The organism is Mesorhizobium sp. M8A.F.Ca.ET.208.01.1.1 (genome assembly GCF_004791315.1).
Lineage (GTDB): Bacteria > Pseudomonadota > Alphaproteobacteria > Rhizobiales > Rhizobiaceae > Mesorhizobium.
In genome coordinates this window covers 1-115,343 of sequence record NZ_SRUT01000007.1, presented here as the reverse complement: position 1 = coordinate 115,343, position 115,343 = coordinate 1, and the positions used below count along the sequence as shown (strand labels likewise).

Annotated in this window: 103 protein-coding genes, 1 tRNA gene and 1 other RNA gene; 62 read left to right on the top strand and 43 right to left on the bottom strand. The window is 63.9% G+C overall.

Annotation, left to right across the window (positions count from 1 at the left end):
• Positions 1–55 precede the first annotated feature (55 nt).
• Complete coding sequence (locus EN851_RS26345; protein WP_135882886.1) at positions 56–1,345, bottom strand: imelysin family protein; 1,290 nt, start codon at positions 1,343–1,345, stop codon at positions 56–58.
• Positions 1,346–1,775: 430 nt separating this feature from the next.
• Between EN851_RS26345 and EN851_RS26340 the strand changes: the two genes are divergently transcribed.
• Positions 1,776–3,038 (top strand): FAD-dependent oxidoreductase, encoded by a 1,263-nt coding sequence (locus EN851_RS26340; RefSeq protein WP_135882887.1) that lies wholly within the window; start codon positions 1,776–1,778, stop codon positions 3,036–3,038.
• A 255-nt stretch (positions 3,039–3,293) separates the two neighbouring features.
• On the opposite strand, the gene EN851_RS26330 is transcribed toward EN851_RS26340, so the two are convergent.
• The gene (locus EN851_RS26330; RefSeq protein ID WP_127870729.1) at positions 3,294–4,571 is read right to left on the bottom strand and encodes a 4-aminobutyrate--2-oxoglutarate transaminase; all 1,278 of its coding nucleotides are present in this window, start codon (positions 4,569–4,571) and stop codon (positions 3,294–3,296) included.
• Here EN851_RS26330 and EN851_RS26325 point away from each other — a divergent pair.
• From EN851_RS26325 to EN851_RS26310, 4 genes are read left to right on the top strand one after another with little or no spacing between them, the layout of a single operon-like run.
• Positions 4,570–4,857: a hypothetical protein gene (locus EN851_RS26325; protein ID WP_135930308.1), complete on the top strand. Its 288-nt coding sequence runs from the start codon at positions 4,570–4,572 to the stop codon at positions 4,855–4,857. The two genes, EN851_RS26330 and EN851_RS26325, sit on opposite strands and share 2 nt — an antisense overlap.
• The gene (locus tag EN851_RS26320; RefSeq protein WP_135882889.1) at positions 4,814–5,950 is read left to right on the top strand and encodes an efflux RND transporter periplasmic adaptor subunit; all 1,137 of its coding nucleotides are present in this window, start codon (positions 4,814–4,816) and stop codon (positions 5,948–5,950) included. The genes EN851_RS26325 and EN851_RS26320 overlap by 44 nt, the downstream gene beginning before the upstream one ends.
• Positions 5,947–7,017 carry an efflux RND transporter periplasmic adaptor subunit gene (locus EN851_RS26315; protein ID WP_135882890.1) on the top strand — a complete coding sequence of 357 codons (1,071 nt, stop codon included), beginning with the start codon at positions 5,947–5,949 and terminating at the stop codon, positions 7,015–7,017. Before EN851_RS26320 ends, EN851_RS26315 begins: the two co-directional genes overlap by 4 nt.
• On the top strand, positions 7,014–10,112 hold the full coding sequence (locus EN851_RS26310) for an efflux RND transporter permease subunit (protein WP_135882891.1): 3,099 nt from the start codon (positions 7,014–7,016) through the stop codon (positions 10,110–10,112). The genes EN851_RS26315 and EN851_RS26310 overlap by 4 nt, the downstream gene beginning before the upstream one ends.
• Positions 10,113–10,124: 12 nt before the next feature.
• On the opposite strand, the gene EN851_RS26305 is transcribed toward EN851_RS26310, so the two are convergent.
• From EN851_RS26305 to ffs, 13 genes are all read right to left on the bottom strand, one after another.
• The gene (locus tag EN851_RS26305; RefSeq protein ID WP_135882892.1) at positions 10,125–10,463 is read right to left on the bottom strand and encodes a hypothetical protein; all 339 of its coding nucleotides are present in this window, start codon (positions 10,461–10,463) and stop codon (positions 10,125–10,127) included.
• A gap of 38 nt (positions 10,464–10,501) precedes the next feature.
• Positions 10,502–11,251: an ABC transporter ATP-binding protein gene (locus tag EN851_RS26300; RefSeq protein ID WP_127870724.1), complete on the bottom strand. Its 750-nt coding sequence runs from the start codon at positions 11,249–11,251 to the stop codon at positions 10,502–10,504.
• Entirely contained in the window at positions 11,248–12,093 is an 846-nt protein-coding gene (locus EN851_RS26295; RefSeq protein ID WP_135882893.1) for an ABC transporter ATP-binding protein, read from the bottom strand. Before EN851_RS26295 ends, EN851_RS26300 begins: the two co-directional genes overlap by 4 nt.
• A complete protein-coding gene (gene nikC, locus EN851_RS26290) occupies positions 12,090–13,016 on the bottom strand; it encodes a nickel transporter permease (RefSeq protein WP_127870723.1) in 927 nt (308 codons plus the stop codon). The genes EN851_RS26295 and nikC overlap by 4 nt, the downstream gene beginning before the upstream one ends.
• A 196-nt stretch (positions 13,017–13,212) precedes the next feature.
• Positions 13,213–14,274 carry an ABC transporter permease gene (locus tag EN851_RS26285; protein ID WP_127278745.1) on the bottom strand — a complete coding sequence of 354 codons (1,062 nt, stop codon included), beginning with the start codon at positions 14,272–14,274 and terminating at the stop codon, positions 13,213–13,215.
• An 18-nt stretch (positions 14,275–14,292) separates the two neighbouring features.
• Positions 14,293–15,936 carry an ABC transporter substrate-binding protein gene (locus tag EN851_RS26280; RefSeq protein WP_135882896.1) on the bottom strand — a complete coding sequence of 548 codons (1,644 nt, stop codon included), beginning with the start codon at positions 15,934–15,936 and terminating at the stop codon, positions 14,293–14,295.
• Between the two features lie 262 nt (positions 15,937–16,198).
• Positions 16,199–17,485 carry a lytic murein transglycosylase gene (locus tag EN851_RS26275; RefSeq protein ID WP_135930307.1) on the bottom strand — a complete coding sequence of 429 codons (1,287 nt, stop codon included), beginning with the start codon at positions 17,483–17,485 and terminating at the stop codon, positions 16,199–16,201.
• Positions 17,486–17,510: 25 nt separating this feature from the next.
• Complete coding sequence (gene recR / locus EN851_RS26270) at positions 17,511–18,116, bottom strand: recombination mediator RecR (RefSeq protein ID WP_127280959.1); 606 nt, start codon at positions 18,114–18,116, stop codon at positions 17,511–17,513.
• Between the two features lie 90 nt (positions 18,117–18,206).
• Positions 18,207–19,226 carry a cell wall hydrolase gene (locus tag EN851_RS26265; RefSeq protein WP_135930306.1) on the bottom strand — a complete coding sequence of 340 codons (1,020 nt, stop codon included), beginning with the start codon at positions 19,224–19,226 and terminating at the stop codon, positions 18,207–18,209.
• 227 nt (positions 19,227–19,453) lie between these two features.
• Positions 19,454–19,861 carry a hypothetical protein gene (locus tag EN851_RS26260; RefSeq protein WP_135930305.1) on the bottom strand — a complete coding sequence of 136 codons (408 nt, stop codon included), beginning with the start codon at positions 19,859–19,861 and terminating at the stop codon, positions 19,454–19,456.
• 13 nt (positions 19,862–19,874) lie between these two features.
• The gene (locus EN851_RS26255) at positions 19,875–20,198 is read right to left on the bottom strand and encodes a YbaB/EbfC family nucleoid-associated protein (protein WP_127280300.1); all 324 of its coding nucleotides are present in this window, start codon (positions 20,196–20,198) and stop codon (positions 19,875–19,877) included.
• A 31-nt stretch (positions 20,199–20,229) separates the two neighbouring features.
• The gene (locus EN851_RS26250) at positions 20,230–22,059 is read right to left on the bottom strand and encodes a DNA polymerase III subunit gamma/tau (RefSeq protein ID WP_135930304.1); all 1,830 of its coding nucleotides are present in this window, start codon (positions 22,057–22,059) and stop codon (positions 20,230–20,232) included.
• 102 nt (positions 22,060–22,161) lie between these two features.
• Positions 22,162–22,258: signal recognition particle sRNA small type (gene ffs, locus EN851_RS26245), an RNA gene on the bottom strand.
• A 144-nt stretch (positions 22,259–22,402) separates the two neighbouring features.
• Between ffs and EN851_RS26240 the strand changes: the two genes are divergently transcribed.
• Genes EN851_RS26240 through EN851_RS26230 form a run of 3 tightly spaced genes read left to right on the top strand, consistent with a single transcriptional unit; the run spans position 22,403 to position 24,142 of the window.
• Positions 22,403–22,822: an HIT family protein gene (locus EN851_RS26240; protein WP_135921085.1), complete on the top strand. Its 420-nt coding sequence runs from the start codon at positions 22,403–22,405 to the stop codon at positions 22,820–22,822.
• 51 nt (positions 22,823–22,873) lie between these two features.
• Positions 22,874–23,815 (top strand): NAD(+) diphosphatase, encoded by a 942-nt coding sequence (gene nudC / locus EN851_RS26235; RefSeq protein WP_127870717.1) that lies wholly within the window; start codon positions 22,874–22,876, stop codon positions 23,813–23,815.
• A 27-nt stretch (positions 23,816–23,842) separates the two neighbouring features.
• Positions 23,843–24,142 carry a Dabb family protein gene (locus tag EN851_RS26230; RefSeq protein WP_135916849.1) on the top strand — a complete coding sequence of 100 codons (300 nt, stop codon included), beginning with the start codon at positions 23,843–23,845 and terminating at the stop codon, positions 24,140–24,142.
• A gap of 1 nt (position 24,143) precedes the next feature.
• Here the strand turns inward: EN851_RS26230 and EN851_RS26225 are convergent, their stop codons facing one another.
• Both EN851_RS26225 and EN851_RS26220 read right to left on the bottom strand, forming a co-directional pair.
• A complete protein-coding gene (locus EN851_RS26225) occupies positions 24,144–25,007 on the bottom strand; it encodes a prephenate dehydratase (protein WP_135921087.1) in 864 nt (287 codons plus the stop codon).
• A 9-nt stretch (positions 25,008–25,016) separates the two neighbouring features.
• Complete coding sequence (locus EN851_RS26220; protein WP_135921089.1) at positions 25,017–25,745, bottom strand: 3-deoxy-manno-octulosonate cytidylyltransferase; 729 nt, start codon at positions 25,743–25,745, stop codon at positions 25,017–25,019.
• Positions 25,746–25,939: 194 nt separating this feature from the next.
• On the opposite strand from EN851_RS26220, the gene EN851_RS26215 reads away from it, so the two are divergent.
• The 7 genes from EN851_RS26215 (at position 25,940) to EN851_RS26180 (ending at position 35,636) form a co-directional block, all read left to right on the top strand.
• Entirely contained in the window at positions 25,940–26,587 is a 648-nt protein-coding gene (locus tag EN851_RS26215) for a cytochrome c family protein (protein WP_127870715.1), read from the top strand.
• Positions 26,588–26,756: 169 nt separating this feature from the next.
• On the top strand, positions 26,757–28,634 hold the full coding sequence (locus EN851_RS26210) for an extracellular solute-binding protein (protein WP_135930303.1): 1,878 nt from the start codon (positions 26,757–26,759) through the stop codon (positions 28,632–28,634).
• 14 nt (positions 28,635–28,648) lie between these two features.
• A complete protein-coding gene (locus EN851_RS26205; RefSeq protein ID WP_135930302.1) occupies positions 28,649–30,517 on the top strand; it encodes an extracellular solute-binding protein in 1,869 nt (622 codons plus the stop codon).
• A 279-nt stretch (positions 30,518–30,796) separates the two neighbouring features.
• The gene (locus EN851_RS26195) at positions 30,797–31,891 is read left to right on the top strand and encodes a microcin C ABC transporter permease YejB (RefSeq protein WP_135862143.1); all 1,095 of its coding nucleotides are present in this window, start codon (positions 30,797–30,799) and stop codon (positions 31,889–31,891) included.
• Positions 31,891–33,036: an ABC transporter permease gene (locus EN851_RS26190; protein ID WP_135930301.1), complete on the top strand. Its 1,146-nt coding sequence runs from the start codon at positions 31,891–31,893 to the stop codon at positions 33,034–33,036. The genes EN851_RS26195 and EN851_RS26190 overlap by 1 nt, the downstream gene beginning before the upstream one ends.
• Positions 33,033–34,664 (top strand): ABC transporter ATP-binding protein, encoded by a 1,632-nt coding sequence (locus tag EN851_RS26185; protein ID WP_135930300.1) that lies wholly within the window; start codon positions 33,033–33,035, stop codon positions 34,662–34,664. The genes EN851_RS26190 and EN851_RS26185 overlap by 4 nt, the downstream gene beginning before the upstream one ends.
• A 30-nt stretch (positions 34,665–34,694) precedes the next feature.
• Complete coding sequence (locus tag EN851_RS26180) at positions 34,695–35,636, top strand: glyoxylate/hydroxypyruvate reductase A (protein WP_127278434.1); 942 nt, start codon at positions 34,695–34,697, stop codon at positions 35,634–35,636.
• 13 nt (positions 35,637–35,649) lie between these two features.
• Here the strand turns inward: EN851_RS26180 and EN851_RS26175 are convergent, their stop codons facing one another.
• The 3 genes from EN851_RS26175 to EN851_RS26165 all read right to left on the bottom strand — a co-directional run bounded on the left by EN851_RS26175 (position 35,650) and on the right by EN851_RS26165 (position 37,588).
• Complete coding sequence (locus EN851_RS26175) at positions 35,650–36,177, bottom strand: AAA family ATPase (RefSeq protein ID WP_135916841.1); 528 nt, start codon at positions 36,175–36,177, stop codon at positions 35,650–35,652.
• 33 nt (positions 36,178–36,210) lie between these two features.
• On the bottom strand, positions 36,211–36,570 hold the full coding sequence (locus EN851_RS26170) for a hypothetical protein (protein WP_127278432.1): 360 nt from the start codon (positions 36,568–36,570) through the stop codon (positions 36,211–36,213).
• Positions 36,571–36,670: 100 nt separating this feature from the next.
• The gene (locus EN851_RS26165) at positions 36,671–37,588 is read right to left on the bottom strand and encodes a methyltransferase domain-containing protein (RefSeq protein WP_127870711.1); all 918 of its coding nucleotides are present in this window, start codon (positions 37,586–37,588) and stop codon (positions 36,671–36,673) included.
• Between the two features lie 152 nt (positions 37,589–37,740).
• Here EN851_RS26165 and EN851_RS26160 point away from each other — a divergent pair, with 152 nt between their 5' ends.
• Both EN851_RS26160 and EN851_RS26150 read left to right on the top strand, forming a co-directional pair.
• Entirely contained in the window at positions 37,741–38,751 is a 1,011-nt protein-coding gene (locus EN851_RS26160; RefSeq protein ID WP_135930355.1) for a ligase-associated DNA damage response exonuclease, read from the top strand.
• Between the two features lie 241 nt (positions 38,752–38,992).
• A complete protein-coding gene (locus EN851_RS26150; protein ID WP_135930299.1) occupies positions 38,993–40,594 on the top strand; it encodes a cisplatin damage response ATP-dependent DNA ligase in 1,602 nt (533 codons plus the stop codon).
• Between the two features lie 118 nt (positions 40,595–40,712).
• Here EN851_RS26150 and EN851_RS26145 read toward each other — a convergent pair whose 3' ends face one another.
• Positions 40,713–41,867 (bottom strand): hypothetical protein, encoded by a 1,155-nt coding sequence (locus EN851_RS26145; RefSeq protein ID WP_135930298.1) that lies wholly within the window; start codon positions 41,865–41,867, stop codon positions 40,713–40,715.
• Positions 41,868–42,155: 288 nt separating this feature from the next.
• On the opposite strand from EN851_RS26145, the gene EN851_RS26140 reads away from it, so the two are divergent.
• From EN851_RS26140 to EN851_RS26105, 8 genes are all read left to right on the top strand, one after another.
• Positions 42,156–42,231 (top strand) — tRNA-Thr (locus tag EN851_RS26140).
• Positions 42,232–42,939: 708 nt separating this feature from the next.
• Complete coding sequence (locus tag EN851_RS26135; RefSeq protein WP_127275158.1) at positions 42,940–43,149, top strand: hypothetical protein; 210 nt, start codon at positions 42,940–42,942, stop codon at positions 43,147–43,149.
• Positions 43,150–43,297: 148 nt separating this feature from the next.
• Positions 43,298–43,486 carry a DUF2158 domain-containing protein gene (locus EN851_RS26130; protein WP_127275157.1) on the top strand — a complete coding sequence of 63 codons (189 nt, stop codon included), beginning with the start codon at positions 43,298–43,300 and terminating at the stop codon, positions 43,484–43,486.
• A 176-nt stretch (positions 43,487–43,662) separates the two neighbouring features.
• Positions 43,663–44,115: an acid-shock protein gene (locus tag EN851_RS26125; protein ID WP_135930297.1), complete on the top strand. Its 453-nt coding sequence runs from the start codon at positions 43,663–43,665 to the stop codon at positions 44,113–44,115.
• 45 nt (positions 44,116–44,160) lie between these two features.
• Entirely contained in the window at positions 44,161–44,697 is a 537-nt protein-coding gene (locus EN851_RS26120; protein WP_135930296.1) for an RNA polymerase sigma factor, read from the top strand.
• A gap of 113 nt (positions 44,698–44,810) precedes the next feature.
• Positions 44,811–45,263, top strand: coding sequence for a hypothetical protein (locus tag EN851_RS26115; RefSeq protein ID WP_127275154.1), 453 nt, complete (start codon positions 44,811–44,813; stop codon positions 45,261–45,263).
• A complete protein-coding gene (locus tag EN851_RS26110; protein WP_127275153.1) occupies positions 45,260–45,715 on the top strand; it encodes a periplasmic heavy metal sensor in 456 nt (151 codons plus the stop codon). Before EN851_RS26115 ends, EN851_RS26110 begins: the two co-directional genes overlap by 4 nt.
• Before the next feature lie 109 nt (positions 45,716–45,824).
• Positions 45,825–46,106 carry a hypothetical protein gene (locus EN851_RS26105; RefSeq protein WP_135930295.1) on the top strand — a complete coding sequence of 94 codons (282 nt, stop codon included), beginning with the start codon at positions 45,825–45,827 and terminating at the stop codon, positions 46,104–46,106.
• A 252-nt stretch (positions 46,107–46,358) separates the two neighbouring features.
• Here the strand turns inward: EN851_RS26105 and EN851_RS26100 are convergent, their stop codons facing one another.
• From EN851_RS26100 to EN851_RS26070, 6 genes are all read right to left on the bottom strand, one after another.
• Positions 46,359–49,769, bottom strand: a complete 3,411-nt coding sequence (locus EN851_RS26100; RefSeq protein ID WP_135930294.1) for an acyl-[ACP]--phospholipid O-acyltransferase — start codon at positions 49,767–49,769, stop codon at positions 46,359–46,361.
• 386 nt (positions 49,770–50,155) lie between these two features.
• Positions 50,156–51,736, bottom strand: coding sequence for an indolepyruvate oxidoreductase subunit beta family protein (locus EN851_RS26095; RefSeq protein WP_135930293.1), 1,581 nt, complete (start codon positions 51,734–51,736; stop codon positions 50,156–50,158).
• Positions 51,729–53,882 carry an indolepyruvate ferredoxin oxidoreductase subunit alpha gene (locus EN851_RS26090; protein WP_135930292.1) on the bottom strand — a complete coding sequence of 718 codons (2,154 nt, stop codon included), beginning with the start codon at positions 53,880–53,882 and terminating at the stop codon, positions 51,729–51,731. Before EN851_RS26090 ends, EN851_RS26095 begins: the two co-directional genes overlap by 8 nt.
• Before the next feature lie 44 nt (positions 53,883–53,926).
• On the bottom strand, positions 53,927–54,409 hold the full coding sequence (locus EN851_RS26085) for a MarR family transcriptional regulator (protein ID WP_127275953.1): 483 nt from the start codon (positions 54,407–54,409) through the stop codon (positions 53,927–53,929).
• Positions 54,409–55,980 (bottom strand): NAD(P)/FAD-dependent oxidoreductase, encoded by a 1,572-nt coding sequence (locus EN851_RS26080; RefSeq protein WP_135930291.1) that lies wholly within the window; start codon positions 55,978–55,980, stop codon positions 54,409–54,411. The genes EN851_RS26085 and EN851_RS26080 overlap by 1 nt, the downstream gene beginning before the upstream one ends.
• 290 nt (positions 55,981–56,270) lie before the next feature.
• Complete coding sequence (locus EN851_RS26070) at positions 56,271–57,062, bottom strand: cyclase family protein (protein WP_127275955.1); 792 nt, start codon at positions 57,060–57,062, stop codon at positions 56,271–56,273.
• A 118-nt stretch (positions 57,063–57,180) separates the two neighbouring features.
• Here EN851_RS26070 and EN851_RS26065 point away from each other — a divergent pair, with 118 nt between their 5' ends.
• The 13 genes from EN851_RS26065 to EN851_RS26000 all read left to right on the top strand — a co-directional run bounded on the left by EN851_RS26065 (position 57,181) and on the right by EN851_RS26000 (position 71,046).
• Entirely contained in the window at positions 57,181–58,755 is a 1,575-nt protein-coding gene (locus EN851_RS26065; RefSeq protein WP_135930290.1) for an NAD(P)/FAD-dependent oxidoreductase, read from the top strand.
• A gap of 112 nt (positions 58,756–58,867) precedes the next feature.
• Positions 58,868–60,394: an ABC transporter substrate-binding protein gene (locus tag EN851_RS26060; protein WP_135882916.1), complete on the top strand. Its 1,527-nt coding sequence runs from the start codon at positions 58,868–58,870 to the stop codon at positions 60,392–60,394.
• Positions 60,395–60,484: 90 nt separating this feature from the next.
• Complete coding sequence (locus EN851_RS26055) at positions 60,485–61,492, top strand: ABC transporter permease (RefSeq protein ID WP_135882917.1); 1,008 nt, start codon at positions 60,485–60,487, stop codon at positions 61,490–61,492.
• Positions 61,485–62,333 (top strand): ABC transporter permease, encoded by an 849-nt coding sequence (locus tag EN851_RS26050; RefSeq protein ID WP_135882918.1) that lies wholly within the window; start codon positions 61,485–61,487, stop codon positions 62,331–62,333. The genes EN851_RS26055 and EN851_RS26050 overlap by 8 nt, the downstream gene beginning before the upstream one ends.
• Positions 62,330–63,208 (top strand): ABC transporter ATP-binding protein, encoded by an 879-nt coding sequence (locus EN851_RS26045; protein ID WP_135930289.1) that lies wholly within the window; start codon positions 62,330–62,332, stop codon positions 63,206–63,208. Before EN851_RS26050 ends, EN851_RS26045 begins: the two co-directional genes overlap by 4 nt.
• Entirely contained in the window at positions 63,201–64,031 is an 831-nt protein-coding gene (locus tag EN851_RS26040; RefSeq protein ID WP_135882920.1) for an ATP-binding cassette domain-containing protein, read from the top strand. The genes EN851_RS26045 and EN851_RS26040 overlap by 8 nt, the downstream gene beginning before the upstream one ends.
• Positions 64,032–64,108: 77 nt before the next feature.
• The gene (locus EN851_RS26035; RefSeq protein WP_135882921.1) at positions 64,109–64,708 is read left to right on the top strand and encodes a VOC family protein; all 600 of its coding nucleotides are present in this window, start codon (positions 64,109–64,111) and stop codon (positions 64,706–64,708) included.
• Between the two features lie 143 nt (positions 64,709–64,851).
• Positions 64,852–67,146: a bifunctional salicylyl-CoA 5-hydroxylase/oxidoreductase gene (locus EN851_RS26030; RefSeq protein ID WP_135930288.1), complete on the top strand. Its 2,295-nt coding sequence runs from the start codon at positions 64,852–64,854 to the stop codon at positions 67,144–67,146.
• Positions 67,143–67,916 (top strand): SDR family NAD(P)-dependent oxidoreductase, encoded by a 774-nt coding sequence (locus EN851_RS26025; RefSeq protein ID WP_127275963.1) that lies wholly within the window; start codon positions 67,143–67,145, stop codon positions 67,914–67,916. Before EN851_RS26030 ends, EN851_RS26025 begins: the two co-directional genes overlap by 4 nt.
• A complete protein-coding gene (locus tag EN851_RS26020; RefSeq protein WP_127275964.1) occupies positions 67,910–68,380 on the top strand; it encodes a MarR family transcriptional regulator in 471 nt (156 codons plus the stop codon). Before EN851_RS26025 ends, EN851_RS26020 begins: the two co-directional genes overlap by 7 nt.
• Positions 68,377–69,189, top strand: a complete 813-nt coding sequence (locus EN851_RS26015; protein ID WP_135930287.1) for an enoyl-CoA hydratase family protein — start codon at positions 68,377–68,379, stop codon at positions 69,187–69,189. Before EN851_RS26020 ends, EN851_RS26015 begins: the two co-directional genes overlap by 4 nt.
• Positions 69,190–69,426: 237 nt before the next feature.
• Entirely contained in the window at positions 69,427–70,575 is a 1,149-nt protein-coding gene (locus tag EN851_RS26005) for an acyl-CoA dehydrogenase family protein (RefSeq protein ID WP_135930353.1), read from the top strand.
• Between the two features lie 75 nt (positions 70,576–70,650).
• Positions 70,651–71,046, top strand: coding sequence for a RidA family protein (locus EN851_RS26000; protein ID WP_127275967.1), 396 nt, complete (start codon positions 70,651–70,653; stop codon positions 71,044–71,046).
• A 23-nt stretch (positions 71,047–71,069) separates the two neighbouring features.
• On the opposite strand, the gene EN851_RS25995 is transcribed toward EN851_RS26000, so the two are convergent.
• Positions 71,070–72,161, bottom strand: a complete 1,092-nt coding sequence (locus EN851_RS25995) for an LLM class flavin-dependent oxidoreductase (RefSeq protein ID WP_135930286.1) — start codon at positions 72,159–72,161, stop codon at positions 71,070–71,072.
• A gap of 123 nt (positions 72,162–72,284) precedes the next feature.
• On the opposite strand from EN851_RS25995, the gene EN851_RS25990 reads away from it, so the two are divergent.
• The 5 genes from EN851_RS25990 to EN851_RS25975 all read left to right on the top strand — a co-directional run bounded on the left by EN851_RS25990 (position 72,285) and on the right by EN851_RS25975 (position 76,421).
• Complete coding sequence (locus tag EN851_RS25990; protein WP_135930285.1) at positions 72,285–73,061, top strand: HpcH/HpaI aldolase/citrate lyase family protein; 777 nt, start codon at positions 72,285–72,287, stop codon at positions 73,059–73,061.
• A 163-nt stretch (positions 73,062–73,224) separates the two neighbouring features.
• A complete protein-coding gene (locus EN851_RS36485; protein ID WP_189521943.1) occupies positions 73,225–73,389 on the top strand; it encodes a hypothetical protein in 165 nt (54 codons plus the stop codon).
• Between the two features lie 93 nt (positions 73,390–73,482).
• A complete protein-coding gene (locus EN851_RS25985; RefSeq protein ID WP_135921134.1) occupies positions 73,483–74,280 on the top strand; it encodes an ABC transporter substrate-binding protein in 798 nt (265 codons plus the stop codon).
• Between the two features lie 165 nt (positions 74,281–74,445).
• Entirely contained in the window at positions 74,446–75,120 is a 675-nt protein-coding gene (locus EN851_RS25980) for an amino acid ABC transporter permease (RefSeq protein ID WP_127870695.1), read from the top strand.
• Between the two features lie 38 nt (positions 75,121–75,158).
• On the top strand, positions 75,159–76,421 hold the full coding sequence (locus EN851_RS25975; protein WP_189521942.1) for a cysteine desulfurase-like protein: 1,263 nt from the start codon (positions 75,159–75,161) through the stop codon (positions 76,419–76,421).
• Positions 76,422–76,447: 26 nt separating this feature from the next.
• Here EN851_RS25975 and EN851_RS25970 read toward each other — a convergent pair whose 3' ends face one another.
• The 5 genes from EN851_RS25970 to EN851_RS25950 form a co-directional block, all read right to left on the bottom strand.
• Positions 76,448–77,278 (bottom strand): dipeptide ABC transporter ATP-binding protein, encoded by an 831-nt coding sequence (locus EN851_RS25970; RefSeq protein WP_127278113.1) that lies wholly within the window; start codon positions 77,276–77,278, stop codon positions 76,448–76,450.
• Positions 77,275–78,132: an ABC transporter ATP-binding protein gene (locus EN851_RS25965; RefSeq protein ID WP_127278114.1), complete on the bottom strand. Its 858-nt coding sequence runs from the start codon at positions 78,130–78,132 to the stop codon at positions 77,275–77,277. The genes EN851_RS25970 and EN851_RS25965 overlap by 4 nt, the downstream gene beginning before the upstream one ends.
• A gap of 2 nt (positions 78,133–78,134) precedes the next feature.
• Positions 78,135–78,989 carry an ABC transporter permease subunit gene (locus EN851_RS25960; RefSeq protein WP_174361976.1) on the bottom strand — a complete coding sequence of 285 codons (855 nt, stop codon included), beginning with the start codon at positions 78,987–78,989 and terminating at the stop codon, positions 78,135–78,137.
• A gap of 70 nt (positions 78,990–79,059) precedes the next feature.
• Complete coding sequence (locus EN851_RS25955) at positions 79,060–80,067, bottom strand: ABC transporter permease subunit (RefSeq protein ID WP_127278115.1); 1,008 nt, start codon at positions 80,065–80,067, stop codon at positions 79,060–79,062.
• Positions 80,068–80,117: 50 nt separating this feature from the next.
• A complete protein-coding gene (locus EN851_RS25950) occupies positions 80,118–81,710 on the bottom strand; it encodes an ABC transporter substrate-binding protein (RefSeq protein ID WP_127870692.1) in 1,593 nt (530 codons plus the stop codon).
• A 468-nt stretch (positions 81,711–82,178) separates the two neighbouring features.
• On the opposite strand from EN851_RS25950, the gene EN851_RS25945 reads away from it, so the two are divergent.
• Positions 82,179–84,209: a long-chain fatty acid--CoA ligase gene (locus EN851_RS25945; protein ID WP_135882929.1), complete on the top strand. Its 2,031-nt coding sequence runs from the start codon at positions 82,179–82,181 to the stop codon at positions 84,207–84,209.
• Positions 84,206–84,910: a 50S ribosomal protein L11 methyltransferase gene (locus EN851_RS25940; protein WP_135882930.1), complete on the top strand. Its 705-nt coding sequence runs from the start codon at positions 84,206–84,208 to the stop codon at positions 84,908–84,910. The genes EN851_RS25945 and EN851_RS25940 overlap by 4 nt, the downstream gene beginning before the upstream one ends.
• A gap of 222 nt (positions 84,911–85,132) precedes the next feature.
• Here the strand turns inward: EN851_RS25940 and EN851_RS25935 are convergent, their stop codons facing one another.
• Complete coding sequence (locus EN851_RS25935) at positions 85,133–86,098, bottom strand: LysR family transcriptional regulator (protein WP_135930284.1); 966 nt, start codon at positions 86,096–86,098, stop codon at positions 85,133–85,135.
• Between the two features lie 628 nt (positions 86,099–86,726).
• Between EN851_RS25935 and EN851_RS25930 the strand changes: the two genes are divergently transcribed.
• From EN851_RS25930 to EN851_RS25920, 3 genes are all read left to right on the top strand, one after another.
• Complete coding sequence (locus tag EN851_RS25930) at positions 86,727–87,515, top strand: NAD(P)H-dependent oxidoreductase (protein WP_127278328.1); 789 nt, start codon at positions 86,727–86,729, stop codon at positions 87,513–87,515.
• Positions 87,516–87,527: 12 nt separating this feature from the next.
• Positions 87,528–88,565 carry an MFS transporter gene (locus EN851_RS25925; protein WP_135930283.1) on the top strand — a complete coding sequence of 346 codons (1,038 nt, stop codon included), beginning with the start codon at positions 87,528–87,530 and terminating at the stop codon, positions 88,563–88,565.
• A gap of 127 nt (positions 88,566–88,692) precedes the next feature.
• Positions 88,693–89,862, top strand: a complete 1,170-nt coding sequence (locus tag EN851_RS25920; RefSeq protein WP_135930282.1) for an epoxide hydrolase family protein — start codon at positions 88,693–88,695, stop codon at positions 89,860–89,862.
• A gap of 146 nt (positions 89,863–90,008) precedes the next feature.
• Here EN851_RS25920 and EN851_RS25915 read toward each other — a convergent pair whose 3' ends face one another.
• Together EN851_RS25915 and pgi are read right to left on the bottom strand one after the other, a co-directional pair.
• Entirely contained in the window at positions 90,009–90,731 is a 723-nt protein-coding gene (locus EN851_RS25915; RefSeq protein WP_127870688.1) for an HAD family hydrolase, read from the bottom strand.
• Positions 90,732–90,736: 5 nt separating this feature from the next.
• Positions 90,737–92,413, bottom strand: coding sequence for a glucose-6-phosphate isomerase (gene pgi, locus EN851_RS25910; protein WP_189521941.1), 1,677 nt, complete (start codon positions 92,411–92,413; stop codon positions 90,737–90,739).
• A gap of 269 nt (positions 92,414–92,682) precedes the next feature.
• On the opposite strand from pgi, the gene EN851_RS25905 reads away from it, so the two are divergent.
• Together EN851_RS25905 and EN851_RS25900 are read left to right on the top strand one after the other, a co-directional pair.
• The gene (locus EN851_RS25905) at positions 92,683–94,176 is read left to right on the top strand and encodes a PLP-dependent aminotransferase family protein (protein WP_135930280.1); all 1,494 of its coding nucleotides are present in this window, start codon (positions 92,683–92,685) and stop codon (positions 94,174–94,176) included.
• A 192-nt stretch (positions 94,177–94,368) separates the two neighbouring features.
• Complete coding sequence (locus EN851_RS25900) at positions 94,369–95,955, top strand: trimethylamine methyltransferase family protein (protein WP_135930279.1); 1,587 nt, start codon at positions 94,369–94,371, stop codon at positions 95,953–95,955.
• 6 nt (positions 95,956–95,961) lie between these two features.
• Here EN851_RS25900 and EN851_RS25895 read toward each other — a convergent pair whose 3' ends face one another.
• The 4 genes from EN851_RS25895 to EN851_RS25880 form a co-directional block, all read right to left on the bottom strand.
• The gene (locus EN851_RS25895) at positions 95,962–96,360 is read right to left on the bottom strand and encodes a hypothetical protein (RefSeq protein ID WP_127870684.1); all 399 of its coding nucleotides are present in this window, start codon (positions 96,358–96,360) and stop codon (positions 95,962–95,964) included.
• A 68-nt stretch (positions 96,361–96,428) separates the two neighbouring features.
• Positions 96,429–97,820, bottom strand: coding sequence for a chromate efflux transporter (gene chrA / locus EN851_RS25890; protein ID WP_135930278.1), 1,392 nt, complete (start codon positions 97,818–97,820; stop codon positions 96,429–96,431).
• Positions 97,817–98,635 (bottom strand): sulfurtransferase/chromate resistance protein, encoded by an 819-nt coding sequence (locus EN851_RS25885; RefSeq protein WP_127276407.1) that lies wholly within the window; start codon positions 98,633–98,635, stop codon positions 97,817–97,819. Before EN851_RS25885 ends, chrA begins: the two co-directional genes overlap by 4 nt.
• 234 nt (positions 98,636–98,869) lie before the next feature.
• Entirely contained in the window at positions 98,870–100,675 is a 1,806-nt protein-coding gene (locus tag EN851_RS25880; protein ID WP_127276409.1) for an IlvD/Edd family dehydratase, read from the bottom strand.
• A 151-nt stretch (positions 100,676–100,826) separates the two neighbouring features.
• Between EN851_RS25880 and EN851_RS25875 the strand changes: the two genes are divergently transcribed.
• Entirely contained in the window at positions 100,827–101,276 is a 450-nt protein-coding gene (locus EN851_RS25875) for a carbon monoxide dehydrogenase subunit G (protein ID WP_127276411.1), read from the top strand.
• A 16-nt stretch (positions 101,277–101,292) separates the two neighbouring features.
• Here EN851_RS25875 and EN851_RS25870 read toward each other — a convergent pair whose 3' ends face one another.
• The 3 genes from EN851_RS25870 to EN851_RS25860 all read right to left on the bottom strand — a co-directional run bounded on the left by EN851_RS25870 (position 101,293) and on the right by EN851_RS25860 (position 104,187).
• Entirely contained in the window at positions 101,293–102,462 is a 1,170-nt protein-coding gene (locus EN851_RS25870) for an Mrp/NBP35 family ATP-binding protein (protein WP_127276413.1), read from the bottom strand.
• 76 nt (positions 102,463–102,538) lie between these two features.
• Positions 102,539–103,543: an inorganic phosphate transporter gene (locus EN851_RS25865; RefSeq protein ID WP_127276415.1), complete on the bottom strand. Its 1,005-nt coding sequence runs from the start codon at positions 103,541–103,543 to the stop codon at positions 102,539–102,541.
• Positions 103,544–103,545: 2 nt separating this feature from the next.
• Positions 103,546–104,187, bottom strand: a complete 642-nt coding sequence (locus tag EN851_RS25860; protein ID WP_127870680.1) for a DUF47 domain-containing protein — start codon at positions 104,185–104,187, stop codon at positions 103,546–103,548.
• Positions 104,188–104,409: 222 nt separating this feature from the next.
• On the opposite strand from EN851_RS25860, the gene EN851_RS25855 reads away from it, so the two are divergent.
• The 11 genes from EN851_RS25855 (at position 104,410) to EN851_RS25805 (ending at position 115,108) form a co-directional block, all read left to right on the top strand.
• Positions 104,410–104,787, top strand: coding sequence for a VOC family protein (locus EN851_RS25855; RefSeq protein WP_127276419.1), 378 nt, complete (start codon positions 104,410–104,412; stop codon positions 104,785–104,787).
• A gap of 143 nt (positions 104,788–104,930) precedes the next feature.
• On the top strand, positions 104,931–105,830 hold the full coding sequence (locus EN851_RS25850; protein WP_127276421.1) for a LysR family transcriptional regulator: 900 nt from the start codon (positions 104,931–104,933) through the stop codon (positions 105,828–105,830).
• 134 nt (positions 105,831–105,964) lie between these two features.
• Complete coding sequence (locus EN851_RS25845) at positions 105,965–106,444, top strand: formate dehydrogenase subunit gamma (protein ID WP_127276423.1); 480 nt, start codon at positions 105,965–105,967, stop codon at positions 106,442–106,444.
• Positions 106,441–107,997 carry an NADH-quinone oxidoreductase subunit NuoF gene (locus tag EN851_RS25840; RefSeq protein WP_135930277.1) on the top strand — a complete coding sequence of 519 codons (1,557 nt, stop codon included), beginning with the start codon at positions 106,441–106,443 and terminating at the stop codon, positions 107,995–107,997. The genes EN851_RS25845 and EN851_RS25840 overlap by 4 nt, the downstream gene beginning before the upstream one ends.
• Positions 107,998–108,007: 10 nt before the next feature.
• Positions 108,008–110,920, top strand: coding sequence for a formate dehydrogenase subunit alpha (gene fdhF, locus EN851_RS25835; RefSeq protein ID WP_127276427.1), 2,913 nt, complete (start codon positions 108,008–108,010; stop codon positions 110,918–110,920).
• Positions 110,921–110,922: 2 nt separating this feature from the next.
• Positions 110,923–111,753, top strand: a complete 831-nt coding sequence (gene fdhD, locus EN851_RS25830; protein ID WP_127276428.1) for a formate dehydrogenase accessory sulfurtransferase FdhD — start codon at positions 110,923–110,925, stop codon at positions 111,751–111,753.
• Entirely contained in the window at positions 111,743–112,054 is a 312-nt protein-coding gene (locus EN851_RS25825; RefSeq protein WP_127276430.1) for a formate dehydrogenase subunit delta, read from the top strand. The genes fdhD and EN851_RS25825 overlap by 11 nt, the downstream gene beginning before the upstream one ends.
• Before the next feature lie 111 nt (positions 112,055–112,165).
• Positions 112,166–113,719: an alpha/beta fold hydrolase gene (locus EN851_RS25820; protein WP_135930276.1), complete on the top strand. Its 1,554-nt coding sequence runs from the start codon at positions 112,166–112,168 to the stop codon at positions 113,717–113,719.
• 108 nt (positions 113,720–113,827) lie between these two features.
• The gene (locus EN851_RS25815) at positions 113,828–114,307 is read left to right on the top strand and encodes a carboxymuconolactone decarboxylase family protein (RefSeq protein WP_127281017.1); all 480 of its coding nucleotides are present in this window, start codon (positions 113,828–113,830) and stop codon (positions 114,305–114,307) included.
• Positions 114,308–114,389: 82 nt separating this feature from the next.
• On the top strand, positions 114,390–114,752 hold the full coding sequence (locus EN851_RS25810) for a nuclear transport factor 2 family protein (RefSeq protein WP_135862229.1): 363 nt from the start codon (positions 114,390–114,392) through the stop codon (positions 114,750–114,752).
• A gap of 41 nt (positions 114,753–114,793) precedes the next feature.
• Positions 114,794–115,108: a hypothetical protein gene (locus tag EN851_RS25805; protein WP_127281015.1), complete on the top strand. Its 315-nt coding sequence runs from the start codon at positions 114,794–114,796 to the stop codon at positions 115,106–115,108.
• Positions 115,109–115,343 lie beyond the last annotated feature (235 nt).

Sequence of the window (115,343 nt, the reverse complement as noted above, 5' to 3'; positions counted from 1 at the left end):
TCGTCGCTCTGGCTGACGGCGCCCGTGCGGCGCCGTTTGGCTGGGGGTGGCAGGCTTACTTGAACACCTTGTCGGGTGCGTCGAGGCTGTCGGAGCCTTCGAAGGCGATGGCATTGAGCTTCAGCACGCCAACGGCGCGTTCGATCGACTTGGTCTGGTCGATCAATGTGTCGATTGCCGCCTGAACGGTGGCATTGCCCGCGGTATTGCCCTCGGCGATCTGCTGGTCGTAGGCCTCGCCGGCCTCGGCTCGCGCCTTGATCGCTTCCATCTTGGCGACGGTGACATCGAGCTTGTCGGACAGCTCCTTGTCGATTGCCGGATCGGCCGCTTTCACCATGTCGTGCACCGACGGACCCGAAACGAAGGTGCCGTCCAGGCGCGTGTAGCTGGCGAGATAGGCGGCGCGGATGCCGACGGCATCATAGAGATGAGAGTTGTAGGTGTTGTCGGAGAAGCAGTCATGCTCCTCTTCCGGATCGTGCAGCAGCAGGCCGAGCTTCATGCGCTCGCCGGCCAGTTCGCCGTAGGAGAGCGAACCCATGCCGGTGAAGATCACCGAGATGGCGGTGTTCGGCTCGCCATCGACCAGGTTCTTGCGCGCCGCACCGTCTTCCTTCCAGTCGTTGACCATCTTCTGGAGGTCCGAGACCAGAAGGCCGGTCGCCGACTTCAGGTACTCTGCGCGACGGTCGCAATTGCCTCCGGTGCAGTTCTTCAGGTCGTAATCCGTATAGGGACGCTCGCCGGCGCCCGGACCGGTGCCGTGCAGGTCCTGGCCCCAGAGCAGGAATTCGATGGCGTGATAGCCAGTGGCGACGTTGGCCTCGACGCCGCCGGCCTGCTGCAGCGTGCCGGAGAGGAATTCCGGCGAAAGCTTCGAGGCATCGACCTGCTTGCCGTTGATCTCGATCTCCTTGTTGGCGATCACATTGGCCGTATAGAGCGAATTCGCGTCCGACTCGGTGCCGTAGCTCTTGGCGACATAGTCGATCAGGCCTTCGTCCAGCGGCCAGGAATTCACCTCACCTTCCCAGTCATCGACGATCTTGTTGCCGAAGCGGTAGACCTCGGTCTGCTGGTAGGGCACGCGCGATGCCTTCCAGGCGTCGCGGGCGGCATTGAGCGTTTCCGCCGACGGGTTGGCAAGCAGCGCGTCGACCGCCTTGTCGAGCGCCTGCGCCGTGGTCAGCGAATCCTCATATTTGGCAAGCCCGATGTCGGCATAGGTCTTGATGACCGCCTTGGCATCGGTTTCCGCCTTGGCAGGCAGCACGAACACCGCTGCCGTCAGCAGCGCCGTGGCGCCGATCGCCGCCAGCCTGCCGCCATATCGTGCTGTCATTATCGCTCTCCAGTTCCTCGGAAATTTTCTAAGCGGCGCACGCGCCAACCCGCGCCAGGCCACATTCATGCCGTTGGGCGCAAGACATGCCGCGCGATCGCGCGGCTCAGGGAAAAAAGACACCAAAATGCCTCCAATCGAACGGGTTCAAGGCCCAGACATCAAAGGGATGCGCCAATGCGCGGCTTCCTTAAAGCTTCGAGTGCGATGGAAGTCAATGAAAATTACTGGAAAAGCCAATTGAAACAATAGTTTAGAATTATTCTAAACTACGATGGTCAACTTTACGCGCCCGCTGCATCGGCTTTGCGGCCGAACTGTACGATTGACAGTCGCCGTCCCGGGTGCGACCCGCAAACCCTCTCTTGCGGCGGCGTCAGACAATTGCCCCTTGGCGAGACGTCCTAGGATCGATCGGGATCGGAATGCGATGAAGAACGGCGTGGTAATTGTCGGTGCGGGTCATGCGGGCGTGCAGGCGGCCGCCAGTCTGCGCGAGGATGGCTATGATGGCCCGGTGATCCTGGTCGGCGACGAGAACGAACTGCCCTACCACAAGCCGCCGCTCTCGAAGACCTTCATCAAGGATGCCGAAGCCAAGCCTCAACCGCTTCGGGGCGAGGCCTTCTACACCGGCAGCGCCATCGACTACCGGCCTGGGATCCGGATCGAGCGCATCGATGCCGGCCGCCACGGTCTCGACATTGCCGGCGGCGGCGCACTTGCCTTCGACAATCTGATCCTGGCGACCGGATCGCGCCCGCGCGCCCTGCCGCTGCCAGGCTCCGATCTATCGGGCGTGGTGTCGCTACGCTCGCTGGCCGACGCGCGGCTGATCCGGGAGCTGAGCGCTGAGAGCGAAGATATCGTCATCCTCGGCGGCGGCTTTATCGGGCTGGAAATCGCCGCGACGCTGCGGGCGGCCGGTCGCACCGTGACGGTTGTTGAAGCAGTCGACCGGCTGCTCGGCCGCGCCGTGGCGCCGGTGGTGGCGAGCCATGTCCGGCAAAGGCTGGAAGCGACCGGCGTGCGCATCCTGACCGGAACCTCGATCTCAAGGCTCGAAGGCGAAGACGGCAAGGTCACGGCCGCGATCACCTCGTCTGGCGAAAGGCTGCCGGCGCGCATGGTCGTGGTCGGCATCGGCGCCGTGCCGAATGTCGAACTGGCGCAAGCCGCGGGCCTTGCTGTCGCCAACGGCATCCGCGTCGATCATCAGATGCGCAGTTCGGTGCCGGAGATTCTGGCCATCGGCGACGCCGCCTCGTATCGGCACTGGTTCACCGGCGGCGATGTCAGGCTGGAATCGGTGCAGAACGCCACCGACCAGGCGCGGCTCGCCGCCCGGACAATTACCGGTCACACCGACGCCTATTCAGCGGTGCCATGGTTCTGGTCCGACATTGGCGACATGAAGCTGCAAATGGTAGGCCTGACCGCCGGCGGCGACAGCCATGTCGTGCTCGGCGACCTGCGCGACAACAAATTCTCGATCTACCACTATGCCGGTGACCGGCTGCTCGGCATCGAATCCGTCAACCGCCCCGGCGACCACATGCTTGGCCGCAAGATGCTCAGTGCCGGTTTTTCGCCAACGCCGCAGATGGTGGCCGCAGGCCCGGACGGGCTGAAGGCGGCACTGGCGACATTCCAGAACATGGAGCCAGCCCGTGACGAGCGAATATTTCGGTGAGTTGATCCGCCGCGATCAAGACCGTCAACGGCTTCTGCATCTGCTCCTTGAGGGCGCGTCATCCGAACCGGGTCCCTCGGTTGATGATGGCGATTTCGAAGCACTGCGAAAACGAGCGCAGGTCAAATAGGCACAATCTGCTGGCCGAGACGAGGCGGTATTGGCGACAGGAGTCAATTCAGACGTCCGCGCCGCCCCTCATCCGCCTGCCGGCACCTTCTCCCCGTGTAGTGACAGGGAGAAGGTAAGCGCCGTTCAGGCGGCGCAGACCTCGCGGATCGAGCTTTCCAGAATGTCGAGCGCTTCGTTCATGACCTCGTCCTGGATGGTGATCGGCGCCAGGAAGCGGATGACGTTGCCGTAGACGCCGCAGGTCAGCAGGATCAGGCCCTTGTCGAGCGCTTTCAGGCGGATCGCGTTGGCGATCTCGGCCGACGGCAGGCCCTTCTTGACGTCGTTGAACTCCACCGCGTTCATGAAGCCCAAACCCCTGATGTCGACAATCTCGGGCACGTCGTCACGGATCGACTGCAGACGCTGCTTCAACCGCGCACCCAGCGTGTTGGCGCGATCGCAGAGCTTTTCGTCCTCGATCACATCGAGCACGGCGTGCGCGGCGGCGACGCCGATCGGGCTGCCGCCATAGGTGCCGCCCAGTCCACCGGGGCTGGGCGCGTCCATGATCTCGGCGCGGCCGGTGACGGCCGACAGCGGGAAGCCGCCAGCCAGGCTCTTGGCCATGGTGGTGATGTCGGCGGCCACCTCGTGATGGTCCATGGCGAACATCTTGCCGGTGCGGGCAAAGCCGGTCTGCACTTCGTCGGCGATCAACAGCATGCCGTGCTGGTCGCAGAGCTTGCGCAGCGCCGTCAGCAGTTCACGCGGCGCGTCGTAGAAGCCGCCCTCGCCCTGAACCGGCTCGATGATGATCGCGGCGACGCGGGCCGGATCGACATCCGCCTTGAACAGCTTGTCGAGCGCGGCAAGCGAATCGGCGACCGAGACACCATGCAGTTGCACGGGGAACGGCACGTGGTAGACGTCGCCCGGCATGGCTCCGAAGCCAACCTTGTAGGGCACGACCTTGCCGGTCAGCGCCATGCCCATGAAGGTGCGGCCATGGAAGCCGCCGCCGAAGGCGATGACGGCCTGGCGGCCGGTGGCGTTGCGAGCGATCTTGATGGCGTTCTCCACCGCCTCGGCGCCGGTGGTGACGAAGATGGTCTTCTTCTCGAACTTGCCGGGCAGCATGGCGTTCAACCGTTCGGCCAGCCGCACATAGCTCTCATAAGGCACGACCTGGTGGCAGGTGTGGGTGAAACGGTCGAGCTGCGCCTTGACCGCCTCGATCACCCTGGGATGGCGATGGCCGGTATTGACGACGGCGATGCCCGAGGAGAAGTCGATATAGCGGCGGCCCTCGACATCCCAGATCTCCGAGTTCTCGGCCCGGTCGGCATAGATCTGCGTGGTCATGCCGACGCCGCGCGAAATCGACTGGTTCTTGCGTTCGGAAATGGCGGAGTTCTTCATGATATCCCTCACCGGGTCATCCCTCATCGAGATGGGGCCCGTTCTGTTTGATGCCGTTGAATTCCCTTCTGACCTTATTTCAGATTTTCCTCAAGTCGGCACCATCACAGGGTCGATTGGGCCTGCCTTAACCAGTCCGGCGATAGGCGTACGAGGCCGGTTTCCTTTTTTCCGGGATCGATTATCTTCTGATATCCGCGAGGGGATCGCGATCAGCGACCGGCGCGCGGCCGAGGGGAGCCATGAGCAGCAACGCGACATCGTCCGTCTCGCCGCCATCCGCTAAAACTCCCAACCTTTTGTCTTGTCCAGCCGCTTCGATTCTCGCCTGCACGGCCCTGGCGCTGCTCGCCGGTTGCCAGAAGCAGGAGGCGGCGGAAAAGAAGCTGCCGGTCATGGTGCGCACCGAAACGGTGGCGATGGCCGATTATGCGCCGAGAACCTCGCTGACCGGGGTGATCGCGGCGCGTACGTTGAACAATCTTTCGTTCCGGGTTGGCGGACGCGTCGCGGAGCGGCTTGTCGATGTCGGCCAGCATATCGATCAGGGGACGGTGCTTGCGCGTATCGATCCGCAGGAGCAGGAGTCCGATTTGCGCTCCGCGCAGGCCGATCTCGATGCCGCGCAGGCACAATTGACACAGGCCGCGGCCACGTTCGAGCGGCAAAAGACGCTGCTTGCCCAGGGCTTCACCACCAGGCGCGATTATGACGCGGCCGACCAGGCGCTGAAAGTCGCGCAAGGCAGCGTCGACGCCGCGCGGAGCGCATTCGCCAATGCCCAGCAGAATCTGTCCTTCACCGAACTCAAGGCCGGTGCGGCAGGCGTTATTACCGCACGCCAGGTCGAAACCGGCCAGGTGGTGCAGGCGGCGCAGACCGTCTTCACCGTCGCCGAGGACGGCGACCGCGACGCGGTGTTCAACGTGCAGGAGACGCTGGTCGCCAAAACGCCGGCTTCACCGGCGGTAACGATCACGCTGTTGTCCGACCCGCAGGTCCGCGCGACGGGCAAGGTGCGCGAAATCTCGCCGGCAGTCGACCCGGCTTCGGGCTCGATCAGGGTCAAGGTCGCCATTCCCGACACGCCGGCCGGGATGCCGCTGGGGGCGGCCGTCATCGGCTCGGTCGGCGCCAAGCCGGCGAAGGCGATCCTGTTGCCCTGGCAGGCCTTGACATCGAGCGCTGGTAAGCCGGCGGTCTGGATCGTCGATCCCGCGACCAAGGCGGTGACGGCGGCGCCGGTCGAGGTACTGGCGTTCGATTCGGGTACCGTCGTCATCGCCGAGGGCCTGAACGAAGGCCAGAGCGTCGTTACATCAGGCGGGCAATTGCTCAGCCCCGGCCAGACGGTCGAGATATCGGGAGCAGGGCAATGAAGCGGCTGCTACCCGTCCTGCTTGGCCTTGCCGCGCTTTCCGCCTGTTCGAAATCGGACGAAAAACCGCCGCAAATCGTCCGACCGGTGCTGTCGGTCGTGGTCGAGCCGCGCACCACGCAGACTTTCGGTTTCGCCGGCTCGGTCGAGCCACAGGTCAGCGCCGATCTTGCCTTCCGCCTGCTCGGCCGCGTCGTCTCGCGCGACGTCAAGGTCGGCGACACCGTCAGCAAGGGCACGACGATCGCCGCACTCGACCCAACCGCGCTGGAGCTGGCAGTCCAGGCTGCCAAGGCCGAACTCTCCAATGCCGAGGCGCAATTCGCCAATGCCGCCGCCAGCGAGGAACGCCAGCGCCAGTTGCTGACCTCTGCCAATACGCCGCAGTCGGTCTTCGACGCAGCGCAGCAGGCACGCAAAGCCGCGGAAGCCAGTGTCGAGCGGGCCAAGGCTTCGCTGGCGAAATCGCAGGAGCAGCTCGGTTATGCCAGGCTGTTTTCTGATTTCGACGGCGTCGTCACCGCCGTCGGCGCCGAAGTTGGCCAGACGGTTTCGCCCGGGCAGACCATCGTCACCGTGGCGCGTTCGGACCTGCGCGAGGCAGTGGTCGACATTCCCGACCGGTTGACCGGCGATCTTTCGGCCGGCACGCCGTTCCAGGTCATCCTGCAGTCGCTGCCGACGATCCAGACCGAGGCCAAGCTGCGCGAGATCGCCCCCCAATCCGAGGGCTCGACCCGCACACGGCGCGTCAAGCTGACGCTCACCGATCCGCCGCAAGCCTTCAGGCTCGGCTCGACGGTGACGGCGACCCGGATGACCAAGGTCGTGCCGACGATCGAACTGCCCATTTCGGCGCTGCTAGAAAAGAACGGCTCCGAAAAAGTGTGGATCGTCGATCCAAAGACGTCGAGCGTGAGCGCGCACGACATCAAGGTCGCGTCGAAGAATGGCGGCACCTTTACCGTGGCGGATGGACTGGACGCCGGCATGCGCGTCGTCACCGCCGGCGTTCACAGCCTCGTCGACGGCCAGAAAGTGAAAGTGCTCGAGGGAGGGGCCTCATGAAGGGCTTCAACCTCTCCGACTGGGCGCTCAACCACCGCTCGCTGGTCTGGTATTTCATGCTGGTCTTCGTGGTGGCCGGCATCTTCTCCTACCTCAATCTCGGCCGCGAGGAAGATCCCAACTTCACCATCAAGACGATGATCATCCAGGCCAACTGGCCGGGCGCTTCGGTCAAGGAGACCGTGCAGCAGGTGACCGATCGCATCGAGAAAAAGCTCGAGGAACTCGACAGCCTCGACTACACCAAGTCGGTGACGACAGCCGGCCAGACTGTCATCTTCGTCAACCTGAAGGACACCACCAAGGCGCGCGACGTCGCGCCGAACTGGCTTCAGGTGCGCAACATGGTCAACGACATCAAGGCGCAGTTTCCGCAAGGCGTGCAGGGACCGTTCTTCAACGACCGCTTCGGTGACGTCTACGGCAACATCTATGCCTTCACCGCCGACGGGCTGACGCCACGCCAATTGCGCGACTATGTGGAGGATGTGCGAACCAAGATCCTGACCGTGCCCAATGCCGGCAAGGTCGATCTGGTCGGTGCGCAGGACGAGGCGATCTATCTCGAATTCTCGACCCGCCAGATCGCCGCGCTTGGCCTCAACCAGCAGCAAATCGTGGCCAGCCTGCAAGCGCAGAACGCGATCACGCCGTCCGGCGTCATCCAGTCCGGGCCGGAGCGCATCAGCGTGCGCGTCGGCGGCCAGTTCGCCTCCGAGGAGAGCCTGCGCGCCATCAATCTGCGCGTCAACGACCGGTTCTTCCGGCTGAGCGACGTGGCGACGATCACGCGCGGTTATGCCGACCCCCCGACAGCCCTGTTCCGCTTCAACGGCCAGGATGCGATCGGGCTTGCCATCGGCATGAAGCCCAACGCCAATCTGCTCAAGTTCGGCGAAGCGCTGCATGAGGAGATGAACAAGGTGCTGGCCGACCTGCCGATCGGCGTCGGCGTGCATCTGGTCGCCGACCAGCCTGTCATCGTCGAGGAAGCGGTCTCGGGCTTCACGCGCGCGCTGTTCGAGGCGGTGGCGATCGTGCTTGCCGTCTCTTTCATCAGCCTCGGCATGCGGGCCGGCTTCGTCGTCGCGCTGTCGATCCCGCTGGTGCTGGCCATCACCTTCACCGTCATGGAGTATCTGGGCATATCGCTGCAGCGCATTTCGCTCGGCGCGCTGATCATTGCGCTCGGGCTGCTGGTCGACGACGCGATGATCGCGGTCGAAATGATGGTGGCCCGGCTGGAGGTTGGCGACACCCTGCGCAAGGCGGCGACCTATGTCTACACCTCGACCGCTTTTCCGATGCTGACCGGCACGCTTGTGACGGTCGCGGGCTTCATCCCGATCGGCCTCAACTCGAGCGCGGCAGGCGAATACACCTTCACGCTGTTCGTCGTCATCGCGGTGTCGCTCTTGGTGTCATGGATCGTGGCGGTGCTGTTCGCGCCGCTGCTTGGCGTCACCATCCTGCCGGCGACGATGAAGGAGAAGCATCACGACCAGCCGGGCCGCTTCACGTCGCTGTTCCGGCGCGTGCTTGTTGGCTCGGTTCGCCATCACTGGCTGACGATCATCGTGACCGTGCTCCTGTTCGCTGGCTCGATCGCCGGCTTCGGGCTCGTCCAGCAACAGTTCTTCCCGCCTTCCGACCGGCCGGAGCTGATCGTCGACTGGAACCTGCCGCAGAACTCCTCGATCACCGAGACGCGCGACCAGATGGAGCGCTTCGAACAGCGGGCGCTGGTCGGCAATCCCGACATCGACCACTTCTCCTCCTATATCGGCCAGGGCGCGGTGCGCTTCGTGCTGGCCTATGACGTGCAGCCCGCCAATCCCTATTTCGGCCAGACCGTGATCGTCACCAAGAGCATCGAGGCGCGCAACCGGGTGAAGCCGGCGCTCGAGAAGCTGCTGCGCGCGGAGTTTGTCGGCACCGACGCCTTCGTCAAGCCGCTCGAGCTTGGGCCACCGGTCGGGCGTCCGGTGCAATATCGCGTCGGCGGCCCTGACATCCAGACGGTGCGGGAACTGGCGCAACAGTTTGCCGGCATCATCTCGGCCAATCCGAAACTTGCCGCACCCACCTTCGACTGGAACGAACCACAGCGCGTGCTGAGGGTCGATGTGCTGCAGGACAAGGCGCGCCAGCTCGGCATCACCTCCTCCGACATCGCCAGCACGCTGAACAGCACGGTGGGCGGATCGACGATCACCCAGGTGCGTGACGCGACCTACCTGATCAATGTCGTGGCCCGTTCGCGCGGGGCCGAGCGCGGCTCGATCGAGACGCTGCAGAACATCCAGCTGCCGACGGGCAATGGCGAGGCTATCCCGCTCGCGGCGGTTGCCAATTTCCGCTACGATCTGGAGCAGCCGACGGTGTGGCGGCGTGACCGCATCCCGACCATCACCGTGCGCGCCGGCCTGGTTGGCGACGTGCTGCCGGCGACCGTCGTCAACGAGCTGAGACCGTCGGTCGACGCCTTCATCACCAAGCTGCCGCCCGGCTATTCGGTCGAGACCGCCGGCTCCGTCGAGGAAAGCGCCAAGAGCCAGGGGCCGATCGCCGCCGTCGTGCCGCTGATGCTGTTCGTGATGGCGACCATCCTGATGGTGCAGTTGCAGAGCTTCCAGCGCCTGTTCCTGGTGGTGGCGGTGGCGCCGCTCGGGCTGATCGGCGTGGTGGCGGCACTGGTGCCGAGCGGCGCGCCGCTCGGCTTCGTCGCCATCCTCGGCGTGCTGGCGCTGATCGGCATCCTGATCCGCAACTCGGTCATCCTGATCGTGCAGATCGAGGATCTTGTCGCCGAAGGCAAGGAACGCTGGGCCGCCGTGATCGAGGCCACCGAGCACCGCATGCGGCCGATCGCGCTGACCGCCGCCGCCGCCAGCCTGGCGCTGATCCCGATCGCGCGCGAGGTGTTCTGGGGACCGATGGCCTATGCCATGATGGGCGGCATCATCGCCGGCACGGCGATCACGCTGCTGTTCCTGCCGGCGCTTTATGTGACGTGGTTCCGGATCAAGGAGCCGAAGCAAGGGGACAACCCATCCGTTCCGGAGAACGGCGAACTGGCGCAAGGTTCGACTTAAGATCCTGCAGTATCACTCGTTATCGTTGGACGGCACGGGGAGTGATTTGGCGCGCTGCCAAGGTGACGATTTGGAGCTGCGCCAAGCATGCCAACCTTTCGGCAAATCGGCCAACGCCAAGATGCTTTCATCCCGCCGAACCACCTCCTGCAGGCCGACGAGCATTATCTCACGTTCGTTCCGATCTCGAGTGTCGCTGCTGTGAAACTGCCAGCTGCCACCTTCTTCGTTGTAGATGTCGTCGTCGTCAGCTTCATGCACGACGTATGCGATCCAATCGTCAGATTTGAATATACTCTTGTCCGATAGCACCGCGACATTGGGTGGATCTGCAAACTTCCATTCCCCCATGGAATTGCCCGGTTGGTCTGTGCACAGGAAGAGCGAATTCAGGCGGTTCTTACAAACCCGTCGCTGGCTCGCAGCAGGTTGCGCGTATAATCCTTGGTCACACGGCGCTCGACCAGATCGTTCGCCACCAGATTTTCCACTGCCTCGCCGCCCTGCATCACCATCAGCCGCTCGCACATATGGGTGATGATGGCGAGGTCGTGGCTGACCATCAGGAAGGTCAGCTTGCGCCGCCGCCGGACTTCCTCCAGCAGGTTGAGCACTTCCGCCTGCACGGAGGCGTCGAGCGCCGAGGTCGGCTCGTCTAGCAGCAGGATCGAGGGCTCGAGGATCAGCGCGCGGGCGATCGCGACACGCTGGCGCTGGCCGCCCGAGAGCTGGTGCGCGTAACGGAAGCGAAAACCGTTGCCGAGGCCGACCTCGTCGAGCGCGCGCTCGATGCGCTTTTCGCCGTCGGCAAAGCCGTGGATGGCGAGCGGCTCCTGCAGCAGGCGGTCGACCGTCTGGCGCGGGTGCAGCGACCCATACGGATCTTGGAAGACCATCTGCACTTCGCGGTAAAAGGCCTTATCGCGGCGCGCGCCGAGCGTCTTGCCGTTGACGGCGATGCTGCCCGAGGCGACCGGCGCGAGACCGGCGATGGCTCGCAGCAATGTCGATTTCCCGGAACCGGATTCACCGACCAGGCCGAAGGATTCACCCGGCTGTACATCAAGGCTGACGCCCTTCAGCGCGCGAAAGCGGTCGAAGATCACCTCCAGCGTGTCCACGGCAATCGCTGATGTCATGCCGCCCACTCCGGCTTGCGGTCGAGCACAGGCAGCGGGTGACGGTCAGCGCCGATCTTGGGCATGCAGTTGAGCAGGCCGCGCGTGTAGGGATGCTGGGCCTGGCTGAGTTCCGAGGCCTTGAGCTGTTCGACCACCTTGCCGGCATACATGACGATGACGCGGTCGCAGAAGGAGGAAACCAGGCGCAGATCATGCGAGATGAAGACCAGTCCCATGCCCCGCTCCGCGACCAGCCGGTCGAGGATGCCGAGCACATCGAGCTGCACGGTGACGTCGAGCGCCGAGGTCGGCTCGTCGGCGATCATCATTTCCGGCCCGGCGATCAGCATCATGGCGATCATGGCGCGCTGGCCCATGCCGCCGGACACTTCGTGCGGGTGCAGGTCGAAGACCCGTGCGGGATCGCGGATCTGCACCGCCTCGAGCATGGCCAGCGCGCGCTCGCGCGCCTCGGCCTTGCCGACCTTTTCGTGCGTGCGCAGCGTCTCGACGATCTGGCGGCCGATGCTCATCACGGGGTCGAGCGAATATTTCGGATCCTGCAGGATCATGGCGATGCGGTTGCCCCGCAACGCGCGGCGTTGGCGTGGCGAGATGCCGAGCAGGTCGATGCCGTCGAAGGTCAATTTGTTGGCCGATATCCGGGCCTGCGGCGGCGTCAGGCCCATGATGGCGCGGCCCGTTTGCGACTTGCCCGAGCCGGACTCGCCGACGATGCCGAGCCGTTCGCGGCCAAGCGAAAAGGAAACGCCGCGCACCGCCTCGATCATGCCCGTGCGGGTTGGAAAGGTGACCCGCAGATCATCCACCTCAAGCAGTGTCCCAGTTCGGCCGTTCATTGGTCACCACTCCGAGGATCGAGCGCGTCACGCAGGCCGTCGCCGAGCAGGTTGAAGCCGAGGCTGACGATCAGGATGGCGAAGCCCGGCGCACCGGCCACCCACCATTGGTCGAGGATGAAGCGGCGGCCCGAAGCGATCATGGTGCCCCATTCCGGCAGCGGCGGCTGCGCGCCAAGGCCGAGGAAGCCGAGGCCCGCGGCCGTCAGGATGATGCCGGCCATGTCGAGCGTCACGCGGATGATCAGCGAGGAGATGCACAGCGGCATGATGTGGCGCAGCACGATGCGGAAGGGAGAGGCGCCCATCAATTGCACCGCCTTGATGTAGTCCGAGTTGCGCACGGTGAGCGTCTCGGCACGCGCGATGCGGGCATAGGGCGGCCAGGAGGTGATGGCGATCGCCAGCACGGCATTCTCGATGCCGGGGCCAAGGGCGGCGACGAAGGCCAGCGCCAGCACCAGCTTGGGGAAGGCAAGGAAGATATCGGTGACGCGCATCAGGATCGCGTCGGTCCAGCCGCCGGCATAGCCGGCGACGGTGCCGACCAGGAGCCCGATGGGTGCGGCGATGATGGCGACCAGGACGACGACATAAAGCGTCCAACGCGAACCGTAGAGGATGCGCGAATAGATGTCGCGGCCGAGATCGTCGGTGCCGAACCAGTGCTGGGCACTCGGCGCCAGCAGACGCGCGTTCTTCAGGTCGCCGAAGGTCGGCGAATACGGCGCCAGCACACCGGCAAGGGCGGCGACGAGCAGCAGGGCGATGATGATGAGCAGGCCGACAAAGGCCAAACGATTGGCGGAAAAGCGCCGCCAGGCGACATAGGCGCGACCGAGCCTTGCCTGCATGCGAGAGGCCGGCCGCTCCGATAGCAACCATTCGCGACGGGAGAAGGGGCGGGCGTCGGAGACGGTCATGACGATGCCTCTTGAAGCCGTCGACCCCCACTACGGTCTGCTTCGCAGACCACCTCTCCCCCGGTCGACGGGGGAGAGGAAAGGCGCCAGGCGTGCGGCTGCCTTTTCCTCTCCCCCGGACAGGGGGAGAGGTGGCCCGAAGGGCCGGAGTGGGGGTGATTTGCCGCAGCCAAGCCCGAAAGCGCGATACCTCTGCTCATCCGGTCTTCGTCCTCGGGTCGAGCACGCGGTAGAGAAGATCGGACAGGAGATTGATGCCGATGAACACCGAGCCGATGACGATGGTGCCGCCGAGCACGGCGTTCATGTCTGCGTTCTGCAGCGAGTTGGTGATGTAGAGGCCGATGCCCGGCCAGGAGAAGACGGTCTCGGTCAGCACCGAGCCCTCGAGCAGCCCGGCATAGGACAACGCGATCACGGTCACCATCGGCACGGCGGCATTGCGCAGCGCGTGGCCCCAGATGATGCGGGTTTCCGACAGGCCCTTGGCGCGCGCGGCGACGACGTATTCCTGGGCGAGTTCATTGAGCATGAACGAGCGCGTCATGCGGCTGATATAGGCGAGCGAGAAATAGCCGAGCAGCGAGGCCGGCAGGATGATGTGCCGGAAGGCGTCGTAAAAGACATCCCACTGTCCCTGCATCGCGGAGTCGAGCAGGTAGAAGCCGGTGACCGGCGTGAAAGTGTATTCGTAGACCACGTCGAGCCGTGCCGGGAAGGCCACCCATTGCAGCTTGGCGTAGAACAGCACCAGGGCCAGCAGGCCCAGCCAGAAGATGGGCACGGAATAGCCGATCAGGCCGATGATGCGCACAATCTGATCGACGAGGCTGCCGCGTTTGACCGCGGCCAGCACTCCCAGCGGCACACCGAACAGCGCGCCGATCAGTGTCCCCAATGTCGCCAGTTCCGTCGTTGCGGGAAGAGCGCGGCGGATGTCGGTCATGACGGGATTGGTGGTCAGCACGGAGATGCCGAAATCGCCGCTCAGCGCATGTTTCACATAGATGTAGAACTGCTCGATCAACGGCAGGTCGAGGCCCATCTCGCGGCGCGTTCGCTCCACGACATTGGCGGGTGCCCGGTCGCCGAGCACGGCCAGCACCGGGTCGATCGGGATGACGCGGCCAATGAAGAAAGTGACCGCGAGAAGACCGAGATAGGTCGTCACCGCAATGACCAGGAAGCGGCCAAGCGATGACGCAAGGGCGACGGCGCGGGCGCTGCCGCGCCCGCTTTCGTTTTCAATCGTGCTCATGCGGCGTGTCCGCGAACACTATTCCTTGGAGACCGGCCCGACGAAGTTGGTGTCGAAGCTCGGACCGAGCGCGAAGCCCTTGAGGTTCTTGCGCAGACCGGCAACTTCCAGCTGCTGGTGGATGATGACGAACGGGCTGGTGTCGAGAATCTTCTTCTCGAGATCCTTGTACATATCGGCGCGCTTGCCCGAGTCCTTCTCGAGCAGGGCTGCTTCCGTTTGCTTGGTCAGATCCGGAATGTCCCAGCTGTTGCGCCAGGCGAGCGTGTGGGACTTGCCGGCATCCGAATTGTCCGGGTTCGAGGCAAAGGTTTGCGCGTTGGAGTTCGGATCGAAATAATCCTGGCCCCAATTGCCGATATAGATGTCGTGGTTGCGGGCGCGGTATTTGGTCAGCGTCTGCTTGCCGTCGCCAGGGATGATCTCCAGCTTGATGCCGGCCTGTCCGAGCGTCTGCTGGATGGATTCCGCCATGCCGGTGGTCGGCTGGCCGGTGCGCACGTCCATGGTGACGCTGAAGCCGTCCGCCAAGCCAGCCTTGGCCAGCAATTCCTTGGCCTTGGCGACGTCGAGCTTGAAGGGGTTTTCGTCGAGTTCGCCCAGCACGCCCTTGGGCAGGAAGGTCTGGTGGATCTCGCCGATGCCCTTGAGGATGGTCGAACCCAGCGCATCATAGTCGACCAGATATTTGAAGGCCTGACGCACCTCGGGTTTGGCGAGGTTCGGGTTCTTCTGGTTGAGGCTGATGTAGTAGACGGTGCCCTTGGGCGCGCTGGTCGAGGTGAGGTCGGCGTTCTTGGCGATGGCGTCGAGGTCGTTCGGTTCGAGGTTGCGGGCAACGTCGATATCGCCGGCTTCGAGCGCCAGGCGTTGCGCCGAGCTTTCCTTCATGTTGCGGTAGATGACGCGGGCGAGCTTGGCCTTTTCGCCGTAGTAATTGTCGTTGCGTTCCAGGACGACGGCCTCGTTGGCACGCCATTCGCGCAGCTTGAAGGCGCCCGAGCCGGCATAGCCTGTCTTCAGCCAGGCGTTGCCGAAGTCGTTGTCCCATTTGTAGTCGGCGCTCGGCGTGACCGCCGCGACATGTTCCTTGACCAGCTTGGCGTCGACAACGGAGGCAACGGTGGCCGACAGGCAGTTCAACACGAAACTTGGCGCATAGGCCTTGTCGACGGTGAACTGGAAGGTGGTGTCGTCGACCGCCTTGGCCTTTTCGGTGACGTTGTCGCCACTAATGCCGAACTGGCCGATGATGAAGGCGGGGCTCTTGTCCAGCTTGACGGCGCGCTCGAACGACCATGCGACGTCGGCGGCGGTGATCGGGTTGCCTGAGGCGAATTTCAGGCCCGGCTTGAGCTTGAACGTATAGGTCAGGCCATCGTCGGAGACGGTCCAGCTTGCGGCGAGATCGGGCTTGACCTTGGAGGTGTCGCTGAGGTCGAGGCGGACAAGAAGATCATAGGTGTTGCCGGTGACCTCGGCGGTCGACAGCTCGAACGCCTCGCCCGGATCCATCGAGATGATGTCGTCGATGGCAAAACCTTCGACAAGCGTGTCGGCGGGGGTGACCGCGCCAGCCGGCGCTCCGGCCAGAAGCAGCGCCGACATGGCGGCGCCCGCCAGCAAGATGCGGGATCGTAGAGCAAGCTTTTCCATCATCATGATGATTGTTCCCTGTTTTGTTGTTTGTTGACCTGAGTTCCCGGCTCAGGGTTGCGGTGTTCTTTCAGGGCTCCAATGAAAGCCCTTGACTCGCTACCGTCGTGGTTTTTGTCCAGTTGGTCAACACCTTATCCGGCGACTCCCAGCCCGGCAACGAGGATTTGCGAGACGGCCTCAGTGGATCAGAATACACAGCGGCGTGTCGACGCATGCGCCGGCCAAATGATGCCGGGGATCGGGAAAAATCTGCTAAAATTCGATGCTATTTCAGCGCGGCGACCAGGCCGGCATCGGGAAAACAGGTGGCGGCCTGACCATTCTTTTCCTGCCATCTGCCGATCGAGCGGCGGGTCTTGAAGCCGGGCAGACCGTCGGCGCTGCCAACATCATAGCCTTTGGCTTCCAGGGCCCGCTGCAGGGTGGCGATGTCGGAGCGGTGGAGATCGCCGACCGGACCCCAGCTACCGGAAAAATTCTGATCGCCATGGGCGATGCGGTCGGCGCCATGGCCGATGAACAGCGCGTAGAGGTCGCTGGTGTTGTATTGCTTCAGCACGTAGAAATTGGGGGTCGCGATGAAGGCCGGGCCGCTGCGCCCGGCCGGCATCAGCAGGAAACCTTCCGCCTTCAGCTCGCTCGCCGGGAAGGCTTTACCGCCGACGCGCTCAATGCCCATGGCGGCCCATTGCGAGATCTTTTTGCCCTGGTCCGGGCCCTCCAGCGAACAGGAGACGCTCTCAGGTACGATCACCTCGAAACCCCAGCCGCGTCCCCTCACCCAGCCATAATGGACAAGATAATTGGCGATCGAGGCCAGCACGTCGGGCGTCGAATTCCAGATGTCGACGCGGCCGTCGCCGTCGAAATCGACGGCATGCTTGAGGAAAGAGGTCGGCATGAATTGCGGCTGGCCGAGCGCCCCGGCCCAGGACGATTTCATCGCGCCAACCGGGGCCAGCCCGCGCTGGACGATTTCCAGCGCCGCCAGCAGTTCCGTGCGGAAGAAATCCTTTTTCGTCGACATGAACGCCTTGGTGCCCAGCACTTCGAAGGCGTCGTAGGGCATCTTCGCCGCGCCGAAGCCGGTCTCGCGGCCCCAGATCGCCAGAAGGATTTCGCCCGGCACGCCATAGCGCTTTTCGATCGCGGCAAGCGTGCGGGCATTGGCGGCCTCGCGGGTGCGTCCGCCCGACGTCACCGCACGAACCGTCTTCTCGGCAAAATAGGCGCCGGGCGAACCAAACTCGGCCTGGTGCTGCTTCTGCGGCGTCTTCGGTTTCTCGCCTGGCATGACAAGGTCGGGGAGATTGAGATTGGGCTTGATGCCGTTGAACGCGGCGTCGAACGTATTTTTGGAAATGCCTTTCGCCTTGGCGTCGGGCCAGAGATCGGTCTGGAGCCAGGTCCTGAACTGGCCGTCGATCTTGGAGGCGAACGCGGGGGCAGCGATGAGGGCAAAGAGCGCTGCAAGAAAGAATGCAAAGCTGAACTTGCGAAAGCCGCGTTCTGTAGCGTGCACCACCAGCTTCGAAAGATGCGTGGCAATCATCGTGCGCATCCTCTCCGCAATCGTGTCAAAACGCCGTTCGCGAGCGCAGTGCCGCGGCCAGCGTGCCTTCGTCGAGATAGTCGAGTTCACCGCCGACCGGTACGCCGTGCGCCAGCCGCGTTATCTTGACCTCGAAGCCGGAGAGCTGATCGGTGAGGTAGTGCGCGGTGGTCTGGCCCTCGACCGTCGCGTTGACGGCGAGGATCAGTTCCTTGACCTCGCCGCCGGCTATGCGGTCGATCAGCGAGCGTATGTTGAGCTGATCGGGGCCGATGCCGTCGAGTGGCGACAGCGTGCCGCCAAGCACGTGGTAACGCACATTCATCGCCGCCGCCCGCTCCAGTGCCCAGAGATCCGAGACGTCCTCGACGACGATCAAGGTGGCGGCATCGCGGCGTGGATCGGTACAGATCATGCAAGGATCCGAGGTGTCGACATTGCCACAGGTGGAGCAGATGCGCACCTTGTCGGCGGCCTCGCCCATGGCGGCAGCGAGCGGCGACAGCAACTGTTCCTTCTTCTTGATCAGGTGCAGTGCCGCGCGCCTGGCCGACCGGGGGCCAAGCCCCGGCACCTTGGCCAGGAGTTGGATCAGGCGTTCGATCTCGGGACCGGCGATTCGCTTGGACATCGCCCTGATCTAGGATTTTTCAGAGCGCTTTGAAACATCCGGCGTCCGCGAATGTCCCGCCATCCTGCCATTGCGGGTTTGCGACACGCATCAGTTGGTTTCGAGCGGGCGGCCCTGGCTGACGATCATCGCGCCGATCGCGTCGGTGTTTTCAGGCGTCGGCTGGAAGCCCATCGCCGCTTCCTGTGGCTCGCCCTCAACCGAGGAGATCACCCTCTTGTTCGAGGTTCCGCCGGTCAAGGTTCCGCCGAAACGGGCGACATCCGGCTCCTCCATCGGCTCCTGCATGGCGACCAGTGTCGGCTTCGCCGAGACGCGTGCGGACTTTGCCGTCGGCGCCGCGGACGCAGTGACATAGGTCTCCTGGGCCGCAGCGGTGCGGGCGGTTGCCGTCTTCCCGGGGCGTGCCGGCTCCGCCGCGGCGGTCATGTAGACCTGCTGGACTGGAGCGATGCGAGCGGATGTCTTGGCCGCAGGTACGGGCTCGGCGGAAGCGACGCGCACCGCAGGCACGCCTGGCAAGGCGGCTGGCTGCTCGGCCGAGGCAATGGCAACCGTCGGTTCATCCGGCAGCGGCTGCCAGTTGCGGCCGCGCTTTTCGTAGAAGGCATTGCCGCCGGCAACCATGGTGTAGTGCATGTTCTTGTAGGGGAAGCGCAGACCGGCGGTATGGAAATACATCGTGTTCTTGAGCTTGGCCTTGCGCTCGCCCTTGAGCACGGCGTCGGCGGCCTCCTCGACATCGGGCATTGCGCGCGAATTCATCGGCCTGGTCATGACGCCCGGCGCGAACTGCCCGGGTTCACCCACCACTTGGCAGATGGTGCTGCCGTGGTTGCCCGAGCGCAGCCGGTTCATCACCACCGTGCCGACGGCGATCATGCCATCGCGGCTCGACCGGTTGGATTCGAAGAACATCGCCCGTTCGAGGCATTCCCTGTCCTTCGGCGTGTGACTGTAGGCGCGCGAACTTAGGAAACTCGGCGTGATGGCGTCGGTCAGGCTGGCAACCGACATGCCGTGCGAGGTGGTCTGGCTGCAAGCGGCCAAGAAAAGGGGAGACGTGACGACGCCGAGCAACAGCGGCGTCTTCCATCGCGTGGCGATCAACAGGTAACCCTCTCACTTCAATGCCCGCCCCCAGGCTGCGGCAAGAATGAGACACTTTCGGGCAAAATGATGGCCAAAACGTTATTAACGGCGGACTGTTGCCGAATTGACACAAATTGAGGCTTTCCAGATAGATCGAGCCGTCGTTTCACACAGACGATGACCGCTCTCTCTTCGTTTCGCCGCAATTCCCCTGGGGAAACGCCATGTGCTTTTCCCGGGAGAGCTTATCGCCCAGCAGCGATTGCCGCCGGCCGACCGGGTTCGACCTCTTCGATCTTCTCTGAAAACAGGCCCCGCCTGAGAAACAGCGCCCGCGCCTCCCTGGCCGCCGGCGCGATCTTGCCCGGCCAGGCGCTGTCGATGAACTCGGCCTTGGTAAAATCAGGATTCGTTTCGGAGGCCGCCTCCAGGAATTCGGCAATTTCCAGCACGATCGCGCGTTCGTCCTTCGAAAGCGCCGACGTGCCGGCCTCGATCGACGGGCGGTGCACGAAATCCTCGAAGAGATTGAAGTAGCCCTTGATGCCGACCAGATCGACACCCGCATCGCAATCGGCGAGAATTTCCAGAATCTCGTAGATCCTGTTGCGGATACGCTGCTCGATCAGTCTTTCGGACGGCTCGTCGATCATGGCGCACCGAGCGCTAGAAAGGCAGTTTCATTCCTGGCGGAATGGGCAGGCCTGCGGTCAGCGCCTTGGTCTTTTCCTGCATGATCTGCTCGACCTTGGCCTTGGCGTCATTGTGCGCGGCAAGAATCAGATCCTCGAGGATTTCGACCTCGTCTTCCTTGAATAAGGACGGGTCGATCTTCAGCGACTTGATGTCGAACTTTCCGCTCAAAATGATGCTGACCAGGCCGCCGCCAGCCTGACCGACGGCTTCGACCGTGGCGATCTCATCCTGCATGGCCTGGAACTTGGCCTGCATTTCCTTCGCCTTGCCCATCAGGCCGAGAAGATCTTTCATGGTCCGATCCTTTGCGGATTAGTGCTGGATATCAGGGTTCGTCGTCATCGGCCGGCGGCTCGACCGGCATTTCGGCCTCGCTCGCTTCGGCGTCCGGCGTGTCGGGAATGCGCACATCGATGATCTTGGCGCCGGGAAAGCGGGTCAGGAAGGCGGCGACGGTCGGGTCGTTCCTGGCATCGAGGAAGGCGTTTTCACGCTTCGTCGATTCCATTTCGGCCAGCGTCTGGCCGCCCTCCTCCTTGGAAAGCGACACCAGCCAGCTGCGGCCGGTCCAGGCGCGCAGTTTCGTCGTCAGTTCGTTGAGCAGCATCTTGGGCGCATCGTCGGTCAGGCCGACGTCGATGCGGCCAGGTTCGATGCGCACCAGACGGATGCAGCGCTTGACCAGCACCTTGAAGGCGACGTCGCGCTGCGCGTCGGCAAGGGCAACGATGTCGGCCAGCGATTTCAGCGGTACGGCTTGCGTCTCCGGCGCCGGCTGCGGGGGCGCGACGAAGGCGGCCGGAGCGGGCGTGGCCTCGACCAGCCGCATGATCTGCGCGCCGCCCGAGCCGCCAGGCATGCGCGCCTGCGCCACGGCGCTGGCGCCATTGCCGCCAGCACCGCCATTGCCGGGGTTAACGGGCGCGCCGTTCGGGCGTGGCGCGGCGCCGGTTGCCGAGGCGCCACTCTCCAGCGATCTCAGCGCCTCGTCCAATGTCGGCAGATCGGCGGCGTGCGCCAGCCGGATCAGCACCATTTCGGCGGCACTGACCGGCCGGTTGGAGGACTGTACCTCGGGAATGCCCTTGAGCAGCATCTGCCAGGTCCGCGACAGCACGCGCACCGACAGCGCCCTGGCGAAATCGGCGCCGCGCTGGCGCTCGTCCTGCGACAGCGAGGCATCGTCCATCGCGGTCGGCACGAAACGCAGCCGGGTGACCAGATGGTTGAACTCGGCAAGATCGGTCAGCACGGCGGCCGGATCGGCGCCGGTGTCGTATTGCGCACGGAATTCGCCGAGTGCCGCTGCCACATCGCCCTTCATCACGTGTTCGAACAGATCGACGATGCGGGCGCGGTCGGCCAGGCCCAGCATGGCGCGCACCGCTTCTGCGCTGACCGAGCCGGCGCCATGGGCGATCGCCTGGTCGAGAATGGAGAGCGAATCGCGGGCGGAACCTTCCGCCGCGCGCGCGATCATCGCAAGAGCGTCGTCGTCGACCGAAATGGCTTCCTTGCCGGCGATCGAGGAGAGATGCGCGACCAGCGCACCGGCATCGATGCGCCTCAGGTCGAAACGCTGGCAGCGCGACAGGACGGTGATCGGAACCTTGCGGATCTCGGTGGTGGCGAAAATGAATTTGACGTGCGGCGGCGGTTCTTCCAGCGTCTTCAGCAGGCCGTTGAAGGCCTGCGTGGACAGCATGTGCACTTCGTCGATGATGTAGACCTTGTAGCGGGCTGAGACGGGCGCATAGCGCACGCGCTCGATGATGTCCCTGATGTCGTCGATGCCGGTGTGCGAGGCGGCGTCCATCTCGATGACGTCGACATGGCGGCCTTCCATGATCGCCTGGCAATGCTCGCCAAGCACGGCGAGGTCGACCGAGGGCTGGTCAACGGTGGCGGTTTTATAATTCAGGGCCCGCGCCAGGATACGCGCGGTGGTGGTCTTGCCGACGCCGCGCACGCCGGTCAGCATCCAGGCCTGGGCGATGCGGCCGGTGGCAAAGGCGTTGGTGAGGGTGCGCACCATCGGCTCCTGGCCGACCAGCTCGGAGAAATTCGACGGACGGTATTTGCGCGCCAGCACACGGTAGGCCGCGGCCTTGCCTGTCGCCAAACTATCGGGCCCCGAATTTCCGGCTTCGCTCATTCGCCGTTAAGCTCCAAAAGGCCGCGCCCAAAGCGCCGATTCCTGCGCATAGTCTCGCCCGCGCTGCAATGCGTCGTCAATGTCGCGAGGAGGGCCGATGAGGTGGGAGGCTGGAACAATGACCCGTTCCGGGCTCGTTAGGGCTGCTTCCTTCCGGACCTGACCCGGTTGGCGAGTGGATCGTCCACCACCAACCTCCCGCTGTCCATATCGGCAATTGCGCGACGAAATGCAAGTGCGCAGGCAAATCGGCACCGCGAACCGCGAGATTCGCTTGCAGCCCCGATGCAGCCGCTTTAGCGTTCAGGGTTTGAGGAAGCCAAGAAAAGCAAGGGAAACGCCGATGCTGCCGGGCCTGAAGGCCGGATTCACGCTGGATGCCCGGCTGGAGGCTGACAGCGAGCAGTTGATGTGGCTTGGGCTGTGCGAATTGCGGGTGATGAACGACCGCCGCTGGCCGTGGCTGCTCCTGGTGCCGCAGCGGCCGGGCGCGGAGGAGATCCACGACATGACGCCGCTCGACCAGGCGATGCTGACCTTCGAGACCAATATGGTGGCGCAGGCGCTGAAGAAGGTGAGCGGCTGCACCAAGATCAACACCGGCGCGCTCGGCAACATCGTGCGCCAACTGCATATCCATATCGTCGCACGATCCGAGGGGGATCCCGGCTGGCCCGGCCCGGTGTGGGGGTATGGCCTGCGCGAGCCCTATCAGCGCTCCGACCTGCGCCGGTTTGCCGAAACGATAAGGGCAGCGCTATAAGCCTTCCCTGTGTCTATCCCAAGCATGTCCATCCCAAAGCACAGAGTCCATATGAGCTTTCGCCTGTTTGACGCGCCCGTGCGCGAGCCGAGCCAGTTCGTCGGCTTTGCCGGCAACACGATCGACCGGCAATCCGAGAACCGCGCCGACGATTCGGTCGACAAGGCGCTGGCCGATCCGACGACACGGCTGCTTTTGATGAATGGCGGCCGGCTCTACCTGAAACTCGCCGATGGCGGTTTCGACCCTTGGTACCGCATCGCCGAGAGCGATCCCTTCAGCCCTTCCTTCGACCAGGGCGTCCTGCTCGGGTTTTCCGAACAGGGGCCGGTGCTGGCGGTGCTGGCCGGCATCGATGCCGAACAGTTGCCCGAAACCGTCAAGGCGATCGATTACCGCTCGGTCTATATGCAAGGACTGATCGACGAGGCCGCCGCCGGCGCGATGGCACAAGGGGCGGCCCTGCTCGCCTGGCACGCCAGCCACCGCTTCTGCAGCAAATGCGGCACGCAATCGCAGATGCGGGCGGGCGGCTACAAGCGCCATTGCCCGAATTGCGGCACCGAGCATTTTCCGCGCACCGACCCGGTGGCGATCATGCTGACGGCGACGCGGGACAAATGCCTGCTCGGGCGTGGCCGGCACTTCGCGCCGGGCATGTATTCGGCACTTGCCGGCTTCATCGAGCCCGGCGAGACGATCGAGGCGGCGGTGCGCCGCGAGACGCTGGAGGAGGCCGGGATCCGGCTCGGCCGCGTCGTCTACCACGCGAGCCAGCCCTGGCCGTTCCCCTATTCGCTGATGATCGGATGCTTCGGCGAGCCGCTCAACGAAGACATCCAGGCCGACCTCAACGAACTGGAGGATTGCCGCTGGTTTTTGCGCGACGAGGTTCGCCTGATGCTGGACCGCACGCATCCCGACACGCTGGTCACCCCGCCGAAAGGCGCCATCGCGCATCACCTCATCCGCGCCTGGGTCGACAGCGAATAGTCATCGAAGTCATTGCAGGAGAGACAAATGATCCGTCACACCGTCGTCTTCACGCTGAAGCATCCGCCGCACTCGCTGGAGGAAAAGCGGTTTCTCGTCGACGCCAGGAAAATCCTCTCGGCGATCCGGGGCGTCACGCATTTCGAGCAATTGCGGCAGGTCAGCCCCATGAACGACTATCAGTTCGGCTTCTCGATGGAGTTCGCCGACCAGGCCGCCTACACCAGGTACAACGACCATCCCGACCATGTCGCCTTCGTGCGCGACCGCTGGGTGCCGGAGGTCGAGACCTTCATGGAAATCGACTACGTGCCGCTGGGCTGGTAGCTCAATCCGCCACCTTCCACTGCTCGCGCGACTCGCTGGCCGGATAGACGCCGAGAATCCGCACCTCGCGCGAGAAGAAGCGAAGCTCGTCCAGCGCCAGCTTGACCAGCGGATCGTCGGGATGGCCCTCGATGTCGGCGTAGAACAGCGTCGCCGTGAAGGCGCCGAGCTGGTAGCTCTCGAGCTTGGTCATGTTGATGCCGTTGGTGGCGAAGCCGCCCATGGCCTTGTAGAGCGCGGCCGGCACGTTGCGGACGCGGAAGATGAAGGTCGTCATCATCTTGACGTCGGGTGACGTGCGCTCGGCCCATTGCTTGCTCTTGGTCAGGACGACGAAGCGGGTGACGTTGCTGTCGGTGTCCTCGACGTTCTCCTCGATGATGTCGAGCCCGTAGAGCGTCGCGGCCAGCGCCGGCGACAGCGCGGCCATAGTGCGATCCTTGACCTCGGAGACCATTTTGGCTGCACCCGCCGTGTCGCCGGCGACTACTCCCTTCCAGCCGTTCTTGCGGATGTATTTGCGGCATTGGCCGAGCGCGTGGATATGTGTGTGTACGGTCTTGATCTCGTCGCGCTTGACGCCGGGCAGCACCATCAGCTGGAAATGGATCGGCAGGAAATATTCGCCGACGATGTGCATCCTGGATTCCGGCAGGAGGTGGTGGATGTCGGCGACGCGTCCGGCGATGGTGTTCTCGATCGGAATCATGGCGAGATCGGCCTTGCCGGTCTCGACGGCATTGAAGGCGTCCTCGAAGGTCGGGCACGGCAACGGCTCCATCGAGGGATAGACGTTGCGGCAGGCGGTGTCGGAATTGGCGCCGGGCTCGCCCTGGAAGGATATTCTGTTGGTCTTTTCAGGCATGCCGATATCTCAGTTTGAAAGGATTTCCCTGGCGCGGTCCAGGTCTACAGGCGTGTCGACGCCGAGCGGCAGCGACTGCACGATCTCGGCGTCGATGCGCATGCCGGCTTCCAGTGCCCGCAACTGCTCAAGCCGCTCGCGGCGCTCCAGCGGCGACGGCTTCAGCGCGACGAAGCGTTCCAGCGCCGCGCGCCGATAGGCGTAGAGACCGACATGGTGATAGAGCGGCCCCTCGCCCCAAGGTGCCGTGGCGCGCGTGAAATAGAGCGCCCTCAGCCGCGTGGCCGACAGCGGCGACCCGACGATCTTGACGACGTTGGGATTGGTCTTTTCCTCCTCGCGGACGATCTCGACGCCGAGCGTGGCGATATCCACCGCGGCGTCCTCGAACGGCCTGAGCGACGCGGCGATGATGCCGGGATCGATGGTCGGCAGGTCGCCCTGCACATTGACGATCGTTTCGACCTCGCCTCGGGAATCGAGCGCCAACAGAGCTTCGTGGATGCGGTCGGAACCCGATTCATGGTCGATGCGCGTCATGACCGCCTCGAAACCATGCGCGCGCACCGCTTCGGCCACGCCTTGCGTGTCGGTCGCCACCACCACCCGGCCAAGCCCGGCTTCGGCCGCGCGGCGCGCGACATGGACGATCATCGGGGCGCCGGCAATGTCGGCCAGCGGCTTGCCCGGCAGGCGGGTCGAGGCCATGCGGGCCGGGATCAGGATCAAGGTGGACATCGGTCTGGCGAGGCGTTCGAAAAGAGGACAAGGAAAAGTGGCAAAAGGTCTCACTGGCAGCGCCCTTATAGGTGTTGCAACGCTGGAGCAAAAGACCTAGTTTCCGCCCGATTTGACCGGCCCTGGAGGGCAGGTCTCGATACCGACGGACGGAGTGGACGGTTCGGTCCGCCGGAAAAGGGAGCAAGGGGCGTATGGATTCCAACGAAGTCAACAAGCTGCTCGCCGGATTGCTCGGAACCGTTTTCGTCGTCTTCTCGGTCGGCATTGTGTCGGACGCGCTGTTTGCCTCGCCGGCGCCGGAAAAGCCCGGCTTCGCCATCGAGGCCGCCGAACCGGCCGAAGGCGGCGCTGCCGCTCCAGCCGCCGAAGCCAAGCCGATCGCCGACCTCTTGGCGACCGCCAATGTCGAGGCCGGTGCTGCCGTCTTCAAGAAGTGCCAGGCCTGCCATTCAGGCGAAAAGGGCGGCCCCAACAAGGTCGGCCCGGATCTGTGGGATCTCGTCGATCGCCCTGTCGCCGAGCATGAAGGCTTCGCCTATTCGGCCGGCATGAAGGAATTCTCCAAGGGCGGCACAGAGAAGTGGACCTACGACAACATCAACCACTTCATCACCTCGCCGAAGAAATTCGTGAAGGGCACGGCCATGGGCTTTGCCGGCCTGCCCAAGGACGAGGACCGCGCCAACGTCATCGCTTATCTGCGCACACTGTCGGACAATCCCAAGCCGCTGCCGGCACCGGGCGCCGCTGCTGATGCCTCCGCGCCCGCCAAGCCCGCTGACGGCGCCGCACCGGCCAAGCCCGCGGCGCCGGCCGCTCCGGCAGCGCCGGCAAAATAACCGGATTGTCATCTCGACGTCCTTGAAAAAGCCGGGTTCAGCCCGGCTTTTTTGTTGGGAAAATGCGCGGTGCGGCGACAAAGCCGGCGCATTGCGGTTTCCACGAGCGTCAAATCATCTAGGATCGCCCTTCTGGATGATCTGGCACGCATCGCGAAAGGGAGAGTGCATGACGGTTGGCCGAACGCTTCTCAAGTCGCTGCTGGCGGCGGCCCTGCTGGTAGCAGGGTTGCAGACGACCCGGGCCGACGAGTGGCGGACAACCTCATCGCTGATCGGCCAATCCAAATACGGCGACAATTTCCAGCACTATGACTACGTCAATCCGAACGCGCCCAAGGGCGGCACGCTGAATTCGGTGCTGCTCGGCACTTATGACAGCTTCAACCCCTATGTCGTCCAGGGATCGCCTGCCGCGGGTCTTGTGGGCTTCGGCGGCGGCCTGCTCTACGACACGCTGATGGAACAGGCGACCGATGAGGGCAGCGTCAGCCATCCCCTGATCGCCGACGCCTACAAATACCCGGCTGACTATTCCTCGGCGACTTACCGGCTCGACCCGCGCGCCAAATGGCATGATGGCCAGCCGATCACCGTCGACGATGTGATTTGGTCGTTCCAGGTGCTGAAGGCCAACAGCCCGCAATACAGCCGCTATTTCGAGAACGTCACCGATGCGGTCGCCATCTCCGATCGCGAGGTCGAATTCCATTTCAACCAGAAGGGCAACCGGGAACTGCCCAAGATCATGGGCGACCTTGCCGTGCTGCCGAAACACTGGTGGGAGGGCACCGATGCCAGCGGCAAGAAGCGCGATGTCACCAAGCCGACGCTGGAAATCCCGCTCGGCTCGGCCGCCTACAAGATCGCCAGCTTCAAACCCGGTTCGGAAATCGTCTGGCAGCGCGTGCCGGACTATTGGGCGGCTAAGCTGCCGGTAAAGATCGGCCGCGAGAATTTCGACACGCGCCGATACACCTACATCCTCGACGACAATGCCGCCTGGCTTGCCTTCACCAAAGGTGGGCTGGAAGACATCAACCGCGAATACAGTTCTCGCAAATGGGCGACGGCCTATAATTTCCCGGCCATCCAGGCAGGCGACGTCGTCAAGAAGGACTTCCAGACCCAGTCGCCACAGCCGATGCAGGGCTTTGTTCTCAACCAGAGGCGGCCGCTGTTCCAGGACCGGCTGGTCCGCGAAGCACTGACCATACCATTCGATTTCGAGAGCATGAATCGCACGCTGTTCTTCGGCTTCAATACCCGTACATCGAGCTATTTCCAGGGTACCGAACTGGCGTCCAGCGGATTGCCGCAGGGCAAGGAACTGGAAATCCTGGAAAAATATCGCGACAAGCTGCCGCCGGACCTCTTCACTCAGGAGTTCAAGCTGCCTGTCTACGATTCGCCGCAAGCGGAACGGAAGTATCTGAAGCAGGCCGTCGATCTCTTCGCCAAGGCCGGATGGGTCATCAAGGGCGGCAAGATGGTCAACGCCAAGACAGGCGCACCGTTCAAGTTCGAGATCCTCGGCTGGAACGACACAGACCAGGTGATCGCCAGCCCCTACATTGCCAACCTGCGCAAGATCGGCGTCGACGCTACCCTACGCATCATCGATCAGACGCAGTACATCAACCGTGTGAACCATTTCGATTTCGATGTCGTGACGGGTCTGTTCGGCCAGTCGGAGTCGCCTGGCAACGAGCAGCGCGATTTCTGGAGTTCCAAGGCCGCCGACGCGCCCGGTTCGCGCAACCTGATGGGCATCAAGGATCCTATCGTCGATGCGCTGGTCGATCGCATCATCTTCGCCACCGATCGTGATGATCTCGTCGCCGCCACCCACGCACTCGACCGCATCCTGCTGTGGAACTTCTACGTGGTGCCGCAATATTACCGTTCCGCCGTCTGGCTGGCCTATTGGAACAAGTTCAAGTTCCCCGACAAGCAGCCTGCCTATGTCGGCGCCGACATCGATTCCTGGTGGGTCGATCTCGACAAAGAAAAGGCGCTGGCGGCCAAATACAAAGGCGGTAATTGATGGGGCGGCAATCGATGACGGCCCTGCCCCGCCGCGACTTTCTCGCTCTTGGCGCAGCTGCCACTGCCGCCGCCTTGTTGCCGGGCAAGGCTTTCGCAAACATTGCCACCGGGATCAAGCTGCACGGCCTGTCGGCCTTCGGCGACCTCAAATACAGACCGGATTTTGCGCATTTCGACTATGTCAATCCGGACGCTCCCAAGGGCGGCCAGATGAATTTCACGCCGCCCAGCGCAACCCTCAATCAGAGCTTCCTGACTTTCAACACACTGAATTTCCTGGTGTTGAAAGGAGAGGCGCCGCCGCGCGCCGAACTCTGCTTCGATTCCCTGATGGCAAGCGCGCTCGATGAGCCGGATGCGGTCTACGGCCTGCTTGCCGAGTCCGTCACGCTGTCGCAAGACCGCAACGGCTTCCGCTTCGCGCTTCGGCCGCAAGCGCGTTTCCATGACGGCTCGCCGCTGACCGCCGAAGACGTCGCCTCCGCGCTGAAGCTGTACAAGGACCAAGGCCACCCGAACCTTTCCAAGGCGCTGCGGCATATGACGGAGGCGGTCGCGGTCGATCCCGTCACCCTTGCCCTGACCTTCAATGGCGAACAGTCCGCGCAAAACATCCTAGCGGTCGTCGGAATGCCGATCGTGTCCAAGGCCTTTTATACGGCCAACAATTTCGATGCCTCAACGATGACACCGCCGCTTGGCTCGGGGCCCTACAGGATCGGACGCGTCGCGGCCGGACAGACTGTCGAATATGACCGCGTGGCCGACTATTGGGGCCGCGATCTCCCGGTGAACCGCGGTCTGTACAATTTCGACCGTATCCGCATCGACTTCTATCTCGACCGGCAGGCGGCATTCGAGGCCTTCAAAAAGGGCGATACGCATTTTCGCGAGGAATTCACCGCGCGTGTCTGGGCGACCGGATACGACTTTCCAGCGTTGAAGGACGGCAAGGTCGTCAAACGGGAATTTCCCGGCGAAAAGACGCCGGACATGCAGGGCGTCGCGCTTAACCAGCGTCGCCCGCAATTTCGCGACGAACGGGTGCGACGAGCGATCGCCAGATGCTTCGATTTCGAGTGGATGAAGCGGGCGTTGTTTTACGGCTCTTACGAACGCGCTCAATCGAATTTCGAACGGTCGGATTACAAAGCCGAAGGCCTGCCCTCGCCTGAGGAATTGGCCCTGCTGGAGCCGTTCCGAGCCGAGTTGCCGCCAGAGGTCTTTGGTGAAGCCGTAACGCAGCCCCTCTCCGACGGTTCGGGCCATGACCGCAAGCAGCTGGGCGAGGCTTCGCGGTTGCTTGCGCAAGCCGGCTGGAAGCGCGCGGGCAGTTTCCTCGTCAACGACAAGGGTGAGCGGCTGCGGGTTGAAATGCTGGCGGAGGATGACGGCATCGTTCGCATCTACACTCCGTGGTCCGAGAATATGAAGGCGATCGGAATCGACGCATCGATCAGGCAAGTCGATTCAGCGCAATATGAACAGCGGCAGAGCGATTTCGACTTCGATCTCAACATGCTCCATTGGTCGATCGGAGCGACACCGACTGATGACGGGCTGGAAATGCTCTATGATTCCCGGATGGCTGACACACCGGGGCAGCGCAATTATCCGGGTACGAAAAGCAAGGCCATCGATGCGCTGATCGTGGCGGCCGGCAAGGCGCAAAGCCGCGCAGAACTCGTCGCGGCGCTGAGAGCGCTCGACCGGGTCTTGCGCGCGCGGCTAGACTGGATTCCAACATACTATCTGGCGAATCACCGCGTCGCCTATTGGGACATGTTCGGCTTTGTCGAGCAAAAGCCCGATTTCGGCTTTCCGGTCGAGGCGCTGTGGTGGTTCGATAAGGGCAAGGCGGCAAAAATTGGCAAAGGCTGAATTTCTTGCGGGCGTTGGCGCTGCCCCTCACCTGCCTGCCGGCATCCTCTCCCCGTATAGTGACGGGGAGAGGGGTGCTCTGATCAGTGATTTCGCCAACTACAAGCGTCGCGATAAGAGCGCCGAGATCATGGCCAGCCCATTTCTCCCCGTCCCTATACGGGGAGAAATGTCCGGCAGGACAATGAGGGGCGGCGCCGGCGTCGACAATTGGCCTGAAGCGACTGCCTTGGGGGTGCCGCCGGACACGGTGGCTCTCCCTGAGGAGGATACCATCTGATGGGCGCCTATATACTGCGCCGCATCCTTTTGATGATCCCGACGCTGTTCGGCATCATGGCGATATCCTTCGCCGTCATCCAGTTCGCGCCTGGCGGCCCGGTCGAGCAGGTCATCGCCAAGCTGACCAACCAGGGCGGCAGCGACCGCCTCGGCGGTGGCGGCGGCGATGCGGGCGGTTCCAATTTCGACGCGGCCGGCGACGTCAGCTCGAAATATCGCGGCGCCCAGGGTCTCGATCCGGAATTCATCAAGAAGCTGGAGAAGCAGTTCGGCTTCGACAAGCCGCCGCTCGAGCGCTTCGGCATGATGCTGTGGAATTATTCCAGGTTCGATTTCGGCAACAGCTATTTCCGCGATATTTCGGTGCTCGACCTGATCCTGGAGAAGATGCCCGTTTCGATTTCGATCGGGCTCTGGATCACGTTATTGTCCTATCTGATCTCGATCCCGCTCGGCATCCGCAAGGCGGTCAGGGACGGCACCCCCTTCGACGTCTGGACCAGCGGCGTCGTCATTGTCGGCTATGCCATTCCGGGCTTCCTGTTCGGCATTCTTCTGATGGTGCTGTTTGCCGGCGGCTCGTTCTGGGACTGGTTCCCGTTGCGCGGCATTGTCTCCGACAATTGGGATCAGTTGTCGTGGCCGGCCAAGATCGCCGACTATGCCTGGCACATGACCTTGCCGCTGACGGCGCTGGTGCTGTCGGCCTTCGCCACGACGACGCTTTTGACCAAGAACTCGTTCCTGGAGGAAATCCGCAAGCAGTATGTGGTGACGGCGCGCGCCAAGGGCCTGTCGGAACGGCAGGTGCTTTACGGCCACGTCTTCCGCAATGCCATGCTGATCGTCATCGCCGGCTTCCCCGGTGCCTTCATCTCGGCCTTCTTCACCGGCTCGCTGCTGATCGAGAATATCTTCTCCCTCGACGGGCTCGGCCTGCTCGGCTTCCGGTCGGTGGTCGAGCGCGACTATCCCGTGGTTTTCGCCAATCTCTACATCTTCTCGCTTCTTGGCCTGTTCATCGGGCTCCTGTCCGACCTGATGTACACCTGGGTCGATCCGCGCATCGATTTCGAGCGGAGAGACGTCTGATGTCGGAGGCAAGCGTTACCGCCGGTGTCTTGCCGGAGCGGCTCCCACGGCCGTTCCTGTCGCCGCTCAACAAGCGCCGCCTGCAGAATTTCAAGGCCAACCGGCGCGGCTACTGGTCGCTATGGATCTTCCTCATCCTGTTCGTGCTGTCGCTGTTTGCCGAATTCATCGCCAACGACAAGCCGATCATCGCTTCCTACAAGGGCGAAATCCTGTTTCCGGTGATGGTCGCTTACCCCGAAGAAAAATTCGGCGGCTTCTATGCGGTCACGGATTACCGCGACCCGGTGATCCAGGACGAAATCAATGCCCATGGCTGGATGATCTGGCCGCCGATCCGCTATTCCTACCAGACCGTCAACAACGCCATCCCGGAAGCGGCACCCGCCAAGCCGTCCTGGCAATACGACGCCGAGACGCGCTGCAACCAGTATCCGCAAGGAGCCGATGACCCAGCCTGCAATGTCGGCAACTGGAACTGGCTCGGCACCGACGACCAGGCACGCGACGTGCTGGCGCGCGTCATCTACGGCTTCCGCATTTCGGTGCTGTTCGGCCTGATCCTGACCGCCGGCTCGGCTCTCATCGGCGTTGGGGCTGGTGCCTTGCAAGGCTATTTCGGCGGCTGGACGGATCTGCTGTTCCAGCGCTTCATCGAGATCTGGTCGGCCATTCCGGTGCTCTATCTGCTGCTCATCGTCGCCGCCATCCTGCCGCCGGGCTTCTTCATCCTGCTCGGCCTGATGCTGTTGTTCTCCTGGGTGGCGCTGGTCGGGGTGGTGCGGGCGGAGTTCCTGCGCGCCCGCAACTTCGAATATGTCAACGCCGCCCGCGCGCTCGGCGTACCCAACCGCACCATCATGTTCCGGCACCTGCTGCCCAACGCCATGGTGGCGACATTGACCTTCCTGCCCTTTTTGCTGAGCGGATCGATCTCGACGCTGACCTCGCTCGATTATCTCGGCTTCGGCCTGCCGCCGGGTTCGGCCTCGCTCGGCGAATTGCTCAAGCAGGCGCAGCGCAACCTCAACGCGCCTTGGCTCGGCATATCGGGCTTCGTCGTCATCTCGCTGATGCTGTCGCTGCTGGTTTTTGTCGGCGAGGCGACGCGCGATGCCTTCGATCCGCGCAAGACGTTCAAATGAGCGGAGCGCCCTTGCTCAGCGTGCAGGACCTCAGCGTCGCCTTCAGCCAGGGCGGCGGCCAGTCCGTTGCCGTCGACCACATCTCGTTCGACATCGCCAGGGGCGAGACGGTGGCGCTGGTCGGCGAATCCGGCTCCGGCAAATCGGTCTCGGCGCTGTCGGTGCTGAAGCTGCTGCCCTACCCCAGCGCCAGCCATCCGTCGGGCAAGATCCTGTTCCAGGGCACCGACCTCTTGGCCATGAGCGAGAAGCAATTGCGCCAGGTGCGCGGCAACAAGATCACCATGATCTTTCAGGAGCCGATGACCTCGCTCAATCCGTTGCACACGATCGAGCATCAGATCGTCGAAATCCTGAAGCTGCATCAGGGCATGGGCGACCGTCCGGCCAAGGCGCGCACGCTGGCCCTGCTCAACGAAGTCGGCATTCGCGATCCGCAAAAGCGGCTCGACGCCTATCCGCATCAGCTTTCGGGCGGCCAGCGCCAGCGCGTCATGATCGCCATGGCTCTCGCCAACGAGCCGGAACTGCTGATCGCCGACGAGCCGACGACGGCGCTCGACGTCACGGTGCAGGCACAGATCCTCGAACTGCTCGCGGGCCTCAAAAGCCGCAAGGGCATGTCGATGCTGTTCATCACCCATGACCTCGGCATCGTGCGCAAGATCGCCGACCGGGTCTGCGTGATGACCAAGGGCAAGATCGTCGAGACCGGGCCAACCAAGGACATCTTCGCCAACCCGCAGCACCCCTATACGCGCCACCTTCTGGCCGCCGAGCCGAAAGGCAAGCCGCCGGCCGCCAATGCCGACGCCAAGCCTGTCATGACCGGGAAGGACATCAAGGTGTGGTTCCCGATCAAGCAGGGCTTCTTCCGGCGCACGGTCGATCATGTGAAAGCGGTCGACGGCATCGATGTCACGGTGCGCGCCGGCCAGACACTCGGTGTGGTCGGAGAGTCGGGTTCCGGCAAGACGACGCTCGGCCTGGCGCTGGCGCGCATGATCTCGTCGACCGGAACCATTCAGTTCAACGGCCGCGACATCAACCAGCTCACCTTCAACGCCATGCGGCCGCTCAGACGCGAACTGCAGATCGTCTTTCAGGATCCGTTCGGTTCGCTCAGCCCGCGTATGTCGATCGCCGAGATCATCGAGGAAGGCCTGAAGATCCACGAGCCGAAACTGTCGCCCGACGAGCGCGACGACAAGGTCGCCGCCGTGCTGAACGAAGTCGGCCTCGACCCGGCGACCCGCAACCGCTATCCGCACGAATTTTCCGGCGGCCAGCGCCAGCGTGTTGCCATCGCCCGCGCCATGGTGCTCAACCCGCGCTTCGTCATGCTGGACGAGCCGACATCGGCGCTCGACATGAGCGTGCAGGCGCAGGTCGTCGATCTCCTGCGCAATTTGCAGGCCAAGCACGACCTCGCCTATCTCTTCATCAGCCATGACCTCAAGGTCATCCGGGCGCTGGCCAATGACGTCATCGTCATGCGCAACGGCCAGATCGTCGAAGCCGGCCCTTCCGAACAGATTTTTGGAAATCCGCAAACCGACTATACTCGGGCGCTGATCTCGGCAGCCTTCAAGATCGAGACGGCTCCGACAGGCGCGGTCAGCGAGTGATCCGCACAAGGAAGGATTGAACGAACCGCGATGGAAAAAGGCCGTATCCTGCTAGCCGTCACCGGCTTTCATCCGCAACGCTGGCGCGACCTCTTGTCGGCCGAGCGCGAGGTGGTGCTGGAGCCGGACGGCGCCAAGGATCCTTCGATCACCTATGCGGTGGTGTGGAAGCACAAGCCCAATTTGATGTCGTCGCTGCCCAATCTGCGCGCCATCTTCTCGATCGGCGCCGGCGTCGACCATATCTTCGCCGACCCCGGCCTGCCCGACGTTCCGATCGTCAAGGTCGTCGCCGACAACCTCACGCAGTACATGACCGAGTACGTCGTCTGGCGGGTTCTCGACCATCACCGCCAGGGCCTGCTCTACCGGTCGCAGCAGTTGAAGAAGACCTGGCACGAACCGCTGCAGCGGCCGGCCGGGGACATTTCCGTCGGGATCATGGGTCTCGGCAGTCTCGGCCGGGCTGCGGCCTCGGTGCTTCTGTCACTCGGCTTCGCGGTCAATGGCTGGTCGCGCAGCGACCGGCCGATGAAGGGCGTGGCGACCTATTCCGGCGAAGCAGGCCTCATCCCATTCCTCAATGCCACCGACATTCTGGTGGTGCTTCTGCCGCTTACTCCAGACACGCAAGGCATCATCAATTACGGCGTGCTGAAGGAGTTGCGCAAGCGCAACGGCCTTGGCGGCTCGGTGCTGATCAATGCCGGGCGTGGACGTCTGCAGAAGGACGCCGACATCATACGGGCGTTGGACGACGGCACGCTGAAGGAAGCGAGCCTCGACGTGTTCGAGGTCGAACCGCTGCCCAAGACCAGCCCGCTGTGGACCCATCCGAAAGTGTTCGTGACGCCGCATGCCGCGGCGACCTCCGATCCCGTGCACCTGGCACCGACCATGCTGCGCCAGATGGATGCTTTCGAGCGCGGCGAAAAGCTCGACAATCTGGTGGACCGCAAGGCGGGATATTAGCAGGGCGTTACCCTCATCTGGGCAAGTCCCACTCCCGGAAGCATTCCTTGATTGCCCGGACCGACGACAGTTGCAGCTTCGGCAGATCGATCTGCTCGAACATTGTCCGGTATCTCCGGCGATTTTTCGGCGTGGTCACGGCGATGTGGTGGATCATGTCCCATTTGATGCTGTCGCGCCCGCCTGCCAAGCCACCGCGCCTGTCCCTCTCGAACAGGGTTCGCCTGAAATAGCGCAGCAGACTTGCGGAGGTGGAGATGTCCAGCAGGATCAATCCCGTCGCGCGCCGGAAGCGTTGCGGCATGCAAACCGAGTAGTTTCCGTCCATCACCCACCGCTCGCCGGCGATCGCGGCCTCATGCAAGGCAATGAACTCGTCCCTCGGACGCTGCACCCAATCCGTGTGGGGCAGGTGAAAGAGCAGATCGAGATGAATGGGTGTCAGGCCACGCTTGCGCGAGATCGCGTCGGCGAGAGTCGACTTGCCGCTGTTGGACGGCCCAAGGATACAGATGCGATCGCCGAGGTCCGAGAGGTTCACCGGACGGAGCCTTGCTAATGGACGGTTGGATCATCAGCCAGGCAGAGCGAACTTCTTCTGCTTGTCCGGCTTGCCGCAGTCGCGGCGGTCGATGGACCGGTTCATGGCATCGATCTCGCCTGACGCCTTGTCGCTGTCGCGCTGGGCCTTGGAGCGCATGTCGGGCGTGAACGGACCGAAGCCCATGGCGGGATTGGAGAAGGTCGGCTTGGCGGTCGTCGGGAGATTGTATTGCTGCGCCAATCCGTTGCGCTGCGCCAGCAACTGATCGCATGGCACGCTGTCATATTGCAGCGAGGATTCGATGTTGGCATCCTGCCGCTCGGACGCTGAATTGCCAACGCAGCCGGTGGTTGCCAGGCAAGACGCCAAGATCATCATGTTCCAGCGCATCGAACTGCTCCTCCTGGTATCCCGCCCTGATGCGACCAGATCGCAAATATCAGTCGCGCACGCAAATCGGACTTTTTCGCAGCAGTGCAAAGAGCTGGCCTCACACGGCCTGAGCTTTCCGTGCCACGACGGCCAGGCCTTTGACAGGCTCTCGGCGATCCCAGCGGATGGTTGTCGGTTCCAGCGCGACGATCGAGAGACCGTTGGCCTCGAGGGTCCGTCCGACATAGCCATCCGAATGGGCGTAGCGCCGCGACGGCTGCAGCGCGAAGTCGCCGCCATCCACGAGGCTCTCGACGGAAAAGGCAAACAGGCCGCCCTCGGCGAGCAGGCCGGCGACCGCTGCCACCAAACCTTCGAGCCCACCGATGTAAATCAGCACGTCGGCTGACGTCACCAGATCGGCCTTGCCGCCCGAATAGGAAAAATCCTGCAAATCCGCTTTTGTCAGCGCGTCATAGATATTTTTTGCCCGCGCCTTCCTCAGCATCCTTGCCGAGATATCGACCCCCTCCAGCCGGTCGACGATCGGCCTCAGCCTCTCGCCCATCAGTCCGGTGCCGCAACCCAGGTCGAGCGCCAGGCGGAAGCGGCCCGGCCTTGCCTTGCGGATGGCAGCGTCGAGCACCTCGGGCAGCCGGTAGTCGAGCTTGCCGACCAGCGTCTCCTCGAATGTCTCGGCATAGTGGTCGAACAACGTCTCGACAAAGGCGCTGGGCGGCGCGGTGGAGGCCGGACCTTTGCCGATCAGCTGCAGTTTGAGCACCGCGCCCTGGCGATCGGCCGGATCGAGTTTCAGCGACGTCGTCCAGGCCTGCGCCGCAAGGTCGAGCCTGCCTGATGCCTCCTGCATCTCGCCGAGGCGAAACCAGCCCATTGCCCATTGCGGCGCCAGTTCCAGCGCGCCGAGCAGCAACTCGGCCGCCGCAGTGTGATCGCCGGAGACAAAGAGCATTTCGGCATAGTCTGCACGGCGATCGGCGTTCGGGTCGCCCGACGAGGTCTGAAGCGGTTTCATGATGATGGTTCCACCGGCAGGGTAGCCGGCCGCCCATCTGTGTAGAGCAAAGCACGCCGAAGCTGAACCGAATTGAGCAGGCTTTGCCCGGCGAGTCAGCAGTCTCGGGCAACCGGCTTCCCGCGGCGGAATTATATCCTATCTTGAGGGTCATGCGCGCCAGCGACCTGCTTCATCCCCGGCCCGAGGGCCTCTACTGCCCGCCGGGCGATTTCTTCATCGACCCGATACGGCCGGTGAACCGGGCGCTGATCACGCACGGCCATTCCGACCATGCGCGTTCCGGCCACGGCTCGGTGCTCGCGACACAGCAGACGCTCGACATCATGGCACTGCGCTACGGCGAGGATTTTGCCGGGACGACGCAGGCAGCCATGCTCGGCGAAACGATTGCCCTCGACGGCGTCAGCGTCAGCTTCCATCCGGCCGGCCATGTGCTGGGGTCGGCGCAGATAGCGGTCGAGCACCAGGGCAGGCGCATCGTCGCCTCCGGCGACTACAAGCGGCAGAAGGATGCGACCTGCGCACCGTTCGAGCCGATTCGCTGCGACGTCTTCATCACCGAGGCGACCTTCGGTCTGCCGGTGTTTCGCCATCCGCCCGATACGGAAGAGGTCGCCCGGCTGCTGAAATCGGCCGCGCAGTTTCCCGAACGCTCGCATCTGGTCGGAGCCTACGCGCTCGGCAAGGCACAACGGGTGATGCGGCTGTTGCGCGACGCCGGTTACGACAAACCGCTCTACATCCATGGCGCGCTGGCCAGGCTCAGCGAATATTACCAGAGCCAGGGCATCGACCTCGGCGAACTCGAGCCGGCGACGGTGGAGAGCGGCGGCAAGCAGGATTTCGCCGGCGCCATCGTGGTCGGCCCGCCATCGGCCTTCGCCGACCGCTGGGCGCGGCGCTTTCCCGACCCGATCTCATGCTTCGCGTCGGGCTGGATGCGCATCCGCCAGCGCGCCAAGCAAGGCGGCGTCGAGCTGCCGCTGATCATCTCGGACCATGCCGACTGGGACGAACTCACCGCCACCATCAAGGAGACCGGCGCCGAGGAAATCTGGGTCACGCACGGCCGCGAGGAAGCTCTGGTGCGCTGGTGCGAATTGGAAGGGATAGCGGCCAGGCCACTGCATCTGGTGGGCTATGAGGACGAGGGCGATTAATGCAATACAGTTCGCCAATTGTCCCTGACGAGCCCTACGGCGCCCCCCTCTGGCCTGCCGGCCATTTCCCCCACTTGTGGGGAGATCAGATGTTACGCCGGCTTTCGCCAATCGCTGATGTTGGGGGAGATGAGCCGGCATCGCAGCTGCCAATCTCCCCCCTCGTGGGGGAGATGTCCGGCAGGACAGAGGGGAGCGCGACGGGACGCGACGACTGCCGATTGGCGAGGTTTCCCTCCCCATGAACCGCTTTGCCGAACTTCTCGACCGCCTGGTGCTGACGCCGTCGCGCAACGGCAAGCTGACGCTTTTGACCGACTATTTCCGCAGCGTCGAGGATCCCGACCGTGGTCTGGCGCTGGCCGCGATCACCGGCGATCTCAAAATTGCCGCCGTCAAGCCGGCCATGCTGCGCACGCTGGTCACCGAACGCATGGACCCGGTGTTGTTCGGCTATTCCTACGACTATGTCGGCGACCTCGCCGAGACGGTGTCGCTGGTCTGGCCGCAACCGCCTGGCAGGATCGCCAACCGCGAGCCGACGCTTGGCGAGGTGGTGGCGAAGCTGCAGGCGGCAAGCCGCTCCGACGGGCCGAAGGTGCTGACGGGGCTGCTCGACAGCGCCGGCATCTCGGCGCGCTTCGCCATCATCAAGCTGGTCACCGGCGGCCTGCGCATCGGCGTCTCGGCGCGGTTGGCCAAACAGGCGCTGGCCGATTTCGGCAAGGTCGACGTCGCCGAGATCGAGGAGCTCTGGCATGGGCTGTCGCAGCCCTACACGGCACTGTTCGCCTGGCTGGAAGGCAAGGCCGAAAAACCACGCAACACGGCGCTGGCGCTGTTTCGCCCGGTCATGCTGTCGAACCCGGTCGGCGACGGCGATCTCGAAAAGCTCGATCCCGCCGACTATGCGGCGGAATGGAAATGGGACGGGATCCGTGTCCAGGCGGTGGCCGAAGGCGGCATCCGCCGGCTCTATTCGCGCACCGGCGACGATGTCTCGGGCGCCTTTCCAGACCTCGCCGACGCCATGCACTTTTCCGCCGCACTCGACGGCGAATTGCTTGTCGGCGATCCACGCAAGGCGACGGGGACCTTCTCGGACTTGCAGCAGCGGCTGAACCGCAAGACGGTGGCGCCGAAGATGCAGCAGCAATACCCGGCCTTCATGCGCTGCTACGACCTGCTGCAGATCGGTGAAGAGGATCTGCGCCCACTGTCCTTCCGCGAGCGGCGCGGCCGCCTCGAAGCCTTCATCGGGACGCTCGACCCCAGCCGATTCGATCTCTCCCCCTTCGTCGACTTCGCGGACTGGCAGGCGCTCGAGGACCTGCGCCGCGCGCCGCCGCATCCGATCATCGAAGGGGTGATGCTGAAGCGCTGGGATTCGCCCTATGTCGCCGGCCGGCCGAAGGGTCCGTGGTTCAAATGGAAGCGCGATCCGCACACGGTGGACGCCGTGCTGATGTATGCCCAGCGCGGCCACGGCAAGCGTTCGAGCTTCTACTCGGACTACACGTTCGGCGTCTGGTCCGGGACCGCGGGCGAGGAGGAGCTGGTGCCGGTCGGCAAGGCCTATTTCGGCTTCACGGACGAAGAGCTGAAGCAGATCGACAAATATGTCCGCGACAACACGGTCGAGCGCTTCGGGCCGGTGCGCTCGGTGCGCGCCAACCGTGACAATGGCCTGGTGCTGGAAGTCGCCTTCGAGGGGCTCAACCGCTCGACCCGGCACAAATCGGGTGTGGCCATGCGTTTCCCCAGGATTTCACGGTTGCGCTGGGACAAGCCGGCCAACGAGGCCGACCGCATAGAAACCCTGCAGGCGCTGCTCGACCGCTAACGCTTTGTTTTTACGCAATTTCCAAGGGGAAGCGCTACGCGCTTCTCCCGGGAAAACCGCTACGCACTTTTCCTGGAATTACTTGGCACCGCCGATATGTCGGTCGCAACGATTCAGTTCAAGGCTCGATCGAGACGCGAATCTCGTAAACGTTGACCGCCTTGCCCTGCTTGTCGAAATCGGAATTGACGGCGATGGTTCCGGCCGAACCCGGATGCTTGTCGGGAAACTTCACGTCGAACAGATATTCGTTTTTCTGCTGGCCGACCGCGTAACGCTTGCGGCCGCAGTCGCCGAGTTCGCCGAAATTGCAGTCGACGGAGATCTGCGTGTCCTTGCCGTCCTCGGCACGGGCGATGATGTCGAACACGGCGTGCTTGCCAGCGAGTTTTTCCAGCACGCCCTGCCCGACGTCGAAGGCGATCGCCGAGCCGGAGGCGCCGGACTGGATGCGCAGGAACGGCCCGCTGTCGTCCTTCATCACCTCGGCCTTGGCGTCCGACGGCGCGGCGACATGGCTCGGGTCGGTCGGCGAAAACACATTGATCCAGTCGTGTGACTGATCCGCGGCACCGGGCTTTGCCGGGGCGTTGGTGCCGTCGGCCGGGGTGAAATCGTCGTCCTCGACGGTCGGCGGTGCTTCCGGCGGCGCGGTATTGAGCTCGGCCGCCGACTTGAACACACCGGTCTGCATGGCGAAAAACAGGCCGATGCCAACCGCCGCGAGCAGCGTCACGGTGAAGAAAATGGCGGTCAGCGGCAGGCGACGTCCGCGAATGCGCCGCTCATCGCGGTCTGGCGCCACTTCCGTCGGGGCTCCCGGCGCGGCGGGAGCCGACATGTCGATGGTCGGCGCACCGGGCAGGGTCGCATCCGGCATGATGTCGGGAACGACCGGCAGCACGCGCGAGCGCGGTGCATCGGAAGCGGGCTGCACGGGGGCGTCGACGGAGACTGCGGGCGACGGCACCCTCGGGCCGGCCTCGACCGCAGGCGCCGCACCAACCTCGGCCTCGCCCGCCGGCGCGTCGATCGCGTCGATCCGCGGGGCAACGCCAGGCACCGCCGGCAGGTACTCGGATTCGATTTCGGTGATTTTCGCCTGGATAGCCTTGCGGCGCTTGATGGCGACTTCCACGGTCACGCCGGGATTTGCCTGGAGCGCACGGTCGAGCGCGGCGAAGGCCGAACGATAGACCCTCTCGCGGAACGCGCGGTCCTCGGCATTGCCCTTTTCCAAGGCGTTCCGGATCGCTTTTTCGATCGCGTCCAAGCGAGATCCCTCTGCTAATTGCCACAAGCTTTCATGATGGTTAGCGGCAGGCGACCAATCAATCAACGGGCGGGCAGCCGCATTCTGCCTTGACGGGCCGTCCAAAGTCCATCTTCGCCATGTTCCGGCAAACAAAATCGGAAACTGTCGGCGATTCCGGCATGCAAGGACGCTGGAGCCCCGGTTTCGATCGCGGCGGGACGCTTGCATGATTTGCCAAGTCGCATCTTGAATTCGCGGCCGGTTGAGTCTATCACCCTGCCCATCTTGGAGGCCTTGGCCTCCCGGGCCGCTTTAGCTCAGTTGGTAGAGCACATCATTCGTAATGATGGGGTCAGGTGTTCGAGTCACCTAAGCGGCACCAGTTTTTTCAAACCGATGGTCGAAGCGGCTTGGGTGCGCGAAAGATGGCCCGAATTCCGGCCGTTTGCCTTTTGCCAGGCCGGGTAGTCGTGCGACTTGCGGATACCCGCCCGCAACCAAGCCCACCACCATTCGTTGGTTCAACGCTGGGTGGATCCCCAGCGACTTCCTGACTTGCCCGCCAGTCTCTGGCGGGCTTTTTGCGCTCGCTTGACAACAACCGCCGGCCGCAGGCAATTTGCGGTCTTGAGGGATCAACGGGGGAATATCCATGAAGAAGACCTACGAGAAGCCTGAATTGAAGAAGCGCGATCGTCTGGCCAGCGTAGCTGCGCAAATCGCCCCAATATCCGGCCCGGTAGCCGGGTGACGAGGACGGGGCGTCTTCCCGGCGCCCGTGCCTGATCGCCATCACAAATGGTCGTATAATCGCCCGTCGACCTCGGCCGACGGGTTTTTGCGTTTAGGAAGGCGATGGGGACGCTGTCTTCATCCTGCCGATCAGTCTTCATCCTGCCGATCAGTCGCGAGGTCCTTCCGGGCCTGGAACAGAAACGCGCTGACAAGCGAGCGGTCCGGCATCTTCAAATCTCAACAACAAATGATGGATATCGCATTTCTATTTTTTTGAAACAGGCGCCTGTTTTTTGGAACAGACGCTTGGGTCGCACATTTCCTGCCGATGGTTCCACGGACAGGAGGTTTTAAATTGCCAAGGCGTGTCGACAAGGAAAAGCTGGCAAGAGCGGACCGCGAGGCGAGGCTGGTGCTGGATGCCGAGCGCCACGCCAGGGATGCCAAGACAGCCCGCCTGAGGGAGCAGAGACTGCAGCAGGAGGCCTTGGCGGACAAGCCTCCGCCTGCGCGCCAACGGGAGCCGGTCAGGAAGCCGGCCCGGCGTGTGATCGAGGCGGACTGATCCGCGGAGGCCTCCCGCTTCGCCCCGAGGGCGCCGTCCGCGATGCCCCCCGCGTTGCCGCATGAGACAGTGGCCCAAAAGACCCGTATGCCATTGTCGGGACACCGGTTTTGGTATGAAATGTCAGGTGTCAGCATGGGAGGTCCAAATGCCCAACACTTTCAAGACCGGAGACGTCGTCAAGCTGAAGTCGGGAGGCCCGAAGATGACGGTCAGCGATGGCGCCGCTTCCGGCATGTATCTGTGCCACTGGTTCAATAAAGAGGGCGATGTGTGGACCCCTCAGCATGCCGGCTTCAAATCGGATCAGCTGGTAGCCGACGATCACTCGGCGTAATCCAGACGCGCCGGACGAAGTGCTTTGCCACTTCTCCTGCCGCCGCCAAAGCCCGGCATTGCGGCAAGCGCGTGATCGGCATCGGCGACCGACGGATTTCTCCGATCGCTGCGTTTAACGGTTGAAGCGTGACCCTGGCATTGGGCCATGGCATGCGCCAACCGGAGACGTGAAGCATGATACGCCGTTCGATCCTTGCCGCTGCCTTGAGCCTGCTGACCACCGCGGCTCTGGCCCAGACAGCGACAGAACCACCGGCCGCCACGCCACCCGCGGCCACATCCCCCGCGGCCACATCCCCTACTGCCCCATCCCGCACCGCCAAGTCCGACATCACGCTGGCCAAGTTCCAGAAGCGGCGGGAGAAGGCGATCATGGCCGCCGACACGGACGGCGACGGCAAGATCAGCCTCTTGGAGTGGGAGGCCTTCCGGGCCAAACGCAACGTCAAGGGCGATCCCACCAAATCCTTCGCGCGCATCGATTCCAATCATGACGGCTTCATCGACCGGGCCGAGCTCGATGCGTTGTTCGCCAAGCGCTTCGCCAGGCTGGACAAGAATGGCGACGGCATTCTAACGGCCGACGAGAGGCCGGGCCACAAATCCGCTCCCAAGCCGGAGCAATGACCAAGAGGCTATGACGCGTGATGGACATCGGGAGTGCGCCAGCCGATGAGCGCCGACCCGGACGAGGAGTTGGTTCGCCGCGTCGGTGCCGGCGAGCCGGAGGCGGTGCGGTTGCTGGTCGCGCGCAAGCTGCCGCGCATCCTTTCGCTGGCCGTGCGCATGCTGGGCGACGCGGCGGAGGCCGAGGATGTCGCGCAGGAAACCTTCATGCGCATCTGGCGTCATGCATCGGGCTGGCGGCGCGGCAATGCACGCTTCGACAGCTGGATCCACCGCGTCACGCTCAACCTCTGCTACGACCGGCTGCGCCGGCGCCGCGAATGGGTGACCGACGCGGTGCCGGACATTGTCGATCCCGCCCCGCTTCCCGATGCCCGCGAAGAGCCGCATCGGGTCGAGCAGGCCTTGGAGGCAATCGCACCACGCCAGCGCGAGGCGATCATCCTGGTCTACTACCAGGAGATGTCCAACATAGAGGCGGCCGCGACCCTGGAGATCAGTGTCGATGCCTTGGAGAGTCTGCTGTCGCGCGGCCGGCGGGCGCTGCATACGATCCTGGCCAGGGATGGTGCCCATGAGTGAGAAAGGCGCGATCATGATGCGAAGCATTCACCGTACCTCGCGAGCGTCCGGTGGTCAGGTCCCGGGAATCCAACCGCCCGGACACGCGGCGCCAATCGGCAAAGGATAGACTGATGTCTGATGGGTCGAGGAACGAACCCGCAATGGATGCCGAGCGCTTTGCGGCTCTGGCGGCGGCCTATGGCGGCGATCTGCGGCGGTGGCCGCAGGCCGATCGCAGGGCCGGAGCGATGTTCGCCGCGAGCGAGATGGGCGCGGTCATATTGGGCCACGCCGGGAAACTCGACGCCTTGCTCGACAGCTATGCCGTCAAGGCGCCCGGCGCGGCGCTGCACGGCAGCATCCTGCGCACCGCCGAGCGGCACCTTGTCAAGCGCCGGCGCCAACTGGTCTGGTGGCTGGGTTTGGGCCTTGCCGGCATTGGCCTGGCGGGCGCGGTGGCCGGGTTGGCCCTGGTGACCATCGTTACTCCAGAGGTTCCGTCCGACCATTATGTGCTCGATGCCAATGCGACGGCGTTCGGCGATGCCGGGCCCGACGGCGAAACAGTCGGGGAGGACCTATGAGCACGGGCCGTAAGCTCATCATCGCGTCGGTGGCACTGAATGTCTTCCTGGCCGGGGCGCTTGCCGGCGGGGCCGTCTGGGTAAGAAGCGGCAAGCAGGGCCAGGGCTATTCGCTGGAGGCGGCCGGCGGCCGTCTTCCCGACCAGCAGCGCATGCTGTTCCGCAAGGCATTGCGCGAGGTTCGCCGCGAGTCGCGCGACATCATCCTCGACGGCCAGCAGGCCAGGCGCGAGGCGGCGGATCTGTTGCGGCAGCCCGTCCTCGACACGGCGGCGCTGTCGGCGGCCCTTGAACGGGCCCGCAATGCCGACATCACCCTGCGCACGCGGCTGGAGCAGCGCATCACCGAGTTCGCGGCTGCAGGCTCCGCCGAGGCGCGCGCCGTGCTGGCGGACGGGCTGGCCAGGCGCGCCGGGCCGCAGCCGAAGGCGGAGCCAAAAAAATCACCGTGACGGCCGACGGAAAGCGCCCGCAGGGCCGTTTAACCGGGAGAAGGGCAGACCTGCCGGCCCCATCGGTACGAACAGGTTTTCATTCTCGGACAACATTCGGAGTAACGTCATGAACCGTCTGACACAGTATGCGGCAGCAGCCGTCCTCGCCTTGACCGGAACCGCGGCAACCGTCGCGACCTCCGCCGCCATGCCGATGGTGGCGCAACCGGCCGCGCCGGCGCTGATCGAGCATGTGGCCTGGGGTTGCGGACCCGGCTGGCATCCCAATCCCTGGGGGCGCTGCGTTCCCAACCGTGTCGTGGTGTATCCGCGCTACCGCTATTGGCACGGCCCGGCCTATTACGGCTGGCATCCGAACCGCCACTGGCACCGCTGGCATCGCTGGTAAGCGTGCGGGAGGGCCGGGCGGCACCCGCCCGCCCGGTCGCCTGTCCCCGGTTTGAGCCGGGGAACAGCCCAATCGGGCGTCGCGCGCCTCGCGTGAGATCCAATCATGGAGCGCTGACATGGCCCTCGCGACCAAAAGGCCCATGGCGCCAGGTCCCGCCCTGCCGAATCCCGCCCTGATCGCCTTCAACCGCTTCGGGCTCGGGGCCCGGCCCGATGACCGCGACAGGCTGGCGAACGACCCACGCAGCTATCAGGCGGCCTCGACCTTGGCGGCCTCAGAGGCCTCGCCGCGCACCAGCCTGGTCACGCCGACGAAGTCGATCTTGCCCGAGCCAAGCACCGGCACGTGCGCCACGACGCGCACTTCGGCCGGCACCATCAGGTCCATGGCGCCGTTCGCCTTGGCGAAGGCCAGAAATTCGGCGCGCGTCGCGTTTTCGGCTTCGGTGATGAGCACCAGCTTTTCGCCCTTGCGCGGATCAGGCACCGTCGCGACCGCCGAGAGCGAACCTTTCCACAGCTCGCCCGCCAACGCTTCCACGGCAGCCAGCGAAATCATCTCGCCGCCAATCTTGGCGAAGCGCTTGGCGCGGCCGCGAATGCTGACGAAGCCGGCATCGTCAATGCTGACGATATCGCCGGTGTCATGCCAACCGTCCTGCAGCGGTTCGAGCACACCAGGCTTTTCCGCCCTGAGATAGCCCGCCATGACGTTGGGGCCGCGCACGAACAGCCGCCCGCCGCCCTGGACGCCGATCACCGGATCCAGGCGGTATTCCATGCCGGGCATGATTTTTCCCACCGTGCCCGATCTGTTGTACATCGGCGTGTTGATGGAAATCACCGGCGCCGTCTCGGTGACGCCGTAGCCTTCGAGAATGCGCAGGCCGAACTTCTCCATATAGGTTTCGCGGGTCGAGGCCTTGACCGGCTCGGCGCCGGAAAAGCAGTAGCGCACCGAGCGGAAATCATAGGGGTGTGCGGTGCGCGCATAGCCGCTGAGGAAGGTGTCGGTGCCGAAGATGATCGTCGCGTTCGAGGCATAGACCAGTTCGGGAACGATGCGGTAGTGCAGCGGCGAAGGGTAGAAATAGACCGGAACGCCCGACACCAGCGGCAGCACCGTGCCCGCCGTCAACCCGAAGGAATGGAAGATCGGCAGCACGTTGAACACCTTGTCGCCCGAGTGGAAATCGATGCGCGAGGCGGCCTGCGCGGCATTGGCCAGGATGTTGCGATGGGTAAGCACCACGCCCTTGGGCGTGCCTTCGGAGCCAGAGGTGAACAGGATCACGGCCGGATCGGTGGCATTGCGGGCAACCCGTGGCGTGGCCTTGCGCAGCATGCCAAGCAGCTTGTCCTTGAGGCTGATGGTTGCGCGCAGATCGTCGAGCCAGACGATGTTCACCGACCGGCCGACTTCCTCGACCGTCGCGCCGAGCTTGGCCTGCTCGACAAAGGCCCGAGAGGTCAAAATTGTGGTGACCCGCGCCGCCTTGCAGGCGGACAGGATGTTGGCGGCACCGGCGGTGAAGTTGATCATCGCCGGGACCTTGCCGGCGGACATGACGCCAAGCAGCGCGGCACAAGCGCCATTGGCATTGGGCAGCATGATGCCGAGCGTGTCCTGTCCGGCATAGAGCGCTTCGAACTTCTCGCCGAGCACGGCGACACCCGTGAGCAGCTTGCCATAGCCCAGCGAACCGGCGACCGGATCCTGCACGGCGAGTTGCTTCATGCCGCGCTCGGTCGCCGTTTCGATGACCCTTTCGAGCACGGTCTTGTCGATATGCTGGGTGCGGAAGACGAGGTCGGACATCACCTGGTAGAGTGCGGCACCGGCGGCGGCTCTGCGCTTGCGGCCCTTCAGTTCGTCGGCGACCTTGAGCCTGACCGGCGGCAGTATGGTCACCTTGACCTTCGGGAACAGGCGACGGCGCACGTGCTGCGCCGTCAGCCGCGAGAAGGGGCTTTTCTCCAGCCCCTCGATACGGATCGGCACGACCATCGAGCCGGTCTTGTCGGCCACCATGGCGGCGCCGTCATAGACCTTCATCAGCCCGCCGGTGACGGTGATGCGGCCCTCGGGAAAGATGACCAGCGGATCGCCATTCTGCACGATCTTGATCAGCGTGCGCGTCGACATCGGCTTGGCCGGATTGAGCGGCAAGGCGCGGGTCAGTTTGAGGAACGGCTTCATCCACCAGGCCTGCGCGATGGTGTAGTCGATGGCGAAGACCGGCTCTTCATCGGTCAGCGTCAGCGCCAGCGGACCGTCGAGAAAGCTGACATGGTTGAGCGCCAGAATAGGCGCCGGACCCGCGGCCTTGAGGTTTTCCAGGCCCTCCACTTCCAGCCGATGGAAGGCGCGAAAGAGGATGGAGACGAAGTCGCGGAAGGCGTTGGTCGGCAGATATTTCAGCATCAGCCAGGCGGCCACCGCATTGAAGGCGGCAAGCCCGAACAACACGCTGGCAATAGAGACGCCAGCGGCCTGGACGGCGGCGACGAGGATGCCGCCCAGCGTCATGAAGCCGGCGTTGACGATGCTGACAGCGGCGACGACGCGGGCGCGGCGCGCCTCGGGCGACCAGGCCTGCACGGCAGCGAAGGTCGGCACGACCAGGAAGGCACTGGAAATGGCCATGCCGGCAAGGTCGATGGCAACGCGGATGGTGTTCGGCCCGGCGAAGAAGAGGCCAAGGGTTTCAGCCTTGGGCGAAGGCTGCATGCTCCAGATCGTCCAGGCAAGGTGCAAGCCGAACAGCGCCAGAAGCGCGGTGCCGACCGGCGCGGGAAGCAGCACCATGCGGCCCTGCGACATCCAGGCGGCGATCGCCGAGCCGATGGCAATGGAGACGGCGAACACCGCGAGATAGGCGGTGACCGCGATCTCGTTGCCGCCGAGCTGGTCCTCGATCAGCGTGGGCAGGATCGAAAGCACGATGGCGCCGATCAGCCAGAACCACGAGGTCATCAATCCGGCGCGCCAGATGCGCGTGTCGGTGCGCAATTCGCTGACCTGGCGCCATGTCGAGCGGAAGATGTTCCAGTCGATGACAAGGTTCGGCGCGGCTGAGCCGGTCGAGGGGATGGAGCGGCTGACGAACCAGCAGCCGACCGCAAGGATCATCATCATCGGGCCGAAAACGGCGACACCGATGCCGTCAGCGGAGACGACACCGCCCACGATCGTGCCGCCAAGGATGGCGGCGAAGGTCGCCGACTCGATCCAGGCGTTGGCGCGGGGCAATTCCTTGCGCTCGAGATGATCGGGCAGGATGCCGTATTTGATCGGCCCAAACAGTGCCGAGATGACGCCGAACATCAACAGCGCGGTCATCAGCACAGGAATGGAGGACAGCGCGATGCCGACGACCGCGACGGCAGCGGCGCCGATCTCGGCGAATTTCAGCCGGCGGGCAATGAGCGCCTTGTCGAAGCGGTCGGCGATCTCGCCGCCCAGCGCCGACAGGAACAGGAACGGCGCCATGAACACGGCGCCGGCCAGCGTGACCAGCGAGGCGGCCTGATCGGCAGCCAGTGTGAAGAGGATCAGGAACACCAGCGTGTTCTTGAGGAAATTGTCGTTGAAAGCGGACAGGAACTGCGTCCAGAAGAGCGGCGCGAAGCGCCGCGAAAGCATGAGATGCGTGTTCATGGCGTTGTCCCATTTGGCGGAACCACGCGGCGATGCTCCGGTGATCCCCGCGGGTTCATGCGCTGTTCCGATCGTTGTGATAGCCGTGAGCTGGTTAAGGTTCTTTACTGGGTCGGAAATCGCCGGTGGTCGCTGGTTCGTTCCGGCGCTGGTGAAGCTGGCCTGTGCGCGCCCGTGTCAAGCGGTTCCGACATCTACGCCTCCGTATGAACAATGTTCATGGCGCCAATGTAGCATAACTTGAACGATGTTCAAGGGCAAAAATGAACGATGTTCACAAAAGTGAGGAGAGGTTAACGAGTCAATCGCCAGGGCCTGGCTATCGTTCGCGGCCAGCCCCTGTCCAATGGGAATCTACAAGCTGCACCGACGCGCTTGATTCCCGGCTAGCGAGGAGCGCCTTCGTTCAGTGTCGCCACGGTCTTCAGCGCGCCGTCCAGCATGTCGCCCTTCTCGTCCTTGAGCGCCGCCTCGCGCAGGCGGCGGATCCAGTCGGCGGCGTCGTCCCTCCCCTTGAGCAGATCGAGCGCCGACAGCACGCGGTCGAATTTCGACTGGGCGCGCACATGCGTGTCGCTGTAGCCCTTGATCAGCCGGCGACAGTTGAGGATTTCGACCGCAAGCGCGTAGTCTGCCGGCACGTAACCAAGCGCCAGAGCGTACCAGCGGTCGAGATGCGTGGTCTCGACCTTGTGGCGCAGCAGGCGGCGGCGCCAGCGGCGCAGGCCGCCGATGAACCAGAGGGCTGCAAAACCGGCGAAGCTGTCGGTGCGGATGCGGCGGCCATGGTTGATGCGGCGATCGAGAAAGGCGGCCAGTTTCGGCCGGCTTTCGATGTAGCTGCCCAGCCCCGCCGGCAGCGTGCCGCAGAACTCCTCGATGCGCGGGTGGAAATATTCGGTCACCTGCAGGACCGAACCGTCCTTGACGCCAACCTCCTTGCGCACCCGCCTGTCGCGGGTCGAGCGCGTTTTCAGATCGGCGACGCGGATCATGTCGTCGTAGCACATGGCATTGGCCAGATGCTTGGCGGCGGCGATGGACAGCGCATAAGCGTGGCCGGCGCTGTCCAGCGCAACGGCGTTGTCCAGCCGGTCGAGATAGTCGCGCCCATAGGCGATGTCCTGATAGTCGACGACCTTTCTCAGGCCGCGAAGCGCCATGTCGCGCACGGCTACGGGCATCAGGTCGATGCGGGCGCGCTGGGCATGCCATCCCCGCAGCAGATTTTGCGGACCGCTCACACGCCCGGCACCCAAAGCGGATTCGACAATGGCTGGCTCCGCCGGTTTTGACGAAGGTGCTGCCGCCGTGCCGCGTGCGCGATCGAAGGCTGCGCCGAAGGCGGCAAGGCTGGCCTTCACGCCCCGCCCGCCGGCACCAATCGCCTGTTCGTAGCTCTCGCGCGTAAACGGCAGTGCGTCGGAGCCGGCCAGCGCGCCAAGCAGGCTGGCCGAGATCATCGAGCCGTTGTCGGCGGCGATCTTTTCCATGTCGAAAGCGATGAAGCGCTTCGACGCGGCCTCAGCCGTTGCGTGGACCTTGGACGACGAGGCGCGGCCGTCGCCCGGTTCGATCTTTTCCGAGACGGCGGCGATGCGATGCGATGAGGCGATCAGCGTCGTGCGGTTGGGGGTGACGAAGCCCCTGATGATGGCGCGGCCGGCCTCCATCAATTCGGCGGCGATCAGGATGTCGACATCGCCCTGCGAGGGTGACAGGGCGAAGACCGGCAGGCGGCCGGTGTCGCGGGCCATCTCGATATAATAGATGGTCGCGCCGGTGCGCTGGGCGACGCCGGCGACCGAAGTCGACTGTGCAACGTAACCATTGCGTTCGGCGACATCGGTGATCCAGTCGGCCAGCACGCCGCCGCCCTGGCCGCCGACGGCCAGCACGGCGAGCTTGATCACCGGCTCATCGGCGGCACCGGATCTGGGGTGCAAGGAGGGGACGGGCTCAAGCATCGGCGAATATCAGGCGCCGGTTTTCGCGACGCCTCTGCAGGAAGCCGATCGTCGCGCGACGAGCGGATTCCAGTAACCGGTCCCAGCGGCTCGGATTGTGCACGACATCGGCGCGGTAGAAGGACGGACAGAGGACGGCGGCGTCCGCCACCTCGCCGCAATTGCCGCAGCCGACGCAGTTCTGGTCGATCGACGCCACCGGATCGTCGCGCAGCGGGTCGTCAAGCGATTTCACCGACAGCGACGGACAGCCGGAAAGCCGCATGCAGGCATGGTCCCCGGTGCAGATGTCCTCGTCGACGCCGAACTTCGGTTTGACGACACGCTCGCCGCCCTTGATGGCCTTGTCGACCAGCGGCTTTTCGCGGCGCTGGCGATTGAGCATGCACTCCGACGAAGCGACGATGACTTTCGGGCCCTTCTCGTCCGTCGTCAGCGCCTCACGCAACGAGTCCTGCATCTTGCCGACATCGTAGGTGCGGTCGACATGGCGCAGCCATTTCACGCCCATGCCTTTCACCGCCTCGGTGATCGGATGCTTGGTCGACTTGGTCTTGTTGCCGGCGCGCGACGACAGGATGTCCTGCCCGCCAGTGGCGGCCGAATAGAAATTGTCGACAATGACGATGACGCCGTCATTCTTGTTGAACACCGCGTTGCCGATCGAGGAGGTCAGGCCGTTGTGCCAGAAGCCGCCGTCGCCGACGAAGGAGATCGAGCGGCGCTTGGCGTCGGGCGAATTGAACGCCGAGGCCGAGGCTGGCCCCAGCCCATAGCCCATCGTGGTGGCGCCGAGTTCGAAAGGCGGCATGATCGAAAACAGATGGCAGCCGATATCAGAGGCTATGTGGTGCTTGCCGAGTTCCTGTTCGACCAGCTTGGTCGCGGCAAAGATCGGCCGTTCCGGGCAGCCGATGCAGAAGCCGGGCGGGCGGCCCGGCACGACGTTGATCAGGTCAGCCGTGTCGACGCCGTCGCCGACCTTGTTGGGCGCGCGCACCTCGCCCGGCAAAAGATGCGGCGCCTCGGCGCGCAGGAAGGCGCCGATACCATCGAGCATGACCTGGCCGGTATATTCGCCGGCCATCGGCAGATGTTCCTTGCCGACCAGGCGCGTGCCGCGCCCGGCCTTGTGCAGCATGGCGGCAAAGGCCTGTTCGATATAGTTGGGCTGGCCTTCCTCGACCACCAGCACCGCCTGCTTGCCCTCGCAGAAGGCGAGGAACTCGTCGTCGATCAGCGGATAGACGGCGTTGAGCACGTAGAGCGGGACATCCGTGTCGCCATAGGTGTCGGCAAGGCCAAGCCGCTGCAGCGCACGGATGACCGAATTGTACATGCCGCCCTGCGTGACGATGCCGACCGAGCCGTGGTCCGAACCGAAGAACTCGTTGATCCTGTTCTTGGCGATGAAATCGACCGCCGCCGGCCAGCGCTTCGCCACCTTCTCCTTCTCGTGCAGGAAGGAGGCGGGCGGCAGCACGATGCGGCCGGTGTCGCGGCGCGGCGCTTCGAGCGCATCGGCGACAGTCATCGGCGGGCGCTTGTTGTCCTTGGCGATGAAATGGCCATGCACGTGGCAGCAGCGGATGCGCACCTGCAGCATGACCGGCGTGTTGGAGACTTCCGACAGCTCGAAACCATCCTCAACCGCCTTGACGATCGACGGCAGGTTCGGACGCGGGTCGAGCAGCCAGACCTGGCTCTTCATGGCGAAGGCATGGCTGCGCTCCTGCATGATCGAGGAGCCCTCGCCATAATCCTCGCCGACGATGATCAACGCGCCGCCGGTGACGCCGCCGGACGCGAGATTGGCCAACGCATCGGAAGCCACGTTGGTGCCGACGGTCGATTTGAAGGTCGCGGCACCGCGGATCGGATAATGGACCGAAGCGGCGAGCATGGCTGTGGCCGTGGCTTCCGAGGCGCTGGCCTCGAAGTGCACGCCGAGTTCGCCCAGAATGTCCTGCGCGTCGGCCAGCACATCCATCAGGTGGCTGATCGGAGCGCCTTGATAGCCGCCGACATAACCGACCCCGCATTGCAGCAGCGCCTTAGTGATGGCGAGGATGCCCTCTCCGGCGAATTCCTCGCCGGCGCCGAGCCTGAGCTTCTCGACTTCCTTGGCAAAAGACCGTTCGGCCATTTTTGGCCTCCTTCCATTGCCGCCGGCATCGGCGGCGCGTACATCTAGATGTCGTGCTTGCGAATGTTCTTCAGCATCTTCTGCAGCGTCGCGATGAGGGCGGCATATTCGGCATCGTCGACATCGTCGAACATCGCCTCGAACGCGTCATGCATGGCGGGCCAGGCGCGGGTGAACTCGGCGCGACCTTCGTCGGTCAGGAACACGTGGCGGATCCGGCTGTCGCTCACGCCCTGCTCACGCCGCACGAACCCTTGCCCCTCCAGCGTGTCCAACGTGCGGCTCAAGGTCGACTGCTCGATCACCGTATAGACCGAGAGGTCGTTGACAGTGACGCCGTCGGTGACCGACAGCACGGCCAACGTGCGCACCTGCGAAATGGTCAGGCCCTGCTTGCGAAAATCGTCACGCAAGGTGGCGTTGTAGCGGCCCATGATGCGGTTCATCAGATAGGGCGCGAATTGCTGCAGGCCGATCTGGCCGAGGGTCGAAATGCGCTGGCGTTTTTCGGCGACTTTCTGTTCCATCACAGCTTCCCCGCCAGCAGGAAACCGGAGCCGCCGCCGAGGCCAGCACCGGGATGGGTCGAAGCGCCGATATGATAGAGGCCCTTGATGCCGGTCTGGTGGTTGCGGCTGGTCTTGAACGGCCGCCACAGGAAGGCTTGGTCTATGGTCGAGGAACCGCCATAAGGGTCGCCGCCGACCAGGTTGATGTTTATCGCTTCGAGATCGGCCGGAGAATAGGCGCGGCGCGCGATCACGCTGTCCTTGAAGCCGTCGATATGGCTGGCGAGGACCGCTTCGGCGCGATCGGCATAGGCCTCGCGCAGGGCATCGGTCCATTGCCCGTCAGCGCGCGCCTGCAGCTTGCCGGCGGCATCGCCCTTGATGTGGCGGGGCGCCTCGGGCAGTTGCAGCCACAGGATCGCCTTGCCTTCCGGGCAGCGTGACGGGTCGAGCGCATGCGGCTGGCCGACACAGATGGTCGGCACCTCGGGGAGCATGCCGCGCGCCGCCTCGTTGCAGGCTTTCGAGACACCATCCAGTCCGGGCGTCAGATGCAGCAGCGCCACCTTGTCCAGGCCTTCGCCGCGCCAGGACGGCGGCTTGTCGAGGGCGTAGTGGATCTGGAAATTGCCTTTGCCGTAGCGGTATTTCTTCGTCGCCTCGGCATCGGCTTTGGGAGCATCCGTGCCGAGCAGGCGGCCATAGAGCTGTGTCGGCGTAACCGAGCAGATAACGCTCTTCTTCGCGTGGACGGTCTCGCCCGAAGCCAGGCGCACGCCGGTGGCGCGGCCGCCGGCCAGGAGGATGGAGGCAACGTCCGCTTCGGTGGAGATGACGCCGCCGCGCTCCTTGATGAGCGCCTCGAAAGCAGACAGCAGGTTCTGCGCCCCGCCCTTGACGATCGGCGCGCCGGCCGCCTCCAGCGCGAAGGCGATCACCTTGGCGATCTGGCCGGAAAAGGCGTCTTCCGGGCCAAGCCCGGCATGCAGCACCCACGGCGCCCAGAGCGCGCGGACGGTCTCGGACTGGTAGCCGCTTTCCAGCCAGCCGCGCGCCGGCACCAGCGCATCGCCAAGGAAGGCGGCAAGACCACGCGGGCTCCGCCGCCAGGCGTCGCCCGCCAGCAGCTTCGCGGTCGGATAAGACCACAGGCTGCCGCCGAGCAGGCCGAACAGCAGGCCGGCATTGCCTTCGATGCCGCCGACATCTTCCGCGTGGCGGTCACCGTCGCCGGCCGCGATCGCGTTGAGCGCGGCGATGTTGGCGGCGCGGTCGGTGCTGAGCACCGCATGGCTGCCGTCCGGGCGAAGCACGCCGGTCGGCGTGCCGGTATGGCAGAATTCCAGCCCGTGCCGGGCGAGGTCGGCGCCAAGTGCGGCGAAGGCCGGCGAGGTGATGAACAGCACGAAGGTCGTTGCCATCACATCATGGATGAAGCCAGGCGCGGTGATCTCCTCGGTGCGCATGCAGCCGCCAATGCGGTCGTTGCGCTCCAGCACGAGCACCTTGGCGCCCTTGCCGCCAAGCATCGCCGCGCAAACCAGCGCGTTGATGCCGCTGCCGACAATGATGTGGTCGGGCGCTTTCATTGGGGGTTGCTCGTGGGCAGCGGGTGGGCTTGCCGGGTCAGCGCCCTACGGCGCCCCCCTCTGTCCTGCCGGACATCTCCCCCACAAGGGGGGAGATCGGATGTCATCCCGGCTTTCGCCAATTTTCTATGTCGCAAGAAGGGAGCCGTCGCGGAAGCTGCCGATCTCCCCCCAAGTGGGGGAGATGCCCGGCAGGGCAGAGGGGGGCGCCGTAGAGCGCTAACGCCGCCATCCTGCCTCCCTATCGCCTCACCAAGCTGCATGATCTTCTCCCGAAGACCCACCTCGCTCTATTTTCCAACCACCAGCGCCAGTGCGCGGATCGGACTGCCGGTGCCGTGCTCGATCTTGAGCGGTGCCGCGATCAGGATCGCGCCTTTCGGCGGCAACTGGTCGAGGTTGCAGAGGCTGGCCAGGCCGTAGCGGTTGGCCTTGTGCATCAGCGTGTGCGCCGGGAATGGCGGCTCCATGCCGCCCGCCTTGCCGGCATCGGTGCCTATCGTCTCCGAGCCCCAGCCCTTGATGTCCTTGCTGATCAGGAACTGGATGGCTTCGGCCGTCGGGCCGGGCGTGTGCGGGCCGGTCTCGTTGGCGTTAAGGAACTCGGCTTCCGAACCGTTGCGCTTGTACCAGTCGGTGCGCATCACCACCCACTCGCCGGCGTTGATCGCGCCATGCTTGGCTTCCCATGCCTTGATGTGGTCGACGGTGAGCAGGAAATCATGGTCGGCGGCGGCCTCCTTCGAACAGTCGATGACATTGACCGGGCCGATGAAGTTCTGCGCCGGAATGGTGTCGGTGGCGCCGTCCGGATAATCCTTGCCGCTGATCCAATGCTGCGGGGCGTCGAAATGGGTGCCGGAATGCTCACCGAGCTTCAGCCAGTTCCACGCCCACCATGGGCCGTTCTTGTCATAGCGGGAGATCGAATGGATCTCGACCTTCGGCGTATCGACGGCAAGTTCCGGCGGCAGCTTGATCAGTGGTGTGTCCGGCCCGAGCGGCGCCGTCAGGTCGACCACCTTGATGGCGCCGGAAAGGAGTTGGCCGGCGACTTCGCCGAGAAGTTTTTGGGTGTCCATGGTCTCTGTTCCCTCTTGTCTGACATGATCAAGGCTCGTCTCGGCCCTTAATATCCTACTAGACGAAAACATATGCATCTGCAATTATCTTTAAGCATAAAGGAAACGGGAACGGGGCGTGAGCGAGTTCGACGCCATCTTTGTCGGGGCGGGCCACAACAGTCTGGCATGCGCCGCGCATCTGGCGCTCAAGGGCTGGAAAACCGGGGTTTTCGAGCGCAGCGCAACGATCGGCGGCGCGGTGCAAACCCGCGAATTCACGCTTCCGGGCTTCCGTCATGATTTCGGCGCCATGAATCTGAGCCTGTTCGCCGGCTCCGCCTTCCACCGGAAATATGCAAATGAATTGAAAGCGCAGGGGCTGGAATTCGCGCCGGCCGCCGATTGTTTCGCCAGCGCCTTTCCGGATGGGCGCTGGTTCGGGGTCAGCAACGATCTGGAAAAGACCGCCAGCCGCGTTGCCGCCTTTTCAGCCGCCGATGCCGCGACATGGCGCAGGCTGGTAGCCGCCTTCCCGGCCGAAGCCGGGCATTTGTTCAAGCTGCTGGGCTCGCCGATGAGCGCCCGTGCGCTTGCGGGCACCGCATGGAACCTGTGGCGCAAGAAAGGTGTTTCCGGCGCGCTTGATACCGGCCGGCTGCTGTTGTCCTCGCCGCGCGCCTGGCTGGAGGAGACTTTCGAGTCTCCGCATATCAGGGCGACGCTCGCCACCTGGGGCATGCATCTTGACTTCGCGCCCGACATCGCCGGCGGCGCGGTGTTTCCCTATCTGGAATCGATGGCCAACCAGAGTTTCGGCATGGTGCTGGGCAAGGGCGGCGCCGATACGATCATCCGGGCACTGGCCGGCATGGTGACATCAGCCGGTGGCAGGATCATTACCCGTGCCGATGTCGCCGAGATCACGGTTTCCGGCGGCAAGGCGACGGGCGTGCGGCTCGCTTCCGGCGAAACGCATACGGCGGCCAAGGCGGTCATTGCCGGTGTGGCGCCCAAGGCGCTGACCGACAAGCTGCTGCCTGGCGGTTCCGGCAACGCCGGCTTCGACACGGCGATGCAGAAATTCCGGCACGCGCCGGGCACGATGATGATCCACCTGGCGCTGGACGATCTGCCGGACTGGCGCGCCGGGGCAGAGTTGCGCCAGTTCGCCTATGTTCATCTGTCCCCCTCGCTCGACCAGATGTCGCGCACCTATCAGCAGGCGATGGCAGGCATGCTGCCGGACGAACCCGTGCTGGTCGTCGGCCAGCCGACCGCCATCGACCCATCGCGGGCGCCGCAGGGCAAGCATGTTCTGTGGATACAGGTGCGCATGCTGCCCGCCGAAATCGCGGGCGACGCCGCGGCCAAGATCGCGCCAGCACATTGGGACCAGGTCAAGGAAGCCTATGCCGAGCGCGTGCTCGACATTATCGAGACCTACGCGCCCGGCCTGCACGCAAAGATCCTTGGCCGCGCGGTGTTCTCGCCGATCGATCTCGAGCGTGAGAACCCGAACCTCGTCGGCGGTGACCAGGTCTGCGGCAGCCACCATCTGGCGCAGAATTTCCTGTTCCGCCCGGCGCGCGGCTATGCCGGCTGGAACACGCCGGTCGCCAACCTGCATCTCACCGGCGCCGCGACATGGCCGGGCGCCGGCACCGGTGCCGCCTCGGGCTTCATGCTCGCGCAACAGCTTGGCGGGAGGTAGGCCAGACGATTTCATGAGGGCGACGAGAGGCAAGGCGCTGCTGCCGACGAAGCCCGAACCAATGAACTGAAGACGCTGCGCGAAGACAAATAAACCAACAAGGGGAACGACCATGACAATCAACAGACGCGAATTACTGGGATACAGTGCCGCGGCACTTGGCGTGGCCGCCGTCGGCCTGCCAAAGATTGCCCAGGCCGCCGGCGAACTGACCATCGCCTACAATGTCAACCTGCCGTCCTGGGATCCGACCACCGGACCGTCGGCCGTCAACCCGACCATACAGGGCCTCTACCAATCGGTGTTCGACCAATTCATCCCGCAGAAGCCGGACCTGTCCTTCGCGCCCGGCCTGCTGACCGAATGGGGCTGGAGCGACGACCGCACTAAGATCATGATGACGGTGCGCGAAGGCGTGAAATGGCATGACGGCTCGCCCTTCACACCGGAAGACGTCGTCTGGTCGCTGCAGCGTGCGGGCGACGAAAAGACCGGCAACCCGATCCAGTTCGTCTGGAAGAACGTCAACAATTTCAAGATCGACGGCAACAAGATCACTGGCGACGTCGTGCAGTTCGATCCAGTCTATTTCAAGTGGATGTCGTTCCTGACCGGCTACATCATGCCCAAGGCCTATTACGAGAAGGTCGGCGCCGAAGGCTTCGAGAAGGCGCCGATCGGCACCGGCCCTTACATGGTGGAAAAATTCGAGCGCAACGCTTTCCTGCGGCTGAAGGCCAATCCCGACTATTGGGGCGGCAAGCCGGCCTTCGAGAATGTGACGATCAAGTTCGTCACCGATGCGGCAAGCCGGGTGGCCGAGATCGAATCCGGTTCCTCGCAGGTGACGCTCGAAATCCCCTATGAGGAGTATGACCGGCTGATCGCCAAGGACGGGCTTGCCGGCTCGATCAAGAATGTTTCCGACATCGGCATGATCTTCTTCAACGACATCGAAGCGATGCTGGACAAGAACGTGCGCCAGGCAGCCGTCATGGCGGTGGACAAGGAGCTTCTGGTCAAGCGGCTGCTGCGCGGCTATGGCCAGCCGATCGCCACGCTCGAAACGCCGGAATACGCGGCCTTCGATGCCTCGATCAAGGTGGAGCACAATCCTGAGAAGGCCAAGGAACTGCTGGCCGCCTCAGGCTATTCGCCGGAAAAGCCGGTCAAGTTCACCATCCAGACGACCAAGGGCTTCAAGCCCAAGGACTATGAGATGATCCAGGCGATCGTCGGCATGTGGCGCAAGGTCGGCATCGAGGCGACGATCGAGGTCTATGAGATCGCCAAGCACTACGAGCTGCGCGCCGCCGACAAGCTCGCGCCCGCGGCCTTCTACAATTGGGGCAACGCCATTGGCGATCCGACCACCTCGACCGGCTTTGCCATGTATGGGCCGAGCCCGCATTCGGTCTGGGACAGCCAGGACCTGATCGACATGATCAACCCGCTGTGGGGAGAAAAAGACGAGGCCAAGCGCATCGCCGGCTGGAAGGCGGTCGACAAATACATCGCCGAGCAGGCCTATGTGCTGCCGCTGATGCAGTACGCGCAGCCGATCGTGCATGCCAAGGGCGTCAAAGTCGTCCAGCACATCTCAGGCGCGCTGCTGCCGGCCTTGATGACCCCGGCCTGATATCGGCCTGGAATTGCCGCGCGCCGTCGCCAATGACGGCGCGCATTTTCCATCGGGCATACGAGCCCACGGGCTCCTGCAAAGATTTACATGCTCCTGCAACGATTCCTGATTCGTCTGCTGACGATGTTGATCACGCTGTTCGGCGTGGCCGTCGTCGTCTTTGTCGTCATCCGCGTCGCGCCCGGCGATCCGATCGCCATGATGCTGCCGCCCGGCGCCACCAATGACGACATCGCCCGACTGCGCGCGCTGTACGGGCTCGACAAGACGATCGTACAGCAGTTCTTCATCTGGCTGTCCGGTGTCGCCAGGGGCGATTTCGGAACCTCGATCTCGCTGCGGCAAGACGTGCTCGGCCTCGTCTTCAACCGGCTGCCGGCCACGCTGGAACTTGCCATCGTCGCTCTCGTCATGGCGGTGGCGATCGGCGGCACGACGGCGATACTCGGCGCGCGCGAACGCGGCACGGCGGTCGAGGCCGGCATCGATATTGCGAGCGGCGCCGCCCTTTCCATCCCCGACTTCCTCTGGGGCCTGGTGCTGATCCTGCTGTTCGGCGTGCTGGTGCCGATCTTCGACATTTCGGGCCGCGTGTCGCCGCAACTCGACCTGCCCTTCGTGACGCAGTTCTATTTCTTCGAGAGCCTGCTGCGACTGCGCTTCGACCTGACCTGGGATCTCTTGAAGCACATGCTGATGCCGGCCGTGGCTTTGGCGCTGCCGCTGGCGGCGATCATCTCGCAGCTTCTCAAACAGTCGCTGAAGGAAGTGCTCGACCTCGACTATGTCGTGCTGGCACGGGTCAAGGGCTTTTCGGAAACGCAGGTCATCCTGCTCGAGGCGCTGAAGAACGCCGCGCTGCCGACGCTGACCCTGATCGGCGTGCAATTCACCTTCCTCATCGGCGGCACGGTCATCGTCGAGCGGCTGTTCTCCTATGAGGGGCTCGGCAACATGGCGATCGATGCCGTCATCAACCGCGACCTGCCGCTGATCCAGGGCATCGTGCTGGTGTTCGCGCTGCTGTTCGTGCTGATCAACCTCGGCGTCGACATGATGTATGCGCTGCTCAATCCGAGGTTGCGCCATGGATGAGGCACGCATCTCGCGACGCGGACTGAGCCCGAGGCTGTGGCTTGCCGGCGGCTGGCTGCTGCTGGCACTGCTGGCCGCGATTTTCGCGCCGCTGGTGGCGCCGCAGGATCCGCTGGCGCAGGATTTGATGCTGGAGCGTCTGCCGCCGTTCTGGCTCGATGGCGCCGAGCCTGGCTATTGGCTTGGCACCGACAGCCTCGGCCGCGACCTGCTCTCGCGCCTGATTTTTGGTGGCCGCATCGCCTTCATCGTTGCTTTCGCGGCGGCCATCGCCGCCTGCGTCGTTGGCTCGATGCTGGGACTGATCGCGGGCTATTTCGGCGGCTGGGCGGATCGCATCATCTCGCGCATCGTTGACATCTGGATGGCGTTCCCGCCGGTGCTTTTCGCCATTCTGCTGGTCGCCGTGCTCGGTACCGGCTTGAACTCCGTCATTCTCGCCATCGCCATCATCGACTGGACGCGCTTCTGCCGGGTCATCCGCGCCGAAGCCATGGGCCAGTCGCGCATGGACTATGTCGAGAATGCCCGCATCGCCGGCTATGGCCGCATCGGCATCATGCTGCGCGAGGTGCTGCCCAACGTGGTGCCGTCGATCGTGGCGTTGCTGTCGCTGGAAATGGGCATCGCCGTCATCGTCGAGGCGATCCTGTCCTTCGTCAATCTGTCGATCTCGACCGACGACCCGACCTGGGGCGGCATCATCGCCGAAGGCCGGCTGTCGATCCATCAAGCCTGGTGGGTGCTGGTGTTTCCGCTGATCACGCTGATCCTCACTGTGCTGTCGTTCAGCCAGTTCGGCGAAGCACTGAAGACGCGTTTCGATCCGGTGCTGCGATGAGTGCCTGTCTCGATATCGCCAATCTGAGCGCGGTGCTGGCCAACGGCCAGCGCGTGCTGCGCTCTGTTTCGCTCACCGTGCAACCCGGCGAGGTGCGCGCGCTGGTCGGCGAAAGCGGCGCCGGCAAGACGATGATCGGCAAGGCGGTGCTGGGCGTCCTGCCGTCGAGCGTGCGCATCGTCGAAGGCGACATGAGGCTCGAGGGCGAAGACCTCGGCAAACTCCAGCCCAAGGCGCGGCGCACGCTGATCGGCGCACGCACGGCGCTGATCCCGCAGGACCCGCTGACCGCGCTCAACCCCTCGCGCCGCATCGGTCCGCAGATGACCGACCGGCTGGTGCGCATCCTGGGTTGGAGCGGCGACAAGGCGGACAAGCGTGTCAGGCAATTGCTGGACGAGGTACAGATCCGCGACCCGGACCGGGTGCTGAAGAGCTATCCGCACGAACTGTCCGGCGGCATGCGCCAACGCGTGCTGATTGCCGCCGCCTTTGCCGCCGAGCCACGGCTGATCGTCGCCGACGAGCCGACCACGGCACTCGATGTCACCGTGCAGAAGCAGATCCTTCGGCTGATCGCCGCGTTGCAGAGCGAGCACGGCACCGCGATCCTGTTCGTCACCCATGATCTTGGCGTCGTCGCCAAGATCAGCCAGAAAGTGTCGGTGCTCTATGCCGGCAAGGTGGTGGAAGAAGCCGAGACCGCTGATCTCTTCGCAGCACCCCGGCATCCGTACACCCGGGCGCTGATGGCTGCGACGCCACGCTACACCGACCCCTTCACCTCGCTGAAGCCGGTGGACGAGACGGTGCTGGCCGGACTTGCGGCCGAGATCGCGGTAGCCGACCAGGCATGGAGGCGCCCGCATGGCTGAGCCGCTGTTTTCCGTGCGCGGGCTGAAGGTCGCGCTGCCCGACATGACGCGCAAGCCGCTTGTCGGCCGCGCGCCGCTGGCCGAAATTCTGAAAGGCCTGGATTTCGACCTGCCAAAGGGCTCTGTCACCGGCATCGTCGGTGAATCCGGATCCGGCAAGTCGACGCTTGGTCGCGCTTTGGTCCGGCTGCTGGAGCCGAGTGCCGGCAGCATCCGTTTCGAGGGCCGCGACATCACCCAACTGCCGGAGGCGGCACTGCGGCCGCTGCGCCGCGACCTGCAGATGATCTTCCAGGATCCGATGTCATCGCTCAACCCGCGCCGCACCATTGCCAGCATCATCGCCGCACCGCTCAAGCAGAACGGGCTTGGCGACAATCTGAAATCCCGCGTCGCCGAGGCACTGCAACGCGTCGGCCTGCCGCAGAGCTTCGCCAGCCGCTACCGGCACCAGCTGTCGGGCGGCCAGCGCCAGCGCGTCGGCATTGCGCGCGCGCTGGCGCTGTCGCCGAAATTCGTGCTGGCCGACGAGATCGTCTCCGGGCTCGACGTCTCGACACAGGCGCAGATCCTCACCTTGCTGGAGAAGCTCGCGGCGGAGATGGGCCTGACGGTCGCCTTCATCAGCCACGACCTGTCGGTCATCCGGCGGCTCTGCCAACAGGTGATCGTCATGCGCGAGGGCAGCATCGTCGAGCAGAGCGCCACGGATGCGCTGTTCGACAATCCCAGGGAGACTTACACGCGAGACCTGCTTGCCGCCATTCCGCTTCCCGAGATCGACGCGGACTGGCTGCGGCCGCCCGCGAAGGCGCCGGCATAAGACTTTTCATCCCGCACGCCGAAGAGCGGGCCTCGGACGTGCATGGGGGCGAAATCAGCCCGCGAACGGAGGGTAACATGAACTACGCAACCCGCGGCACGATGCTCGCCGCGATCCTGCTCGGCTCAATGGGAGCTGCGGCGGCGGATACGATCCCTGGCATGCGCGGCCACGACCATACCGGCATCACGGTTCCCGACATGAAGCAGGCGGTCGACTTCTTCACCGAAGTCGTGGGCTGCAAGAAGGCGATGTCGTTCGGACCGTTCGCCGACGACAAGGGCACCTTCATGCAGGACCTCCTCGGCGTCGATCCGAAGGCTGTCATCGAGCAGGTCACCATGGTCCGCTGCGGCTATGGGTCGAACATCGAGCTGTTCAAATACACCGCGCCCGACCAGAAGGACCTGACACCGAAGAACAGCGACATTGGCGGCTTCCATATCGCCCTTTACGTCGACGACGTCGCCGCGGCCAAAGCCTATCTCGACGGCAAGGGCGTCAAGACGAGATTGGGGCCGCTGCCGGTGAAGGAAGGGCCCGCCGCCGGCCAGACCATCCTCTATTTCCAGGCGCCATGGGGCTTGCAACTGGAGGCGATCAGCTATCCCACTGGCATGGCCTATGAGAAGGGTGCCGAGACCGTGCTGTGGAGCCCGAAGAACCCTGAGAAATGATCTCCCGCGGCGCGCTTGCAGGGACGTCACGCAAGCGCGCCACGCAATCCCCGCCTAATCATTTCGACATAAAACTTTAAGCTTGAAATATCTGACCTCCGGCGCGATACTGAGGCATAGCAAGCGAAGAGGAGATCGCACAGATGAAGGTTGCGGTTCTCGGCGGCGGACCAGCCGGCCTCTACTTTGCCATTTCGATGAAACTGAGGGACGCCGCGCACAACGTGACGGTTTTCGAGCGCAACCGCGCCGACGATACGTTCGGCTGGGGCGTCGTGCTGTCGGCCGAGACGCTCGACAACCTTGCCAAGAATGACCCGGTCAGCGCGGTCTGGATCAAGAAGCATTTCGCCTATTGGGACGACATCGCCGTCATCCATGACGGCGTGCGCACGGTCTCGTCGGGCCACGGCTTCTGCGGCATCGGCCGCAAGCGCCTGCTGGTGCTCTTGCAGCGGCGCGCGCGCGAACTCGGCGTCAAGCTGATGTTCGAAGCCGACATTGCCGACCCAAAACCCTATATGGACACGCATGATCTGGTCGTCGCCGCCGACGGGCTGAACTCCAGAGCGCGCAACACCTTCGTCGACATCTTCAAGCCCGACATCGACACGCGCAAATGCAAGTTCGTCTGGCTCGGCACCAACCAGAAATTCGACGACGCCTTCACCTTCATCTTCGAAAAGACCGAGCATGGCTGGGTGTGGGCGCACGCCTACCAGTTCGACAGCGAGACCGCGACCTTCATCGTCGAGTGCAGCGAACAGACCTGGGCCGCCTTCGGCTTCGGCGCGATGTCGCAGCAGGAGTCGATCGCGGTCTGCGAGCGCATCTTCGCCAAACATCTTGGCGGCCATGCGCTGATGACCAACGCCAACCACATCAGGGGCTCGGCTTGGATCAATTTCCCGCGCGTGCTGTGCGAGCGCTGGTCCTACAAGAATCTGGCGCTGATGGGCGACGCCGCGGCCTCGGCGCATTTCTCGATCGGCTCCGGCACCAAACTCGCCCTGGAAAGCGCGGTGGCGCTGGCCGACTATGTCGAGACCGAACCGGACCTCGAGGCCGCGTTCGGCAAGTATGAGGACGCTCGCCGCACCGAGGTGCTGAAGCTGCAATCGGCGGCGCGCAATTCTCTGGAATGGTTCGAGGAGGTCGAGCGCTATCTCGGCCTCGATCCGGTGCAGTTCAACTATTCGCTCTTGACCCGTTCGCAACGCATCAGCCACGAGAATTTGCGGCTGCGCGATGCCGAATGGCTGGGCGGCGCGGAAGAGTGGTTTCAGCGCCAGGCCGGCGCTGGCGGCAACAGGCTGCGCCGGGCGCCGATGTTCGCCCCCTTCAAGCTGCGCGACATGGCCCTCAACAACCGGGTCGTCGTTTCGCCGATGGCGCAGTACAAGGCCGTCGACGGCTGCCCGACCGACTGGCATTTCACCCACTACGCCGAGCGCGCCAAGGGCGGCGCCGGGCTTGTCTATATCGAGATGACCTGCGTCAGCCCGGAAGGGCGGATCACGCCTGGCTGCCCCGGCTTCTACGCGCCCGAACATGAGGTGGCGTGGAGGCGGCTGGTCGATTTCGTCCATACCGAAACCGAAGCGAAGATCTGCGCCCAGATCGGCCATTCCGGCGCCAAGGGTTCGACCCGTGTCGGCTGGGAAGGCACCGACGTGCCGCTCGCCTCCGGCAATTGGCCTGTCATGGCGGCCTCGGCGATTGCCTGGTCGCCGCAGAACCAGGTTCCGAAGGCCATGGATCGCGCCGACATGGACAGAGTGCGCGACGAGTTCGTCGCCTCGGCCGAAATGGCCGATCGCTGCGGCTTCGACATGCTCGAAATCCACGCCGCGCACGGCTACCTCCTGTCGTCTTTCATCACGCCGGTCACCAACCGGCGCACGGACGCCTATGGCGGTTCGCTGGAAAACCGCATGCGCTATCCCCTGGAAATCTTCCGTGCGGTGCGCGCCGCCTGGCCGGCGGGAAAACCGATCTCGGTGCGCATTTCGGCCAATGACTGGGTCGGGATCGAAGGCGTGACGCCGGCCGACGCCGTCGAGATCGCGCGCATGCTGCATGAGGCGGGCGTCGACATATGCGACGTCTCGGCCGGCCAGACCTCGGCCCTGGCAAAGCCGGTCTACGGACGCATGTTCCAGACACCGTTTTCGGACCGCATCCGCAACGAAGTCGGCATGGCGACGATGGCTGTCGGCAACATCTACGAGCCAGACCATGTCAATTCGATCCTGATGGCCGGCCGCGCCGATCTGGTCGCGCTGGCACGGCCGCATCTCGCCGATCCCTACTGGACGCTGCATGCGGCGGTGACGCTCGGCGACCGTGGCGTCAAATGGCCGGATCCCTATCTGCCCGGACGCGACCAGATCTACAGGCTGGCCGAGCGCGATGCCGCGGCGGGGCTGAAAGTATGACAGCGGCGGCCACGATTCCCGGCAAGCACGCGCTGGTCACCGGCGGTGGTTCCGGCGTTGGCCGGGCCATCGCGCTGGCGCTGGCCGAGGCTGGTGTCGACGTGACCATATGTGGGCGTCGCGAAGCAGAACTCGCTAAGGTTGCCAGCGAAAACGACCGCATCCATGGCATTGCCGCCGACGTCACCAATGAGGCGGCGATGGCCGCGCTCTACACACAGGCCGAGGCCGCGCGCGGACCGTTCGACATCGTCGTCGCCAATGCCGGCATGGCCGGCAGCACGCCGGCGCACAAGACGACGCTTGCCGACTGGCAGCGGACGCTCGACGTCAATTTGACCGGAGCCTTCCTGACGGTGAAGCCGGCGCTGGCCGGCATGGCCGCGCGCAAGGCAGGCCGCATCGTCTTCATCGCCTCGACCGCCGGTCTGAAAGGCTACGCCTATGTCGCGCCCTATGTAGCGGCCAAGCATGGCGTCGTCGGTCTGATGCGGGCGCTTGCCGCCGAGACGGCGAAATCCGGCGTCACCGTCAATGCGGTGTGTCCTGGCTTCGTCGAGACCGACATGCTGGAGGAGTCCATCCAGCGCATCGTCGAAAAGACCGGACGCTCGGCTGACGAGGCACGGGCGAGCCTGGCCTCGACCAATCCGCAGGGCCGTTTCATCCAGCCTCAGGAAGTAGCCGCCGCCGTGCTCTGGCTGTGCGGCAATGCTGCGGCGTCGATCACCGGACAGGCGATTTCGATCTCGGGAGGTGAAACATGGTAGCCGGCCCCCTGCCCGTGCCATCGGGACCCGGCAAGGACCGGCTGCGTCTTTGGATCAGGCTGCTGCGCGCCTCGCGCACGATCGAGGCCGAGTTGCGCGAGCGGCTGAAGAAGGAATTCGATACGACGCTGCCGCGCTTCGACGTCATGGCAGCACTCTACCGGGCGCCGGAAGGCATGCTGATGAGCGACCTCTCGCGCTTCCTGCTGGTCTCCAACGGCAATGTCACCGGCATCGTCGACCGTCTGGTTTCCGAAGGACTGGTGGCGCGTGCACGCCGCAATGGCGACCGCCGCACCTCGATGGTGCGGTTGACCGAGGAGGGCACCAAGTCCTTTGCCACCATCGCCGCCGCGCATGAGGGCTGGATCGGTGAATTGCTGGGCAAGGTCAGCGAGGAGGATGCCCGCCGGCTGACCGGCATGCTGACCTCGTTCCGCAGCAACTGGGAGGGACGCGAATGACTGCAATGGCCGGCCGCAAGCCGAAGCATTTCCTGTGGGAGGTCGAGGGCCGGATCGCCAAGGTCCGGCTCGACCGGCCTGAGCGCAAGAACCCGCTGACCTTCGACAGCTATGCCGAGTTGCGCGACACGTTCCGCGATCTTGTCTATGCCGACGATGTCGACGCCGTGGTGTTCCTGTCCAATGGCGGCAATTTCTGCTCCGGCGGCGATGTCCACGACATCATCGGTCCGCTGGTCAAGATGGACATGAAGCAGCTCCTCGCCTTCACCCGCATGACCGGCGATTTCGTCAAGGCGATGCTGAATTGCGGCAAGCCGATCATCGCGGCGGTTGACGGTGTCGCGGTCGGCGCCGGCGCCATCATCGCGATGAGTTCCGACATCCGCATCGCCACGCCGGAGGCCAAGACCGCCTTCCTGTTCACACGCGTGGGCCTGGCCGGCTGCGACATGGGCGCCTGCGCGATCCTGCCGCGCATCATCGGCCAGGGCCGCGCCGCCGAACTGCTCTACACCGGCCGAACCATGACGGCGGCGGAAGGCGAGCGCTGGGGCTTCTACAACAGGCTGGTCGATGCGGCGGCTCTCGAGGCCGATGCGCTGGAGATGGCGACCCGCATCGTATCGGGCCCGACCTTCGCCCACGGCATCACCAAGACGCAGCTCAACCAGGAATGGTCGATGGGCCTCGACCAGGCGATCGAGGCGGAAGCGCAGGCGCAGGCGATCTGCATGCAGACCCGCGATTTCGAGCGGGCGTATCGGGCTTTTGTGGCCAAGGAAAAGCCGGTGTTCGAGGGGAATTGAGGATGTTTTCTTCGCCAGAGAAGGACATGCCGGCGGGACAGCGCCCCTCTCTGTCCTGCCGGACATCTCCCCCACTTGGGGGGAGATTGGCTGTCATCACCGCTTTCGCCAATTTTCAACGTCGCAAGGACGAGCGGGGCGTCGAAACCGCCAATCTCCCCCCTTGTGGGGGAGATGTCCGGCAGGACAGAGGGGGGCGCCGTAGAGCGCAAACCTCGCAGAGCTGCGGAGGCAACCATGCCTGACCGTTCCTTTCTCAACTGGCCGTTCTTCGAAGACCGCCATCGCGAGCTCGCAGAACAACTCGACGCCTGGTGCGCCAAGAACCTCCCCGTCGATCATCGTGACATCGACGCTGCCTGCCGCGAGCTGGTGGCCATGCTTGGCCGCGATGGCTGGCTGAAGCCGACGGCTGTCGACACTGACAATCCGGGCCCGCTCGACGTGCGTTCCTTGTGCATCACGCGCGAGACGCTGGCGCGCCATGACGGGCTGGCCGATTTCGCTTTCGCCATGCAGGGGCTCGGCACCGGTGCGCTCAGCCTGTTCGGAACGGCTGACCAACGGCAATGGCTGGCTAAGACGCGCGCCGGCAAGGCGATCTCCGCCTTCGCCCTGTCGGAGCCGCGCTCCGGATCCGATGTCGCCAACACGGAAATGACGGCGACCCGCCATGGCGACAGCTATGTTCTCACCGGCGAAAAAACCTGGATTTCGAATGGCGGCATCGCCGATTTCTATGTCGTCTTTGCCCGCACCGGCGAAGCGCCGGGCGCCAAGGGCCTCTCGGCCTTCATCGTGCCGGGCGATGCCAAGGGCCTCGACATTGCCGAGCGGCTGGAAGTAATTGCGCCGCATCCGCTGGCGCGTTTGTCGTTCGACGAGGTTCGTGTTCCCACCTCGGCGCTGATCGGCAGGCCGGGCGACGGCTTTCGCATCGCCATGTCGGTGCTCGACGTGTTCCGCTCGACGGTCGGTGCGGCAGCGCTCGGCTTTGCCCGCCGGGCGCTCGATGAAAGCATCAACAGAGTGGCCGAGCGCAAGCTGTTCGGCGCGCCGATGGCCGAGTTGCAGATGGTGCAGGGCCATATCGCCGACATGGCCCTCGACGTCGATGCGGCGGCGCTGCTGGTCTACCGCGCCGCCTGGACCAAGGACATGGGCGCCGCCCGCGTCACCCGAGAGGCGGCGATGGCCAAGCTGTTCGCCACAGACAAGGCGCAGGAGGTGATCGACAAAGCGGTGCAACTGCATGGCGGCGACGGTGTCCGCAAAGGCCACATCGTCGAGAGCCTGTATCGCGAAATCCGCGCGCTGCGCATCTATGAGGGCGCTTCGGACGTGCAGAAGGTGGTGATCGCGCGGCAAGTGATGGGCGCGGCCTGAACGGGTCGTGACCACGGACTGAATTGTTTTCGACACGGATATTGCGGACCCGATATTGGATAGCGGAGAGACGACATGCACGAGATCCTGCAGCCGGAAGGCTGGGCAAAACCCGTCGGCTACGCCAACGGCGTGGCGGCGCGCGGCAAGCTCGTCTTCGTCGGCGGCCAGGTCGGCTGGAACGGGCAATGCCAGTTCGAGACCGACGATTTCGCCGGCCAGGTGCGGCAGACCCTCCAGAACATCGTCGCGGTGCTGGCCGAGGCCGGCGCGGAGCCACGGCACATCACCTCGATGACCTGGTATTTCACCGACAAGGCCGAGTATCTCGGCAATCTCAAGGGGATTGGCGAGGCCTATCGCGAAGTGATCGGCCGGCATTTTCCGGCAATGGCCGCCATGCAGGTGGTGGCGCTGGTGGAGGACCGCGCCAAGGTGGAGATCCAGGCCACCGCCGTTATTCCGGAGTAAAGAATTCGCATCCCCGGAATATCTTATTCGCGAAGGCCGGCTTGCCTGAGCAGCGGCAGCACGTGGTCGCAGAAGTAAGGCAGCTCCTGAGTGTAGTTGACGAAGGACAGGGCGATGCCCTGATAGCCGTGCGCGGCAATGGCGGCCATGTCGGCGGCAATCGTTTGCGGCGTTCCAACCAGCGGATAGGTGCCGGCGCCGCCGGCAAAACGCTGCCGGTATGCGTCATAGGCATGCGGGTCATGGGATTGCGAGAATTCCTTCTTGCCGGCCATATGCGCATCGACCGCCTCGTGATCCGCCAGATCGACGGCATAGCGCCTGTAATAGGCCTGCGCCTCTTCCATGGTCGGGCGGCAGACGACATGTGCCACGGTGTAGACGCCGACCTCCCGGCCAACCTTGTCGGCCCGCTCGCTGATGTCGGCGACATGCTTGCCGGCGTCGGCCATTTCGGAGAAGGTCGTAAACAGATAATCGCATCTGGCGGCGGCGAAATCGCGGCCCGGGCCGCCGAAAGCGGCGTTCATGGTCACCGGGCGCGGAAGCTGCAGGCTGGCCGGCCGGCTGACCGCCTCCTTGAGGTGATAATAGGTGCCTTGATACTCGAGCGGCTCCGCCGACGCGTAGAGCTTCTCCAGAATTTCGATCCATTCGGCCGCCTGGTCGTAACCCTTCTCGACCAGCGGTGTGCCGAACATGCCGAATTCCTTCGGGTTCCAGCCGCAGACGATGTTCAAACCGGCACGGCCCTGGCTGATGTGGTCGACGGTCGCCAGCGCCTTGGCGGCATAGAGCGGGTGCACAAGCGGCACGTGCACGGTCATGAACAGGCCGATACGGTCGGTGGCCACGCTGAGCGCCGCCGCCCAGGTGAAGTTCTCGAACGACGATTCACGCACCTTGTTGCGGCCGCCAAAGCCACGCCAGCGTGCGATCGGCAACATGAACTCCAGCCCGGCGCGGTCGGCGATCTGGGCGGCCGTCAGATTGTCCTGCCAGCTCGCCGTCCAGCGCTCCGGCACATCCGATATGGCAAGACCGCCATCGGCGTTGGTCGAGAAGACGCCAAGCTTGAGTTTGTTGGAGCCGTGCAACGGATGTGCTTTGATCATCTCGGGAACTCGCGGGCGGGAGGCCGTAGGCTAGGCCCGCGCGAAAATATTTCAAGCCTGAAATAGCTTCGCGTCGCACTGGTTTGCCGATATGAACTTGGCGGGATGAGAGAAGGGATCGGCATGAACGAGTTCCGCCAGAAATGCATCGGCAAGACCAGCCTCGTCGGGTCCTTCTGCGCCATTCCGCATCCCGTCGCGGTCGAGGTGATGGCGCTGTCCGGCCTCGACTTCCTCTGCATCGACTGGGAGCACGCGCAGATCTCGCGCGACATCGTCGAAACGATGATACGCGCAGCCGATGTCCACCGTGTGCCGGCGATGGTGCGCGTTCCCGGCCATGCGCCCGAAGCCATCCAGGCGGCATTGGACAGCGGCGCGCAAGGCGTGCTGGTGCCACGCGTCTCGACACCGGCCCAAGCTGCGATGGCGGTGACGGCATCGCGTTATCCGCCGCTGGGCGAACGCGGCGTTGGACCCGGCCGCGCTGCCGGTTATGGCTATCGCATTCCCGAATATCTGGCCGGCGCCAATGACAGGATCGTCGTGGCGGTCCAGGTCGAAACCGCCGAGGGGTTGGCCAACATCGAGGCGATCGCCGTTGTCGACGGCGTCGACGTGATCTTCGTCGGCCCCGGCGATCTCTCCGTGTCGATCGATGCGATCGGACCGAAGGGCGCCGACAAGCTCGCGGATGCGATCCGCAGGATCATCGGCGTGACGATCGCGCACGGCAAGGCCTCCGGCATATTTTGCGCCAGCCCGCAAACCGTCGGCCAATGGGCAGCCGTCGGCGCCAGCTTTTTCGTGCTGGCCAGCGACACGATGTTTCTCGGTGCGGGCGGCGCGGCCAATTATGCCGCCGCCCGGGCGGAACTGGCGCGGGAAGACCCGCGCTAGCGCCCAGTCGAGCAGCAACCCGGGAAACTTTTTTAAGCTTAAAACTTTTACCTTGAAAAGCGCCGCACTTTGGATAAGCATTCAAGATCGATGGCGACTGTCGGGCTGGAGGGTTTCCGGGCAGCTCATCGCGGGTGCTCCGGGTTGGAGGGGTTTCAGTCCTTTGTCGTTTGTGCTGCCCCAGTCATCGTCCAGCGCGCGCTGTGCCTTCGATCGCGTTCGCGCCCGGATCCGCGACCTGCATACCGAGACCAACCTTGCCGTGCCTGCGCGTGAAGGCGACCGCGACCAGATCGCGGCCACGGCCGAGCGCATGCTCGCCACATGAATTGACGCCCCGCTGGGAGGCGGGACGGCAACAAACCGTGCGGGGCAGCCCGCCCGATCAACAACCAGAGGGAATACCCCAGAGGGACCACCAATGAAGCTCAACCGTCGCAATCTCATCCTTTTCGCCGCGGCAATCGGCATCGCCGCTGGGCCGGCAACCGCCTTCGCCGCCGATGTGCTCAATGTCGGCGCCTACCCGACCAACCCGCCCTTCGAATACAAGAACGAGAGCGGCACCTTCGAAGGTTTTGAGGTCGACATCGTCAACGAGGCGGCCAAGCGCGTCGGCATGACAACCGACATCGCCGACCTCGGCTTCCAGGCACTGTTCGCCGCGACCACCTCGAAGCGTATCGACGTCGCCATCTCGTCGATCACGATCACGCCGGAGCGGCTGAAGTCGCAGTCCTTCACCCAGCCCTATTATGATTCCGACATGGGCATCGCCACCAAGACCGACAGCGCGGTCAACGCCGAGGCAGACCTCAAGGGCAAGATCGTTGGCGTGCTCTCCGGCTCGACCGGCGAGACCTGGGTCAAGGCGCACCAGGAAGCCGACGGCTTCAGCGACGTGAAGGGCTATGACACGCAGCAGAACCTGCTGCTCGACCTCAGCGCCGGCCGCATCGACGCCGCCGTCAGCGACATTCCCGGCATGGAATATTCCTTCACCAAGATGAAGGACCTGAAGGTCAAGCAGCGCATCAAGACCGGCGAGCAGTACGGCCTGATGATGACAAAGGATCATCCGCTGCTCGGCAAGCTCAACGACGCGCTGACGGCGATGAAGAAGGACGGCACGCTGGCCGCGATCCACAAGAAGTGGTTCGGCAGCGACGCCCCGACCGATTCCTCGACCGTCAAGGAAATGCCGCTGCCCAAGGCCTGAGCTGCGGCCGACAGGACGGAAGGCGTGCCGGCTCCAAAAAGGGTCGGCACGTCCCGTTTTCACGCATAACCTTCCCGGGACCAGCATCCGTTCGGCAGAGCCGATCTTGATGTTCCGGGTCGGGCTCTGGCGTCAGATGACGCAACACCGTTCGGGAATGCTCTGATGTCGCTGATCGACACTTTCTTCAACGCCGACGTCATCGCGTCGAGCCTGCCGGCACTGCTGCGCGGCTTCCTGAACACGCTGCTGCTTGGCCTGCTCAGCATCGGTATCGGCATTCCCATCGGCCTGGTGATCAGCCTGTTGCGGCTCTATGCGCCGAAGCCGCTGCGCTGGCTGGCGGTCGGCTACACCGACATCTTCCGCGCCTTGCCGGTGCTGGTCGTGCTGATCCTGATCTACTACGCGCTGCCGTTCCTCGGCATACGCCTGTCGTCCTGGGCGTCGGCAGTGACCGCGTTCGCCATCATCATGTCGGCCTATTCGGCCGAAGTGTTTCGCTCCGGCATAGAGAGCATTCCGCGCGGCCAGTTCGAGGCCTCGCAGGCGCTTGGCCTGCCGTTCCTTTTGACCTTGCGCAAGGTGGTGCTGCCGCAGGCGGTGCGCGTCGTCATCCCGCCGATGACCAGCAACTGCGTCTCGATGTTCAAGGACACTTCGCTGGCCTCCACCGTGGCCCTGCCGGAACTGCTCAAGGAAGCGACCAACGCACAGTCGCTCTACGCCAACCCCTCGCCGCTGATCGGCGCCGCACTGGTCTATCTCATCTTCCTTTGGCCGATGGTTCGTCTCGTCAGCCTGCTTGAAGCCCGCTTCAAGGACGAGAAGGCCCGCTAGCCACCTACCACCCCGCAAGCACTTCGCAGGAGATACAATTGAGCAATCCCCAGGCCACTGGCGGCTTCCCCGTCGACACCATCCGCGCCATGTTCCCCGCCCTGCAGCGAGCCGGCGATTTCATCTTCATGGACAATGCCGCCGGGGCACAGATTCCGCAGAGCGTGCTCGACGCGGTGACCAACCACTTGGTCTCGCACAATGTGCAGCGCGGCGGCCGCTATGGCCGCAGCGTCACCGTCGATCAGTCGGTCGCCGATGCTCGGACAAGCGTCGCCCTGCTGATCAATGCCTACAGCCCGGCGGAAATCTGCTTCGGGATGAACGCCACCTCCTTCATCCGCCTGGTCAGCCTCGGCATCGGCCAGATGCTTTCCGAGCGTGATGAGATCGTCGTCACCGACATGGACCATGATGCCAACATCGCCACCTGGCTGGCGCTGGAATCCGCCGGCGCCAAGTTCAAATGGTGGCGCATGCGCGAGGATGGCAATCTGCATGTCGACGATCTCAAGCCATTGGTTTCGGACCGCACTCGGCTGGTCGCCTGCACGGTGACGGCGCACTCGATCGGCTCGATCGTCGATGTCGCCTCGGTCGCTGACATCGCGCATAGGGTTGGCGCCGAAGTGTTCCTCGATTGCGTGCATTACGGACCGCACGGGCTGATCGACGTGCAGGCCTGGGATTGCGATTATCTCGTTTGTTCCGGCTACAAGAATTTCTCGCCGCATATGGGTTTCCTCTGGGGCCGCTTCGAGACGCTGAAACGCCTGCCGACCTTCCGCGAGGATTTCATCCCGGACGAGCCGCCCTACAAGGTCGAGGCCGGCACATTCATCTACGAGAACGTGTCGGGCATGGATGCCGCCGTGCAGTATCTTGAACTGATCGGCCGCAATCTCGCCCCCTCCAACAACCGCTCGCGGCGCGACAACATCGTCGCCGGCATGGGCGCCATCCGCGACTATGAGTTGCTGCTGGCGCGCGAGATGATGGGCGTGCTGAAGGCCTGCGGCGCGACCATCTACGGTGTCGCCGACGAGGCCCGCCTCAACGAGCGCGTGCCGACCTTCTGCTTCAACATCGGCAAGCTGTCGCCGCAGCGCATCGTCGAGGAAATGGCCGATATGCAGATCGGCATCCGCGACGGCCATATGTATGCGCCCCGCCTGATGAAACGCCTCAACCTGCCGATGGACAGCGGCGCCATCCGCGCCTCGCTGGTGCACTACAACACGGTCGAGGAGATCCACAAATTCGGCGAGGCGCTGCGCGCTATCATCGCCAAGCTGTCGTAGCCGGATGGGCCGTGCCTGACCTCTGGTCAGGCCGCCTTCTTCTTCGCCAGCCTCGCCTTGATGCTTGCCACGTCGGCGCGCGGCGTCGCGGCAAACAGCGTCCTGGTGTAGCTGTGCTTGGGGTCCGAAAAGACCTCGTCGCGCGAGCCGTATTCGACGGCCTCGCCGAAATACATCACCATCACATCGTCGGCGATGTAGCGCACCACCGACAGGTCGTGGCTGATGAAGACATAGGTCAGCTGGAACTCGTCCTGCAGGTCGGCGAGCAGGTTGAGCACCTGCGCCTGAACCGAGAGGTCAAGCGCCGAAACCGGCTCGTCCAGCACCAGCAGGCTGGGGTTCAGCATCAGCGCGCGGGCGATGGCGATGCGTTGGCGCTGACCGCCCGAGAACATGTGCGGATAGCGGTTGTAGTGTTCGTGGCCGAGGCCGACCTTCTTCAGCATCTTCATGGCGAGGTCGCGCCGTTCGGCCGCTGGCTTGTCGGTGTTGATGAGCAGCGGCTCGCCCAGCACGTCGCCGATCTTCTGGCGCGGATTGAGCGATCCGTAGGGATTCTGGAAGACGATCTGCACCTTGCGGCGCATTTCCTTGGTCAATCCGCCTTTGGCGATATCGACCTTGTTGCCGTCGATGAACAGCTCGCCCGACGTCGCGGGATCGATCAAGGTGATGATGCGGGCGAGCGTGGACTTGCCACAGCCGCTTTCGCCGACGATGGCGAGCGTCTTGCCCTTGTCCACGGTGAAGGAGACGCCCTTGACCGCATGCACGGTGCGAGGCCCGGTGAACAGGCCACCGCCGATATGATAGTCGCGAACGATGTTCTTGCCTTCGAGGACCGTGGTGCTCATGCGGAGGCTCCCGCTACCGAGGGGGCAGGCTCGAACAGCATGTCGGAAACGGTCGGCAGCCGGTCGCCGACGGCATTTTCCGGCAACGCCGAGAGCAGCGCGCGCGTGTAATTGCTCTTGGGCGATTCAAACAGCGACAACACGTCGGCCTCTTCCATCTTGCGGCCCTTGTACTGGACGATGACGCGGTCGGCGGTCTCGGCCACCACGCCCATATTGTGGGTGATCATGATCAGGCCCATGCCGTATTTGGCCTGCAGCGAGACGAGCAGATCGAGGATCTGCTTCTGGATGGTGACGTCCAGCGCGGTCGTCGGCTCGTCGGCGATCAAAAGCTTCGGATTGCAGGCAATCGCGATCGCGATCATGACGCGCTGGCACTGGCCGCCCGACATCTGGTGCGGAAACGAACTCAGCCGTTCTTCCGGATCGGCAATGCCGACCAGCTTCATCAGCTCGATGGCGCGTGCCCGGCGCTGGGCACGATCCATGCCCATGTGGAAACGCAGCACCTCCTCGATCTGGAAACCGACCGTGAAGCACGGGTTGAGGCTGGCGATCGGCTCCTGGAAGATCATAGAAATGTCCTTGCCGACGATCTTGCGGCGTTCGGACGGGCTGAGCTTCAACAGGTCGACGCCGTCGAAGGCCATGCGGTCGGCCTTGACCGTCGCGGTGTTGGGCAACAGCCCCATGACCGCCAGCATCGACACCGACTTGCCGGAACCGGACTCGCCGACGATCGCCAGCACCTCACGCGGCTCGATCGAAAGGTCGATGCCTTGCACGGCCATGAACGGCCCGGCGGCGGTGTCGAAGGAAACGGTGAGGTTCTTGATCTCGAGCAGCGACATGCTCACGACCTCTTCAGCTTGGGGTCGAGGGCGTCGCGCAGGCCGTCGCCGATCAGGTTGATGGCAAAGACGGTGATCAGAATGGCAAGGCCGGGGAAGGTCACCACCCACCAGGCTCGCAGGATGAATTCGCGCGCTTCGGCGAGCATCGTGCCCCATTCGGGTGTCGGCGGCTGCGCGCCCATGCCGAGGAAGCCAAGGGCGGCGGCCTCGAGGATGGCGTTGGAGAAGGACAGCGTCGCCTGCACGATCAGCGGGGCGATGCAGTTGGGCAGGATGGTGACCAGCATCAGCCTGAGATGGCTGGCGCCGGCGACCTTGGCCGAGACCACATATTCGCGGGTCTTTTCCGCCATCACCGCGGCGCGGGTGAGCCGGGCGAAATGCGGCTGCAGCACGAAGGCGATGGCGATCATGGCGTTGACGAGGCCGGGGCCGAGCACCGCGACCAGCACCAGCGCCAACAGCAGCGATGGGAAGGCCAGGATGATGTCCATGATGCGCATGATCAGCGTGTCGACCCAGCCACGGCAGTAGCCGGCGAGCAGGCCGAGGATGACGCCGGAGATCAGCGCCGTGGTGACGACGACGAAACCGATGGCGAGCGAAAAGCGCGAGCCATAGATCAGGCGCGACAGCATATCGCGGCCGACGGCGTCGGTGCCGAGCAGGAACTGCGCGTTGCCGCCCGCCTGCCAGGCCGGCGGCGTCAGGAAGAAGTCGCGGAACTGATCGTCAGGCGAATGCGGTGCGAGCAGCGGCGCGAAGATGGCGATCAGGATCAGCAGGGCGAAGACGAAGAGACCGATCACAGCGCCCTTGTTGATCGAGAAATAGTGCCAGAACTCGGCGAACATCTGCAGCCGGGCATCCTGCGGCTTGACGACGGTCGCGGCTTCGATGGTGGCTGGGCCTTCATTGGTCATGTCAATTCGCCCGGATACGCGGGTTGATGACGGCATAGAGCACGTCGACGATAAGGTTCACCGACATCACGATCAGCGCGATCAAAAGCAACCCGCCCTGCACGGTGAAATAGTCGCGCTTGGAGATGGCGTCGATCATCCACTTGCCGATGCCCGGCCACGAAAAGATGCTCTCGGTCAGGATGGCGCCGGTGAGCAGCGTGCCGACCTGCAGGCCGATGGTGGTGACGACCGGGATCAGCGCATTGCGGAAGGCATGCAGGCCGATGACACGGCGCGGCGCCAGGCCCTTGGCGCGCGCGGTGCGAACATAGTCCTCACCCAGCACTTCGAGCATAGCCGATCGCGTCTGCCTGGCGATGACCGCCAGCGGAATGGTGCCAAGCACGATGGTGGGCAGTATGAGGTGCGACACCGCCGAGCGGAAGGCGCCCTTCTGCCCCGAGATCAGGGAATCGATGGTCATGAAGCCGGTCACCGGCTTGAAGAAATAGAGAAGGTCGATGCGGCCGGAGACCGGCGTCCAGTGCAGCGTACCGGAAAACACGATGATCAGCAGCAGCCCCCACCAGAAGATCGGCATGGAATAGCCGGCGAGCGCGGTGCCCATGGTCAGCTGGTCGAACCAGGAGCCACGGCGGATGGCAGCGAAAATGCCGAAGGCGACACCGAAGATGACGGCGAAGATCATGGCGAAGATGGCGAGTTCGACCGTGGCCGGGAACCGCACCAGGAAATCCTTCAGCACCGGTGTCTTGGTCGAAAACGAGGTGCCGAAATCGCCGCTGAGGATGTTGGTCAGGTAGGTCAGATACTGTTGCCAGATCGGCAGGTCGAAACCGAACTGATGCATCAGCGCCGTGTGGCGTTCGGGCGACAGGCCACGTTCGCCCGCAAGCACCAGCACCGGATCACCGGGCAGGATGCGCACGAAGCCGAAAGCGAGGATGGTTATCCCGATAAAGGTCGGGATGATGAGGGCGAGCTTGCCGAGGATGTAACGCAGCATGGCGGGCGAGGTGGGGCGGCGCCCTGTGGCGCCGCCCCGTTTCGCGAACCTTATTCGGCGATATCGACGCCGTCAAAGCGATGGATGCCGAGCGGATCCATCGCAAAGCCGGAGACGGTCTTCTGCATCGGCATGAACACCTTGGAGTGGGCGAGCGTCGCCCACGGTGCCTGCTCCTTGAAGATGACCTGCGCCTGTTCGTAGAGCTTGGTGCGCTCGGCCTGATCGGACACCGTCTTGGCCTTGTTGATGAGCGCATCGAAGTCCTTGTTGCACCATTCCGCGCGGTTGTTCGAACCGACGGACGCGCAGCTCAGGAGCACGCCGAGGAAGTTGTCCGGATCGCCATTGTCGCCGGTCCAGCCGACGATGACGGCGCCGTCGTGATCGACCGCCGAAGCGCGCTTGAGGTATTCACCCCAATCGTAGCTGACGATGTTGACGGTGACGCCAACCTTGGCGAAGTCGGCCTGGATCAGTTCGGCGGTGCGGCGCGCGTTCGGCATGTACGGGCGCGACACGGGCATGGCCCAGACGTTCATCTTAAGGTCCTTGACACCGGCCTCTTCAAGCATCTTCTTGGCCGCGTCCGGATCGTACGGATCGTCCTTCACGTCCTTGTTGTAGGACCACATGGTCGGCGGGATCGGGTTGATCGCCACCTGGCCGGCGCCCTGGAACACGGCGTCGATAATGGCCTTCTTGTTGATGGCCATGTTGAGCGCCTTGCGGACGCGCACGTCGTCGAACGGCTTCTGCTGGGTGTTGTACATCAGCGCGCCGACGTTCAGGCCTTCCTGCTCCGCGACCGTCAGGTTCGCATCAGCCTGCAGGCCGGCGATGTCGGCCGGTGCCGGATACGACATGATGTTGCATTCGCCGGCCTTCAGCTTCTGCGCGCGAACCGCCGGATCGGTGGTGATGGCGAACACCAGATCGTCGATCTTCTGCTTGCCGCCCCAATAGTCCGGGTTGGCCTTGTAGCGGATGGCGGCGTCGGTCTGGTAGTCGACGAAGATGAACGGGCCGGTGCCGACCGGCTTCTGGTTGAACAGTTCAGGCGTCTTGTCGGCCTGCAGCTTGTCGGCATATTCCTTCGAGACGATCGAGGCGAAATCCATGCCCAGCGTCGGAATGAAGGTGATCGCCGGTTCCTTGAGGGTGAACTTCACCGTCAGGTCGTCAACCTTCTCGACCTTGGTGATGTTGTCGCCGAACTGATCATTGTAATACTGATAGGCGATGCCCGGTATGTACTGGAACCAGGGGCCGTTCTTGTCGACCTGGCGCTGGAACGAGAACACCACGTCGTCGGCGTTCAGGTCGCGGGTCGGGGTGAAGTAGTCGGTGGGCGCGAACTTGACGCCCTTGCGCAGCTTGAAAGTATATTCCTTGCCGTCGTCGGAAATGGTCCAGCTATCCGCCAGGCCGGGCGAGACCGAGGTCTTGCCGTGATCGAATTCGACGAGGCGGTTGAAGACGGTACGCGAGGACGCATCGAACGTCTGTCCCGCGGTGTACGGCGCCGGATCGAAACCTTCTGGCGACGCCTCCGCGCAGTAGACCAGAGTTTTCGCGTTGGCCACGCCGCCCAGGACGCTTGCAGCCAGCAACGCGGCTGCAAAAGTCAATTTCTTCTTCATTGAGCACTCCCTGATGTTCTTCCAAGCCCCTCTATCAGGCTCGCGAAGCGCGCATATAAGCACCGTTTTTCCGGGTTTGGAACACCCCGTTTGCTTACCCCGCGGGAAGCAGGAAAAAAATCCGCCATTTTGCTAAATGGCAGAAAAAATTAGCAGTTCTTTCTATTCACGAGATTATTAACGACCGCATTTTTTTATTGATCCGACGTCCGGCGACAGGGGTGCCGCGCCCCTGTCTTCATCGGCCGCGGATGCGCGAAGATGCCGGTTCCAGCTGTGGCCGGCGGGAAAGATTTACGGCGGCAAATCTTTCGGCGTCCTGCCGCTGGGGCAAGACTTGCACCGCCGCCGATAGAGGCAATACATAGATGGACAACTGGCGGCAGCGGAGGGCGTCTCCATCAATCCGGGGGCGGTGCGGCACAGGCCAACGAGAAACAGGCGACCAGGGTTGTCGAGGAGGAACGGGTGGCAAAAGCGTCGAAGAGCCCAGTGAAAGCGCCGGCCAAGGCGGCCTCGAAACCAGCCGCCGGTGGAGACGGGCAAGGCAAGGCCGCGGGCAAGGCAGCGACCGCGAAGGCGGCGCCCAAACCCGCCAGGAATGCCCCCCCGGCGAAAGCCGCGGCCACAGCCAGCACCGCCACGAAGCCGGCTGCGAAAGCCGCGCCGGCAAAGGCGCCCGCGGCGAGGACGGGATCGGGCAAGGCCGGACCGGGCAAGGCCACGACGACGAAGAACTCGCCACCAGCGAAGACCGCACCGGCCTCGAAGCCGGCGACGGCGACCAGCCAGCGGCTGCCGAAGGCGCTTACCGAACTCGCCGCCGGCCTGCCGCAAAAGCCATGGCTCAACAGCTATCCCAAGAACATGCCTGCCGAGATCGGCGCCCTGCCCTACGGTTCCATCGGCGACTTCCTGGTGGGCGCCTGCAAGCAGTTCGCCGGTCAGCCGGCCTTCACCTGCATGGGCAAGTCCATCACCTACGCCGAACTCGAGCAGCTTTCGGCGGCCTTCGGTGCCTATCTGCAGTCCACTGGATTGCAGAAGGGCGCGCGCGTCGCCCTGATGATGCCGAACGTGCTGCAGTATCCCGTGGCGATGATGGCGGTCGCCCGTGCCGGCTTCACCGTGGTGAACGTCAATCCGCTCTACACGCCGCGCGAACTGGAGCATCAGCTCAAGGATTCCGGGGCACAGGCCATCGTCATTCTCGAAAACTTCGCCAACACCTTGCAGGCGGTCGTCGCCAGGACCTCGGTCAAGCACATCGTCGTCGCGGCCATGGGCGACCTGCTCGGCGGCCTGAAGGGTTCGATCGTCAATCTGGTGGTGCGCCGCGTCAAGAAAATGGTGCCGGCCTGGTCATTGCCCGGCCATGTCAAGTTCAATGCGGCGCTGAAGGCCGGACGCGGCATGGCTTTCAAGCCGGCCACGGTAGCCGCCAACGACGTCGCCTTCCTGCAATATACCGGCGGCACCACCGGAATCTCGAAAGGCGCGACCCTCTCGCACAGCAATGTGCTGGCCAATGTCGCGCAGAATGCGCTGTGGCTGCAGGACGCCTACACCGTCAAGCCAAAGCCGGCGCATCTCAACCTCGTCTGCGCACTGCCGCTCTACCATATCTTCGCGCTGACGGTGAATGCGCTGATGGGCATGCAGATGGGCGGCCAGAACATACTGATCCCCAATCCGCGCGACATTCCAGGCTTCGTCAAGGAAATGGGCAAATATCCGATCCATATCTTTCCGGGCCTCAACACGCTGTTCAACGCGCTGCTCAACAATGAGGACTTCCGCAAGCTGGACTTCAAGCCGCTGCTTCTGACCTTGGGCGGCGGCATGGCGGTACAGAAGGGCGTCGCCGAGCGCTGGAAAGCGCTGACCGGTTGCCCCATCAGCGAAGGCTATGGCCTTTCGGAGACCTCGCCGGTGGCGACGGCCAACAAGTTCAGTTCCGGCGAGTTCACCGGCACCATCGGCCTGCCGCTGCCCTCGACAGAAATCGCCATCCGCGACGACGACGGCAACAACGTGCCGCTGGGCGAGGTCGGCGAGATCTGCATCAGGGGACCGCAGGTGATGGCCGGCTACTGGAACCGGCCGGACGAGACCGCCAAGGTGATGACCACGGACGGCTTCTTCAAATCGGGCGACATGGGTTTCATGGACGAACGCGGCTACACCAAGATCGTCGACCGCAAGAAGGACATGATCCTCGTTTCCGGCTTCAACGTCTATCCGACCGAACTCGAGGAGGTCGTGGCGGCGCATCCAGGCGTGCTCGAAGTGGCCGCGATCGGCGTGCCGGACGAGCATTCGGGCGAAGTGCCGAAGCTGTTCATCGTCAAGAAGGACCCGGCCCTGACCGCAGAGGCCATCACTGCTTTTTGCCGTGAGAACCTGACCGGCTACAAGCGGCCCAGATACATCGAGTTCAGGACCGAATTGCCAAAGACGCCGGTCGGCAAGATCCTGCGGCGGGCGTTGCGCGAATAGTGGCCGACGATCCCGCCGACTTCGATGCGCCCGGCCGACGCCTTGATCCGGCAGAATTCATCAGGACGAATTTGCGCCTTGCCCCAGTGCGGGCGCTTCCTGAAATCCAGCTTTACACCGCTCACCCGGGCAGCGGGCTGAGGCGGCTCGTCGGGTCCGGCGACGACCTGGACGAGTCCGAGCCGCAGCCACCCTATTGGGCCTATGCCTGGGCCGGCGGCGCGGTGCTGGCGCGCCATATTCTCGACCATCCGGAGATCGTGACGGGCCGCCGCGTGCTCGACCTCGGCGCCGGCTCGGGCCTTGTCGCCATCGCCGCCGCGAAGGCCGGCGCAGCGGAAGTGATCGCCGCCGAGATCGACCGCAACGGCGTCGCCGCGATCCGCCTCAATGCCGCGGCCAACGCCGTCGAGATCACCATCTTCGACAAGGATCTCACCACAGGCCCGCCACCGGCCGCCGACCTCGTGCTGGCGGGCGACGTGTTCTACTGCCGTGAGGTTGCCTTGCGGGTTATGCCGTTCCTCGACCGCTGCCTGGCATCAGGCATCGAGGTACTGGTCGGCGACCCCCGCCGCAACGATTTGCCGCTCACCCGGCTGCGATTGATCGCTGAATATGAGGTGCCGGATTTTGGGGATGCAAAGGGGATTGCGAGCAGACCGAGCGGGGTGTTTTGGTTTAAGGCGGAAGAGCGGTAGGGCGCTGGGCGCAGGCCGATAGCTGGAACGGCCGGGGTTCGAGCCAGTGCTTGCTTAGGTCGAATGAACGTCTGGTTAGCGCCTAATTCCGGTCGTTCATCCACCGATTCCTGTGGAATGGCGCGCCCGGCATAGCGAAGATGGGCACTCAGACCATTGGCAAATTGCGGTGTCACTTAACTCGTTTGCATGCTGATCGGCAAAGCGCAGCAGACCCGCTAGTCAGGAGCCATTGATGTGAGGCGCGTGATCTGATTCAGGCTCCGCGACCCTAGACCCGCCTTTATCATGGTCCCCAACCAGGCTTCCGATCAGGTTTCGGACCCAGCGGTGGCCAGCATGCCTATGACATCTCTCGTGCCAAATCAGACTGACATTGAATTGTTCACCTAGCCAGGGCAGGTCAACCATCATGAGCTTTTCTGATTGCCTGAGAAATAGGCGCCTCGGCACGAGTGCAACCAAATCACTATCTAAGACGATCTCCGGCAGGAGCAAAAAGGAGGCCGCTGACACGACGACGTTGCGTCGGTAACCAAGTGCCGCCAAAGCACTGTCCACTGGCGTTTCGAAGTCGCCGCCCCGCGGTGACACCACGACGTGTTCCAATTCGACATATTCGTCTATTGTCATACCCGATTTTAGCCGAGGATGACCGTGTCTTGCTATGAGGACATAAGTTTCGTCGAATAAGTGACACGTCCGTAGGTGCGGGGCCGACCGCTCGGGAGTAGCGATAACAAGATCGACTTCCTTATTCCCCAATTGCTGCTCCACCAGCTCGGGCACCAGATGCCGTACGGCCACCCGTACTCCCGGCGCCGTCTGCCGGAGAGCCAAGACGAACGGCATCACCACTGCTGCCTGGATATAGTCAGAACAGCCGATCGATACGGTAAGCTCGGCCTTGCCGGGATCAAAGTCCTGATGAGAATGTAACGCGTTGCGCACGTGATCCAGCGCGTCTCTCAGTTGCGGTGCAAGTTCGATTGCCTTGGCGGTCGGGATCATGCCTCGACGAGTCGGGAGCAGAAGCGGGTCGTCAAACAAATCCCGAAGCCGTGCTAGTTGCGCGCTTACAGCCGGCTGACTGAGGTGCAGTTGATCTGCCGCTTTCGTTACGTTTTGTTCGGCAAGCAGCACTTCGAGCGTCGCCAAGAGATTGAGGTCGATGCGACTGTCATTCACCGTGTCTATTCCTAGTCGCCGTTTAATCATTTCTATATATCATGATCGCGGCGCTGCCCGTCAACGGCTTGGCCGCCTAATGGGAAGCTGTCTGTGTTGGCGTCGGGCCGCTGGCGCGAAAGCGATCGCTGCTGTTCTTACGATTGGTAAAGAGCCGCCAAACTGGAGCGGAGGGAGCCGTGCGGCACCGACGGGCCAATCGAACGCCCGCGTGAAAGTGCCAACGTGGCGATCAGCGGTTAGATATCCGCTATCTGGATAGCACGGGTCAAGATAATCGATTTCACAAATCTTAGTCAGATACTCATGTTGAGGCCAGCCGGGCTTCCAATCCCGAGCCGGAGGCATCGAGTGATCTCAGTCAGCATCCCATACCGGACTAGCTTAGCGCGCGCTTTGGCGCGAACTGCTGCAACGAAACAAGCATTCTGCTGGTGATCGAGGAGCCTCGCCGCGCCGTCAACAGTGTAAGTATCGAAATCGATGTCGGCATCATCGAGCCGAGCGCGCCCGGGGGGCACGCAAAATCCCCGAAAACGTCTGGGTCACCAACGCGCAAGCCCTGGCGCGCAATTGATACCGATCGGGAACATCAGACACAGCTCTAAACAACTACGGAGACCATCTCGTGAAAAGAAATATTCTCATCGTTTACGCACACCCTGAGCCCACTTCGCTGACACGGCAGCTGGTCGACGTGACCGCTGAGATGTTGTCGGCGGCGGGGCACACCGTGGTCCATTCGGACCTCTACGGCATGAAGTGGAAGGCGGGGTACGACGCCGATGACTTTCCGATGCGCAACAACCCTGAGCGACTGTCGTTCATCATGGAATCGGGCCATGCTTACGCAAGCGGGCATCAGACGCCCGACGTGATCGCCGAGCAGCAGAAGCTGCTCGCGGCCGATGCTGTGGTCCTGCAATTCCCGCTGTGGTGGTACGGCGTGCCCGCGATCTTGAAGGGCTGGATAGAGCGAGTCTATGCCTTCGGTTTTGCCTACGGCTATCAGAATGGCTCCAACGAGTTTCGCTTTGGCGACGGCATCCTCAAGGGCAAGCGAGCGCTGGTCAACGTGCAGGCAGGCGGCCCAGTGGCCGATTATGGCCCGCGGGGTATCAACGGGCCGATAGAGCAACTGTTGTTCCCGCTGACTCATGGCGCGCTGTTCTATCCCGGCATGGACGTGCTCCCGACGCACGCGGTCTATGGCGCGGGTCACGTTTCCACGGCGGAGCAAGTGGACGCGATCAAGGCAGCATGGCGTGTACGTCTCGCCGGGCTATTCACCGACAAGCCGATTCCCTTCCGTTCGCAAAACGGCGGCGACTTCCCCGATCGCCACACCATGGCCGACCACGTTGCGCCGGGCCAAACCGGCCTCGCCGCGCACTTTGCCGATCTGATCGACGCATAAAGAGCAACACCGATGTCGCCTGCATTGTTCGCGCTTGCCGTGGCGGCCTTCGCCATCGGCACGACGGAGTTCGTCATGATCGGGCTTGTCCCGGATGTCGCGCGCGATCTTGCGGTAACGATACCCCAAGCCGGTCTGCTTGTGACTGGCTATGCCCTGGCCGCGACCGTTGGGGCGCCGACGGTCACGGCCCTTACTGGAAGGCTTCCCCGCCGCGGGCTTGTGGTTGGACTGATGAGCCTGTTCACGCTCGGTAATCTGCTTGGCGGCGCTGCACCAACTTATGAAGTGCTGCTGGCCGGTCGGATCGTGACAGGAGTGGCGCACGGCGTGGTCTTCGCCGTCGGCGCGCCGATTGCGATGAGCCTGGCGGATCGTGAGCGCGGCGCGCGGGCGGTGGCGACGATGTTCGCAGGGCTCACCCTTGCAATGGTCATCGGTGTCCCGTTCGGCACAATCGTCGGACAGAGCCTTGGGTGGCGTGCACCGCTGCTGGCGGTGGCTGTGCTCGGCTGCCTCACGGCAGCGCTATTGCGACTTTTGTTGCCGCGGGAAATTCCCCACGCTCCGACCGCCGGTTTAAGGTCGCAGTTCGCCGTATTGGCGAAGCCCCGCCTCCTGGCGCTCTATTTCATCGCCATGAACGGGTTCGGCGGATCATTCGTGGTTTTCACCTTTCTCGCACCGCCGCTGACGGAGGTAACCCACGTGTCTCCTGCCGCAGTCAGCTTGGCGTTCATGGCATTCGGCGCAGCTGCGGTGGTCGGGAATTTTGGTGGGGGCCGGCTTAGCGATGCACTCGGCACGCGGCGCAGCCTGATGGCAGCGCTGGTCGGTCTAGTCCTGGCCCCTGCGACGCTGCCCTTTTCGGCCCCGCACGTCCTGACAATGTTCGCCAACCTGCTCCTCTGGTCTGCCTGCTGCTTCTGTCTTGGCCCGATCGTTCAGTCTGGCGTGGTCGCGGCCGCGGAAGAGGTCGCGCCCGACGCGGTCGCGACTGCTTCGGGTGGAAAGCGGACATTGCGCCTACGGCAACGCCGACCTGCATAGCAGACGTTTTGCCGTGGCGCCGTTCGCAAAAAGGATGGCGTTTCAGGAAACGTTGTGCGCAGCTTTCAGTTCAGTCGGTATTACCCTTCGGCGGTCAACGTCGTCAGCCGTTTAAGCGGAGAACATCATGATTTCACCCTACATAATAAACATTCCTGACGAACGGCTCGCCACGATCAGAGCCAAGGTCGAGGCTTATGACTGGAGCCAGCTGCCGGATGCGGGGGGCTGGTCAGCGGGGGTCGGGGTTGATGACCTCAAGCGACTCGCCGCGTATTGGCGGTACAGCTACGACTGGCGTGCGGTCGAACGGCGCCTCAACGCGCTGCCCAACTTCACGGCCGACGTGGAAGGCGAGCACCTCCACTTCGTTCATGTGAAGGGCGACGGCTCCAAGCCGCCCGTACTGCTTCTCCACGGCTGGCCGGGCTCGTATCTCGAGTTCGAGCGGCTGTTGCAGCCGCTCGCAGCGGACGGGCACGACGTTGTCGTCCCCTCGCTTCCTGGCTTCGCGTTCTCCAACCCGATCACGCGCCCGATCGGCCCGCGGCGGGCTGCTGCACTCGTGCATGGGCTGATGATACAACTTTTCGGCGACGCGCGGTATTTCGTTCAAGGGGGCGATTGGGGCCACGGCATCGCGGCCTGGGCAGCGCATGATCGACCGGACGCTCTGCTCGGCATTCATATCAACATGATGACCGTGCGTGCGGAGGATGCCGCTCCGACGACCGACGAGGAGAAGTCCTTCGCCGCCAAGCGTGCCCCGATTGCCGATCGGGAGAGCGCCTACTTTCACGAGCAGGAAACCCGTCCGCAGACGCTCGGCGTCGCGATGGCCGACAGCCCGGTCGGAGCGGCGGGCTGGATACTCGAGAAGTTCGGCAAGTGGGCCGATCTTCCGACAACCGCCGATGGCGACCCCGACATCTGGAGCAAATTTTCCGAGGAGGAACTCCTCACCAACATCATGCTCTACATCGCGCCGGCATCGTTCGTGACGGCAACCTGGATCTACTACGGCAGCCGGCTTGAGGAGTCGCGGATGCTTCCGGCCGGCACCCGCATCCAGGTGCCGACCGGCGTTGCGGCCTTCCCCGATCCAGTGTTCTTGCCGCCGCCGCGCTCGTTCGCGGAGAAGACCTACAACATCGTGCATTGGACCGACATGCCGCGGGGCGGGCATTTCGCCGCGCTGGAAGAGCCGGAACTGATGCTGGCCGACCTGCGCGCCTTTATCGCGACGGTGTCGGGAGCGCGCTTTGGCTGCTTTCGGGACCATGGATTGACTGCCTAAACGTCTCCAATTGGAAGCTTCCTGCCATTCGGAAGTGCCCGCCGCGCACGGCAGTTATCCAATCGCCAAGACCCGAAAGCTGACTGTCCGCTCACGGCCCCATCTCGGCCATCGAAGTCAAACCACCTTCCCACCCCTTCTCCGGATCACGCCGTCTCCTTGACCCGTGCGGCCAGGAAATCCGGCAGGTCGGCAACCGAATCCAGGATGACGTCGGCGATCTCGGCCAGCGATTCGCGGGTGCCGGTGCCGGAAAGCACGCCGACCGCGAGGCCGCAGCCGCCGGCGCGCGCCATTTCGAGATCGTGCCTGTTGTCGCCGACCATGGCGATCTCGCTTGGCTTCAGGCCGGTGAGGTCGCAAAAGGCCTGGATGGTGTCCGGGGCCGGCTTGGGATTGGCGACGGCGTCATATCCGTAAGCGGCATCGAACAGTTGTGCGACGCCGAGCGTGACCAGCGTTTTTTCGGCGCCGCTGGTCGAATCGTTGGTGGCGACGCCAAGCCGGTAGGATCGCTTGTGCAGCAGGGCCAGCGTGTCGACGACATCAGGCAGCGCCACCGCCATCGCCGAGCCCTGCACCGAGGTAATCTCGTTGAAGCGGGCGACGGCCAGCATCTGGTCTTCGTTGGACAGGCGCGGAAACCACAGTTCGACGACGTCGAGATTGGTGCCGGAGGCAAAGATGGAGTCGGGCTTGAAGCGCCGGTTGGCGAAATCGAAACCGGCCGCCGCCAGCAGCCTGTCGGCCTTCCAGCGATCGCCGTCGGCTGCATCCATGGCCATGAAATCGGCAACGCCGAGCCAGGTCGCGTTGAAATCGACAAGTGTCCCGTCCTTGTCGAACAATATTCCCTTGATGTCTGCCAAACTTTTCACTCCGAACCACGCAATTGGCGGATGTATCCCACAAGGCCAGCGGTCGACGCGTCGCGCTTGGCGGCACTTTCCTTGCCTTCCACGACAGGCAGGAGGCCGGTCGCCAGTTCCTTGCCGAGCTCTACGCCCCACTGGTCGAAGGAGTTGATGTTGAACAGCGTTCCCTCGACGAAGACGCGGTGCTCGTAGAGCGCGATCAGCCGGCCGAAGGTGCGCGGGTCGAGCTTGCGGTAGAGGATGGTCACCGAGGGCCGGTTGCCGGAGAAGACACGGTGCGGCGCGATGCGGTCGACATCGGCCGGCTTCATGCCCTTGGCCAGCATCTGCGTGCGTGCCTCGTCCAGCGTGCGGCCCTTCATCAAGGCTTCCGACTGCGCCAGGCAGTTGGCGAGCAGCAGGTCATGCTGGTGCTTGAGATCAGGCTCGTGGCCGACCGCGGCGGCGAGGAACTCGACCGGGATCAGATCGGTGCCCTGATGCAGCAGCTGGAAGAAGGCGTGCTGGCCGTTGGTGCCGGGCTCGCCCCAGACCAGCGGCCCGGTCGGCGTCGTCACCGGCGTGCCGTCAAGGGTGACGCTCTTGCCGTTCGATTCCATGTCGAGCTGCTGCAGATAGGCCGGCAGCCGTGACAACCGCTGGTCGTAGGGGATGACCGCGCGGGCCGGATAGCCGCAAATCACGCGGTGCCACCAGCCGACCAGCCCCAGGAGCGCCGGCAGGTTCTTCTGGAGCGGCGCGGTGCGGAAATGCTCGTCCATCTCGTGCGCGCCGTCGAGGAAGGCGCGGAAATTCCGCGGGCCGATGGCGATCATGACCGGCAGGCCGATCGCGCCCCACAGCGAATAGCGGCCGCCGACCCAGTCCCAGAAGCCGAAGACGCGATCCGGCTCGATGCCGAATTTCGCCACCAGGTCGAGCGCGGTCGAGACGGCGGCGAAATGCTTGCCTACGGCTTCCTTGCCGAGCGCTTTCTGCACCCAGTCGCGCGCCGTCTGCGCATTGGTCATCGTCTCGACCGTGGTGAAGGTCTTGGAGGCAATGATGAACAGCGTGGTTTCGGCGGACAGCCCCTTCAGCGTGTCGTGGATGTGGGCGCCGTCGATGTTGGAGACATAGTGCGCGCGCGGACCGTCATGATAGGGGGCGAGCGCCAGCGTCGCCATGGCCGGACCAAGGTCCGAGCCGCCGATGCCGATGTTGACGATGTCGGTGATCTTCTTGCCGGTGGCACCCGTTGCCTTGCCGGAGCGGACCGCATCGGCGAAAGCGCCCATGGCGTCGAGCACGGCAACGACATCCGCCTTGACGTCCTGGCCGTCGACCGTGACCCCCTTGCCGCTGAGGTTGCGCAGCGCCGTGTGCAGCACGGCGCGGTCTTCGGTGACGTTGATCTTCTTGCCGGCGAACATGGCGGCGCGGCGGCCTTCGATATCCGCGGCGGCGGCCAGTTTTTCCAGCAAATCCATGGTCGCGGCGTCGACGGCGCATTTCGACCAGTCGAGCAGGAGGTCACCATCGGTGGCGGAGAACGTCTTGAAGCGCTGCGGATCGGCGGCGAAGACCTGGCGCATGTCGCCAGGGACCGCGGCGCGATGATCGCGCAAGGCGGCAAGCTGTTTCTGGAAGGCTGACTGATCCACTGGCGGGGACTCCTGGCGTTTTGGACGCACCATATCAGACCGGATGTTTCCGGCGCGTGTCGTCGCGCCACAACTATTGAGCCGAATTCCATCCGGTCAATACGCGGCGATGACGCAGCGCATCACGATGCGATGACACAATGTATCGGGTGGCGAGGTGGCCGCGGCTTATTTCGAGCTTGAAGGATCACTGGCATAAATCCCAAAGATCAGAAAAATTGATTGGCGCAACCCCTTGTGCCACGGTTACGTTCGGCTGGTCCAGCCAAGCAAAAAAAGCTGGCCATCGAGGAACATCTTCCATGCCACAGAGAAACGACACGGCGATATGGTCCGGCCTGTTCCGGATTTCGGCTGAATCCGGCCAAACCCTGCAGGCGCAGATCCGCCAAGCCATCGTGGCCGCCATTCTCGACCGCCAGATCGCCGCTTCGATGCCGCTTCCCTCCTGCCGGATCCTGGCCGAGAAACTCGGCGTGGCGCGCGGAACGGTGGTCCTGGCTTTCCAGCAGCTCGTCGACCAGGGTTTCCTGGTGGCGCGCGAGCGGCGCGGCCATTTCGTCAATCCGGACGTGCTGGCGACACCCGCCAAGCCGCACCAGAAGGCGCCCGACCAGGCCAACGAGATCGACTGGAAGGCGCGCCGGCAGATCGCGGCCAGCGACATGCCGCCGCCGGCCAAGCACGAGAACTGGATCAAGTCGTCCTACCCCTTCGTCTACGGCCAGTTCGACCCGGCGCTGTTCCCGACCGCCGAGTGGCGCGAGTGCAACCGCATGGCGCTGGCCGTGCTGGAGATCCGCAACTGGGCGTCCGACATGGTCGACCGCGACGATCCGCTGCTGATCGAGCAGATCCAGGCACGGCTCTTGCCCAGGCGCGGCATCTTCGCCAATCCCGACGAAATCATCGTCACGCTGGGCGCCCAGAACGCGCTCTACATGCTGGCCTCGCTGCTGATGACCAAGGGCTCGAAAGTGGCGATGGAGGATCCGGGCTACCCCGATGCACGCTCGATCTTCCGCCTCGCCGGCGCCGACATCGAGCCGGTGCCGGTCGACCAGTCGGGTATCGTAACCTCTTCCATTCCCAATGATTCCGGCTTCGTCTTCGTCACCCCCAGCCATCATTGCCCGACCATGGTGCCGATGTCGGCCGAGCGACGGCAGGACCTCCTGGCGCGCGCCAACCGGCACAACCAGATCATCATCGAGGACGGCTATGACAGCCAGCTTCTCGACGAGGCACCGCAGCAGGCGCTGAAGAGCCTCGACCGCTCCGGCCGTGTCGTCTATGTCGGCTCGATGTCGAAGACGCTGGCGCCGGGCCTGCGGCTTGGCTACATCGTGGCCTCGGCTGGACTAATCGCCGAACTCCGGGCGCTGCGCCGTTTCATGCTGCGCCATCCGCCGGCCAACAACCAGCGCGCCGTGGCATTGTTCCTCTCGCTCGGCCATCACGAAGCGCTGGTGCGGCGGCTGTCGAGCGCCTTCGACGAGCGGCGCAAGCGCCTGGTCCATGCGATTTCCGCCTTCTTGCCGGAGTGGCGCTCGACGGATTCGGCCGGCGGCACCTCGCTTTGGCTGGAAGGACCACGGGGTACCGATTCCCGCGGTTTGGCTGAGGCCGCCGCCTCGCGCAGCGTCATCATCGAGCCGGGCGACCGCTTCTTCGACCGCACCGAAAAGCCTTCGCGTTTCATGCGGTTGGGCATTTCCTCGATCGCGCTGCAGCACATCGAGCCCGGCATCCGGGAATTGGCCACCGCCGCTGGCCGCAGGCCCGCCGCCGCCTGATCCATTCTTCGATCCTTTGACGGGAGCCGCCTTCAAGCGGCTCCCGCTCCCTTTCTTCTGGCATACTCGACTGGAACCGCTGGCTCATAGGCTGTGCCAATGCCGGCGGCATAGTCGTGGCACAAAGGGGAAGAAGCAGCCGATGGTGGACCAACCGCCGCGCTGTTTCTCAGGAAAGGTGGAGTGTTTTCCATGTCAGTGGTTCTTGAAAAGCAGGACGCGGCGGATCAACGCTCCCGCCGCTCCGGGGGGCGCGAAGCGCGTCGCGCGATGCGGGCAGCGCCGCTCGCCGACGACATCAAACCGGTGCGTGCCGGCCTCGAGGGCGGCAGCTACGGACCACTCAAGGGCAATGATCGCGAGCGTATCCACGAAGCGGTGCTGACGCTTCTGGAGACAGTCGGCTTCGCCAACGCCATCCCCTCCTGCATCGAGGCGCTGACCCAGGCCGGCGCCACCTATGGCGATGACGGCCGCATCCGGTTCCCGCGCGCGCTGGTGCTCGAGACGATCAAGAAGGCGGCACGGAATTTCACCTTGCACGGCCAGGATCCCAAACACGACATGGTGATACAGGGCAAGCGCGTGCATTACGGCACGGCGGGTGCCGCCGTGCATCTGGTCGATGTCGAGAAGCGCGAATACCGTGAGTCGCTGCTGCAGGACATCTATGACGCGGCCCGCATCGTCGAAGGGCTCGACAACATCCATTTCTTTCAGCGGCCGATGGTGCCGCGCGACATTCCCGATCCGCTCGAAATGGACTTCAACACGCTCTACGCCTGCGTGATGGGCACGGCCAAGCATGTCGGCACCTCGTTTACGGTGCGCGAGAACGTGCAGCCGGCGCTCGAAATGCTCTACGCGATTGCCGGCGGCGAGGAGAATTTCCGCGCCAGGCCGTTCGTGTCGAACTCGAACTGCTTCGTCGTGCCGCCGATGAAATTCGCCGAGGACGCCTGCGGCGTGCTCGAAGCCTGCGTCGAGGGCGGCATTCCGATCCTGCTCTTGTCGGCGGGACAGGCCGGAGCCACGGCGCCGGCGGCGATTGCTGGCGCGGTGGTGCAAGCGGTGGCCGAAGTGCTCGCCGGTCTGGTCTATGTCAATGCCATCAAGCCGGGGCATCCGGCGATCTTCGGCACCTGGCCGTTCGTATCGGACCTGCGCACAGGCGCCATGTCGGGCGGCTCGGCCGAACAGGCGGTGCTGACCGCCGCCTGCGCCCAGATGGCGCAATTCTACGACCTGCCGGGCGGCTCGGCCGCAGGCATGACGGATTCGAAGCTGCCCGACATCCAGTCCGGTTATGAAAAGGGCATCACCGACGTGATGGCCGGCCTTGCCGGGCTCAACCTGGTCTATGAATCGGCCGGCATGCATGCCTCGCTGCTCGGCTTCTGCCTGGAAAGCCTGATCATCGACAACGACATGCTCGGTCATTGCCTGCGCTGCGTGCGCGGCATCGAGGTGACCGACGAAGCGCTGTCGATCGCCACCATCGCCGATGTCTGCCTGAAAGGCCCGGGGCACTATCTCGGCAACGAGCAGACGCTGCGGCTGATGCAGACGGAATATTTCTATCCCGCCGTTGGCGACCGGTTTTCGCCGAAGGAATGGAATGAGAAGGGCCGGCCCGACATCTTGCAACGGGCGATCATCGAGAAGAAACGCATCCTTGCCGAGCGCTTTCCGCGCCACGTGCCGAAGCTGCTCGACGACAAATTACGCGCCCGCTTCGGCGACATGATCAAGCTGCCGCGCGGCGGCATGGGCGGCTGAGCGCAGCTATTCGGCTGCCAGCCCGTAGCGCTCGACGACCTCGGCGTTGATCAGCTTGGCGTGCAGCGCCATCAGCACGATCTGGGCATCGAGGCCGTCGCCGGTTTCGAGAGCCGCCTCGATCCGGCGCTCCGCGTCGAGCCGCTGTTGCGGACCTTGCGCCCGCTCGAAGGTTTCCGGTCCGGCAATGCAGTAGCTGAACAGGGTCGCCACCCGCGGATAGGCCCGCGGCGGCGGCTCCTCGGGCCAGTGGTCCTTCATCAGATTGACGATGGTGAGTTTTACGCCTTCCGGGACCAGGGCCGGATGCAGGTCGGCGCCGCGCAAGGCCGCATCGAGCTGCCGCAGATCACCCGAGCGGCCGAACATGCCGAGAAAGCCAAGAGAAGAGCGTCGTTGCGCCATGAGTGTCCAATCCGTTTTCCCACCAGTTAGGTGGTTGGCCGGCGGAATACAAAGGCAGTGGCCGGCGTCTATCCGCTCACCGCCAGCAGCAAGACACCGGCCAGGGCCGACCCGGCAAGTGTCAGCAGCATGCCGACCTTCAGCCTGAGGATGGCGATCATGGCGGCGCAGGACAGCAGTGCGGCGCGCCAGTCGATCGACGACGGCACCGGCACGTTCATGCCGAGGCCCAGTTTGCGCACGTCGTGGAAGATAACGTGCAAGGCAAACCATAGAGCCAGGTTCAGGATGACGCCGACCACGGCGGCGGTGATGGCGCCGAGCGCAGCCGACAGAGCCTTGTTGCCGCGCAGGGCCTCGATATAGGGCGCGCCGAGGAATATCCAGAAGAAGCAGGGCGTGAACGTAACCCATAAGGTCAGCAGCGCTCCAAGCGATCCGCCAAGCAACGGGCCCAGCGAGCCGGAGTGGCGAAAGGCTGCGATGAAGCCGACAAACTGCAACACCAGAATGAGCGGCCCCGGCGTGGTCTCGGCAAGCCCGAGGCCGTCGACCATCTCGCCGGGCGCCAGCCAGCCGAAGGATTCGACGGCCGCCTGTGCGACATAGGCAAGAACCGCGTAGGCGCCGCCGAAGGTGACGACCGCCATCAGGCTGAAGAAGCCGCCGATCTGCGTCCATACGCTGCCTGCACCGGTGAGCGCCCAGAGCAACAGAACGGGCCCGAGCCAGATCGGCAGCCAGATCGCGATGATGCGCGGCGCATGCCATCTTGTCGGGCTGGCATGGGCCAGTTCGCCGCGCTCGAACATCAAGTCGACCGCGCCCTTGATGTCGGGAGCATCGTTCTTGCCGTGCGCCGCACCGGAAAACAGGGCTGGCGCGACGCGGTTTCCCGCCCATCCCACCAATCCCGCAATCAGGACAATGAGCGGGAACGGAATGCTGAGCACATAAATGCCGAGAAAAGCGCAAAGCGCGATCGCCACCATCACCCGGTTCTTCAAGGCGCGGCGGCCGATGCGGATCACCGCCTCGACCACCACCGCGAGCACGGCGGCCTTGACCCCGAAGAACAGAGACTCGACCAGCGGGACATCGCCGTAGAGCGCATAGAGGATGCTCAAGGTGAGCATGACGAGTGCGCCCGGCACCACGAACAGGATGCCGGCGACGAGACCGCCGGCCGTCCTGTGCAGCAGCCAGCCGATGTAGATGGCGAGTTGCTGGGCCTCGGGACCGGGCAGCAGCATGCAGTAGTTCAAGGCGTGCAGGAAACGCTGCTCGCCGATCCAGCGCCGATCCTCGACCAATTCCTTGTGCATGAGCGCGATCTGCCCCGCCGGCCCGCCGAAGCTCAGCAATCCGATCTTCGCCCAGAGTTTCGTGGCTTCACGGAAGCTCGGGACCGCCGGTGCCTCGACGATGTCGGCATTTTTCGGGGACATGAGGCTGCTCATGTCGGCTTCGCCCCGCTCGGCCAGTTGTGCGTCTCCTCGGTGGCGTCGCGGCACCAGCGGAAGAACGCGTCATAGAGAAGCATCCCCGCCTCCAGCTGTTCCAGATCGTCGCGGAACATGCGTGACAGGCCAAGCGAGGCGGCAAGGAATCCGGCGGCTTGGGGAACGAGATCGAGCCTGGCGGTGTCGGCCGCGCGCACGATCGTGGCAAGGCGATCGAGTGCCTGGGATTCCAGCCCGAACTCCTCGATCATCGTGTCGAAGGTGCAGCGTTCGCCGCGATGGCTCCAGAACACATTGTCGATGTCGAAGGGCACGGCCTGAAAGCGGTCCGCGACAGCAGGCACTTCGGCCGCCTCGACAAAGAGGAAGACCGCATGCGGATCGACGAAGCGCCGGATCAGCCAGGGGCAAGCGATGCGATCGACCTTGGGGCGAGCCCGCGTCACCCAGACGGTGCGGCCTTTTTCATCGCGGAACGGGATCTTGGCGGCGTGGACCAGTAGGCCGCCGGCATCACGCCAGGCCTCGAAACCGCCTTCGAGGGATTCGGCGGCAACGCCCTGGTGCCGCAGCCAGGCGGCCACGCCTTGCGAGAGCTTTTGCCCCTTCTGGCAGACCACGGCCACCTGGCTGCCGGCAAGGTCGGCTGCCCAGGTCGAGACGGTCTTGAAGTTGCGCCGGTGCGAGGCCGGCAGCGGGCGCGGGTCGGCATCGTAGTCCTCATCGAGGCGGACATCGACGATTACAGGCGCGCCGGGCAAACCAACCAGACGGGATAGTTGCTGTACGGTAATTTCGGTTGTTGACGGCATGGCGTCCACCTCCTGAAAAGAGAAGCTTGGACGCGAACATTGGGCTGACGCCTCACGGGGTGGTCGCGGTGCACCCCTTGCGATGGATGTTGGAATTGTTGCGCGGTCTTGTCAAGGACGCAGCATCCGCGGCTACGCCGTCAGAGCGGCGGCCTGATCGATCAGGCCGCCGGTCCTCGTCCATCCATCATCCGTGACCAGCCAGGAATAATCGATGACTATTCCCGGGAATAATCAGTGATTGTCGCGAGGCACGCCCATGGTATGGGCGACATCCTGGTATTTCACAGCCGGCTTCAGCACCATGCCGGCCGAGAACTGGTCGACCATGCCGCGCTGGATCTCCTGCCATGGCGTCTGGTGCTGGGGATAATGGTAGCCGCCATCTTTCTGCAGCTCGGCGCGCCGCCGCGTGATCTCGTCGTCGCTGACGAGGATGTTCGCGGTGCCTTTCCTCAGATCGATGCGGACGCGGTCGCCGGACTTGAGCAACGCCAGACCGCCGCCGACCGCGGCTTCCGGCGAGGCATTCAGGATCGACGGCGAGCCCGACGTGCCGGACTGGCGGCCGTCGCCGATGCAGGCCAGCGCGTGGATACCCTTCTTGATGAGGTAGGCCGGCGGCTGCATGTTGACGACCTCGGCGCCGCCGGGATAGCCGACCGGGCCAGCGCCGCGCATGAACAGGATGGTGTGCTCGTCTATGCCTTGCGCCGGATCGTCGATGCGGGCGTGGTAATCCTCCGGCCCATCGAAGACCATGGCGTTGCCTTCGAAGGCTTCCGGGTCGTTCGGGTTCGATAGATAGCGCTCGCGGAATTCGGGCGAGATGCCGCTCATCTTCATGATCGCCGAATCGAACAGATTGCCCTTGAAGTTGATGAAGCCGGCATCGGCCTTCAGCGGCTCGGCCACGGTGCGGATGACATCGGTGTTCTCGTTGGCGACCCCCTTGCAGTTGTCGCCGATCGACTTGCCGTTGACGGTCAGGGCATCGGGGTGCGGCAGCATTCCGGCCTTCATCAGCTCGGCCACCACGGCAGGCACGCCACCGGCATGGTGATAATCTTCGCCGAGATATTCACCCGACGGCTGCAGGTTGACGATGAGCGGCACCTTGAGACCGACCTTCTGCCAGTCGTCATTGTCGAGCGGCACGCCGAGATGGCGGGCGATCGCGTTGAGATGGATCGGCGCGTTGGTGGAACCGCCGATCGCCGAATTGACGACGATGGCGTTTTCGAAGGCCGCGCGGGTCATGATGTCGGACGGTTTCAGGTCCTCGTGCACCATGTCGACGATGCGCTTCCCGGTCTCATAGGCGATCTGGCCGCGCTCGCGGTACGGCGCCGGGATGGCGGCCGAACCGGGCAGTTGCATGCCGAGCGCCTCGGCCAGCGAATTCATCGTGGTGGCGGTGCCCATCGTGTTGCAGTAGCCCGTGGACGGCGCCGAAGAGGCAACGATGTCCATGAACTCGTCATAGTCGATCTCGCCGGCCGACAGGCGCTGGCGCGATTCCCAGACGATGGTGCCCGAGCCGGTGCGCTTGCCCTTGTGCCAGCCATTGAGCATCGGGCCGACCGACAGCGCAATGGCCGGGATGTTGACGGTGGCCGCCGCCATCAGCAAGGCAGGCGTGGTCTTGTCGCAGCCGATGGTCAGCACGACGCCGTCCAGCGGATAGCCATAGAGCACTTCGACAAGGCTGAGATAGGCGAGGTTGCGGTCAAGGGCGGCAGTCGGCCGCTTGCCGGTCTCCTGGATCGGGTGACAGGGGAATTCGAAAGGAATGCCGCCCATCGAGACGATGCCTTCGCGCACGCGCTTGGCGAGCTCGATGTGGTGCCGGTTGCAAGGCGAAAGATCAGAGCCCGTCTGGGCGATGCCGATCAGCGGCTTGCCCGACATCAGCTCGGCGCGTGTCAGCCCGTAATTCAGGTAGCGCTCGAGATAAAGCGCCGTCATTCCCGGATTGTCGGGATTGTCGAACCACTCCTGCGAGCGGAACTTTTTCTTTTTCGTAGGGGCGCCAGCCATCATGGTCTCCGTATTTGTATGACAAATCGATATGACAACGCGCGGATGCAGGCAAGGGGCACGCGTGATCTGAATCCGGACTTTGGTGCGATAGACAGCTATCGAGCCGCGCGCTACGACCAATCCGACATCGGCGATCGGGGAGGTTTTGATGGCTTTGGTGATCGAAGGCGAGGAACGTATCGCCGCACCCGTGCAGAAAGTGTGGGAAGCGCTGAATGACCCGGCCGTCCTGAAGGACGCCATTCCGGGCTGCCAGAGCCTGGAAATGAAATCGGCGACCGAGATGGCGGCGACGGTGGTGCTGAAGATCGGGCCGATCAAGGCGACCTTCAACGGCGAAGTGACGCTGAAGAATCTCAAGCCCCCGCATGCCTACACCATCCAGGGCGAAGGCAAGGGCGGCATTGCCGGCTTCGCCAAGGGCGGTGCCGATGTCACCCTGACCGCCGACGGGCCGGACGCGACGGTCCTCAAATATGCGGCCAAGGCGGAAGTCGGCGGCAAGATCGCGCAACTCGGCAGCCGGCTGATCGAATCGACCTCGAAGAAACTGGCCGGACAGTTCTTTTCGGCATTCGGCGAGAAAGTCGGCGGCTGATCCCTCCCCTTGAGGGTCACTCAAACACGATGCTCGGCACAGCCGCTTCCGCCGCGCCGCGTTCCTCGTTGACCCTGTCCCAGACCTTGGAAGCGATATCGCGATAGATTTTCGCCTCGGCGCCCTCGGGCTTGGAGACAACCACCGGCGTGCCGGCGTCCGAGCTCTCGCGAATTCCCATTTCCAGCGGCACCTCGCCGAGGAAGGTGACGCCCAGCCTCTCTGCCTCGCGGCGTGCGCCGCCATGGCCGAAAATATCGTAGCGCTTGCCGGTATCCGGGGCGAGGAAGTAGCTCATGTTCTCGACGATCCCGAGCAGCGGCACATCGACTTTTTTGAACATATTGAGACCCTTGCGGGCATCGATCAGCGCCAGGTCCTGCGGCGTCGAGACGATGACGGCGCCGGCCAGCGGCACCTGCTGGGCCATGGTGAGCTGGGCGTCGCCGGTGCCGGGCGGCATGTCGACGACGAGCACGTCGAGCCGCCCCCATTCGACCTCGCGCAGCATCTGCGTCAGCGCCGACATCACCATCGGCCCGCGCCAGATCATCGGCGTCTCCTCATCGACAAGGAAACCCATCGACATCACCTTGAGGCCATAGTTCTCCATGGGCTTCAGAATCTTGCCGTCGACCGTCTGCGGCCGGCCATGGATGTTGAGCAGCCTGGGCATCGAAGGCCCATAGATGTCGGCATCGAGCACGCCGACCCGCAAGCCATTGGCGGCAAGACCGAGCGCCAGATTGACGGCCGTGGTCGACTTGCCGACGCCACCCTTGCCGGAGGCGACCGCGATGATCGCCTCGATGCCGGGCACACCGCGCTTGCCGTGGCTCTGCGAAGCAGGAGCATGCGGAGCCGCGCGCGGTGCGGCGGCGGGCGGTGCCGGCCTGGGTGCTGGGCGCGATGGAACCGGCGCCTCCATGCCGCCGCCTTTCTTTTCAGCCGTCAGCGCGACGACCGCGCCGGCAACGCCGGGAATGGCCTTCACCACCCGCTCGGCGGCGGCGCGCAACGGCTCCATCTCCGGGGCGCGCGCGGCGGGAACGGTGATCGAGAAGAACACTTTCGAATCGGCAATGAAAATCTCGGAAACCATGCCGAGGTCGACGATGTTGCCGGTGAAATCCGGCCCGTTCACCGTCTTCAGGCGCTCGGTGACGATTTCCTTGGTAATGGACATGGCGGTTATTCCCTGGCGTTCGGCTGCAGCTCACATAGTGCAGAACGCAGACGGCTCCAAGCGCCACGCCGCGACATCACCGGGCCAGGCTGAGCGCCAGGTAGGTGAGAGCGGAAATCGCCGCCGTCGCCGGCAAGGTGACGACCCAGGCGACAACGATGTTGCCGGCGATGCCCCAGCGGACGGCCGAGATACGCCGAGCCGCGCCGACACCGATGATGGCACCGGTGATCGTGTGCGTGGTCGAGACCGGGACGCCGAGCCAGGTGGCTGCGAACAGGGTGATCGCGCCGCCGGTCTCGGCGCAGAAACCCTGCATCGGATTGAGGCGCGTGATCTTCGAGCCCATTGTGTGGACGATGCGCCAGCCGCCCAAAAGCGTGCCCAGCGCCAGCGCCGACTGGCAGGTGAGGACGACCCACAGCGGTACATAGAACGAGGTGCCGAGCATGCCTTGCGAATAGAGCAGCACGGCGATGATGCCCATGGTTTTCTGGGCGTCGTTGCCGCCATGGCCGAGCGAATAGAGCGAGGCCGAAAAGAACTGCAGGACGCGAAACGTGCTGTCGACAGCGAATGGCGTCTGTCGCACGAACAGCCATGAAACCACCAGGACCAGGAGAAGCGCCAGGACGAAACCGGTTGCCGGCGACAGCACGATCGCGGCGACCGTCTTGCCCAGGCCCGACCAGACGATGGCGCCGAAGCCCGCCTTTGCGACCCCGGCCCCAACCAGCCCGCCGATCAGCGCGTGCGAGCTGCTCGACGGAATACCGGCGATCCAGGTGATGATGTTCCAGACAATAGCGCCGACCAGCGCCGAGAAGATCACCGCCGGGGTGACGACACTGACGTCGACGATGCCCTTGCCGACGGTCTCGGCGACATGAAGGCCGAAGAACAGGAAAGCGATGAAATTGAAGAAGGCCGCCCACAGCACCGCATAATGCGGCCGCAGCACCCGCGTGGAGACGATGGTGGCGATGGAGTTGGCCGCGTCGTGCAGGCCATTGAGAAAATCGAAGAACAGCGCCACGGCGACGAGGCCGACGAGCAGGGGAAAGGCGATGGTCGCTTCCATCGCTAGACGTTCTCGATGACGATGCCGCTGATCTCGTTGGCGACGTCCTCGAAACGGTCGACCACCTTCTCGAGCTGGCCATAGATTTCCGAGCCGATCAGATAGGCCATCGCATCACCGCCATTGTGGCGCTTGAACAAATCCTTCAAACCCTGCTCATGCAGGTCGTCTGCCCGGCCCTCGGCACGCATGACCTCCTCGGCGAGTTCATTGAGGCGTGTGCTGTTGGCGCCGACCTTGGCGAGCAGCGGGATCGCCTCCGCGACCAGCTTGGCGGTGTCGACGATGACGCCGCCCATTTCCTGCATCAGCGGATCGAATTCGCGCTTTTCGAACAGCCGCACCGTCTTGACGGTCTTGTGCATCGTGTCGATGGCGTCATCCATCGATTGGATCAGATCCTTGATGTCGCCGCGGTCGAAAGGCGTGATGAAAGACCGCCTCACCGCAAGCAGCACCTGCGCGGTTATGTCGTCCGCCTCGTTTTCGAGATCGATGATCTCCTGGCACCTGCGGTCGATATCCTTGCCCTGGAGAAGCAACTGGAGTGCCTCGGCGCCGGCGACCACGGTACGGGAATGCTGTTCGAACAGGTCGAAGAAGCGATCCTCGCGCGGCAACAGCTTGCGGAACCAGCCCAGCATGTTCGTCCCTCCCTGCGCACCAGTTGCATCCACATAGCGTCGCACGCGGCCGCAGGAAACAGTAAACCGGCTGAAAGATGTGGATCGGCGCCGTTTGAAGGCACAACTTGCAGCAAGGGCGCATGTCCTTGACGCTCGTCAAGCGGCTGGGCGGCCCTACTTCAGAAATGGCACGTTCGACGCAGTTCAATGACGAGGGAACAACCAGGAAAGGAGACGATCATGCTTGAAAACAGCAACGCAACAGCCAATCTCGCGGTCAGGGACCTTGCCAAGGCAAAGGCTTTCTATGAGGGGACGCTCGGCCTGAAACAGGTGCACGATGAGGGCGGCGAATTGATCGTGTACAAAAGCGGCGACACCACCATCAATGTCTATCGTTCCGAATTCGCGGGGACCAACAAGGCGACTGCGGTGACCTGGAGGGTCGGCGACAAAATCGCCGATGTCGTCAACGCCCTCAGGTCGAAGGGTGTCGCCTTCGAGCATTACGACATGCCCGGCCTGACGATGGAGGGTGACCTCCATGTCGGCGGCGGCATGAAAGTCGCATGGTTCAAGGATCCGGACGGCAATATCCTCAATCTCGTGGACCGGTAAATCTCGGGATCGGGCAGCGCGGCGCGAGAGCTTTCCTATGCATGTCGCTGCCCCAAAACCGAAGTCACTTTTGGGCGACATGCCTGGATGATTGAGCACGGCACCATCTGGCGCGGTGCCGCCGCGCCGGATAGCCTTCGCCAATGATCGACAAGCTGGAATTCTTCATCGCGCTGGCCAGGGAAGAGCATTTCGGCCGGGCCGCGGAAGTGTGCGGCGTCACCCAGCCGACGCTGTCGGCCGGCATCAAGCAACTGGAAGGCCAGCTCGGCGTCATGCTCGTGCTGCGCGGCTCGCGCTTTCAGGGCCTGACGCCGGAGGGCAAGCAGGTGCTGGTGTGGGCGCGCCGCATCGTCGGCGACTCCAGGACCATGCGCGAGGAAATGCGGGCGGCGCGCCACGGTCTTTCCGGCCGCATCCGTATTGCCGCCATCCCGACAGCATTGGCCATGGTGGCCAGATTGACGACGCCCTTTCGAGACAAGCACCCAGGTGTCACCTTTTCGGTGCTGTCGCGGACCTCGATCGAAGTGCTTTCGCTGCTCGGCAATTTCGATGTCGATGCCGGCATCACCTATCTCGACAACGAACCGCTGGGACGGGTGACCAGCGTGCCGCTCTATGACGAGCGCTACCAATTGATCACCGCAATCGGCAATCCCTATTCCGACCGCGACAAAGTGACATGGGCCGAGATCAGCCAGCTGCCGCTTTGCCTGTTGACGCCGGACATGCAGAACCGCCGCATCATCGACCAGCACCTGGCCGAGGCCGGCGTGCAGGTGCGGCCGACGCTGGAATCGAATTCGATGATCGTGCTGTTTTCGCACATCCGAACCGGCAAATGGTCATCGATCATGCCGCTCAACCTTGCGGAAACATTCGGTTTTTCCGAACCGATCCGGGCCATTCCGATCGTCGAGCCCGATGCCAGCCACACGGTCGGGCTGGTCGCCGCACCGCGTGAGCCGCACACGCCGCTGGTGCAGGCGCTGCTGGACGAGGCGATGGCGCTGGCAGACGATTTCCGGGCGCACCGCTAGGCTAGACAATGCTAGCTGAAGCCCATCGATAGAACTTTTCTATCGAGCAACGAAACCGCTTTATTGATTTCGCGGGTTTCCTCTGATTTTGTAAAGACTTAGCGCTAAAAGCTATCGACCAGGGAGGGCGCTGCATGACGATGCAGCCTGCAAGTACCGAGATCGCGTCACGCACTGCGGCGATTATCCAGGAGTTGAAGGACCTCGAGGGTCCGTTGCTGCCGATCCTCCACGGCATTCAGGAAGAGTTCGGCCACGTACCGCACGACGCCGTGCCCGTGATCGCCGATGGGCTGAACCTGTCCAGGGCCGAGGTGCATGGTGTCGTCACCTTCTATCACGACTTCCGCGCCCGTCCGGCCGGCCGGCACGTGCTCAAGCTCTGCCAGGCGGAAGCCTGCCAGTCGATGGGTTCGGACGCGGTCGCAGCCAGGATCAAGCAGTTGCTCGGTATCGATTTCCACGAGACCACGCGTGACGGATCGGTTACGCTCGAGCCCGTCTATTGTCTCGGGCTGTGCGCCTGTTCGCCGTCGGCGATGCTGGACGGCGAGGTGATCGGACGGCTCGATGACGAAAAGATCGACGAGATCGTAGCCGAGGTGCGCTCATGACCCCCCGCATCTACATTCCCGGCGATTCCGGCGCGCTGGCGCTGGGCGCGGAAAAGGTCGCCAAGGCGATCGCAAACGAACTCGCCGAGCGCGGCATCGAGGCCAAGATCGTGCGCAACGGCTCGCGCGGCGCCTATTTCCTCGAACCGATGGTCGAAGTGGCGACAGCCAATGGCCGTGTCGCCTATGGGCCGGTGAAGCCGTCCGACGTGAAGAGCCTGTTCGACAGCGGCTTCCTCAAGGGCGGGCATCACAAGCGCTGGCTCGGCGCCCCGGACAAGATCCCGTTCCTCGCCAAGCAGACACGGCTGACCTTCGCGCGCTGCGGCATTAACGACCCGCTGTCGCTCGATGCCTACAAATCGCTCGGCGGACTGAAAGGCCTGCAGAATGCGGTGGCCATGGCGCCCGCCGACATCGTCAGCCAAGTGACCGACTCCGGACTGCGCGGTCGTGGCGGCGCCGGCTTCCCGACCGGTATCAAGTGGAAGACGGTGCTCGATACGACATCGGAGCGCAAATACATCGTCTGCAACGCCGATGAGGGCGACAGCGCCACCTTCGCCGACCGCATGATCATGGAGGGCGACCCCTTCGTGCTGATCGAAGGCATGGCGATTGCCGGCATCGCCACCGGCGCGACAAAGGGTTTTGTCTACATCCGCTCGGAATATCCGCATGCGGTGGCAACAATGAACAAGGCCGTCGAGATTGCCCGCAAGCACGGCGTGCTCGGCGTCAATGTGCTGGGTTCGCCCAATGCCTTCGACATGGAAATCCGCGTCGGCGCCGGCGCCTATGTCTGCGGCGAGGAAACCTCGTTGCTCAACAGCCTGGAGGGCAAGCGCGGCGTGGTGCGTGCCAAGCCGCCGCTGCCCGCGATCCAAGGCTTGTTCGGCAAGCCGACGGTGATCAACAACGTCATCTCGCTGGCTTCCGTACCTATCATCATGGACAAGGGCGCCGCCTTCTACAAGGATTTCGGCATGGGCCGCTCGCGCGGCACGATCCCGATCCAGATCGCCGGCAACGTCAAGCAAGGCGGCCTGTTCGAAACCGCTTTCGGCCTGACACTGGGCGAGATCGTCGACGATATCGGCGGCGGCACGTCCACCGGACGTCCGGTCAAGGCGGTGCAGGTTGGCGGCCCGCTCGGCGCCTACTTCCCGCGCGCGCTGTTCGACACGCCGTTCGACTACGAAGAATTCGCCAAGCGCGATGGACTGATCGGCCACGCCGGTATCACGATTTTCGACGATACCGCCGACATGCTGAAGCAGGCACGCTTCGCCATGGAATTCTGCGCCATCGAAAGCTGCGGCAAGTGCACGCCTTGCCGCATCGGCTCGACGCGAGGCGTGGAAACCATCGACAGGCTCGCCGCCGGCATCGAGCCGGAGAAGAACCTCGCTCTGGTCACCGACCTCTGCAACACGATGAAGTTCGGGTCACTCTGCGCGCTGGGCGGCCTCACCCCCTACCCGGTGATGAGCTCGATCACGCATTTCCCCGAGGATTTCAAGCCCGCGCCGGCGCGCGTGGCTGCTGAATAGGAGCTGGCAGATGAACATCAAGGCCGACTTCCCGACGCTCATCGAAGAACTCGATTACGGAACGCCGCAATCGAAGGCTGAGAAACAGGTCACGCTGACCGTCGATGGCCGCAGCATCAGCGTGCCGGAAGGCACGTCGATCATGCGCGCGGCGATGGAGGGCGGGGTCGAAATCCCGAAACTCTGCGCCACCGACATGCTGGACTCCTTCGGTTCCTGCCGCGTCTGCCTCGTCGAGATCGAAGGACGCGGCGGCACGCCGGCTTCCTGCACGACGCCGGTCGGCGAAGGCATGGTGGTGCGTACGCAGTCGGACAGGCTCGACGCCATCCGCCGCGGCGTCATGGAACTCTATGTCTCCGACCATCCTACCGGCTGGAACGAGAAGGCCGGAACCGGCGCCAGCGAGTTCGATGTGGTGGCGAAGTCCGTCGGCCTGACCGAAAACCGCTACGGCGTCGAGGGCCGCAACCACGTCAAGGAAGAAAATGGCGTCGCGCCGGGCCATGGCTCACTGGCGGTCGACTACATCGCCCGCGACGAATCCAACCCTTATTTCACCTATGATCCGGCGCAATGCATCGTCTGTTCGCGTTGCGTGCGCGCCTGCGAAGAGGTGCAGGGCACTTTCGCGCTGACCATCGAGGGCCGCGGTTTCGAGTCGCGCATGGTCGCCGGCATGCATGAAGACTTCATCGCTTCCGAATGCGTGTCCTGCGGCGCCTGCGTGCAGGCCTGCCCGACCGATGCGCTGCGCGAGAAGACCGTGCTCGAAAAGGGCCTGCCTGAGCGCTCCGCCGTCACCACCTGCGCCTATTGCGGCGTCGGCTGCTCGTTCAAGGCCGAAGTGAAGGGCGACGAGGTCATCCGCATGATGCCCTACAAGGAAGGGATGGCAAACCACGGCCATTCCTGCGTCAAGGGCCGCTTCGCCTATGGCTACGCCACGCACAAGGACCGCATCCTGTCGCCGATGATTCGCGAAAAGGTCAGCGATCCCTGGCGCGAAGTGAGCTGGGAAGAGGCGATCGCCCATACGGCCAAGGAATTCCGCCGCATCCAGTACCAGTACGGCCGCACCGCGATCGGCGGCATCACCTCCTCGCGCTGCACGAATGAGGAGACCTATCTCGTCCAGAAACTGGTGCGGCAGGGCTTCCGCAACAACAATGTCGACACCTGCGCGCGCGTCTGCCATTCGCCGACCGGTTACGGCCTCGGCCAGACCTACGGCACCTCGGCCGGTACGCAGGACTTCGATTCCGTCGAATTCACTGACGTCGCCGTCATCATCGGCGCCAATCCGGCTTCCGCGCATCCGGTGTTCGCCTCGCGGCTGAAGAAGCGGCTGCGCCAGGGCGCCAAGCTGATCGTGCTCGATCCGCGCCGCACCGAGATGGTCAAGTCGGCGCATGTCGAAGCCGACTACCATTTGCCGCTGAAGCCCGGCACCAATGTCGCCGTGCTGACGTCGCTGGCGCATGTCATCGTCACCGAGGGCCTTTTCGACGAAGCCTTCATCCGCGAGCGCTGCGACTGGACGGAATTCCAGGACTGGGCATCCTTCGTCGCCCTGCCGGAAAACAGCCCCGAAACCGTGGGCAAGCTGTCCGGCGTCGATCCCGAGCTGATCCGCGGCGCCGCGCGCCTCTACGCCAAGGGCGGCAATGGCGCGATCTATTACGGCCTCGGCGTCACCGAGCACAGCCAGGGCTCGACCACGGTGATGGCGATCGCCAACCTCGCAATGGCCACCGGCAATATCGGCCGCCCGGGCGTCGGCGTGAACCCGCTGCGCGGCCAGAACAACGTGCAGGGCTCGTGCGACATGGGCTCGTTCCCGCATGAGCTGCCGGGCTACCGGCACATTTCGGGCGACGCGGTGCGCGACATCTATGAGAGCCTGTGGGGCGTGAAGCTGGACGACGAACCCGGCCTGCGCATCCCCAACATGCTGGATGCCGCCGTCGACGGCTCCTTCAAGGGCATTTACATCCAGGGCGAGGACATTTTGCAGTCCGATCCCGACACCAAGCATGTCGCCGCCGGCCTTGCCGCCATGGAATGCGTGGTCGTGCACGACCTCTTCCTCAACGAGACGGCGAACTACGCGCACGTCTTCCTGCCCGGCTCGACCTTCCTCGAGAAGGACGGCACCTTCACCAATGCCGAGCGCCGCATCAACATGGTGCGCAAGGTGCTGGAGCCGAAGGCGCGCTACGCCGATTGGGAGGCGACGCAGGAGCTCGCCCGCGCCATCGGTCTCGACTGGAACTATACGCATCCGGCCGAAATCATGGACGAGATCGCCAAGACGACGCCAAGCTTCGCCAATGTCTCCTTCGACCTGCTCGACCGCGTCGGCTCCGTGCAATGGCCCTGCAATGACAAGGCGCCGCTCGGCACGCCGATCATGCATGTCGATGGCTTCGTGCGCGGCAAGGGCAAGTTCATCCGGACCGAATATGTGGCGACGGACGAAAGAACCGGACCGCGCTTCCCGCTGCTGCTGACCACCGGCCGTATCCTCAGCCAGTACAATGTCGGCGCGCAGACACGGCGCACCGAAAACGTGATGTGGCACTCCGAGGATCGGCTGGAAATCCATCCGCACGACGCAGAAAATCGTGGCCTGCGCGATGGCGACTGGGTGCGGCTGACCAGCCGTTCGGGCGAGACGACGCTGCGCGCGCTGATCACCGACCGGGTGTCGCCGGGCGTGGTCTACACCACCTTCCACCATCCCGACACACAGGCCAACGTCATCACGACCGACTTTTCCGACTGGGCGACCAACTGCCCGGAGTACAAGGTGACGGCGGTGCAGGTCGGCGCGTCCAACGGCCCGTCTGAATGGCAGCGCGACTATGACGAACAGGCCAAGCAGAGCCGCCGCATCACTCCGCTGCAGGCGGCGGAGTAGTCTTGGCCGCGCGCCGCAAAGCGACAACGCAAATTTCGCGGCTGGCGCATCGCGCCAGCGGCACGGCCGCGGCCAACCGCATGGTGCCTGAGGAGACGCCGGTGGCGTTCTCCTTTGCCGGCACCACGCATGCGGTAATGATGGCGAGCCCTGCCGATTTCGAGGATTTCGCGCTCGGCTTTTCGCTGACCGAAGGCATTATCGCCGAGCCAGAAGAGATCGAAGCCATCGAAGTGGAAGATCACGGCGCCGGCATCGACATCCAGATCCGGTTGAAGGACCAGGCCAATACGCGTTTCGAGGCGCGGCGGCGGCGGCTTGCCGGACCGGTCGGGTGCGGGCTCTGCGGCATCGAATCCATCGAGGAAGCAATGCGCTCGGTCGATGCGGTCGGTGCGTCAAGGCTTACGCTTGAGGCCGAAGACATCACCCGTTCGGTCAAGCTGTTGTCGAAGGTGCAGCCACTGCATACCGAGACGGGGGCTGTGCACGCCGCCGGTTTCTACGTGCCCGGCAAGGGCGTCGTCATGGCGCGCGAGGATGTCGGTCGCCACAATGCGCTGGACAAGCTGGCGGGCGCGCTGGCCAAGGCCAATATCGATGGCGCATCGGGCGCTGTCGTGGTGACCAGCCGTGTTTCGGTCGAGATGGTGCAGAAGACGGCGGCGATCGGTTCTGCCTTCATCATCGCCGTTTCCGCGCCCACCGCACTTGCCATCCGCACGGCGCAGGAAGCCGGCATGACGCTGGTGGCGTTGGTGCGCGGCGACGATTTCGATGTTTTTACCCACCCTGACCGGGTGATCTCCGGAGTTGCCCAGCATGTCGCATGACGAAGACCACATCATGAGCACCAGAGAAAAGCTGGTGCGCATGGCCAACCAGATCGCCGCTTTTTTCCACTCCAGGCCACGCGAGGAAGGCATTGCCGGCGTCGCCGAGCACATCAACAAGTTCTGGGAACCGAGGATGCGGCGCCAGTTCTTCGAGATGCTGGACAGCGGCGGTGAGGGGTTCGACGAACTGGTTGTGGTCGCCTCGGCCAGGATCAAGCGGCCGATCACCCCGGCAGAGGCCGATATCAAGCTCGGCCTCAAGGCCTTCCCGGCCGACGTCGCAGCCTCGCAAAAATAGCCGCCGAGCCGCGCCGCTTATACTCCGCGTCGCTAAAGTTTAGGCTGCCGCACCCGGCGCGGCTCTGCTATGGTTGGCGATCAGAAATCGTCAGGCCGGGCGGACAACCTCGTGAGGCCGATCGAGACCCGTTACGCCCTTAGCGGCGAGGTGCGGATCGCCTACCAGGTGGTCGGGCAGGGGTCGTTTGACCTCGTCTTCGTCCCCGGCTTCATTTCCAATCTCGACCTGCATTGGGAAGACGAGGGTTATACCAGACTCTTGCGGCGGCTTTCGGCCTTCTCACGGCTGATCCTGTTCGACAAGCGCGGTACGGGTCTCTCGGACCGCGTCGATGTCCATCACCTGCCCAGCCTCGAAAGTCGCATGGATGATGTGCGCGCGGTGATGGACGCGGTCGGCAGCGGCCGTGCCGCACTGCTCGGCGCCTCCGAGGGAGCGCCGCTGGCGATGCTGTTCGCCGCCACCTATCCGGAGCGGACGCGGGCCCTGGCGCTCTATGGCGGCTATGCGCATTTCCACAAATGGGTGATGCCGCCGGATCGCCTCAACGCCTTCATCGTTACGGCAGAGACGGCATGGGGCACCGGTGCCACCTTGCCGAATTTCGCGCCGGGCCGGGTCGACGACGCGCATTTTACTCAGTGGTGGGCCCGTTTCGAGCGGCTGTCGGCGAGCCCGACGGCAGCGGCGGCACTGGCGCGAATGAACGCGGAAATCGACGTACGTGGTGTGCTGGCGGCGATCAGCGCGCCGACGCTGCTGATCCATCGCCGCAACGATGCGCGGGTCGATCCCGACGCCAGCCGCTTCCTGGCCAGGAAAATCCCGAATGCGCGGCTGGTCGAGATTCCAGGGCGCGACCATCCGATCTGGACCGGCGATGTCGACCGGGTGGCCGACCTGATCGAAGAATTCCTGACCGGCGAGCGCGCCGTGGCGGAAGCCGAACGCGTCCTGGCGGCGCTTCTGGTGACACGCATCTACGACACGGCGCGGCTTGGCGACAGGATGTGGAGCGAACGCAGCGAGCATTTCCACGAAACATGGCGGACACTTGTGGCGCGCCATGGCGGGCGCTGCGCGGACATGCACGGCGAAATGATGATTTCGCGCTTCGACGGCCCGGGGCGTGCCTTACGCTGCGCGGCGGCGTTACGCGACGCGGCGCAGCAAATCGGGGTGGCAAGCACGCAAGGGGCGCATGTCGGCGAGATCGAATCGCGTGGGGCCCCAGCAGGATTGACGGGCCGCGTGACGATACAGCTCGCCGCTCACGCAGGGCGCGGCGAGATATTGGCGTCGAAGCTGGTCGCCGATCTGGCAGTCGGCTCGGGACTTCATTTCGTCGATCGCGGGCGTGTCGACATCGACGAGTTGGAGGAGCCGCTGGCGCTCGTACTTGCGATGTCCGAACAGCACCTGGAGCCGGCCTGCCGGCCGAAGACCAGGGCGACCGAACCGGCTTGCCTGACCACACGCGAGAGCGAAGTCGTGAGTTTGATCGCCGATGGCAAGAGCAATGCGGCGATCGCCGCTGAACTCAGGCTGAGCGAACACACGGTCAAGCGCCACGTCGCCAACATACTGCTCAAGCTCGACCTGCCATCGCGAGCGGCGGCGGCGGCATTTTCCATCAGGCACGCTGGCCCGGACGGGCCATGAGTGCCATGGCGCTTTCGGGCGAAGCGGCCATACCGATGTAAGCGCTATCAATCTCCCCATGCAGGCCACGCGGATATCACCCGGAAGGCGCTGCGAACGGAGGATGAAATGCCCAAGTCAAAGCTGAATCTCAGATTACTTGTGATCGCGGCAGGCATTGGCGCGCTGTCAACGCTCTCTCCAGCAAAAGCCGAGGATGCATCGGCGACCGCCGCCTACAAGGACATCCAGGCAACGCTCGGCTCGGTGCCGGATATGTTCAAGACACTGCCCGACGTCGCCATCGCCGGCGCCTGGGCCGAGATCAAGGGCGTCCAGCTCAACCCCAAGACCGCGCTCGACGGCAAGACCAAGGAGTTGATGGGGCTCGCGGTCGCGTCGCAGATCCCGTGCCAGTATTGCATCTATTTCCACACCGAAGCCGCCAAGCTCAACGGCGCCAGCGACGAGGAGATCAAGGAGACGATCGCGATGGCGGCAATCGTTCGCCATTGGTCTACAATCCTCAACGGCAACCAGGTCGATCTCGCGACCTTCAAGAAGCAGACCGACGACGTATTCGCGGCCGTGAAGGCCAAGTCGCAGTGAAGCCCCCGCCCGGCGATGAGCGCCGGGCCGCACCTCAAAGCATCAACCGCCCGATCGTGTAGATGGGCATATGGAGGATGAAATGCTGACCAAGACCCAGACGGTGGACGGCGCGGCGATAAAAAAGGCGATCGAAGGCCGTGACGGAAAGATGCTGTCGAGCTTCTATGCCGACGATGCGCTGGTGCGGGTGATCGACCGCAACAACCCGCCGAGCAAGCCACGCGAAATCCGCGGGCGAGCGGCGATCACGACGTTCTGGGACGATATCTGCAGCCGGGCAATGACCCACAAGGTCGACACCACCATCGCCAACGGCGACAGCCTCGCCTTCACCCAGGCCTGCGCCTATCCGGACGGCACGAAAGTGTTCGCCGCGGCGATGCTGGAGCTGAAGAACGGGCAGATCGCACGGCAGACCGTCGTGCAGGCCTGGGACGAGTAGATCAACCGCGGGCTCAACCGCAATCTCGGAGGAGAACCAACATGTTCAGCGCCAGATGGCAGATCGACGCCAAGTTCGGACACAAGCAGACCGTGCTCGAATTGCTCAGGAAATGGGAACGCGAGATCGGTTCGCAGGTCGGCCTCGCCGACCTGAAATTCCAGATCATGACCGGATCGATCGGCGCGCGCGAGGCGACGGTCGAGTCGCATCACGAGGTCGAAAGCCTGGCCAAGCTGGAAGAATTCTTCGCCAAGATCGGCAAGATCGACGCGCACGCCAAATGGGGGAAGGAGATGGAGCCCTATGTCGTGTCGGGCACCAGCTTGTGGAACATCTATCGCATCGTGGAGTAGCAAACGCGGCCGCAGCTCTCCCCTTGTGGAGAGGTCGGATTGCCCGGATTTGTCCTTCACAAATCGGTTGGCAATCCGGGTGAGGGGTAAGTTGGCGCCAAGCTGGAACACCCCTTGTATCTGCACGGATCTGACTTTGTGCGATGGAAGCGACTGAGCCTCGAACCGGACGGCATCCGATTCGAGGCTTGGCGAAGTCGCCCGACACCCCTGCGGCTACAACCGTGGATGAGCC

Coding starts and splice junctions, on each gene's coding strand:
- EN851_RS26030 (WP_135930288.1), top strand. CDS start 64,852: ATGAAGGTTGCGGTTCTCGGCGGCGGACCAGCCGGCCTCTACTTTGCC.
- EN851_RS25875 (WP_127276411.1), top strand. CDS start 100,827: ATGGCTTTGGTGATCGAAGGCGAGGAACGTATCGCCGCACCCGTGCAG.
- EN851_RS25825 (WP_127276430.1), top strand. CDS start 111,743: ATGTCGCATGACGAAGACCACATCATGAGCACCAGAGAAAAGCTGGTG.
- EN851_RS26170 (WP_127278432.1), bottom strand. CDS start 36,570: ATGCGCTGGAACATGATGATCTTGGCGTCTTGCCTGGCAACCACCGGC.
- EN851_RS26300 (WP_127870724.1), bottom strand. CDS start 11,251: ATGACATCAGCGATTGCCGTGGACACGCTGGAGGTGATCTTCGACCGC.
- EN851_RS26040 (WP_135882920.1), top strand. CDS start 63,201: ATGGCTGAGCCGCTGTTTTCCGTGCGCGGGCTGAAGGTCGCGCTGCCC.
- EN851_RS25980 (WP_127870695.1), top strand. CDS start 74,446: ATGTCGCTGATCGACACTTTCTTCAACGCCGACGTCATCGCGTCGAGC.
- EN851_RS26305 (WP_135882892.1), bottom strand. CDS start 10,463: ATGGGGGAATGGAAGTTTGCAGATCCACCCAATGTCGCGGTGCTATCG.
- EN851_RS26100 (WP_135930294.1), bottom strand. CDS start 49,769: ATGAACACGCATCTCATGCTTTCGCGGCGCTTCGCGCCGCTCTTCTGG.
- EN851_RS25865 (WP_127276415.1), bottom strand. CDS start 103,543: ATGGAAGCGACCATCGCCTTTCCCCTGCTCGTCGGCCTCGTCGCCGTG.
- EN851_RS26150 (WP_135930299.1), top strand. CDS start 38,993: ATGAACCGCTTTGCCGAACTTCTCGACCGCCTGGTGCTGACGCCGTCG.
- EN851_RS26005 (WP_135930353.1), top strand. CDS start 69,427: ATGCCTGACCGTTCCTTTCTCAACTGGCCGTTCTTCGAAGACCGCCAT.
- EN851_RS26295 (WP_135882893.1), bottom strand. CDS start 12,093: ATGAACGGCCGAACTGGGACACTGCTTGAGGTGGATGATCTGCGGGTC.
- EN851_RS25870 (WP_127276413.1), bottom strand. CDS start 102,462: ATGTCCATTACCAAGGAAATCGTCACCGAGCGCCTGAAGACGGTGAAC.
- nikC (WP_127870723.1), bottom strand. CDS start 13,016: ATGACCGTCTCCGACGCCCGCCCCTTCTCCCGTCGCGAATGGTTGCTA.
- EN851_RS25880 (WP_127276409.1), bottom strand. CDS start 100,675: ATGGCTGGCGCCCCTACGAAAAAGAAAAAGTTCCGCTCGCAGGAGTGG.
- nudC (WP_127870717.1), top strand. CDS start 22,874: ATGAGCTTTCGCCTGTTTGACGCGCCCGTGCGCGAGCCGAGCCAGTTC.
- EN851_RS25815 (WP_127281017.1), top strand. CDS start 113,828: ATGCCCAAGTCAAAGCTGAATCTCAGATTACTTGTGATCGCGGCAGGC.
- EN851_RS25860 (WP_127870680.1), bottom strand. CDS start 104,187: ATGCTGGGCTGGTTCCGCAAGCTGTTGCCGCGCGAGGATCGCTTCTTC.
- EN851_RS26225 (WP_135921087.1), bottom strand. CDS start 25,007: ATGCCTGAAAAGACCAACAGAATATCCTTCCAGGGCGAGCCCGGCGCC.
- EN851_RS26035 (WP_135882921.1), top strand. CDS start 64,109: ATGAACTACGCAACCCGCGGCACGATGCTCGCCGCGATCCTGCTCGGC.
- chrA (WP_135930278.1), bottom strand. CDS start 97,820: ATGAGCAGCCTCATGTCCCCGAAAAATGCCGACATCGTCGAGGCACCG.
- EN851_RS26165 (WP_127870711.1), bottom strand. CDS start 37,588: ATGAAACCGCTTCAGACCTCGTCGGGCGACCCGAACGCCGATCGCCGT.
- EN851_RS26285 (WP_127278745.1), bottom strand. CDS start 14,274: ATGAGCACGATTGAAAACGAAAGCGGGCGCGGCAGCGCCCGCGCCGTC.
- EN851_RS26190 (WP_135930301.1), top strand. CDS start 31,891: ATGTCGGAGGCAAGCGTTACCGCCGGTGTCTTGCCGGAGCGGCTCCCA.
- EN851_RS26015 (WP_135930287.1), top strand. CDS start 68,377: ATGACTGCAATGGCCGGCCGCAAGCCGAAGCATTTCCTGTGGGAGGTC.
- pgi (WP_189521941.1), bottom strand. CDS start 92,413: ATGGTGCGTCCAAAACGCCAGGAGTCCCCGCCAGTGGATCAGTCAGCC.
- EN851_RS26110 (WP_127275153.1), top strand. CDS start 45,260: ATGAGCACGGGCCGTAAGCTCATCATCGCGTCGGTGGCACTGAATGTC.
- EN851_RS26330 (WP_127870729.1), bottom strand. CDS start 4,571: ATGAAGAACTCCGCCATTTCCGAACGCAAGAACCAGTCGATTTCGCGC.
- EN851_RS26275 (WP_135930307.1), bottom strand. CDS start 17,485: ATGATTGCCACGCATCTTTCGAAGCTGGTGGTGCACGCTACAGAACGC.
- EN851_RS25970 (WP_127278113.1), bottom strand. CDS start 77,278: ATGAGCACCACGGTCCTCGAAGGCAAGAACATCGTTCGCGACTATCAT.
- EN851_RS26055 (WP_135882917.1), top strand. CDS start 60,485: ATGCTCCTGCAACGATTCCTGATTCGTCTGCTGACGATGTTGATCACG.
- EN851_RS25850 (WP_127276421.1), top strand. CDS start 104,931: ATGATCGACAAGCTGGAATTCTTCATCGCGCTGGCCAGGGAAGAGCAT.
- EN851_RS26195 (WP_135862143.1), top strand. CDS start 30,797: ATGGGCGCCTATATACTGCGCCGCATCCTTTTGATGATCCCGACGCTG.
- EN851_RS26230 (WP_135916849.1), top strand. CDS start 23,843: ATGATCCGTCACACCGTCGTCTTCACGCTGAAGCATCCGCCGCACTCG.
- EN851_RS26250 (WP_135930304.1), bottom strand. CDS start 22,059: ATGAGCGAAGCCGGAAATTCGGGGCCCGATAGTTTGGCGACAGGCAAG.
- EN851_RS25995 (WP_135930286.1), bottom strand. CDS start 72,161: ATGATCAAAGCACATCCGTTGCACGGCTCCAACAAACTCAAGCTTGGC.
- EN851_RS26345 (WP_135882886.1), bottom strand. CDS start 1,345: ATGACAGCACGATATGGCGGCAGGCTGGCGGCGATCGGCGCCACGGCG.
- EN851_RS25810 (WP_135862229.1), top strand. CDS start 114,390: ATGCTGACCAAGACCCAGACGGTGGACGGCGCGGCGATAAAAAAGGCG.
- EN851_RS25920 (WP_135930282.1), top strand. CDS start 88,693: ATGATTTCACCCTACATAATAAACATTCCTGACGAACGGCTCGCCACG.
- EN851_RS25855 (WP_127276419.1), top strand. CDS start 104,410: ATGCTTGAAAACAGCAACGCAACAGCCAATCTCGCGGTCAGGGACCTT.
- EN851_RS26240 (WP_135921085.1), top strand. CDS start 22,403: ATGCTGCCGGGCCTGAAGGCCGGATTCACGCTGGATGCCCGGCTGGAG.
- EN851_RS26125 (WP_135930297.1), top strand. CDS start 43,663: ATGATACGCCGTTCGATCCTTGCCGCTGCCTTGAGCCTGCTGACCACC.
- EN851_RS26310 (WP_135882891.1), top strand. CDS start 7,014: ATGAAGGGCTTCAACCTCTCCGACTGGGCGCTCAACCACCGCTCGCTG.
- EN851_RS26315 (WP_135882890.1), top strand. CDS start 5,947: ATGAAGCGGCTGCTACCCGTCCTGCTTGGCCTTGCCGCGCTTTCCGCC.
- EN851_RS26080 (WP_135930291.1), bottom strand. CDS start 55,980: ATGAAAGCGCCCGACCACATCATTGTCGGCAGCGGCATCAACGCGCTG.
- EN851_RS26325 (WP_135930308.1), top strand. CDS start 4,570: ATGATATCCCTCACCGGGTCATCCCTCATCGAGATGGGGCCCGTTCTG.
- fdhF (WP_127276427.1), top strand. CDS start 108,008: ATGAACATCAAGGCCGACTTCCCGACGCTCATCGAAGAACTCGATTAC.
- EN851_RS26020 (WP_127275964.1), top strand. CDS start 67,910: ATGGTAGCCGGCCCCCTGCCCGTGCCATCGGGACCCGGCAAGGACCGG.
- EN851_RS25925 (WP_135930283.1), top strand. CDS start 87,528: ATGTCGCCTGCATTGTTCGCGCTTGCCGTGGCGGCCTTCGCCATCGGC.
- EN851_RS26000 (WP_127275967.1), top strand. CDS start 70,651: ATGCACGAGATCCTGCAGCCGGAAGGCTGGGCAAAACCCGTCGGCTAC.
- EN851_RS26070 (WP_127275955.1), bottom strand. CDS start 57,062: ATGGACACCCAAAAACTTCTCGGCGAAGTCGCCGGCCAACTCCTTTCC.
- EN851_RS26220 (WP_135921089.1), bottom strand. CDS start 25,745: ATGTCCACCTTGATCCTGATCCCGGCCCGCATGGCCTCGACCCGCCTG.
- EN851_RS26185 (WP_135930300.1), top strand. CDS start 33,033: ATGAGCGGAGCGCCCTTGCTCAGCGTGCAGGACCTCAGCGTCGCCTTC.
- EN851_RS25950 (WP_127870692.1), bottom strand. CDS start 81,710: ATGAAGAAGAAATTGACTTTTGCAGCCGCGTTGCTGGCTGCAAGCGTC.
- EN851_RS26045 (WP_135930289.1), top strand. CDS start 62,330: ATGAGTGCCTGTCTCGATATCGCCAATCTGAGCGCGGTGCTGGCCAAC.
- EN851_RS25900 (WP_135930279.1), top strand. CDS start 94,369: ATGTCAGTGGTTCTTGAAAAGCAGGACGCGGCGGATCAACGCTCCCGC.
- EN851_RS25840 (WP_135930277.1), top strand. CDS start 106,441: ATGACCCCCCGCATCTACATTCCCGGCGATTCCGGCGCGCTGGCGCTG.
- EN851_RS25955 (WP_127278115.1), bottom strand. CDS start 80,067: ATGCTGCGTTACATCCTCGGCAAGCTCGCCCTCATCATCCCGACCTTT.
- EN851_RS26260 (WP_135930305.1), bottom strand. CDS start 19,861: ATGATCGACGAGCCGTCCGAAAGACTGATCGAGCAGCGTATCCGCAAC.
- EN851_RS26215 (WP_127870715.1), top strand. CDS start 25,940: ATGGATTCCAACGAAGTCAACAAGCTGCTCGCCGGATTGCTCGGAACC.
- EN851_RS26130 (WP_127275157.1), top strand. CDS start 43,298: ATGCCCAACACTTTCAAGACCGGAGACGTCGTCAAGCTGAAGTCGGGA.
- EN851_RS25905 (WP_135930280.1), top strand. CDS start 92,683: ATGCCACAGAGAAACGACACGGCGATATGGTCCGGCCTGTTCCGGATT.
- EN851_RS26105 (WP_135930295.1), top strand. CDS start 45,825: ATGAACCGTCTGACACAGTATGCGGCAGCAGCCGTCCTCGCCTTGACC.
- EN851_RS26340 (WP_135882887.1), top strand. CDS start 1,776: ATGAAGAACGGCGTGGTAATTGTCGGTGCGGGTCATGCGGGCGTGCAG.
- EN851_RS26025 (WP_127275963.1), top strand. CDS start 67,143: ATGACAGCGGCGGCCACGATTCCCGGCAAGCACGCGCTGGTCACCGGC.
- EN851_RS26060 (WP_135882916.1), top strand. CDS start 58,868: ATGACAATCAACAGACGCGAATTACTGGGATACAGTGCCGCGGCACTT.
- EN851_RS26120 (WP_135930296.1), top strand. CDS start 44,161: ATGAGCGCCGACCCGGACGAGGAGTTGGTTCGCCGCGTCGGTGCCGGC.
- EN851_RS25845 (WP_127276423.1), top strand. CDS start 105,965: ATGACGATGCAGCCTGCAAGTACCGAGATCGCGTCACGCACTGCGGCG.
- EN851_RS26255 (WP_127280300.1), bottom strand. CDS start 20,198: ATGAAAGATCTTCTCGGCCTGATGGGCAAGGCGAAGGAAATGCAGGCC.
- EN851_RS25885 (WP_127276407.1), bottom strand. CDS start 98,635: ATGCCGTCAACAACCGAAATTACCGTACAGCAACTATCCCGTCTGGTT.
- EN851_RS26115 (WP_127275154.1), top strand. CDS start 44,811: ATGTCTGATGGGTCGAGGAACGAACCCGCAATGGATGCCGAGCGCTTT.
- EN851_RS25805 (WP_127281015.1), top strand. CDS start 114,794: ATGTTCAGCGCCAGATGGCAGATCGACGCCAAGTTCGGACACAAGCAG.
- EN851_RS26090 (WP_135930292.1), bottom strand. CDS start 53,882: ATGGCCGAACGGTCTTTTGCCAAGGAAGTCGAGAAGCTCAGGCTCGGC.
- EN851_RS25985 (WP_135921134.1), top strand. CDS start 73,483: ATGAAGCTCAACCGTCGCAATCTCATCCTTTTCGCCGCGGCAATCGGC.
- EN851_RS25965 (WP_127278114.1), bottom strand. CDS start 78,132: ATGTCGCTGCTCGAGATCAAGAACCTCACCGTTTCCTTCGACACCGCC.
- EN851_RS26160 (WP_135930355.1), top strand. CDS start 37,741: ATGCGCGCCAGCGACCTGCTTCATCCCCGGCCCGAGGGCCTCTACTGC.
- EN851_RS26205 (WP_135930302.1), top strand. CDS start 28,649: ATGACGGCCCTGCCCCGCCGCGACTTTCTCGCTCTTGGCGCAGCTGCC.
- EN851_RS26085 (WP_127275953.1), bottom strand. CDS start 54,409: ATGGAACAGAAAGTCGCCGAAAAACGCCAGCGCATTTCGACCCTCGGC.
- EN851_RS25895 (WP_127870684.1), bottom strand. CDS start 96,360: ATGGCGCAACGACGCTCTTCTCTTGGCTTTCTCGGCATGTTCGGCCGC.
- EN851_RS26210 (WP_135930303.1), top strand. CDS start 26,757: ATGACGGTTGGCCGAACGCTTCTCAAGTCGCTGCTGGCGGCGGCCCTG.
- EN851_RS26280 (WP_135882896.1), bottom strand. CDS start 15,936: ATGATGATGGAAAAGCTTGCTCTACGATCCCGCATCTTGCTGGCGGGC.
- EN851_RS26180 (WP_127278434.1), top strand. CDS start 34,695: ATGGAAAAAGGCCGTATCCTGCTAGCCGTCACCGGCTTTCATCCGCAA.
- EN851_RS26050 (WP_135882918.1), top strand. CDS start 61,485: ATGGATGAGGCACGCATCTCGCGACGCGGACTGAGCCCGAGGCTGTGG.
- EN851_RS26095 (WP_135930293.1), bottom strand. CDS start 51,736: ATGCTTGAGCCCGTCCCCTCCTTGCACCCCAGATCCGGTGCCGCCGAT.
- EN851_RS25990 (WP_135930285.1), top strand. CDS start 72,285: ATGAACGAGTTCCGCCAGAAATGCATCGGCAAGACCAGCCTCGTCGGG.
- EN851_RS25960 (WP_174361976.1), bottom strand. CDS start 78,989: ATGTTCGCCGAGTTCTGGCACTATTTCTCGATCAACAAGGGCGCTGTG.
- EN851_RS26320 (WP_135882889.1), top strand. CDS start 4,814: ATGAGCAGCAACGCGACATCGTCCGTCTCGCCGCCATCCGCTAAAACT.
- recR (WP_127280959.1), bottom strand. CDS start 18,116: ATGTCCAAGCGAATCGCCGGTCCCGAGATCGAACGCCTGATCCAACTC.